Origin of the sequence: Maribrevibacterium harenarium, from assembly GCF_006385675.1 — a bacterium.
GTDB lineage: Bacteria > Pseudomonadota > Gammaproteobacteria > Pseudomonadales > Marinomonadaceae > Marinomonas > Marinomonas harenarium.
In genome coordinates this window covers 57,672-150,049 of sequence record NZ_VFRR01000006.1, presented here as the reverse complement: position 1 = coordinate 150,049, position 92,378 = coordinate 57,672, and the positions used below count along the sequence as shown (strand labels likewise).

At 49.0% G+C, this 92,378-nt stretch carries 65 protein-coding genes (1 of these 65 only partly in view); 32 read left to right on the top strand and 33 right to left on the bottom strand.

The genetic code is table 11. The features are described from left to right. Positions 1 to 58: 58 nt before the first annotated feature. Positions 59 to 1,591: an IS200/IS605 family accessory protein TnpB-related protein gene (locus FJM67_RS05320; protein WP_140587636.1), complete on the top strand. Its 1,533-nt coding sequence runs from the start codon at positions 59 to 61 to the stop codon at positions 1,589 to 1,591. A 409-nt stretch (positions 1,592 to 2,000) separates the two neighbouring features. Here the strand turns inward: FJM67_RS05320 and FJM67_RS17485 are convergent, their stop codons facing one another. Together FJM67_RS17485 and FJM67_RS05315 are read right to left on the bottom strand one after the other, a co-directional pair. After that, complete coding sequence (locus FJM67_RS17485) at positions 2,001 to 2,162, bottom strand: RSP_7527 family protein (RefSeq protein ID WP_181161435.1); 162 nt, start codon at positions 2,160 to 2,162, stop codon at positions 2,001 to 2,003. Positions 2,163 to 2,274: 112 nt separating this feature from the next. Continuing rightward, on the bottom strand, positions 2,275 to 3,156 hold the full coding sequence (locus FJM67_RS05315; protein WP_140587635.1) for a helix-turn-helix domain-containing protein: 882 nt from the start codon (positions 3,154 to 3,156) through the stop codon (positions 2,275 to 2,277). A gap of 251 nt (positions 3,157 to 3,407) precedes the next feature. Between FJM67_RS05315 and pobA the strand changes: the two genes are divergently transcribed. The 4 genes from pobA (at position 3,408) to FJM67_RS05295 (ending at position 7,830) form a co-directional block, all read left to right on the top strand. Further along, positions 3,408 to 4,613: a 4-hydroxybenzoate 3-monooxygenase gene (gene pobA / locus FJM67_RS05310; protein ID WP_140587634.1), complete on the top strand. Its 1,206-nt coding sequence runs from the start codon at positions 3,408 to 3,410 to the stop codon at positions 4,611 to 4,613. Between the two features lie 264 nt (positions 4,614 to 4,877). After that, on the top strand, positions 4,878 to 5,906 hold the full coding sequence (locus FJM67_RS05305; protein ID WP_140587633.1) for a TRAP transporter substrate-binding protein: 1,029 nt from the start codon (positions 4,878 to 4,880) through the stop codon (positions 5,904 to 5,906). Positions 5,907 to 6,036: 130 nt separating this feature from the next. Next, the gene (locus FJM67_RS05300; protein ID WP_140587632.1) at positions 6,037 to 6,540 is read left to right on the top strand and encodes a TRAP transporter small permease; all 504 of its coding nucleotides are present in this window, start codon (positions 6,037 to 6,039) and stop codon (positions 6,538 to 6,540) included. A gap of 3 nt (positions 6,541 to 6,543) precedes the next feature. Then, positions 6,544 to 7,830, top strand: coding sequence for a TRAP transporter large permease (locus FJM67_RS05295; RefSeq protein ID WP_140587631.1), 1,287 nt, complete (start codon positions 6,544 to 6,546; stop codon positions 7,828 to 7,830). A gap of 32 nt (positions 7,831 to 7,862) precedes the next feature. Here FJM67_RS05295 and FJM67_RS05290 read toward each other — a convergent pair whose 3' ends face one another. The 9 genes from FJM67_RS05290 to FJM67_RS05255 form a co-directional block, all read right to left on the bottom strand. Beyond that, positions 7,863 to 8,849 carry an LPP20 family lipoprotein gene (locus FJM67_RS05290; protein WP_140587630.1) on the bottom strand — a complete coding sequence of 329 codons (987 nt, stop codon included), beginning with the start codon at positions 8,847 to 8,849 and terminating at the stop codon, positions 7,863 to 7,865. Continuing rightward, complete coding sequence (locus FJM67_RS05285) at positions 8,850 to 9,461, bottom strand: penicillin-binding protein activator LpoB (RefSeq protein WP_328591924.1); 612 nt, start codon at positions 9,459 to 9,461, stop codon at positions 8,850 to 8,852. A gap of 32 nt (positions 9,462 to 9,493) precedes the next feature. Next, entirely contained in the window at positions 9,494 to 11,176 is a 1,683-nt protein-coding gene (locus FJM67_RS05280; RefSeq protein WP_140587629.1) for a hypothetical protein, read from the bottom strand. 3 nt (positions 11,177 to 11,179) lie between these two features. After that, positions 11,180 to 11,305: a hypothetical protein gene (locus FJM67_RS17855; protein WP_268888259.1), complete on the bottom strand. Its 126-nt coding sequence runs from the start codon at positions 11,303 to 11,305 to the stop codon at positions 11,180 to 11,182. A gap of 91 nt (positions 11,306 to 11,396) precedes the next feature. Then, positions 11,397 to 11,855, bottom strand: coding sequence for a protein-export chaperone SecB (gene secB / locus FJM67_RS05275; RefSeq protein WP_140587628.1), 459 nt, complete (start codon positions 11,853 to 11,855; stop codon positions 11,397 to 11,399). A gap of 40 nt (positions 11,856 to 11,895) precedes the next feature. Next, on the bottom strand, positions 11,896 to 12,150 hold the full coding sequence (gene grxC / locus FJM67_RS05270) for a glutaredoxin 3 (protein WP_140587627.1): 255 nt from the start codon (positions 12,148 to 12,150) through the stop codon (positions 11,896 to 11,898). A gap of 10 nt (positions 12,151 to 12,160) precedes the next feature. Beyond that, entirely contained in the window at positions 12,161 to 12,580 is a 420-nt protein-coding gene (locus FJM67_RS05265) for a rhodanese-like domain-containing protein (protein ID WP_140587626.1), read from the bottom strand. A 205-nt stretch (positions 12,581 to 12,785) separates the two neighbouring features. Next, complete coding sequence (locus FJM67_RS05260; RefSeq protein ID WP_140587625.1) at positions 12,786 to 13,589, bottom strand: DUF1338 domain-containing protein; 804 nt, start codon at positions 13,587 to 13,589, stop codon at positions 12,786 to 12,788. A 155-nt stretch (positions 13,590 to 13,744) separates the two neighbouring features. Further along, positions 13,745 to 14,614 (bottom strand): LysR family transcriptional regulator, encoded by an 870-nt coding sequence (locus FJM67_RS05255; protein ID WP_140587624.1) that lies wholly within the window; start codon positions 14,612 to 14,614, stop codon positions 13,745 to 13,747. A 157-nt stretch (positions 14,615 to 14,771) separates the two neighbouring features. Here FJM67_RS05255 and amaB point away from each other — a divergent pair, with 157 nt between their 5' ends. The 12 genes from amaB (at position 14,772) to FJM67_RS05195 (ending at position 29,201) form a co-directional block, all read left to right on the top strand. Beyond that, complete coding sequence (amaB, locus tag FJM67_RS05250; RefSeq protein WP_140587623.1) at positions 14,772 to 16,316, top strand: L-piperidine-6-carboxylate dehydrogenase; 1,545 nt, start codon at positions 14,772 to 14,774, stop codon at positions 16,314 to 16,316. A gap of 113 nt (positions 16,317 to 16,429) precedes the next feature. Then, positions 16,430 to 17,704, top strand: a complete 1,275-nt coding sequence (locus tag FJM67_RS05245; RefSeq protein WP_140587622.1) for an NAD(P)/FAD-dependent oxidoreductase — start codon at positions 16,430 to 16,432, stop codon at positions 17,702 to 17,704. A gap of 144 nt (positions 17,705 to 17,848) precedes the next feature. Next, entirely contained in the window at positions 17,849 to 18,733 is an 885-nt protein-coding gene (locus tag FJM67_RS05240; protein ID WP_140587621.1) for a LysR substrate-binding domain-containing protein, read from the top strand. Between the two features lie 107 nt (positions 18,734 to 18,840). Next, a complete protein-coding gene (gene gpmI, locus FJM67_RS05235) occupies positions 18,841 to 20,370 on the top strand; it encodes a 2,3-bisphosphoglycerate-independent phosphoglycerate mutase (protein ID WP_140587620.1) in 1,530 nt (509 codons plus the stop codon). Positions 20,371 to 20,388: 18 nt separating this feature from the next. After that, complete coding sequence (locus tag FJM67_RS05230; RefSeq protein ID WP_140587619.1) at positions 20,389 to 21,516, top strand: murein hydrolase activator EnvC family protein; 1,128 nt, start codon at positions 20,389 to 20,391, stop codon at positions 21,514 to 21,516. 43 nt (positions 21,517 to 21,559) lie between these two features. Then, positions 21,560 to 22,816 (top strand): S41 family peptidase, encoded by a 1,257-nt coding sequence (locus tag FJM67_RS05225; protein WP_140587618.1) that lies wholly within the window; start codon positions 21,560 to 21,562, stop codon positions 22,814 to 22,816. Between the two features lies 1 nt (position 22,817). Then, a complete protein-coding gene (locus FJM67_RS05220; RefSeq protein WP_140587617.1) occupies positions 22,818 to 23,747 on the top strand; it encodes a divergent polysaccharide deacetylase family protein in 930 nt (309 codons plus the stop codon). Between the two features lie 468 nt (positions 23,748 to 24,215). Beyond that, entirely contained in the window at positions 24,216 to 25,334 is a 1,119-nt protein-coding gene (locus FJM67_RS05215) for a branched-chain amino acid ABC transporter substrate-binding protein (RefSeq protein ID WP_140587616.1), read from the top strand. 88 nt (positions 25,335 to 25,422) lie between these two features. Then, positions 25,423 to 26,334, top strand: coding sequence for an ABC transporter permease subunit (locus tag FJM67_RS05210; RefSeq protein WP_140587615.1), 912 nt, complete (start codon positions 25,423 to 25,425; stop codon positions 26,332 to 26,334). A gap of 1 nt (position 26,335) precedes the next feature. Continuing rightward, positions 26,336 to 27,613, top strand: coding sequence for a high-affinity branched-chain amino acid ABC transporter permease LivM (gene livM, locus FJM67_RS05205; RefSeq protein ID WP_140587614.1), 1,278 nt, complete (start codon positions 26,336 to 26,338; stop codon positions 27,611 to 27,613). Next, positions 27,610 to 28,491 (top strand): ABC transporter ATP-binding protein, encoded by an 882-nt coding sequence (locus FJM67_RS05200; protein WP_140587613.1) that lies wholly within the window; start codon positions 27,610 to 27,612, stop codon positions 28,489 to 28,491. Before livM ends, FJM67_RS05200 begins: the two co-directional genes overlap by 4 nt. Next, entirely contained in the window at positions 28,488 to 29,201 is a 714-nt protein-coding gene (locus FJM67_RS05195; RefSeq protein WP_140587612.1) for an ABC transporter ATP-binding protein, read from the top strand. The genes FJM67_RS05200 and FJM67_RS05195 overlap by 4 nt, the downstream gene beginning before the upstream one ends. A 93-nt stretch (positions 29,202 to 29,294) precedes the next feature. Here FJM67_RS05195 and FJM67_RS05190 read toward each other — a convergent pair whose 3' ends face one another. From FJM67_RS05190 to glnA, 5 genes are all read right to left on the bottom strand, one after another. Further along, entirely contained in the window at positions 29,295 to 29,852 is a 558-nt protein-coding gene (locus FJM67_RS05190) for an L-threonylcarbamoyladenylate synthase (protein ID WP_140587611.1), read from the bottom strand. 124 nt (positions 29,853 to 29,976) lie between these two features. Continuing rightward, entirely contained in the window at positions 29,977 to 30,360 is a 384-nt protein-coding gene (locus FJM67_RS05185) for a DUF3461 family protein (RefSeq protein WP_140587610.1), read from the bottom strand. Positions 30,361 to 30,525: 165 nt separating this feature from the next. After that, complete coding sequence (gene ntrC, locus FJM67_RS05180; RefSeq protein ID WP_140587609.1) at positions 30,526 to 31,953, bottom strand: nitrogen regulation protein NR(I); 1,428 nt, start codon at positions 31,951 to 31,953, stop codon at positions 30,526 to 30,528. Between the two features lie 9 nt (positions 31,954 to 31,962). Beyond that, positions 31,963 to 33,036, bottom strand: a complete 1,074-nt coding sequence (gene glnL / locus FJM67_RS05175) for a nitrogen regulation protein NR(II) (RefSeq protein WP_140587608.1) — start codon at positions 33,034 to 33,036, stop codon at positions 31,963 to 31,965. A gap of 283 nt (positions 33,037 to 33,319) precedes the next feature. Then, complete coding sequence (gene glnA, locus FJM67_RS05170; protein ID WP_140587607.1) at positions 33,320 to 34,726, bottom strand: glutamate--ammonia ligase; 1,407 nt, start codon at positions 34,724 to 34,726, stop codon at positions 33,320 to 33,322. A 340-nt stretch (positions 34,727 to 35,066) separates the two neighbouring features. Between glnA and thiI the strand changes: the two genes are divergently transcribed. From thiI to dtd, 4 genes are all read left to right on the top strand, one after another. After that, complete coding sequence (gene thiI / locus FJM67_RS05165) at positions 35,067 to 36,518, top strand: tRNA uracil 4-sulfurtransferase ThiI (RefSeq protein ID WP_140587606.1); 1,452 nt, start codon at positions 35,067 to 35,069, stop codon at positions 36,516 to 36,518. 176 nt (positions 36,519 to 36,694) lie between these two features. Further along, positions 36,695 to 38,287, top strand: a complete 1,593-nt coding sequence (locus FJM67_RS05160) for a methyl-accepting chemotaxis protein (RefSeq protein WP_219845897.1) — start codon at positions 36,695 to 36,697, stop codon at positions 38,285 to 38,287. Between the two features lie 206 nt (positions 38,288 to 38,493). Then, positions 38,494 to 40,311 carry a translational GTPase TypA gene (gene typA, locus FJM67_RS05155; RefSeq protein WP_140587605.1) on the top strand — a complete coding sequence of 606 codons (1,818 nt, stop codon included), beginning with the start codon at positions 38,494 to 38,496 and terminating at the stop codon, positions 40,309 to 40,311. A gap of 150 nt (positions 40,312 to 40,461) precedes the next feature. Beyond that, on the top strand, positions 40,462 to 40,899 hold the full coding sequence (gene dtd / locus FJM67_RS05150; protein ID WP_140587604.1) for a D-aminoacyl-tRNA deacylase: 438 nt from the start codon (positions 40,462 to 40,464) through the stop codon (positions 40,897 to 40,899). A gap of 20 nt (positions 40,900 to 40,919) precedes the next feature. On the opposite strand, the gene tatC is transcribed toward dtd, so the two are convergent. The 9 genes from tatC to FJM67_RS05105 form a co-directional block, all read right to left on the bottom strand. After that, entirely contained in the window at positions 40,920 to 41,678 is a 759-nt protein-coding gene (gene tatC, locus FJM67_RS05145; RefSeq protein ID WP_140587603.1) for a twin-arginine translocase subunit TatC, read from the bottom strand. 19 nt (positions 41,679 to 41,697) lie between these two features. Further along, complete coding sequence (gene tatB, locus FJM67_RS05140) at positions 41,698 to 42,090, bottom strand: Sec-independent protein translocase protein TatB (RefSeq protein WP_140587602.1); 393 nt, start codon at positions 42,088 to 42,090, stop codon at positions 41,698 to 41,700. Positions 42,091 to 42,093: 3 nt separating this feature from the next. Continuing rightward, positions 42,094 to 42,309, bottom strand: coding sequence for a Sec-independent protein translocase subunit TatA (tatA, locus tag FJM67_RS05135; protein WP_140587601.1), 216 nt, complete (start codon positions 42,307 to 42,309; stop codon positions 42,094 to 42,096). A gap of 10 nt (positions 42,310 to 42,319) precedes the next feature. Then, positions 42,320 to 42,652, bottom strand: a complete 333-nt coding sequence (locus tag FJM67_RS05130) for a phosphoribosyl-ATP diphosphatase (RefSeq protein WP_140587600.1) — start codon at positions 42,650 to 42,652, stop codon at positions 42,320 to 42,322. A gap of 16 nt (positions 42,653 to 42,668) precedes the next feature. After that, on the bottom strand, positions 42,669 to 44,312 hold the full coding sequence (gene ubiB, locus FJM67_RS05125; protein WP_140587644.1) for a ubiquinone biosynthesis regulatory protein kinase UbiB: 1,644 nt from the start codon (positions 44,310 to 44,312) through the stop codon (positions 42,669 to 42,671). A 2-nt stretch (positions 44,313 to 44,314) separates the two neighbouring features. Next, positions 44,315 to 45,070, bottom strand: coding sequence for a bifunctional demethylmenaquinone methyltransferase/2-methoxy-6-polyprenyl-1,4-benzoquinol methylase UbiE (gene ubiE, locus FJM67_RS05120; RefSeq protein WP_140587599.1), 756 nt, complete (start codon positions 45,068 to 45,070; stop codon positions 44,315 to 44,317). Positions 45,071 to 45,161: 91 nt separating this feature from the next. Beyond that, positions 45,162 to 46,697 carry a GGDEF domain-containing protein gene (locus FJM67_RS05115; RefSeq protein ID WP_140587598.1) on the bottom strand — a complete coding sequence of 512 codons (1,536 nt, stop codon included), beginning with the start codon at positions 46,695 to 46,697 and terminating at the stop codon, positions 45,162 to 45,164. A 17-nt stretch (positions 46,698 to 46,714) separates the two neighbouring features. Next, a complete protein-coding gene (locus FJM67_RS05110) occupies positions 46,715 to 47,344 on the bottom strand; it encodes a thiol:disulfide interchange protein DsbA/DsbL (protein ID WP_140587597.1) in 630 nt (209 codons plus the stop codon). 196 nt (positions 47,345 to 47,540) lie between these two features. Then, entirely contained in the window at positions 47,541 to 48,143 is a 603-nt protein-coding gene (locus FJM67_RS05105) for a c-type cytochrome (RefSeq protein WP_140587596.1), read from the bottom strand. Between the two features lie 252 nt (positions 48,144 to 48,395). On the opposite strand from FJM67_RS05105, the gene yihA reads away from it, so the two are divergent. After that, entirely contained in the window at positions 48,396 to 49,016 is a 621-nt protein-coding gene (yihA, locus tag FJM67_RS05100) for a ribosome biogenesis GTP-binding protein YihA/YsxC (protein ID WP_140587595.1), read from the top strand. Between the two features lie 115 nt (positions 49,017 to 49,131). On the opposite strand, the gene gshA is transcribed toward yihA, so the two are convergent. Further along, on the bottom strand, positions 49,132 to 50,727 hold the full coding sequence (gshA, locus tag FJM67_RS05095; protein ID WP_140587594.1) for a glutamate--cysteine ligase: 1,596 nt from the start codon (positions 50,725 to 50,727) through the stop codon (positions 49,132 to 49,134). A gap of 154 nt (positions 50,728 to 50,881) precedes the next feature. On the opposite strand from gshA, the gene FJM67_RS05090 reads away from it, so the two are divergent. The 4 genes from FJM67_RS05090 (at position 50,882) to FJM67_RS05075 (ending at position 56,257) form a co-directional block, all read left to right on the top strand. Continuing rightward, positions 50,882 to 51,322: a hypothetical protein gene (locus FJM67_RS05090; protein ID WP_140587593.1), complete on the top strand. Its 441-nt coding sequence runs from the start codon at positions 50,882 to 50,884 to the stop codon at positions 51,320 to 51,322. Between the two features lie 21 nt (positions 51,323 to 51,343). Beyond that, positions 51,344 to 51,928: an SCO family protein gene (locus FJM67_RS05085; RefSeq protein ID WP_140587592.1), complete on the top strand. Its 585-nt coding sequence runs from the start codon at positions 51,344 to 51,346 to the stop codon at positions 51,926 to 51,928. A gap of 346 nt (positions 51,929 to 52,274) precedes the next feature. After that, complete coding sequence (locus FJM67_RS05080) at positions 52,275 to 54,824, top strand: DUF7151 family protein (RefSeq protein ID WP_181161434.1); 2,550 nt, start codon at positions 52,275 to 52,277, stop codon at positions 54,822 to 54,824. Between the two features lie 56 nt (positions 54,825 to 54,880). After that, entirely contained in the window at positions 54,881 to 56,257 is a 1,377-nt protein-coding gene (locus FJM67_RS05075) for a hypothetical protein (RefSeq protein ID WP_140587590.1), read from the top strand. Between the two features lie 131 nt (positions 56,258 to 56,388). Here the strand turns inward: FJM67_RS05075 and hisF are convergent, their stop codons facing one another. The 3 genes from hisF to hisB are packed head-to-tail and all read right to left on the bottom strand — an operon-like array spanning position 56,389 to position 58,447. After that, positions 56,389 to 57,162: an imidazole glycerol phosphate synthase subunit HisF gene (gene hisF, locus FJM67_RS05070; protein ID WP_140587589.1), complete on the bottom strand. Its 774-nt coding sequence runs from the start codon at positions 57,160 to 57,162 to the stop codon at positions 56,389 to 56,391. Positions 57,163 to 57,186: 24 nt separating this feature from the next. Beyond that, complete coding sequence (hisH, locus tag FJM67_RS05065) at positions 57,187 to 57,843, bottom strand: imidazole glycerol phosphate synthase subunit HisH (protein WP_140587588.1); 657 nt, start codon at positions 57,841 to 57,843, stop codon at positions 57,187 to 57,189. A gap of 10 nt (positions 57,844 to 57,853) precedes the next feature. Then, a complete protein-coding gene (gene hisB, locus FJM67_RS05060; protein ID WP_140587587.1) occupies positions 57,854 to 58,447 on the bottom strand; it encodes an imidazoleglycerol-phosphate dehydratase HisB in 594 nt (197 codons plus the stop codon). 189 nt (positions 58,448 to 58,636) lie between these two features. On the opposite strand from hisB, the gene FJM67_RS05055 reads away from it, so the two are divergent. Together FJM67_RS05055 and mutY are read left to right on the top strand one after the other, a co-directional pair. Then, positions 58,637 to 60,997: an AsmA family protein gene (locus tag FJM67_RS05055; RefSeq protein WP_140587586.1), complete on the top strand. Its 2,361-nt coding sequence runs from the start codon at positions 58,637 to 58,639 to the stop codon at positions 60,995 to 60,997. Between the two features lie 47 nt (positions 60,998 to 61,044). Continuing rightward, positions 61,045 to 62,112, top strand: coding sequence for an A/G-specific adenine glycosylase (gene mutY, locus FJM67_RS05050; protein ID WP_235889988.1), 1,068 nt, complete (start codon positions 61,045 to 61,047; stop codon positions 62,110 to 62,112). Positions 62,113 to 62,232: 120 nt separating this feature from the next. On the opposite strand, the gene FJM67_RS05045 is transcribed toward mutY, so the two are convergent. The 4 genes from FJM67_RS05045 to FJM67_RS05030 all read right to left on the bottom strand — a co-directional run bounded on the left by FJM67_RS05045 (position 62,233) and on the right by FJM67_RS05030 (position 64,926). Beyond that, positions 62,233 to 62,778, bottom strand: a complete 546-nt coding sequence (locus FJM67_RS05045) for an RES family NAD+ phosphorylase (protein ID WP_140587585.1) — start codon at positions 62,776 to 62,778, stop codon at positions 62,233 to 62,235. Beyond that, positions 62,778 to 63,146, bottom strand: a complete 369-nt coding sequence (locus FJM67_RS05040) for a hypothetical protein (protein WP_140587584.1) — start codon at positions 63,144 to 63,146, stop codon at positions 62,778 to 62,780. The genes FJM67_RS05045 and FJM67_RS05040 overlap by 1 nt, the downstream gene beginning before the upstream one ends. A gap of 290 nt (positions 63,147 to 63,436) precedes the next feature. Beyond that, entirely contained in the window at positions 63,437 to 64,669 is a 1,233-nt protein-coding gene (locus FJM67_RS05035) for a type II toxin-antitoxin system HipA family toxin (RefSeq protein ID WP_219845895.1), read from the bottom strand. After that, positions 64,666 to 64,926, bottom strand: coding sequence for a helix-turn-helix domain-containing protein (locus tag FJM67_RS05030; protein ID WP_140587583.1), 261 nt, complete (start codon positions 64,924 to 64,926; stop codon positions 64,666 to 64,668). The genes FJM67_RS05035 and FJM67_RS05030 overlap by 4 nt, the downstream gene beginning before the upstream one ends. A 148-nt stretch (positions 64,927 to 65,074) precedes the next feature. Here FJM67_RS05030 and chrA point away from each other — a divergent pair, with 148 nt between their 5' ends. The 4 genes from chrA to FJM67_RS05010 form a co-directional block, all read left to right on the top strand. Continuing rightward, positions 65,075 to 66,217: a chromate efflux transporter gene (gene chrA, locus FJM67_RS05025; protein WP_140587582.1), complete on the top strand. Its 1,143-nt coding sequence runs from the start codon at positions 65,075 to 65,077 to the stop codon at positions 66,215 to 66,217. A 390-nt stretch (positions 66,218 to 66,607) separates the two neighbouring features. Continuing rightward, complete coding sequence (locus tag FJM67_RS05020; RefSeq protein ID WP_140587581.1) at positions 66,608 to 90,976, top strand: Ig-like domain-containing protein; 24,369 nt, start codon at positions 66,608 to 66,610, stop codon at positions 90,974 to 90,976. A gap of 49 nt (positions 90,977 to 91,025) precedes the next feature. Further along, positions 91,026 to 92,309, top strand: a complete 1,284-nt coding sequence (locus FJM67_RS05015) for a TolC family protein (protein WP_181161433.1) — start codon at positions 91,026 to 91,028, stop codon at positions 92,307 to 92,309. Positions 92,310 to 92,334: 25 nt separating this feature from the next. Then, on the top strand, positions 92,335 to 92,378 hold the 5' portion of the coding sequence (locus FJM67_RS05010) for an HlyD family secretion protein (RefSeq protein ID WP_181161432.1). The gene runs 1,192 nt beyond the window's last position; 44 of the gene's 1,236 nt are visible here — the first part of the coding sequence; it begins with the start codon at positions 92,335 to 92,337; its stop codon lies off the right edge, out of view.

Below are 92,378 nucleotides of genomic sequence, written 5' to 3'. Positions count from 1 at the left end.
TTTATGGACGACGCTCGGCCAAAAATCGTGCTCAGAAAGCCATTGAGGCAACAAAGGAATGACGCACCGCACTTATCAAACTCGACTCAAAAACCTGAGTGCTGAATCCGATTTAGCACTGTCGAGTTATGCGGCGATTTTCTCAAAAGCAGAACGCACGCTTTTTGCCCAAACCTTTGCTCAAGGTATTCGACCCACACAAACGCACAAAAGCGGCTTCCAACTTCGCTTTGGTATCACTGCTAGACAATATAACGCCATCCTCTATGGCCTTCGTGGCAAAGTCGAGTCCATCAAAGAGCTTCGCAAAGACCACATCCAAGCCGCTAAAGCGCGCATCAAATCCTCCGAAAAAGCGGTAAAAGCGTTGGAACGTCGCTTAAATGCGGATCGCAAAACCGGGGCAGCCACCAAGAACAAGACGGCCTTTAAGTTGCATCACAAGAAGCGTCGCCTTGCTACTCAGAAACATCGTCTTGAGAAGCTGTTGGTCGCTGAAAAAGCGAGCACGGTCTCTCTGTGCTTTGGCTCGCGTAAGCTTTTCCATGCTCAGTATCACCTTGAGGCGAACGGTTATAAAAACCATGCTGACTGGAAGCAGGATTGGCAGACTTACCGTGATCGTCAATTTTCGGTGTTGGGCTCCAAAGATGAGTCTGCGGGTTGCCAAGGTTGCCAGCTAAAACGCATTAATGACCAGTGGCTTCTTCACTTGCGTCTGCCAAATTCAGTCATTGAGCAAACAGGCCTTTACAAGCAAGTTGTTTTACCCATTGAACTTCCTCACGGTGAAGATGCGATTAAATGCACACTAAAACGAGGCGGCGCTATCACGTACCGTTTCGTTCGTGACGAAAAGGGTTGGCGAGTTTTCCTCTCCATCGAAGTCCAAGCGGCAAAGAAAAAGAGCATTGAAGCGCAAGGTGCGATTGGCGTAGACATTAACGCACATCATCTTGCAGTGGTTGAGATGGATCGTCATGGTAATCCAATCAACAAGCACCGAATTAACGCTCATACCCACGGCAAAACCACCCACCAACGTATGGCTGTCATTGGTGATGCTGTGAAACAGCTTGTCGAGATTGCGCATCGAACGCGTAAGCCGATCGTGCTTGAAGCGCTGGATTTTAAGCGTAAGAAGCAAGATTTAAAGGCTAACGAGGATCGCCGCTACAACCGCATGATCAGTGCGTTTGCTTACTCAAAGATCATCGAAGTGATCAAGGCTCGGTGTCTTGATCACGGCATAGAAGTAAAAGACGTCAATCCTGCTTATACCAGTCAGATTGGCAAACATAAGTTTGCTGAGCGCTATGGCCTAACGCCCCATCCAGGGGCTGCACTGGTCATTGCTCGGCGCTCAAAGAATTATCGCGAGCAACCCAATCGTGAAGATCAAACCGCTTCTTGGCTACCTGAAAGGAAGGCTACGGAACACGTATGGTCCTATTGGAGGAAGGTAGCTCGAAAACCAGTGGCGTATGCAACGCTGCTCTCGAAGCGAAAGCTATCTAGGCAAAGTGCGCTCTCAAATGGCACGGAGTCTAGGACGGTGTCCCATACCTCGGGGGTAAGTGCCCGAGCGTAAGCTTGGAGCACTCACAGTCGGGAACGCTGTTCGCCCGGCGATATGGAATATTTTTCCATACAATTAGGAACGGTTGAAATAATGGGGTAATTTGGCTTTTTGCCAAAATTTCATCGAGTAGTGAGCTGGTTTGGTCTTGCATGGATAGCGTCTCTATCACTAGGTAAGCGAGAAAATCTTCTTAGCTTGATGATAGGAAATAATTGTGACGCTTAGATGACAATGTTGTGTTTGTGTATATCTGTCGCAGATGTGACTGAGAATAGAAAACTATTGTTACAAATTTAGTTTTGAAGAAGGGTTATAAATATTTTTTATGAAGTGTAGGGAGGAGTGTAGAGCAAGGTGACCGAGCTGCGCTGAATTTATTATTGTTGTCAGCGAATCAGCTAGTAATCAGTCACCAAGATTAGTGAGCAGGGCGAAGCAGAGCAGGGATGCGCACCAAACCTTTGAAAAAGGCTTTCACTTGTTTTGCGGCAGCTTTGATGCTAGCGGCAACATAAGTACGACGTAGTTCGTAAGCGCGTTCAACGTAGTATTCAGTGTCTAGTTCGTCAAATTTGTTCATGGTAAAGCTCCTGTCGGTAGGGTTTTAATATCTTACAGGGCTTATGATAGAGGTCATGCCTTAGATGAACAAACGATCAATATTAACGCTATAGTTGAGTAAAACTAATCTATTACAAAGTGAAGGCGGCTTGTCGATATTGTGCAGGGGTTTTTCCCTCTAATCGTTTAAATGATCGGCAAAAATAACCGAAGTCAGCATAGCCGAGATCATGGCTAATCTCTTCGATAGATTTTTGGGTATAGACCAATTGACGTTTAGCTTCCAGATGTAAGCGCTCCAAACTTAACTCCTTAACGGTACGACCAAAGGCTTTTTGGGTTGCCCGAGTCAGTTTCTTTTCTCCAACATTGAGCGCACTAGCGTAGTCTTGTACCGACCAATGTTCTCTAAAATGAGTATGAATCAGTTGCTTGATACGTAGCGCTAAGCTGTCGTCACTGTTATGACTTGGCAGTGAGTTTTGTAGCCGTTGTAGTTGAATTAACAGACTGCCAAGTAGGTTCTCTATCATGGTAGTACGGCCTACCTGAGGATAGTTAAACTCCGTTTGCAGTAAGTTGACGAGAGTCTGGCAGCTACTGAAACAGTCTTCTTGGTGAGTAAAACTTAAACAGGTTGGAGTGCTAAGTAGGGTGGTGTGAAGCGCGGCAGGCATGGCTGCATGGTTGTTGATTATCAGCGTCTCTGCAATGGACAACACTTTGCCCACGGTATTGGGTGCAAAGCGAAAACTGTGGACGATGCCAGCCGGGATCAAAATCGCCCAGTGACCTGCTAGATTGAATTGCTCGGTATCTAGAGTAACGCTGGCTTCCCCGTGTTCTAGTAGGAGTATTTGATAAAGCCTGGTATGCCGATGCGGATTTATTACCCACTCCCGTTCTCGACTGCGGCTAGCGATGTCTTCCAAATGGACAAATTGTGGGTCATCAAACCAGTTTTGCTCTCCTTCCAAGGAGAACTGGGGGATTTGCTTGCGGGAGGCTGTCATTGCTTTTGTCCATTTTCGAAAAAAATCAAACGCTATATTATTTTTGAATATCAACTTAAAGTCTGCATAAAAATTTATACAAATCAGTTGGCTAGATAAATTTTTAGTCAATGTCTTGCTTTGATTAGTAAAGCAGAACTGTCCGAAAAGTACAAAATCTAGTCTTGAATGTGCCTAATTATTTTCCCTAACTTGCATCACTATAAGAAAACGTTATTCACACTCAAGAAGAAAAATAGGTGGAGCAAGCTATGAAAACTCAAGTAGCCATCATTGGTGCCGGCCCTTCCGGATTATTGCTAGGACAATTACTTGCTAAGCAAGGTATTGAAAACGTCATCATTGAACGAGTGTCTGGTGAGTACGTACTGGGCCGTATCCGTGCCGGTGTACTAGAGCAAGGCATGGTGGACTTGCTGCGTGAAGCGGACGTAGCTGAGCGGATGGATCGTGAAGGGGAAGTCCATACCGGCGTAGAGTTAGCCATCAATGACAAACGTATTCGCATTGCCCTAGACGAATTGACTGGTGGCGATACGGTGATGGTGTACGGCCAGACCGAAGTCACCCGGGATCTGATGCAAGCACGCCAAGATTCGGGTTTGACAACCTATTATGAGGCCAGTGATGTTGAGCTACATGATGTCAAAACGGACTCTCCTTATGTCACGTTCCAGTACCAAGGGGAGCAAGTACGTCTTGATTGCGACTTTATCGCTGGTTGTGATGGTTTCCACGGCGTATCCCGCAAAACCATTCCAGATACGGTGAAAACAGAGTACGAGCGTGTTTATCCGTTTGGTTGGCTTGGCTTGCTGTCTGACACTAAACCAGCCCATGAAGAGCTGATTTACTGCAAAACCGATCGTGGCTTTGCCCTAGCGAGTATGCGTTCGCAAACCCGTTCCCGTTACTACATTCAAGTGCCATTGACGGACAAAGTGGAAGATTGGAGTGATGAAGCCTTTTGGACAGAACTAAAATTGCGTTTGCCAAAAGATGTGGCGGACAAGATGGAAACTGGGCCAAGCATCGAAAAAAGTATTGCGCCGTTGCGTTCGTTCGTTTGTGAGCCGATGCAATATGGCAACTTATTCCTTGTGGGCGATGCTGCCCATATCGTTCCGCCTACCGGGGCGAAAGGCTTGAACCTCGCTGCTTCCGATGTTTCCACTCTTTACAAGGTGCTAACGCGGGTTTATCAGGACAACGACCGCAGCTGTATTGACCAATACTCCGCCATTTGTCTGCGCCGAGTTTGGCACGGGGAGCGTTTCTCCTGGTGGATGACCAATATGATGCATGACTTTGGTGACGTAGCGGTAAACGGTACGGACAATGAGACCTTTTCTAAGTTTATGACCTCTGAACTCGACTACTTTACGAGCACTGAAGAGGGGCGTCGGGTGATCGCCAAGCAGTATGTTGGCTTACCTTACGAAGACCTGAAAGATTAGTGCTATATAAATTGATGAAAAATAAAGGATTTGCGTTTTATCAATAGCAAAGTTTAGCAAAAGGCGCCTACGGGCGCCTTTTTTATGCTTAAAAATATTCAGAAACTGATCGTTCGCAAAACAAGGTTATACTTTTTTTCAATGTCAGCACCTTAGAATCAATTACCTTCTGGCGCAATTGATTGTTAGTTTTGTTATATAAGCTCGATTACATAGTGATCGAATAATAACAACAATGACTCAATCATTGACTCGGAGCCTGATATGAAAAAAATAATAAAACACGGAGCCATTGCGGCTTTAGCGACCTCAGCACTCGTAGGTACTAGCGCCCAAGCGGCTGAATACACCTTACGCTTTGCTCACTTCTTCCCTCCTGTGGCGGGCGCTCAGAAAGACATTTTCGAGCCTTGGGCGGAAGCCATCGAGAAAGAATCCAATGGCCGCATCGAAGTAGAAATCTACCCATCCTCTACGCTTGCCAAGCCACCAGCTCTTTATGATGCAGCAAAGAATATGATTGCGGACGTATCGGCAACCGTGCAGGGCTACACCGCCAACCGCTTCCCTCTTACCCAAGTGGTTGAGTTACCGGGTTTGGTGAATAGCGCAGAGCAAGGTTCTTGTATTATCCAAAGTCTTTATGATGAAGGTCATTTGGATCGCGAATACCGTGATACCAAGCCACTGTTCTTCTTTACCCACGGGCCGGGTGGTATTCACACTACTAACCGTCTAGTTGAAAAACCATCTGATCTGGAAGGTTTACGCATTCGTCGTCCTACTGCTGTGGTAGCAAAAATTCTAGAAGGACTAGGAGCGCAGCCAGTGGGTATGCCGGCACCTGAAGCTTATCAATCCACTCAGCGTGGCGTAATTGATGGGGTCTCTCTACCTTGGGAAGGGCAATACACTTTCCGTCTCAACGAATTGGCTACTAATCACACCGAAGTAGGTGGTTTGTACACCTTGTCCTTCATCGTGACCATGAACAAGCAGTTTTACAACCGTCTACCAGCAGATCTTAAGCAGGTCATTGACAACAACTCTGGTATGAAATGGTCTCAAATCGCTGCTGCTTCCTTTGATCGCCTAGATGAAGAAGGACGCAAACAGGCCGTTGAAGCTGGACACAACATTGTCACTATTGATGGCGGTGCGGAGAACCCACTTTGGAAACCTGTGTTGTACCAAGCTACAGAAGAGTACCTAGCTGAAGTAGAGAAAAAACGTATGCCTGCAAACAAGGTGTATGCCCGTGCTGTCGAGCTTGGTCAAACAACCTGTAAATAACTGTTCACTTCGGGCTCTTTGTTAGAGCCCGCCTTCCGAACAAGATCAAAAAACTAACTGCGCTGTGATGTTTCAGCCATACTTAAGGTGTGGCTCGATTCAGTGTGGCTGTTTTTATCGGAGTGTAATTATGAGTTCATTAATTCGTGCATTTGACAAGATAACCCTTGTGATGCACTGGATAGGTGGTGTCTTTCTGATCGGTATGATGGTGGCAACCCTAGCGGATGTACTGTCCCGTGGACTATTCGGGATGACTGACGGTGCTGTGGATTGGACTTTTATCGGTGGTGTGGAGCTGGTGAAATATTCACTGCTATTCACCGTTCTGTTTATTTTGCCCCATTCTGTTAGCCGTTCTCAGGTGATTGTAGATTTGTTTACGGAAGGGCTTTCCCAGCGCCGCAAAGACTGGCTTGAGGCACTTTACTTGTTGTGCTTTGGGCTACTTGGGGTGGGTATGTGTTACAGTTTTTTTCACTTGATGGTGGAGTCCGATCTCTACTATGAAACGACACAAGATTTGCTGATACCAATGAGCTATTTCTACGCCGTGGCGAGCTTTGCAACGGCCATGCTGGCCTTGTCCGCTGCGCTCCAGGCGTTGGCACTGATAACGAATAAGAAGGGTTAAGCCATGAGTACAACTGCTATCGGGTTAACTTGCATTGCAGTCATGTTGCTCATGATTGCGTTGCGTGCGCCTATCGCTTTGGGCATGGCGCTAATGGGTTTTGTAGGTTTTGCAGCGATTGTTGCCTTTGATCCTGCGGTATCTATCTTGGGGACTGGGCCATTTGAAACTATGTCAAACTACAGTTTCAGCCCCATTCCAATGTTTATTTTAATGGGAGTGTTTGCCTCCAAGGCTGGTATGTCCCAAGAGCTATTTACCGGCGCACGCAAGCTGTTTGGCGCTTGGCGCGGCGGTATGGGACTTGCAGCGGTAACTTCTTGCGGTATTTTCTCGGCGATTTCGGGATCCTCTATGGCCACTGCGGCGAGTATGTCCCGCGTGGCTTTGCCGGAGATGGAAAAGAATGGCTATGCACCCACGTTAGCGACAGGTGTACTGGCAGCAGGCGGCACCTTGGGTATCATGATTCCACCATCCATTGCCTTGTTGCTTTACGCTTTGATCACCGAACAGTCAGTGGGTGATATGTTTATCGCCGGTGTGATTCCGGGGTTATTGGGATTGGTGTTATATGGGCTAACAGTGGCTATTTTAGTGACTGTTAACCCAAATATGGCTCAACCAGGTGAAGCCACTACCGTGATGGAGAAAATTAAAGGTCTGAAAGGTTTAGTGCCTTTCACCGGTATTTTTCTCTTTATTATTGGCGGTATTTATTCTGGTTGGTTTACGCCGACAGAAGCAGCGGCAGTCGGTGCAGCAGCAACTTTGGTGATCGCGGTGGTACGGGGCATGCGCTTCCCGCAGTTTCTGGAAGCGGTGCAAGAAACGCTGGTGATGTCCGCCATGATCTTCTTTATGATCATTGGTGCGGAAATCTTCGGTTACTTTTTATCCGTATCGCGGATTTCATTCACCTTGGTGGAATGGGTCGACGCCATGCAGCTGTCACCTTATATGGTGCTGATTGCCGTATTGATTTTGTTTATGTTGCTGGGCTGTGTGATGGACAGTATCGCCATGCTGCTTCTAACAGTACCTGTGGTTTATCCGTTAATTGAAGCGGCTGGCTTTGATCCAATTTGGTTTGGCATCATTGCCGTCATCACCGTGGAACTAGGGTTGATCACTCCGCCAGTGGGCATGAACGTATTTGTGATTAAGTCGGTGGCACCGCATATTTCGATCGGCCAGATGTACCGGGGGGTAATGCCTTTCGTACTGTCCGACCTAGTACGCTTGATTATGATCATTCTCTTCCCATCACTAGCGATTGGCTTACTATAAGCCAATCGCCTAGCATCAAGGCGCGCAGTAACTTATTGAGTTAACCAAGCAAAGATTTCCGTCGCGCCTTTCTCCCCCCAATTTTGTTGGGCTTTGATTTGTGCCTGTTGTTGCTGGGAACCTATGCCCCGTGCGGCGATAGTCATATGGCCTTGCTGACCAGTGCGAGCCATGACTGATATCTCACCATCAAGAAACTGATAAAAACGTTTATCCTGTTGCTTTTGTGTCGGTTCCTGTCGCGATCTAATCTGAAAAAAGGCCTGGTTTCCAAGGCTGACTTGCAGACCCATTTGAGTCAAAGCGGCTGCTAAGGCCGTATCTTCTGTGGCAAAGCTTAGCTGTGCCACTGCCTTGGCTAGCAAAACCTGTTGGTTTTGTATCCGGTCATCACTTGGGCTTTGGAATGGGGCTTGTGCATAAAGCTGATACTTTTCCACCAAATCTTGGCGTTCGGCGAACAAGGCAATCCAGCCAAAATAGGTGCGCCAATGGCTTTCATGGATTTGCTCTTGATTGGGCAAGGTTGCCGCGCTAGCAAAAAGCCGTTGATCGAGTGATTGGACTTGCTGCTCCAAGTCAGCCATAGCGGCATAACGGTCTAGGGCTTGCAAAGCGTACACATAGCGTTCGTCCTGATAGCGCTCTTGGTTGCGAATATAGGTGACGGCTAAGGGTTGGGTTTTTACCTGGGTAAAAAGCTGGTTTACCCGCTCAAAATTTTGCCCCTCGCTGGTCATGCTGTGGCGTGTTTGAGTCTCAGTACTTTGTACCACTTCCGCTTGCAGCTGCTGGGCAATTTGTCCATTGCCATTGCTTTCTGCCACCTGATAGGCGCGGGGGAAATTCTCACTCACCGGAGCCGAACCCACTCCATAGACGAACTGGCTGTTTTGAGGCGGCTGGGTTAACCACTGGGGTGCTGTCTTTGTCTGCGGCGCATTGGCACATCCAGCCAGACCCATACCGATCAAGCCAGAGAGTAACCAGGGTAGCGCCTTCCGTTGGCGAATAATCATTTAGAAAAATCCTTTATCGGCAAGTTTCTTGATTTTCTTCTGACCATTCCAAACCTCGCGGTTGCTGGTCATATCAATCAATTTTAAGTCGACCTGATAGTAGGTCACCCGTTGCTCACCATTGCTATCGACAATGGAGTTGATGGTGCCGGAAAGAGCAAAACCGGCACCTTGTTCTAGGCCAAATTCCGCTGCAGTACCCGGAGCCGCATTGAGCTCTTGGTCGGTACGTTCATCGCGCACATCATCACGCTCCGCACCGCCAACCACAAAGTCGACCGTACCAGCACGCAGTAGGCTGCGTTTGATGTCGTTGATAAAGGTATCCACTGGGATGTGCTCATGGCTTTTATTGCGAATGGATTGCACGATTACCGTCGGGTTGCCGGAATGGGATACTTTAAAATTGCTGTACCAAGGGAAAGTCAGCATATCCGCCATCATCTCCTCGGCGACCAAGCGCGAGTCGGTATCATTCCAGCGGTCGGACAGTGCCACTTCCTGATTCACATCGATACGTTGCACACCGGGGGAGCTACAGGCCGTCAAGCCAAGAACCAATGCGGAGGCCACCACAGCGGGGGCGATAAAACGGGATTTGATCATTAACATACTGTCTACCTTTGCCTAGTCAGTGATGAATTTTAATAAGGGTTACGTATATTCCAGATTTTCATCTCACCGGAGGCAATTTGCGTTTGCTCCATGGTGAAACTGTGTTCGCCAACCTGATAGTTGGGCGTATAAGTACCGGCAGCTAATGGTCGGCGTTGTAGCCTTACTTGGGCTGGCAGAGTCAGCCAATTGCGGGTATCTGCCGCGGAAGTTGCCATCAACGCAACTTGGCTGGCAAAGCCAACCAACATACCCAGGGTATTGTCTTTGACTAATTGCTGGCGAGCTTGTTGGGCTAACCACGCACGCAGTAACTCCCGCACCAAGCCTTCGTAAATATCCCGTTGGGCATGGGCAATTTGATCTTGTAAGGCGATATCCGCCAAGGACGACATACGCAGCGTGGGGGTTTGCATGGTGTCTGCCCCTAGGCTCAGTATTCCTGGCTGATTATCCAGCTCGAAGCGGCGATAGAAGGGCACCGTAATCCGCAGCGGCACCTGTAATAACTGCTCTTCTAAACCTAAGGATCGCAGCTGACGCCATACTCCCGCCCCTAAAATAACCCGCTTGGTAAATAAACCATCAAAGGTACGCCAAATGCCTCCGGCCTTGTAGTTGGCAAACATGGACAGCGGATTAGCGTCGGAATACACCATGGTAAACCAGCGGAATTCATCGTAATCGTTTAGATTACGCCGACCGTTTTCATAGGGAATCACTGGGTCTAATACCAGAGAGTAGGCTTCGGGATCGGCGTATAAAAACAGGCTCATTTCGGCTTTATCCGGTATAAAGCCTTGGTGCTCAATGATCACCAGTTCCGTATCATGCTGTTGATACTGGCTTAACAATTCCTGATGGGCGCTGTCTAAATACTGGTTTATTGCAGCATCCACTTCCCCCTGTGACCAGCCGGATTTTTGCATCATGCGGATGGCATCTAATCGTGCCCGCTGGGCAGTCATGGGGGATAAATCGTATTGTTTGGCGTAACCGGATTCGTACAGTTTGGCTGCGTTGGTGTAGCTGATACGGGCATCGTCGTAATCCCCCGCACTTTCATATTGCAGACCTTCTAAGTAGCGCCCCCAAGCGTCTTCCCGGTATTGAAACTCTTCACTGCTACGCCCTCCGGCATAGAAATTCCCTAGCCAATCCAACGCTTTCATATAAAAGGCTTGGTTTTCCTTGGCATCTAACTCTGCGTAGCTGGTGGTTAAGGCGGAGATTTCATTCAGTTTTAAGTCAATGCGACGGGCTTCTACCACGGCGGCATCTAATAGGCTTTGACGTTGTGGGGTGCGTGCCGGTGCTTCTTCCGCTAAAGCAAGGTAGTTCAATGACTTAAGATAGCTGATATAGACTCGCTCGACGCCATTGCCGTAGTAGTCACTTTGACGGGGATTAGACAATAAAGCCCATGCACGGTTTTCTAGGCTTTTCTTAAAAAAAGTATCGCTCAGTTGTTCGGCTTGTTCGAGTAGCTCGTTACTGCGTTCATAATCCCCTTGATATTGTGCCAGAGCGCCTTTTTCGAGGTAACGCAATAATGTGTCTTGAGGGCTTTCAAGGGCTTTGTCGATCACCGTCTCAGCACCTTGCCAATCGCCATTTTTGGCCAGCTGCAAGCCCTCATCAATATCTTGGCGATAGGTGGCGCAACCACTTAAGGTCAGTATTAGGGTGATGAGTAGAGTGAGCCTTAGCAATGCTTAGCTTCCTTGGCTGGTGAATTGATGAACAAATAGTACCCCAATTAACCCCATACAACCAAGATACAGTATCAGCCAACGTAGCTTCATGCAGTAAGGACAGGGTTTACGCTTCTTCTTGGACATACCTTAGTCTCCATATCTGACACCTGCTGACAAAAATGACAAAGGAGGCCTGAGCCCCCTTTGTTGTACACTAGCGCAGATAAACGGTCGTTTACTGGGCTGGTTGTTCTGCTTGTTGTTTCTGCAGGCTTTCTAGGTACAAAGCGTCGAAGTTAATCGGCGCAAGCATCACTGGATTAAAGCTACCTTTAGTGATGATAGAGTCGATGTTCTCACGGGCGTACGGGAACAAAGTGCCTGGGCAGAATGCACCCAAAGCGTGGTGTAATTGACGCTCTTCAAAGCCTGCGATAGTGAATAGACCACCTTGTTGAACTTGCACAAGGTAAGCCGCTTCGTTGTTGTTTTTCACGTTAACAGTAACATCCAGTACCACTTCGTATAGATTTTCACCTACTTGGCGGCTCTTGGTGTTCAGTTCAAGACCGACTTCAGGCTTCCACTCTTCTTGGAACACCATAGGAGAACGTGGCGACTCAAACGAAATATCTTTCAAGTAAATGCGTTGAATCGAAAGTTGTGGTTGTACTGGGGCGTTTTCTTCAGCCATTAGGATGATCCTTTGTTCGCTATTGTGTTTTTAAGGAATGCTAGGAGGCGAGCATAGCATCCAGCTGTTGGGCGCGTTCCAGAGCAAATAAATCGTCGCAACCGCCCACATGGGTATCACCAATCCAAATTTGCGGTACGGTATGACGCCCAGATTTTTCCATCATTTCTTGGCGCAATTCACGGTTGCCATCTACGCAAAATTCCTGAAATTGCACGCCTTTAGCATTCAGCAGGTGTTTGGCCCGAATACAAAACGGGCAGTAGTCGCTTGAGTAGATGGTTACTTGTGCCATGATAGGAACCTTATTTTGATTTTTTCACCAGAGGTAGACCGGCATTTTGCCATTCGGTCACACCACCCTGTAGTTTGTACACGTCAAAGCCTGCTTTGATCAAGTCGCCAGCAACAGAACCTGCAGTCATGCCCGTTTTACAGACTAAAATAATGGGCTTACTTTTGTATTTCTCAAGCTGTCCCATTTGATCTTTTAGTTTGGCAGAAGGGTAGTTCTTCGAATCGGTAATATGACCGGTACGAAACTCATTGGCTGGACGGATATCGACGATAACAGCGTCTTTCTCGTTGACCATGTTGGTCATCTCCGTATTGGAGACACTGCGAGCACCGCCTTTCATTTCATAAAAAATAACCGTGGCAAGGATAGCAACAAAAATCGCTACCATATCCCAATGGTTGATAACAAACTCAATTAACTGATTCATTTGTAGTCCAAAAAAAGCGTTAAAACATCGGCGAATCATTATACACAGGTGGCCGAAGCGGTACAGACTAGCACTTCAATTTGACTAGAAAATGACGCTTCCATCGCGGTAATAGAAACAAAATTTAGATGTAAAACAAAAAAGGGAAGACGGTGTCTTCCCTTGATAGTCAGTGTTTTCCCATGAAGGAAATGAGCAAAGACGCTTATTTGTTGTTCGTGGAATTGAAGATTTTGTCCGCGTTACCTTCGATAAAGCTGTCAAATACAGTGCCATCGGGTTGTACGTGGCGTAGGGCAAACTCGTAGAAACAGCTAGTGATGGTGCGAGTTTCACCACCGGCAAAGGTAAACTCAACCTTGTCTGCCATAGTAGAAGACTGTTCTAGGTACAGCTCGGGAGAGCCTTTCACCAAACCACCTACGTCATTCAATAGGTAACCTTCGTCCTGTAGCAGTTGATTGACCTGTTGAATGGTAGGGAACTTCTTCAGGTGGTTAATGCTGACAGTAAAGTGGTTGGTTTGTAAGCCCATGGTGCTCAACCAAGCAGCATATTCACTGTACTCAGCTAGAGTGCGGTAATCCGCTTCGCTTGGTGCAGTCCAAAGTTGTTTTGCCCAGAAGATTTCTGGACCTTGTACGGCATCCGCCGGGATCTGGGCAATAAGTTTGGCAATAATAGGCTGGCACGCTTCTGGCAATTCGCTCGCGACGATTTCTGAGACGAAAATCTTAGGGTGTTCGCTGTTCTCTGTGTGTTTGTAGCAACGGGCGTTCAGTTTCTTTTGCTCGAAGCGGAAAGCACCGTAAGGCTCATAACCCATGGCAACTAGCTGTGGTTCGAGTTTTTCGAGGCTGATCGGTGAGTCTGCAAAAGTACGAAACGCCACGTGATCATTGATTACTTCTTCCCCATGACTTTTGAACAGGTCTTGAATGCGCTGAGCCTGAGGCGCGATTTGGGTGTAGTGTTCCCATAGATTGGCAAAAAAATCAGTAACTTGCATATGAACTCCGACTATTTTTATGGTGCAGTTAAATGGTGGACGTGACCCCAAACCTAAAAACTTTGGTTAGGCTTCAGCGTCTTGCTTTATTAGCACTCTAGTTAGGGCTGAGCATTCGTGCAAAAGGTAAAAACGCATTTTGTCATTAAGAAATGTTATGTGACACTTGTCTTGCTTGAGATTTTTTTATTAAACAATGACTGTTTCGCGGTCAGGATGGTGTTGATTAGATGGGCGGGGAAGCTTTGCTGTTTGTGGTGGGCCAGACCCACGACCCGTTTTAACGTCACATCACTAACAGAACGCAGCACAATATCCGCTCGGGAGCGGGCTGAATGCTCAGGGATCAAGGAAATCCCTAGTCCTGCCGCGACCAAATCCAACGCGTATTCTTCGGTTTTCACTTGGGCGCGGGTATCCACCTGTAATCCCTGCTTTTGCATCAGATAATTCCATGACTCTTGGATGTCACAGGGGCGGCGGGAGATAAACGGCAATTTATCAATTTGCTTAATCGACACAGTTGGAAACTCAGCCAGCCAATGACCTACCGGCATAGCGATCACATAGTTGTCTTCCCACAGGGGATAAAACACATCCGTATCGCTGGTGTAGCTGTTGCAAGTGAAACGTAAATCCGCCTGTTCTGATTCGTCTACCAAGCTCAGAGTTAGGCCGGGAATATCATCCAGCAACTTTTTAATAACTTGGCTGATCAAGGCACCGGATAAAAACGGTGCCAGTGATATGGACAGTTCCAATGGGGTGGAGGAATCGCTAAACATGCCCCGCATGGCATTCATATCTGCCACCATTTTGCAGGCATGGGGGTATAGCTGGCTGCCACTATCCGTAGGCGTAACCCCTTTCGAGTGCCGCACAAATAACTTGGTACCTAGATCCTCTTCCAGTTGCGCCAGTGTCGTCGAAATAGACGGTTGGGCGACGAAGCAACGCTTCGCGGCACCACTTAGACTGCGCTCTTCAAACACGGCAATAAAGTAACGTAATGATCGAATATCCATTGCTTAGCCTCGTTATGATGAGTTCATTATGGCGTTGGCTATAGGTAAAAGCTAGATCACTAGCAGGAAATCAATATTTCTCATTGATAGCAACAGTGAGTATGGTGAAGCCATAGAAACAACTATTCCCCATTAAAGCGTAACTACGAGGTGCAACATGAGCTTAGCTTGTTTAGAAACACTGGGTGTAAATAGCCTAAAACAAGGCGATACTTTTTACAGCGTATTGACCGGAAACACCGTAGCACTAGGTGAAGGCGATGCATTCACTGCCCATAGTCCAATTGATGGCGCTCAGCTATCTCAGTTCAATAATGCGACCCCAGCGCAACTGGATGCCGTTAACGCACAGCTACAAGAAGCATTTAAAGTATTGCGTGTGATTCCGGCACCACGTCGTGGCGAATTAGTACGCCGTATTGGTGAAGAAGCCCGTAAATACAAAACTGAGCTGGCGGAAGTGATTGCCCTTGAAGCGGGTAAAATCATGCCGGAAGCCCTCGGTGAAGTACAAGAATGGATCGACGTGTGTGACTTCGCTGTAGGTCAATCGCGCATGCTACACGGCTTGTCTATTGTGTCTGAGCGTCCGGGGCACCGCATGATGGAACAATGGCATCCGCTTGGCCCAGTGGCTGTGATTACTGCCTTTAACTTCCCAATGGCGGTTTGGGCTTGGAACGCTATGCTTGGCCTAGTTTGTGGTGACCCAATCCTGCTAAAACCATCGGAAAAAGCACCTCTATGTGCATTGGCTATGTACCAAATCGCCCAAAACGTGATTGCCGATATGCCAGACATTCCAAAAGCGGCAGTCAGTGTGATGATTGGTGGTCGCGATCTAGGTGAAGCGATTGCTGCAAGTGAAGTATTCCCGCTCGTTTCTGCTACTGGTTCTACGGCAATGGGTAAAGCGGTGGCGCAAACTGTAGCGAAGCGTCTAGGCCGTTCCCTACTAGAACTCGGCGGCAACAACGCCATGATCGTTTCACCGACCGCAGACCTAGATTTGGCGCTACGTGCCATCGTGTTCGCCGCTGCCGGCACGGCAGGTCAGCGTTGTACTACTCTGCGTCGTTTGATCGCCCATGAATCTGTTGTAGATGGTTTGGTTGAACGTGTTGCCAAAGCCTACGGCACGCTTCGCATCGGCAACCCGCTGGAAGAAGGCAAGTTGGTTGGTCCGCTAATCTACGAAGGTAGCTTCAACCGTATGCAAGCAGCCCTAGAAGCGGCTAAAGCGCAAGGCGGTGAAGTGGTATTTGGCGGTGAGCGTGTGACTGAAGGTGTACCTGCCGGTGGTTTCTATGTGCGTCCAGCCATCGTACGTATTGCCCATGATGCGCCGATCGTCCATGAAGAGACTTTTGCGCCTATCCTGTATGTACTGACTTACAGCGATTTCGAGCAAGCGTTAGCAATCCAAAATGAAGTACCACAAGGTTTGTCTTCTGCGGTATTCACCGAAAGCATGCGTGAAGCGGAACTATTCATGTCTCCAGCAGGCTCTGACTGTGGTATTGCCAACGTCAATATTGGTACTTCTGGAGCAGAAATCGGTGGCGCTTTTGGTGGTGAAAAAGAAACCGGTGGCGGTCGTGAGTCCGGTTCCGATGCATGGCGTAACTACATGCGCCGCACCACCAATACCATTAACTATGGTGGTGACCTGCCATTGGCACAAGGCATCGTGTTCGAATAAGCAACACTGTGTGGAAAAGAGGGAAGGCTTAGCCTTCCCTCTTTTGGGTTGGGACGACAACAATTCTTGCCAGTTCCGTGATGTCATTGATTGAATGTGTTTGAGGTTATGTTATGGCCGAGCAAGTATGTGATTCACTTTGGCGTGCCAGTGCTCCGGCGGGGCCGGAATTAACCCCACTGAGTGGGGAGAAAGAAGTTGATGTCGCCATTGTTGGTGGCGGCTTTACCGGTCTATCGGCGGCACTACATTTGGCCAAGTTCGGTCGCAGTGTGGCTGTTATTGAGGCCCAAGAAATTGGCTTTGGCGGCTCTGGGCGAAATGTTGGCTTGGCTAATGCCGGGTTATGGTTGGAGCCAGATCAACTCGATCAAGAGCTAGGCAAAGCGGCTGGAAAAGTCCTTTACGATGCCCTCGCCGTAGCGCCAGACTTGGTGTACCAGTTGATCGAAACCTATGGCATTGAATGTGAACCAACCCGCAAGGGAACACTTCATGCCGGAGTTGGGGCAAGTGGGTTGGCGCAACTACAGCGCCGTTTTGATCAACTCAGTGCCCGCGGTGCACCAGTACAATTGCTGAACAAAGAAGAAGCCCAAGCACGAATTGGCTCAGCTACCTTTAATTCGGCTTTGTTTGACCCCCGAGCAGGGACCATTCAGCCCTTGGCGTACGCCCGTGGCTTAGCCCATGCAGCGATCAAAGAGGGAGCGCAGTTGTTTGATTTCTCCCCGGTGATTGCAATTGAATCCCAAAGTGAAGGTGGCTGGTTGGTGAAAACCGCCCAAGGTGTGGTCCGTGCCCAGCAGGTAATCCAAGCTACCAATGCTTACAGTGCTTTCGCCGCAGAAAAAGAAACCCGTAAATTCGTCCCCATTTTCTACAGCCAACTTGCCAGCAAACCTTTGAATGAGCAACAACTAGCGGCTGTTTTGCCTAATAAAGAAGGCATGTGGGACACCTGTACGGTAATGAGCTCCGCCCGTATGGATCAGCGCGGTCGCCTCGTGTTTGGCGGCATGGGCAACGTCGGCGGGGCATTGGCATCTTGGGCAACCCAACGGGTAGCGGATTTATGGCCAGCGCTTGGTAAGGTGGAGTGGGAATTCAAATGGACTGGACACATTGCCTATAGCGAAGACCATATTCCTCACTGTCAGCAGTTACAGCAAGGATTATATAGCATCGCCGGTTACAGTGGTCGCGGGATTGGGCCTGGCACGGTGGTTGGTAAAGAACTAGCGGAACTGATTACCGGTCAGCGAGAACAGTTATCTATTCCTACTACCTTGTTGCGGGATATCCCATTCCGGGAGCTGAAACGCATGTTCTACGAAGTGGGGGCTCATACCTACCATTTGGGGCAGCAAACCGGTACTTTGCGCTAGTTCGCAAAACAGCAAACTTTGCGTTGAATAACCTTCTACCAATAAGCGCCCGATTTTAGGGCGCTTATTGTATTTTTGCTGTGGTATTGGCCGACAATACGGTAAAGTTACGTTTTCTTACATCTAATCAGTAATGGCATACTAATGCGGCGTTATATTCCGTCCTCGACAGCACTAAAATGCTTTGAAGCATCCGTTCGACACCTTAGTTTCACTCGGGCAGCACAGGAATTACATTTGACCCAAAGTGCTGTGAGTCGCCAAATTCGTAACTTGGAAGAGTTTCTGTCCCGGGATCTATTTATCCGTCTCAATAAGCGGCTTGTGCTGACCAGTACGGGGGCTGCCTACTACAAAGAAGTCGTACCCCTGTTGGACAGTATGGAAAATGCCAGTCTGCGTATGTTGCACAGGGAAGATGAGAAGACCACCTTAACTATTTCCTCCCTTCCTACATTGGCTTCATTTTGGTTGATGCCAAGACTGGCTGAGTTCCAAAAGCAACATCCCCAGTTTCAGATAAAAGTGCGCTCATTGGATGATGCGGCCAAAATTGACCATGAATCCATTGATATAATTCTCCATTATGGCGGCGATCATTGGCCCCGGGCGGTTTCCCATCATCTATTAGATGAAAAAGTCATCGCTGTCTGTAGTCCAAACCTACTGGGTAAACGCGATGCGGATACTATGGCACCGGAAAGTGTGATGGATTACCCCTTACTGCACCTGTCATCAAGAATCAACGCATGGCCCGATTGGATGGTAGCCCAAGGGATGGAAAGTGGCTCTTTTGCTGGTCCTTCGTTCGCCCATTTTCATATGTTGCTAGAAGCCGCCAAGCATCATATGGGGGTAGCAATCCTACCAACCATCATTGCCGAGCAATCTTTACTTAACGGTGAGCTGATTGCCCCGTTCGGTGCAGCGGTGGATACCCCCCATGAATACCTCTTGTCCTACCCTGCCGATAAAGCCGATTTAGAACAGGTAGTCACCTTCAGAGATTGGATGCTTAATTTTCATTAAGCGATAACCATAATTTATCCCTGTCATAGTGCCGATGGTCTGTAATTAAATTACAGGCCTATGGTAGTATCCAAGCATCACTTTGCTATTCAATCGGGAACATACGCATGAGCAAGAAAACCACTGCACTCTTTATTCTGGACGGTTGGGGTTACAGCGAAACGTCTACCTCCAATGCTATCGCGGCAGCAAATACGCCAAATTGGGACAAGCTTTGGGCGGAGCGTCCCCATGCTTTAGTCAAAACTTCAGGTATGGCTGTGGGCTTGCCGGAAGGCCAAATGGGTAACTCTGAAGTTGGCCATATGAATTTGGGTGCGGGCCGTGTGGTCTATCAGAATTTCACCCGCATCGGCAAAGCCATCGAAGATGGTAGCTTTTTTGAAAATGAAGCCCTTGTGGCCGCGGTCGACAAAGCAGTGGCCGCCGGCAAAGCGGTGCATGTGTTAGGTTTGTTATCCGCCGGTGGTGTACACAGTCACCACGAGCAAATCATGGCAGTTTGTGAACTGGCGGCGAAACGTGGGGCAAAAGCCGTTTACGTACACGGTTTCACCGATGGTCGGGACACTCCGCCACGCTCCGCATTGGAACCTGTGGCGCAGCTAGAAAACCGTTTAAAAGAGATTGGTGTAGGGCGTATCGCTACACTTACTGGCCGCTATTTTGCGATGGATCGCGACAACCGTTGGGATCGCGTGCAGCAAGCTTACGATGCCATTGTGCTAGGCGAGTCTGATTACCATGCTAGCCGTGCCTTTGACGCCATTGATGATGCCTATGATCGTGACGAAAACGATGAATTCGTTAAAGCTACCATCGTTGGTGATGCGGTCAAAGTCGAAGATGGGGATGCGGTGATTTTCGCCAACTTCCGTCCTGACCGCGCGCGTCAGTTAACTCGCGCCTTCACCGCCGCGGACTTCAATGGCTTCGAGCGTAAAGCTACTCCTGAACTAGCCGGTTTCGTCACCTTTACCGAATATGCCTCTGATATCAATGCTGCAGTGGCGTTCCCGCCAGAAGCGCTAACCAATACGCTTGGTGAAGTGCTAGCCAAAACAGGGAAAAAACAGCTACGTATTGCTGAAACAGAAAAGTACGCCCACGTGACCTTCTTCTTTAATGGTGGTGAGGAAGCCGTATTTGAAGGGGAAGAGCGGGAACTGATTCCATCTCCCAATGTGGCAACCTACGATTTGCAGCCAGAAATGAGTGCCCCAGAAGTAACCGATAAGCTGGTTGAAGTGATTGAAGCGGGTAAGTACGACACCATTATCTGTAACTTCGCTAATGGCGACATGGTTGGCCATAGCGGTATCTTCGAAGCGGCGGTGAAAGCGGTTGAAGCGGTGGATGTGTGTTTGGGTCGAATTATCGCTGCCCTAGAAGCTTCTGGCGGCCAGTGCTTGATTACCGCCGACCATGGTAATGTAGAGCAGATGTTGAGTGATGATGGTACTCAGCCACTGACCTCCCACACCCTAGAACCAGTACCTTTAGTATTAGTCACCCCTGAAGCTGGTGTCAGCATTCAAGATGGGGCATTATGCGATATCGCTCCCACCTTGTTGGACATGATGGGGATGGACAAACCGAACGAAATGACGGGTAACAGTCTGCTTGTTCGCAGCTAACAAAGATGGATTGACCAGATGCTTGTACGTACCGGCTTGGTCATATTGGGTATGTTGCTGGCTAGCTTAAGCTGGTCAGCGGCACCGCAAACACCGCAGGAAGCGCGGGCACAAATCGAGGCGTTGCAGAAAGAGTTGCAACAACTCAGCACTTGGATGAAAGAGTTGAAGAGCGAGCGTTCCGACGTGGAGCAACAACTCGAATCCAAAGAGCAGGCGATACAGAACTTGCAGAATAAGATCCGTGATCTGATGCAAGATCTCAAAGCCGGTGAAGCCCAGCTTTCGCAGTTGCAAATACAACAGCGGGAATTGCAGCTCAGTATTGAACAGCAACACGATCAAATAGCCGCCCAACTTCGGGCGGTTTATCGTTCTGGTAACGACGATGGTTTACGTTTTCTGCTAGACGGTCAATCTCCTGCCCAGACCATGCGTCTGATCCATTACAATCGCTATTTTTCCCAAGCTCGACAGGGTCTTATCAACGGCTATGCGACTCAGGTGAATGAGCTGCATTTAGTGGAAAAAAGTATTCGTAGCCGCCGTGCTCAGCTGCTTGGACAGCAACAAGAGCTACAAGCGCAACAGGCTTCACTGCAACAAGAGCAACAGCAACGTCAGAAACTATTGGTCAGACTGGACAAAGACTTACAGACCAGTGGTAAACGTGCACAACGGTTAACCGAAAACCAAGCACAGCTGAAAAGCTTGTTGGAGCGGTTGGAGCAAGCGTTAGCGGACATTCAGATTCCTGACCAAGACACACCCTTCAAAACGCAACAAGGTAAGCTCATTCGTCCACTCGCGAATCTGTCGGTGCTACCGGATAATTCCCAAGTCAATCTTGGTGGGGTGACCTATGCCGCCAAAGAAGGTGAACAAGTTCGCTCGGTTTTTCACGGGCGGGTGGTGTTTGCCGATTGGATGCGGGGCTTTGGCTTTTTGGTGATCATTGATCATGGAGAGGGTTATATGTCACTGTACGGTTACAATCAAAGCTTACTACGGGAAGTCGGAGAGTGGGTAAACGCCAATGATGTCATTGCTACGGCGGGCAGCTCTGGTGGACGCACCGAAACAGGATTATTTTTTGCCTTACGTTATAACGGTCAGCCACTGTCCCCCCAAACTTGGGTGAAATAACGAATGGCTGCGCACAGCGCACTGACACCATGAGGATGATGTAATGAAACAAAAGCTACTGGCTTTAGCCCTTGGCGTGGGTGTTGCCCATGGCGCTGAATCCAGCGTTCCTCCAATTCCTTTAACGCAAATCCAAACCTTTGTGGAAACCTTTGAGACCATACGTGAAGGCTATGTGGAGGAACTGAGTGATGACGCTATCCTGCAAAAAGCCCTCAATGGTATGGTGCGCGCCCTTGACCCCCATTCAGAGTATCTAAGCCGCGATCAGGTGGCTGAGTTCGAAGAATTGTCGGTCGGACAGTATGCAGGGATAGGTGTTGAGGTAGAGTTTAAAGAAGACAAATTGATCGTGGTTGCTCCCATCAGCGGTTCCCCCGCTGCGGAGGCAGGCATTGAGTCTGGTGATGTGATTATTCGCATTGACGACCAACTGGTCTCGGGCATGAATATGACGGACATTATGGGAGTCATGCGCGGCGAGCCAGGAACTCAAGTTGTGCTAGATGTGGAGCGGGACAATAACATTAAGCAATATGTGTTGGAGCGCCGATTTATTGAAGACAGCAGTCTGAGTATGCGCATGTTGAGCAATAATATTGGCTATATCCAGATTCACCAGTTCCAAGGGGATACCGGTGAGGAGTTCCGTAATGCAGTGTTGGAATTGACTGATCAGAGTGACTTAGCCGGACTGATATTAGACCTACGAGACAATCCCGGCGGCGTATTACAAAGTGCCGCTGACGTGTTGGATACCTTTATCAGTGATGGCATGCTGGTTTATACGGATGGTAGACATCAACTCTCCCGTACCGAATTTACTGCCAGTAGTGAAAATACCCTGTTGCCCGATACGCCTTTAGTGGTGTTGGTTAACGAAGGGTCTGCTTCTGCCTCGGAAGTTGTGGCGGGGGCATTGCAAGACCATCAGCGTGGCTTGATTTTAGGTGCGGAAACCTTCGGTAAAGGCTCGGTACAGACCGTTGTGCCACTCGCCAATGGCGCAGCAATTAAACTGACCACAGCACTGTATTACACACCGAATGGCCGTTCTATCCAGGCGCAAGGCATTGTCCCAGATATGCTGGTACCCGATGCCGCCGTTGATATTAAACGTGGCCGTTTCGTTATCAAAGAGGCGGAACTTCAAGGTCATCTTGCCAATGGCACGGGTGGAGCTGAGCGTACTAGCTCAGATGTGGTGGCCTCGGCAGATGAACTAGCTAAGGATGACTTTCAGCTATTCCAAGCATACGTCGTCCTTAACTCAGCACTGAAGTTAAAATTGAGTCACTGATATGGGCTGGTGTCAACGGCTGGGTGCCGTGGTTGTATTGTGTGGGGCCGGGTTAGTTGCAGCAGAGTCTTGGTCTGATGCCAATCAACTATTAAGCGAGCGTTATCCCGTCTTGGGGAAGCCGGAACCATCCCTGCCATTGCCGATGCGTAAACCATCGCAACAGCCTTTGATGCCGTTACCGCTATTACGTCCCAATATATCCGCCCCAGAATTAAACGCTCCGGCGCGCATCGAAGCAATGAGGGACGACGTGAATCCTATGGATGCGTCTCCACCCCAACCGATGATTGGTATTATTATTGATGACGTGGGGTACAACCGTCGTGGCATGGAGCAGAGTCTAGCTCTGCCTGTGGCAGTGGCGCTAGCCATTCTGCCGCAAACTCCCTTTGGCCGAAAAACCGCCATACAAGCCCAGGAGCAGCAGCGTATTACGTTGCTGCATGCGCCGATGGAAAATGAAAGAGCACTTAAATTAGGCCCCGGTGGTTTGTATGTGCAAATGGATGAAACCACCCTGAAGCAAGTGCTAATGGATGATCTGGCGGGTTTGCCAGGGGTGCAAGGGGTGAATAATCACATGGGCAGTTTGCTCACTGCCCATCCCGAGCCCATGCAATGGGTCATGGAAGTGTTGCAACGGCAGCAGTTGTTTTTTGTCGACAGCCTGACTAATCCAAACAGTGTGGCTGGCCGTATCGCCAAAGAGCACGGTCTGCCCACCGCCACGAGACAAGTGTTTCTGGATAATATTAGGACGCCACAGCAACTGGAAAAACAATTCCAACGCTTGATTAAATTTGCCCATCGCAATGGATTTGCCCTCGCCATTGGCCATCCTTATCCAGAAACTATGGCTTATCTTAATCAGCGTCTCCGGCAACCTGCCAGTGTTCGTCTCGTGCCCTTGAGTGAACTGCTACACTAATGAAGCCAACCGAACGGATGATTTTGATATAAAAATCGGATGATTTTGATATAAAAATCGGACGATTATGAAATACAGGTCAAAATAATTGATGTAGTTTCGGGGCATGCTTACCCAATCGATAAGTATTGCTTGCACAATGTTGTGGCTTGAGAGCCTTTTTTAGATAAGTGGATGACTGATTTTTTTGCATGACACTAGAAATAAATGTTATGTGATTGTTTGGTTGTGGTGTTTTTCACTGGTTTAAAAGCGGGGGCTGGATGATTATTCTTGTTTAATCTGCATCCAGCTATTGACCCGAAAAGAGGCAAAGTCTATTGTTTGAGCATTATTGCGGTGCACAGTTTACAAAAAGTGTATGCAATTGTTCCTTGATTCGACTTAAAACTACTAGGATAGAATTTTGGAACGCTTCTTGCTTTTTGATAATAACGACAAAAACCAAAACGAGTAGGAGCTCTTCTTATGTCTAAAGCGGTTGTTAAAAAAACGTTGGTATCTTTGGCTGTAGCCGGTGCGATCACAGCAGCTCAGGCTGATATCGTAGTCGGTGTTGCTGGTCCTCACACTGGTGCTTATGCTGCGTTCGGCGAGCAGTTATGGCGTGGTGCTGCTAAAGCTGCCGAAGATATCAATGCCCAAGGCGGTATCAACGGCGAAATGATCAAACTAGTGAAAGCTGACGATGCTTGTGAACCTAAGCAAGCCGTTTCTATCGCTAACCGTTTGGTCGATTCTGACGAGGCGGTTGCAGTAGTAGGTCACTTCTGTTCTTCTTCTTCCATCCCTGCTTCTGTAATTTATGACGAAGCCGGCGTACTGATGGTTACTCCAGCTTCTACTAACCCAGCACTGACCGACCGTGGTCTACCTGGTGTGTTCCGCGTGTGTGGTCGTGACGACCAGCAAGGCGACGTAGCAGCAAGCTATATCGTTGGTGAACTCGGTGCGAAACGCGTCGCGGTAATTCACGATAAAGACACTTACGGTAAAGGCTTGGCGGATGCCATGAAGTCTACCCTTAACTCCTACGGTGTTAAGGAAGTGCTTTATGAAGGTCTGACACGCGGTGAGAAAGACTTTAACGCCCTAGTTACTAAAATCCGTTCTGTAGATGCTGATGTTGTTTACTTCGGTGGCTTACACTCTGAAGCGGGTCCACTTGTGCGTCAAATGCGTGAGCAAGGTCTAACAGCGAAATTCATCTCTGGTGACGGCATCGTATCTGAAGAGTTCGTTTCTGTAGCGGGTTCTCCTGAATATGTTGACGGTGTATTGATGACCTTCGGTGCGGATCCAACCTCTTACCCAGCAGGTAAAGCGGTTGTGAAGAGCTTCCGTGACACTGGCGTGGAGCCAGAAGGTTACGTCATGTACTCTTACACTGCGATGCAAGTGGTAGCGAAAGCACTAGCGGCCAACGACCTAGATCCAGTGGCTGCCTCTGACTGGTTGCACAGCGGTGTGAAAGTAGATACCGCTATGGGAACTAAATCCTTCGATGATAAAGGTGACTTGCTAGTATCCGACTACGTCATGTACGAGTGGGATGCAAAAGGTAAGTACAACATGCTAAATAAATAATCTAGTACCCCTAGATTAGTGCTAAACATGGCGACATCAACGTGATGTCGCCATGCCTCTCCGTTTTATATTCCCACGAGGTTTTTCGATGGATATCGTTCTCCAGCAGCTGGTAAACGGTCTGACGCTCGGTTCAGTTTACGGGCTCATTGCGATCGGTTACACCATGGTGTACGGCATTATAGGCATGATCAACTTTGCCCATGGTGATGTGTACATGGTGTCGTCATACATTACGGCAATTGCCATCGCCCTGTTGACGTTTTTTGGTCTGGAATCTTTTCCAGTAATTATTTTAGGCACCCTAATCTTTACGATTGCCGTTACTAGTGTTTACGGTTGGGTAATCGAGCGGGTGGCCTATCGTCCACTACGTAACTCCAGTCGTCTGTCGATTCTTATTTCGGCGATTGGTATGTCGTTGATACTGCAAAACTATGTGCAGATTGCGCAGGGGGCTCGCCAACAAGGTGTACCTTCTCTGCTAAGCGGCGCGGTTCGTTTCGATATCGGTGATGGCTTTGTGCAGATCACTTATATGAAACTCTTTATCCTCTTTGCTGCTTTCTTGGGTATGGGTGTATTGACCTACATTATCCAGAAAACCAAGCTTGGCCGCATGTGTCGTGCGACCCAGCAAGATCGCAAGATGGCCTCTATTCTGGGTATTGATACCGACAAGATCATTTCTCTTGTATTCGTTATCGGTGCTGCGATGGCTGCATTGGCTGGTGTATTGATTACACTAGACTATGGTGCTTTCGACTTCTACGTGGGCTTTATTATCGGTATCAAAGCGTTCACCGCAGCGGTATTGGGTGGTATCGGATCTCTTCCAGGGGCTATGTTGGGTGGCATCATCCTCGGTCTTTCGGAAGCTTTGTTCGCCGGCCTTATCTCCTCTGACTACAAAGACGTGTTCTCTTTCTCCCTATTGGTGGTGATCCTGATCTTCCGTCCAAGTGGTCTTCTTGGTAAACCTGAAGTGGAGAAAGTATAAGATGAGTCAATCTACAGGAATTGATATCAAACAAAGCCTAGTAGATACGGTGATTGCCGGTCTGATGGCTCTGATTGTATTTGGTCCGATTGTCGGTGTGCTGTTGGATGGGTACGACTTCAATCTGCAAACCGGAAATGTGGCTGGGTTGGTCGGCGTCGTGATGATGGGGCGCTTTGCCGTATCCTTATTTTTCCAATCCCAAGCTGGGCGTAACTTTCTTTACCGTCAAGCCAGCAAAAACGATGGCGTGACAGTAACGGCGCCAGATTATAAGAGCAATCTGCGTTGGATCATCCCAGTGGTGATGGTGCTTGGATTGATCGTGCCGTTTATTGCCTCTAAGTACGTGTTAACCGTCGTTATTCTCGGACTTATCTACGTATTGCTAGGCTTGGGGTTGAATATCGTAGTGGGCTTAGCAGGCCTATTGGACTTAGGCTTTGTTGGCTTTTACGCTATCGGTGCTTACGGCTTGGCACTTGGCTATGAAAACCTTGGTATCGGCTTTTGGACTATGTTGCCATTAGCCGCCATCATGGCAGCAGTGGCTGGTGCTATTCTTGGTTTCCCGGTGCTGCGTATGCACGGGGACTACTTAGCCATCGTAACCCTAGGCTTCGGTGAAATCATTCGTTTGGTATTGACCAACTGGACGTCATTCACCCATGGCCCAAATGGTGTATCTGCACCACTGCCAACGCTATTTGGTCTGGAGTTCAATCGCCGTGCTTCAGAAGGCAACATCCCTTTCCATGAGTTTTTTGGTCTGAAATACGACTCGGGTTTCAAATATATCTTCGTCTATTTGATCCTGTTCCTTGTGGTGTGGGCGGTACTGTATGTAAAACATCGCCTAACTAAAATGCCAGTTGGCCGTGCTTGGGAAGCCCTACGGGAGGACGAAATTGCTTGTCGTTCTCTAGGTCTTAACCACGTGTTGGTGAAACTTTCTGCCTTTATGTTGGGGGCTTCTACTGGTGGTATTGCCGGTGTGTTCTTTGCCAGCTACCAAGGCTTTGTTAACCCATCCTCGTTTACCTTCTTTGAGTCGGCGTTGATCTTAGCGATCGTCGTTCTAGGCGGTATGGGTTCTACGTTGGGTGTAGTGTTGGCGGCATTCTTCCTCACAGTAATGCCAGAGATTCTGCGTGAGTTCGCGGACTATCGTGTGTTGATGTTCGGTGTACTCATGGTTGTCATGATGATTTGGAAACCGCGTGGTTTGGTACGTGTTACCCGTACTGGTTTCGCGACGAGAAAGGGGACGGTAAAATGAGCCAAGAAAACATCCTAACGGTAAAAAACCTAGTGATGCATTTTGGTGGTATTAAAGCCCTCAATGACGTCACTTTTGATATCAAACGCGGCTCAGTGTCCGCTCTGATTGGGCCAAACGGTGCCGGTAAAACCACCGTATTCAACTGTCTAACAGGTTTCTATAAAGCGACCGGTGGTCAGATTGAGTTGAATGCCGGCGGCAGAACCACTAGCGTCATTAAGGTGCTGGGTGAGTCGTTTCAAGTGTCGGACTTCTTTTCCCCAATCGCTTTTTGGAGTCGTTTGAAATACAAAATGTTCGGCGGCTCCCATTTGGTAAACCGTGCTGGTCTAGCCCGTACTTTCCAAAACATTCGTTTGTTTAAGGAAATGTCGGTAGTTGAGAACTTGCTGGTGGCCCAGCATATGCGGGTAAACCGCAGTATGTTCGCCGGTATCCTGAACACTAAAGGCTTCCGCGAGTCTGAAGAAGAAGCGTTACAGCGGGCTTTCTACTGGTTGGGAGTAGTGAACTTGACCGAGTTCGCGAACCGTCTAGCGGGTGAGCTTTCCTACGGCCAGCAGCGCCGTTTGGAAATAGCACGAGCCATGTGTACCAATCCAGAAATCGTCTGTTTGGATGAACCGGCCGCGGGTCTAAACCCTTCCGAAACGGAAGAGTTGACCTCGATGATCCGTTATCTGCGTGACAAGCATAACACGACAGTGTTGCTGATCGAGCACGATATGGGCATGGTTATGCAGATCTCTGACTACATTGTTGTGCTTGACCATGGTGAAGTTATTGCCAAAGGTGGTCCAGATGACATTAAGAGCAACCCGAAAGTAATTGCGGCCTACTTGGGTGCAGAAGAAGATGAAGAGGTGAGCCTATGACGGCCTTATTGGAATTTAAAGATGTAGATGTCCACTATGGTCCGATCCAGGCACTCAAAAAAGTGTCTCTTACCGTTAACCAAGGCGAGATCGTTACCATGATCGGAGCCAACGGTGCCGGTAAGTCGACCTTGCTGATGTCGATCTTTGGTCAACCACGGGCTTCCGGTGGTCAGATCATCTACCAAGGCGAAGACATTACCCGTAAATCAGCTCACTATGTGGCTTCCAATGGTCTCGCCCAGTCTCCGGAAGGGCGTCGTATCTTTCCAGGTATGTCTGTGGAAGAAAACCTACTGATGGGAACGATTCCAATCGGTATGGAACATTGTGATGAAGATATGGAGCGTATGTTTACCTTGTTCCCCCGTTTACGTGAACGTCGTAACCAACGGGCTTCCACCATGTCCGGTGGTGAACAGCAAATGCTAGCTATTGCCCGCGCCCTGATGAGTCGTCCAAAACTCCTGTTGCTGGATGAGCCAAGTCTGGGTCTGGCGCCGATTATCGTAAAGCAGATTTTCCAAATTCTGCAGGACGTGGCGAGTACTGGCATGACCATCTTCTTGGTGGAACAAAACGCCAACCACGCCTTGAAATTGGCGGACCGTGGTTACGTAATGGTGAACGGTGAAATTCGTATGACCGGCACGGGTGCAGAACTGCTGGTGAATCCTGAAGTTCGTGAAGCCTACCTAGGCGGTCACTAGTTTCAATCGGTTCATGCAATAACGATCAAACCCCCAAGCGCTCCTTAGCGCTTGGGGGTTTTCTTTTGCAAAGAAGTAAGCCGTAGAGTGGGATTAAAGCCGAAACGGCTTACCGGTAAGTAAGTCTAAGATCTGAGACGGTTGCTGCTCGCCCCCTAGTGGAGCATCCAAGATGCCATCGAGATTATCACGGAAGTAAGCGGTTACTTCCTCTAACGATCTAGCTGGTTCCAGGCTGGCTGGATTGGCGGAGGTGGAAACAATGGGGCCACCAAAGGCTTCACATAACCTAGAAACGTAAGGATGTTGGCTTAAACGGATGGCGATACTTTCGTGGGAGCCGCGAACCCACGTGGGTGCGATTGTGGTGTCGGGAACGACCCAAGAAGTGGGGCGCTCGCATTTGCTATATAAGCGTGCAACCGCCTCGACAGGCAAATCGTTTGCCCAAGGAGTAAGCTGCTCTGGGGCTCCAGCCACTAAAATCAATCCTTTTTCCATCGGGCGCTGTTTGAGATCAAGTATCCGCTGAACAGCGGCCGCGTTATTGGGGTCACATCCTAACCCCCAAACCGCTTCCGTGGGATAAGCGATGACACCACCGGCTCGCATAATGGCGGCCAGTTCATCAATAGCGGTGGAAATCAGCATTGGCATTCTCTCGATATTTCGTAGTAATGAAAATGATTAACAAATGCCGATTGTACCCACATAAAAAAAACAGAGCCATAATTTCTGGGCTCTGTTTTTTTAAGCTTGGGTTATCGATGCTAAATTAATGGCTTAGCTTATCGATTTTCTCTTTCAACTCAGCAATCTTGTTGGCTACTACGCGCTCTAGATGATCTAGTTCTTTGACTAGGTCTTCTTTTGTGAGTTTGTCTTCGAACTCTTGGCCTAGCAAACGACCTAATTCGTCAACCGCACGTAATACCACCAGAGATGGTTCGCTTACTTCGCGGTATTGTTGTTGACCGCCATCAGCAAGCACAGTGCGAGTGGAGCGACCAAATTTAAATTTTTTGCTTTTTGGTAGCAGAGAACCCTTTTCACGGCGGTAATAAATCTTCAAAACATCAAAACCACCTTCGTAGCGCAAGGTGTACTTTTCAATATTTTCGAAGCTTGTGATGCCCATGGATTCAAGAGTAGGGTACATAGCAGTTTCCTTAACTATCGTGGTGGTTTTTTCGTCATTATAAAGAGGATTATTGCACGAAAACGACTAAGTATAGAAGACTGAGGCTGCTATATATCATAACAACCGTGAAAAACTGCGAAGAGGCACACCGGATAAGTGATTTATCCGGTGTGAAAGAATGAGTTAATCGCTGGTGTCGTGATTGTCGATCCCTAATTCCTTAATTTTGCGGGTCAAGGTGTTACGTCCCCAGCCGAGTAACAGGGACGCATCACGGCGGCGGCCAGCGGTATGTGCCAAAGCAGTTTCAATCATGATGCGTTCAAATTTAGGTACGGCCTGTTCCAAAATGCCTTTTTGCCCAGTGGCCAGTGCTGCATTGACCCAGCTCTTGAGAGCATCTTCCCATGAACCAAAAGGTTGTGAGGATGGCGTATGCTCAAGTAATTCCGGCGGTAAATCCTCTACTAGGACTTCTCTACCCGATGCCATCACAATCAGCCAGCGACAAGTATTTTCTAGCTGACGTACGTTCCCCGGCCAGTCTAGGCGGCTCAGATAACTTTCTGTCTCAGGGGAGAGCACCTTGGGTTCCACATGCAATTCATCGGCTGCTTTGCTTAAGAAGTAGCGTGCCAGCTTAGGAATATCTTCCCGACGTTCTGCCAGTTTCGGTAGGTGGATGCGGATGACATTTAGGCGGTGGAATAAATCCTCCCGGAAGGCACCTTTCTCCACTAAACCTTCTAGATTCTGGTGGGTCGCTGCAATAATACGTACATCCACTTTTACCGGGGTATGACCACCAACACGGTAAAATTCACCATCGGCTAATACACGCAATAGACGAGTTTGTGTTTCCGCCGGCATATCACCGATTTCATCCAGAAATAGGGTGCCGCCATTAGCCTGTTCGAAGCGGCCTCGGCGTTGGGTATTAGCCCCGGTAAACGCCCCTTTTTCATGGCCGAATAACTCTGACTCAATCAGGTCGTGGGGAATGGCTGCCATATTAAGGGCAATAAATGGATTCTTCGAACGTGGGCTGTGGCGATGTAGCGCTTGCGCAACGAGTTCTTTACCTGTGCCTGACTCACCGTTGATCAAAACCGTAATATTGGAGTTGGCTAAACGACCAATAGCACGGAATACCTCCTGCATCGCCGGTGCTTCACCAATAATCTCTTTTTGTACCAGTGGCTCAGGGGGCGCAACCGGGGTTAAATCCGGTTGGGATTTTTTGTGGTGAAGAATGGCGCGCTTAACCAAGGTGACGGCTTCATCTACATCGAATGGTTTTGGCAAGTATTCAAACGCACCTCCCTGGTAGGAGGCTACCGCACTTTCTAGGTCAGAATGAGCTGTCATGATAATGACGGGCACATAGGGATGATCTTCTTGCAAGCGACTGAGTAGCGTTAACCCATCCATGCCTGGCATACGAATGTCACTGATGATGGCCGTCGGTTGGTCCCTTTTTATGGCGCTTGCGAGTGATTCCGCCGTATCGAACAACCGACATTGTATGCCTTCCTGTTCTAGGGTTTTCTCCAGCACCCAGCGAATTGAACGGTCGTCATCGACGATCCAAACAGTTTCTTGATTTGGCATAACTCTCTCCTAGCCTGTTACCGATAACTTCTCGATCGGAATTAAAATATTGAATTCGGTGTGTTGCGGTACGCTATTGCATTCAATGATGCCGCTGTGTTGATGAATCACAGACTGGGCAATAGATAAACCGAGCCCAGTGCCGTCAGGGCGACCACTTACCATGGGGTAGAATAGGGTTTTCATAATGTGGTCAGGGATGCCGGGACCGTTATCGGTAATGCTGATTTTGCAAACCAAACGATGTCGCTTGGCTCCAATGGTAAATTGGCGTAACGCGCGGGTAGATAAGACGATCTTTTTCGATCCGTTGCTCTGATCCTGGAGCAAGGCCTGCATGGCATTGCGTACTACGTTGAGCACCGCTTGGATTAACTGGGCCTCATCTCCAACCACATCTGGGATGCTAGGATCATAATCACGCACTAGCTCAATTTGACCATCGGCTTCCACCGAAATGAGTTGATTGACCCGCTCCAATACTCGATGAATATTCAGTGCTTTATATTGGGGCAATTGTCTAGGGCCAAGTAGCCGGTCTACCAGATCTCGCAAGCGATCCGATTCTTCAATAATCACTTGGGTGTAGTCTTTCAGCGCTTCGTCGGAAAAGGCTCGACTAATAAGTTGTGCTGCCCCTCTGATACCGCCAAGTGGATTTTTAATTTCGTGGGCTAAACCGCGAATAAGCTCTTTGCTCGTCTGGTGGTTAGCAATCAATTCGTCCTCTTGGGAAATGCGCTTCATGCGATCCCTTGGATGTAATTCGATTAATAGGCTTTCAATGTAATTTAGGCTGCCTAGCACCGGCGTGACCGTATAGTCACAGAGTAACGATTTGCCCGTGGTTAGGGTGATCTCCGCTTCCCGTTTAGTGAATGGATGTCCAGAATCAATTGCATCCCATAGGTCTTTAGCACTTTTTTCATCTTCACTAAAAGCCGAGGTTAAATCGTGCCCATAGATACGGCGCCGACTGACTTCCAATAGCATTTCCGCTGATGGATTCAGATACTCGATTTGTAGTTCTCGATTCAATTGCACCACGGCAGTGGATAAATGATCGATCAGTAAGCTATGCACAGGTACTGCCTCTCATAAGGTGTAACTCAGTTGTTATTTGTTATCGTTTTCTGATTGCTCGCACGGTATCTACCGTAAAAAGTGATTAGCAAACAAATGACTGCAAAATACGAACCAACATTGTGCGTCTTTGAAGCTCCATATTCTGGGCCTTGGAGCAACCATTATTTTATGTCTTGCCTTATTATGGTGCATTATCCTGAGGTGATGACAAAATTGGGCAAAAAAAAGCCCCGACATGTGTCAGGGCCTTTCGGTTATATCGACAAGTTAATTTGCCAAATTAAACGCTGTAGTAAAGTTCGAACTCGATTGGGTGCGTAGTCATAGCAACACGTTGTGCTTCTGCTGCTTTAAGTTCGATGTAGGCATCGATCATGTCGTCAGAGAATACACCACCCTCAGTCAAGAAAGTGCGATCAGCGTCTAGGCAAGCAAGTGCTTCTTCTAGGCTGCTAGCAACAGTAGGGATCAATTTACCTTCTTCTGGTGGAAGATCGTAAAGGTCTTTATCTGCTGCATCCCCTGGGTGGATCTTGTTCTTGATACCGTCGATACCAGCCATCAACATTGCAGCGAAAGCTAGGTATGGGTTAGCGGTTGGATCAGGGAAACGTGCTTCGATACGCTTACCTTTAGGGCTAGAAACGTAAGGAATACGGATGGAAGCAGAACGGTTACGTGCAGAGTAAGCAAGCATAACTGGTGCTTCGAAACCTGGAACAAGACGTTTGTAAGCATTGGTAGAAGCGTTAGTGAACGCGTTCAACGCTTTCGCGTGCTTGATGATACCGCCGATGTAGTAAAGCGCCATTTCAGATAGGCCAGCGTATTGGTCACCAGCGAATTGGTTTTGGCCATCTTTCCAGAAAGACTGGTGTACGTGCATACCAGAACCGTTGTCACCAACGATTGGTTTAGGCATGAAAGTCGCAGTTTTACCGTATAGGTGCGCAACGTTGTGTACACAGTACTTAAGAATTTGAACTTCGTCAGCTTTCTTAACTAGGGTGTTAAATTTAACACCGATTTCGTTTTGACCCGCAGTCGCTACTTCGTGGTGGTGTACTTCAACAGAAAGGCCCATCGCTTCCATTGCGTTACACATAGCGGCACGGATTTCGTGGTGAGAGTCGATTGGTGGAACTGGGAAGTAGCCGCCTTTCACGCGTGGACGGTGGCCAGTGTTGCCGCCTTCAAAAGACTTTTTAGAAGACCAAGCCGCTTCTTCAGAGTTGATTTCAACGCTGCAGCCAGACATGTCTGCATGCCATTTAACATCGTCAAAAATGAAGAATTCTGGCTCTGGACCAAAGAATGCCGTGTCACCAAGACCAGTAGATTTCAAGTATTCTTCAGCGCGTAGAGCTACAGAGCGTGGGTCACGGTCGTAACCTTGCATAGTAGTAGGTTCGATGATGTTGCAACGAACGATCACAGTTGGCTCTTCCGTGAATGGATCCATTACAGACGCTTCATCATCTGGAAGCATGATCATGTCGGATTCGTTAATGCCTTTCCAACCAGAAATAGAAGAACCGTCAAACATTTGACCGTTTTCGAAGAATTCTTCATCTACTTCAGAAGCAGGAATTGTAACGTGCTGCTCTTTACCTTTGAAGTCTGTAAAGCGAAGGTCAACCCACTTTACGTCGTGCTCAGCGATCAAACCAAGAGTCTTGTTTGACATATTTAATCTCCAGTTTTGGTTAGGCGAAATTTCTTTCGTGTCTGCAAGTGCCTCGTAAGAAGCAACGTTGCGGATTCTTAAGCATTTCCTGTGCCAGAAATCAGAGCACAGAGAAAAGTTCTTTAAAAACAATGCTTTAATCTTTGCTCAACGGGATATCACAAAGACTCTGCACGAATTCAGACACTCCATCGCACTAAAAAAGCGATAAATGCTCTTTTTTGGTGCAGATATGTTTTCGTGTGTTATTTCTTGGTGCAAAAATGAAACTTGGCATCCCAGAGCATTGCTTTATACTGTGCCCCCTTTGTTAACACTGCCTAAATAATACTCACACCCAATGAAATTCATCGTTAAGTTCTTCCCCGAAATTACCATCAAAAGTCGTCCAGTACGTAAGGCACTGGTCAAACAATTAAGACAAAACATTCGTTTAGTACTCAGAGACATTGACTACGACGTTGTCGTGGCCGGCAACTGGGACTATATCGAAGTGCTTTCTGAGCGGGAAGAGTGCCGTTCCGATTTTGTCTCGGCGTTAGCCTGTATCTCTGGCATCGCCCATTTCCAATATGTGCGCGAGTTCACCTTTACGACTTTTACCGATATTGTTGAACAGGCGGTAGACGCCTACGGTGAGTTGCTAAAGGACGCCGTATTCGCGGTACGGGTGAAGCGTGTCGGTACACACAGCTTTACCTCGGTGGAAGCTGAACGGGAAATTGGCAGTGAGTTATGGCAGCGTTGTGGCGCCAAATCGGTGCATTTAAAAGCTCCTGATGTTTTGGTGCCAATCGATATTCGTGATGACCGCGTTTGGCTAATCGAGCAGCGTGTTGAAGGGTTAGGTGGTTACCCACTTGGCTCCCAGGACTCTGTGTTGTCCCTTATCTCTGGTGGCTACGACTCCACGGTGAGTTCTTTCATGACCATGAGTCGCGGATTAAAGACCCATTTCTGTTTCTTTAATCTTGGCGGGGATGCCCACGAGATTGGCGTGAAGCAGGTTTCTCACTTTCTCTGGAAAAAATACGGTAGCGGCTTGAGCGTTAAATTCGTTACCGTGCCATTTGAAAAAGTGGTTGGCGAAATCCTGACCAACGTTGACAACGCCGAAATGGGCGTCATTTTGAAACGTATGATGCTACGTGCCGCCAGCCAAGTGATGGAAGGGGTTGGAGCCAAAGCATTGGTGACCGGCGAAAGTATCGCTCAGGTTTCTAGCCAAACGTTAGCCAACCTAAAAGTCATTGATAGTGTGACCGATGAGTTGGTAATTCGACCACTGATAACCACTAACAAGCAGGTCATTATCGACACCGCAATTGATATCGGTACGGCCCCATTTGCCGCAAGTATGCCGGAGTTCTGTGGTGTGATTTCGGTTAAACCGACCACCCGAGCGAAGATGCATCGGGTAGAACGAGAAGAAGCCAAGTTTGATTTTAGCGTCTTGGATGAAGCCATTACCAATGCCCAAGTACAAACCATCCAAGATGTGATGAGCGCTGTGGATAAGCAATATCAAGGAGAGATCCCGGTAGTGCGTATGCCTGTGGGTGATGAGGTTATTGTGGATATTCGCCACCCAGATGAGGCTGAGAAAAAACCACTCAAAGCCCATGGTCGCCCCATTAAGGTAATTCCATTTTTTGCCTTGGAGTCCCGCTGGCAGGATTTGGCTGCAGATGTCCCTCATTTACTGTATTGCGGCAAGGGCGTCATGAGCCGTATTCACGCCTCCTACTTGCTAGGTAAAGGACATCAGAACGTGGGCATCTACCTTCCTTAAAAAAGGTTTTTAATACAATAGTTTACACAACCGGTCAGATTGTTATCGCAATCTGACTTTTCGTTAATAATTGTTTAAAAATGCAACAGCTCCTTTGATTTGAATCATCATTGAATTGTTACGGAAACACGTAAAATTCGCCCCCAATAAAAACAGGGGACATCAGGGGGAGATCAATGAGTTACACACAAAATGGATCTGAGCGTGTCTTGGCGAAAGACGCAAACATTCTTTCCATTACCGATCTGAAAAGCCATATTACTGACATCAATGCGGAATTTGAGGCGGTGAGTGGATTCACCAAGTCTGATTTATTGCAAAAGCCCCATAATGTGATCCGCCATAGCGATATGCCAGCCGCGGCATTTAAGGATATGTGGACCCACCTTTTGGCGAAAAAGTCCTGGATGGGGGTAGTAAAAAACCGCTGTAAGGATGGTGGTTATTACTGGGTGGATGCCTACGCAAGTCCAATTCTCAAAGACGGCCAAGTTATTGAATATCAATCTGTGCGGCGTCTGCCTGATGAATCAGTAAAGCAGCGGGCCGAGGTGCTCTACAAAAAACTAAATCAAGCAGGCAGTAACGCTGCGAAAGTTTTGCCCAAGAAGCCATTATTGTCCCTGCCTACGAAAATTCTCGGAGCTACGGCATTAACTAGCCTTGCAATCATTGGTGCAAACATCGGTTTGGATGGCACTGCAGCATGGCTAGCCTCTGGAGCTGCTGCGGTATTAGGGCTTGGTGCCAACTATCTGTCATTGCAACCAATTCTACGTGTCGTTGAAGACAGCAAAGCCATTTCCGATTCTGAACTAGCTGCCTATGTCTATACTGGTCGCACTGACGAAGCGGGTTTTATTCGCTTGGCGTTAACGCGCTTAAGGGGGGAAACCGCAGCGGTCGTTGGTCGTATCAATGAATTTTCCCGCCAAGTATGGGACAAGCAATCTAGCATTTGTGACAGTGTGGAAACGAGCCAACGTTCACTTGCTGCGCTAAGCGATGACTTTAGTAATATCGAGCATGCGACCGAAGAAATGGCGGCGGCAGTGGAACAAGTTGCGGCTTCTACTCAGCAGAGTGCGGCAGCATCTGAATCCGCTAGTGCAAAAATGGATTCTGGTTTAAGCGCCATTTCCCATACTAAGCGGGCCATGGATCAAGTTTGCGAGCAAATTACCTTGGCGCGGGACGAGCTTTCCAAATTAAAAGAAGACAGCGATGCCATTTCTTCCGTCGTAGAAGTGATTCGCGAAGTAGCGGAGCAGACCAACTTACTGGCATTGAACGCTGCGATTGAGGCGGCTCGTGCTGGTGAGCAAGGTCGCGGTTTTGCAGTAGTCGCTGATGAGGTGCGTGGTTTGGCAACCCGTACTTATGAATCTACCGAAGATATCGTTGCGGCTATCGAGCGAGTACAGCAGGGCTCACAAACAGCCTTTGCCAAAATGGAGCTAGCCGTTGAGGCGGCACAAAGCAGTGGTTCCCAAACCCGAGTGGCGGAAGAAACTGTATTGGAAGCCCAACGGGATCTGAAAGAAATACACATGCAGGCGATGGAAACGGCCTCGGCCATGGAGCAGCAAAGTGGTTGTGCTAGCGACATTAATCATCGTATTGCCAGAGCAAGTGTTGTTGCCACAGAAATCACTGGGCGTAGTCGCGAAGACGTGCATTCTTGCTCGGATATGCGCGAGTTAGCCAAAGATATGGAAGGCCTAGCAAGTCAGTTCTGGAAGCAGGTGACGCAACCTAAACAAGCTTAACTCCCCTGTAGGCGAAAAATACCGAGCCAAAATTAAAGTCTCGGTATTTTTTTGTCTTTTTTCCGGGTTTTCATAGGAAGTTCATCAAGATAGGGGTAAAATTGCGCGAATTTTACCCCGAAGTGCACCTTTTAGGTCTTGGCGTACCCGTCCCGCCTGGCCCTGCGTTGGTGCATTTCACTTCGCACAATGCAGAGAATATTTTAATGTCTATTGATATCAGTAAGTTACGTAACGTCGCCATCATCGCGCACGTTGACCATGGTAAAACTACCCTTGTTGACCAGCTACTTAGCCAGTCCGGTACCCTAGATCGTAAAGAGCTTGGCTCTGAGCGTATCATGGACTCCAACGACCAGGAAAAAGAGCGTGGTATCACCATTTTGGCGAAAAACACGTCAATCAAATGGAACGATTACCGCATCAACATCGTGGACACCCCTGGGCACGCTGACTTTGGTGGTGAAGTTGAACGCGTACTATCGATGGTAGACTCTGTGTTGCTATTGGTTGATGCGGTAGACGGCCCAATGCCGCAAACACGTTTCGTAACTTCCAAAGCGTTTGAACGTGGTCTAAACCCTATCGTGGTTATTAACAAAATCGACCGTCCAGGTGCGCGTCCTGACTGGGTAATGGATCAAGTGTTCGATCTATTTGACTCCCTCGGTGCCACTGAAGAACAGTTAGACTTCCCAGTTATTTACGCGTCTGCGATTAACGGTATTGCTGGTAACGATCCAGAGGAAATGGCTGAAAACATGGAGCCACTGTATCAGATGATCGTGGACAGTGTGCCAGTGCCAGAGGTTGACCCTGCGGCACCGTTCCAGATGCAAATCTCTGCTTTGGATTACGACAGCTACGTCGGTGTTATCGGTATCGGTCGTATCACTCGCGGTACCTTGTCGCCAAACCAACAAGTGGTTATTAAAGCGGCTAATGGTAAAGAGCGTAAAGGTCGTGTGTTGCAAGTAAAAGGCTACCACGGTCTTCAGCGTGTAGACACCACCAAAGCTTCCGCTGGTGACATCGTTTGTATCACAGGTATCGATGGCCTAAGTATTTCTGACACCCTATGTGACCCTGATAACGTGGAAGCCTTACCAGCATTGACTGTGGACGAGCCAACCGTATCTATGACCTTCATGGTGAATGATTCACCATTTGCGGGTAAAGAAGGCAAGTTCGTTACTTCCCGTAATATCAAAGATCGTCTCGAGCAAGAACTTATCCACAACGTGGCGCTCCGGGTTAAGCAAGGCGATACGCCAGATAAATTTATCGTTTCTGGTCGTGGTGAGCTGCACTTGTCGGTATTGATCGAAAACATGCGTCGTGAAGGCTTCGAACTAGGTGTATCACGTCCTGAAGTAGTGCAAAAAGAAATCGACGGCGTGATTCAAGAGCCATTTGAGCAAGTTGTGATCGACGTAGAAGAGCAACACCAAGGTTCTATCATGGAAGAGCTGGGCTTGCGTAAAGCTGAGCTAACCAACATGGAGCCAGATGGCAAAGGCCGTGTGCGTCTTGAATTCATGGTGCCTTCCCGTGGTTTGATCGGCTTCCGTGGTCTGTTCCTAACACTGACTTCTGGTTCCGGTATTATGACCAGCATCTTCGACCACTACGGCCCAGTAAAAGATGGTGAAGTAACCAGCCGCCAAAACGGTGTGTTGATCAGTATGGTGAAAGGTAAGACCCTATCTTACGGCCTATTCAACCTACAGGATCGTGGTCGCCTATTTAAAGGTCACGGTGAAGAAGTATACGAAGGTCAAATCATCGGTATTCACTCCCGTTCAAACGACCTAACAGTTAACCCAACGAAGGCAAAACAGCTTACCAACATCCGTGCTTCTGGTACGGACGAAGCGTTGACGCTAACGCCACCAATTCGTCATACTCTAGAGCAAGCCCTAGAATTTATCGAAGACGATGAATTGGTTGAAGTAACGCCAGTAAGCATCCGTCTTCGTAAGAAACTGTTGACTGAAAACGAACGTAAACGCGCTAGTCGCTAATACGTTACTGAGCAGCAGCAAAGAGCTTTCGAGCTCAGAGCGAGCAGAAGCGCCTTCGGGCGCTTTTGTTTTTTCTAAAGGGGTCAGACCCTCCCATCATGGGGTCAGACCCCCGGCTATGAGGGTCTGACCCCATAAGGAGTAGTGTTAATGAAGGTGCTGGTGCAAAGAGCATTGAATGCTTCTGTCAGTGTTGCTGGCGAAGTCGTTGGAGCTATTGGGCATGGTCAAATGGTGCTAGTTGGCATTGAGCGAGGAGACACAGAAGCCGATGCGGACAAGCTAGCTGATAAGCTATTGAAGTATCGTATGTTTAGCGATGCTGAAGGCAAAATGAATTTGAATGTGCAGCAGGTCGATGGTGGGGTATTGCTAGTTTCCCAATTCACCCTAGCGGCAGAAACCAAAAAGGGATTGCGCCCTGGGTTCTCTACCGCCGCCGAGCCAGCGGAAGGGAAGCGCTTATTTGATTATTTTGTCGAACAAGTCAGAGCCAAACATAATAAAGTGGCAACAGGTCAATTTGGCGCAGACATGCAGGTTGCTTTCACCAACGATGGCCCTGTTACCTTTATGTTGGAATCGTAGGAACCCGCTGTGCGGGTGATTTAGGCTTGTTGTGCGCTTTCCTCTTCCTCGTCAGCTTCCACTGGCACGGTACGACCAGCAAGCAGTCCCAACTCAAATAGCAACCACATGGGGATAGCTAACAGCGTCTGGGAGAAAATATCAGGCGGCGTGATTAACATGCCCACTACGAAACAGCCCAAAAACACATAAGGGCGTTTTTTGCTAAGACTATCTACGGTGGTCACGCCAGCTTTAATCAACAGGTAAGTAGCCACTGGAATTTCAAATGTTACCCCAAAGGCAAAGAATAGCTTTAGCACAAAGTTCAGGTAATTGTTTATGTCGGTCATCACGGCAACTTCACCGGGGCCAACGGTGGTGAAAAAGCCAAAAATCAACGGCAAAACCACATAATAGGCAAATACGATACCGGCATAAAACAAGAACACACTGGAAATCAGTAGTGGAATTGCGACACTTCTTTCTTCTTTGTATAGGGCTGGAGCGATAAACGACCATATCTGATATAGAGTGAATGGGATCGAAACCAAAACGGCTAGTGCAAAAGTCAGTTTTAGCGGGGCCAAAAAGGGCGACGCCACTTCAGTCGCGATCAGGGTACTACCAGCAGGTAACAAAGAACGTAGTGGTTCAGATACAATCAGATAAAGGTCGTTGGCAAAGGCATAAAGCCCAAAGAAGATAACTAGGATAACCACAACGATTTTGAGCATACGATTACGTAGCTCAATCAAATGGGAAACCAAAGGAGCCTGTTCGGCGTGTTCAGCACTCATGTAAAATCATCCTACGCGATTAAGCACGGGGAGAAGGTTGTTCGGTCGCGGCAGTGTTCTCTGCAATTTTCGCATCACTTGCAGGTTGGGTGACAGCGCTAGACACCGGAGCCGCTGATTCTTCTTGAACAGGCTTCGGCACTTCGGTCTGTCCTGGTACCGGCGAACTCATGGATTGCTCAAGCTGGGCGCTTTCACGCATGATACGTTCGTTGGTTTCTTTTATCTTGCGCTGCATTTCTTCCTGGTCGAGCTGGGCATTGATCTCGCTCTGCACCGATTGAATGCTGCGTTTGATCTTGCGCACCCAAAGGCCAGCGGTTTTGGCCGCAGTAGGCAAACGTTCAGGGCCCAAAATAATGAGCCCTACCACGAAAACAACCAGCAGTTCTGAAAAGCCAATGTCGAACACAGATTAAGCGCTCTTGTCGTCTTTACGGGATTCGCCTTCAATCACCTTTTGATTGTCCTTGGTGGCGACTTCTTCGTCTTCCTTGTTAACGGCCTCTTTAAAGCCTTTCACTGCACCGCCTAGATCAGAACCTAGGTTCTTCAATTTCTTGGTGCCAAAAATTAGAACTAGGATGGCTAATACAATAAGTAACTGCCAAATACTAATGCCACCTAACATAGCGGTTCTCCTACTTTGTGCGACTGGCTTTTTCTTCTAAGCCAGACAAATTGAATCTACGGGCTAGCTCATGCAAAACATCTTCAGGACCTAAGTCCAAATGAGATAGCATAACGAGAGTATGAAACCATAGGTCCGCCGTTTCATAGATTACGTCCTGTTTGTCACCAGACGTTACCGAATCTTTTGCGGCAATGATGGTTTCGACGCTTTCTTCCCCTACCTTTTCCAGGATCTTATTCAGCCCCTTGGCGTGTAGACTGGCAACGTAGGAGGAATCTGGCGCGGCAGCTTTGCGTTGTTCAAGTGTCTGCGCGAGTTCTGCCAATACATCAATCTTCATTATAGTCTCTCAAATATTACGGTTTTAATACTAACAGGTATACACCAAACACAAATAGGACCAAACTCAACAAATCTGCTGTTGCTAAGTGTTCTAACATTGTTGGATCGGTGCTGATCCAAGCCGCCCCTAAACTGATGACGCCGAGTAATTTAAACGGCGTGTTATGACGCCCACGGCGTAGCTCTTTGCGTAACGACTCAATGGCTTCAGTTTGAGCGGCCATGCGCTCTTCTTGTTTCGCCACATGTTGTAACGCCGAGAAGGCCAGATTCGGCAGCTGGGGTAATTGCCCCGCCCATTCCGGTGCTTGTTTCTTGATTTCTTGGAATACCCGTTTCGGACCTACTTGCTCATTCATCCAACGCTCGAGGAAAGGCTTGGCTGTGACCCATAAGTCTAAATCTGGGTAAAGCTGACGCCCTAACCCTTCGATGTTAAGCAAGGTTTTTTCTAATAACACCAACTGAGGCTGCACTTCCATATTGAAGCGGCGCGCGGTCTGGAATAGTCCTAACAGAACCTGGCCGAAGGAAATGTCTTTCAATGGCTTGGCGAACATGGGCTCGCACACACTACGGATAGCGGATTCGAAGGCATGGACAGGAGTGCCTTTGGGGACCCAACCACTTGCCACATGTAGCTCCGCTACCATGCGATAATCCCGTTGGAAAAAAGCCAGCAGATTACGGGCTAAATAATGTTTATCCTCGTCATCCAGACTGCCCATAATGGCACAGTCAATGGCGATGTACTTAGGCTTATCTGGGTTGCTCGTATCGACAAAAATATTGCCCGGATGCATGTCTGCATGGAAAAAGCTGTGGGAGAACACTTGGGTAAAGAAAATTTCCACACCTCGTTCTGCCAAGCACTTCATATTCACATTGCGGTCATGCAGGGTCTGGATATCGGCTACTGGCACACCGGAAATGCGTTCAATCACCATCACGTTGCGGCGGCAGTAATCCCAATAAACTTGTGGCACATACAGCAAATCTGAATTGGTGAAATTGCGCTGTAACAGCCCGGTATTCGCCGATTCTTTGGTTAGATCAAGCTCATCCAGAATGGTGTACTCATAGTCCCGCACCACTTCAACAGGACGCAAACGGCGACCATCAGCGCTGATTTTCTTAACTAAGTGGGCTAAGGCGTAAAGCAGGCCAATATCTTGCCGGATGGTTTTCTCGATATTCGGGCGAATAACTTTCACCACTACTGCTTCGCCAGTTTTTAGGGTGGCAGTATGCACCTGAGCAATGGAAGCAGAAGCCAACGGTTTGGTGTCAAAACTGGCAAATAAGTCTTCGACGCTGGCGCCGAGATCTTTTTCGACGATACGCTTGGCGATTTCTCCGTCAAAAGGTGGCACTTTATCTTGTAATTTCGCCAACTCATCGGCGATGTCATCGGGTAACAAATCCCGACGGGTAGAGAGAATCTGCCCAAACTTGACAAACACAGGGCCTAACGACTCTAGCGCTAAGCGTAAACGCTCCCCACGGTTTTTCAGCGCCCGTTGTCGACCAGGTTGCAACAGTAAACCTAGAGTAAGGCGAATGAACCAAGGTAAGCGCTCGAAGGGTATAAAAGCATCCAGACGATAGCGCAGCAATGTCCAGCCAATGCGTACAAACCGAGTTGCTGTTCTCCACATCACTAGAATTTATACCCTTTGTGCAGTGCTACAATGCCACCGGTGAGGTTTTGATAGCTAGTACGCTCAAAGCCAACTTCTTCCATCATGCCTTTCAGTGTCTCTTGGTCTGGATGCATGCGAATGGATTCCGCAAGATAACGATAGCTTTCCGCATCGTTAGCTATCACTTTGCCCATGAAAGGCAAGAGTCGGAAGGAATACTGGTCGTACACTTGGCTAAGTAGCTCTGACTCGGGTTTAGAAAACTCTAATACCAGCAAACGACCACCGGGTTTTAATACCCGATACATGGAAGCAAGTGCTGCGGATTTGTCCGTCACATTACGTAGGCCAAAGGCAATCGTAATACAATCAAAGGTGTTATCTGGGAAAGGCAGCGCCTCAGCATTGGCTTGTACATACTTCACATTGCCGACAATGCCGCGATTTTCCAGCTTGTTACGACCTACTTTCAACATGGAGTCGTTGATATCGGCCAATACCACCTCGCCGGTGCTGCCAACGATACGGGAAAACTGCATCGTCAAATCACCCGTGCCACCGGCAATATCCAATACCTTATTACCCGCACGAACACCAGACTGGCTGATAGTATGGCGTTTCCAAAGACGATGAACGCCGCCAGACATCAGGTCATTCATGATGTCGTACTTGGCTGCCACAGAGTGGAATACCTGGGCAACGGCTTCGACTTTTTTATCGGTAGGGATTTCTTTGAAACCAAAGTGGGTGGTTGATTGTTTGTCGTCTTGCATAAATCTCGTTCCGGGCACCTGCTGAGGGGTGCTTTATTGATTTGATTGGCACTATTGTACCCCCGAGTAAGGTTGTGGGGCACGGCTTAAATTAGGAATTGTCGCCAATAACGCGGTTACGCCCTTCGGTTTTTGCCCGGTAAAGATTTTTATCTGCACGGGCAAACAGCTCCTCTGAAGATTCATTGCCGTCAAACAAACTCACACCGATGGAAATCGTAATAGAGACCGGCTCGCCATTCATATTAAAAGGCGTTTGTTCCACAGCGGCCCTGACTCGCTCGGCTGTTGCTAGCGCTTGCTCTAAACTCAGTGCAGGTAGCAACAGGACAAACTCTTCACCACCATAACGGAATAAAACATCCTGCTTGCGCAGTGCGGTCTGAGCTTGGCGTGGCACCAGTCGCAACACCTTGTCCCCCGCCAAATGTCCCCAAGTGTCATTAATGGACTTAAAGCGGTCGATATCCAACACGGCAAGGCAAAGTGGTGTCTGGGAAGCTCTAGCCGAAGTACACAGAGTCATCACCGCTTCTTGATAGGAGGCACGGTTAGGTAACTTAGTCAGCTCGTCGGTCATGGCTTCGGCGATTTTTTGCTGCATCTTCGAACGTAAATGGGAGGCATCTTGCTCCATTTTGTTGACTTTATGCTTAAGCTGGGAGATCGATTTAGCCGCCTGTTGTTCCTGCTTCTTCATATCTTCCCGGTAGCGACTCATGGTTTCTGTAATCGTGCTCATGCGCTCGTTAATCAGACTTTTTAACGAGTCTAAGTCGCTGGCCGAGTTGGCCATAGCCGAGGTTTCTTGAACCTGCTGGGTAAGGTGAGAATCAAAATCTTGCCGTTGGTTAGACAGTGTTTTTTGACTCTTATAGCTACTGATTATCGAGGCATTGATGCTTGCTAGCTGCTTATTTAACTGGTTCAAATACCCGGCTAAGTCATCTTGGGTCTTGCCTACTGCTACCATCACAAGATTAATGACTTCATCCAGTAGGGCAGGTAACTGCTGGATATCACGATTGCCGGACAAAGCTTGGATTAAGTCTTGAATTTGTAGCTGGTAATTATCTGGCAGATTGAGATTTTGGATCAGGCCTGCCAAGGTGTGACAGATATGAACCATAATATCTTCGTGGGAATGCTTCGTCTCTGTGGAGCGGGTCTCTTTGCGCCCGAATAAACGATTGATCAAAGAGGGAGGGCGCTTTTCCTCACTAGTGGGTGTGGTTAGGGATGCTTCTACCAAGCTAGAAAATTGCAGCAACAGACCCGGCCAGCTCGAAATGGTTTGCCAGTGACTGCGTAAATTCGCTTCAAATTGCTTTTTAGCGGTGAGTGATATATTCGCTTGTGGTGCAGATTCTAAAACATCTAATAGATCATGGAGCGTGTTACGAAAGGCTTGAGCCCGTTCTAGACGCTTGTCATCAAAGCTAAGTACGTGGGGCTCAAGGGACTTTAGTGACTCGAGCACCACGTTCACATCATCGGTTTTGGCAATGTTGAGGCGCATTTGTTGCAGCGCCTTGTCTATCTCAGGGTCGTTACCCTCGGCAAGCATGCTGGTACGTGAAATGGTTTTACGTAACGCTTCGATTAACTTTTCCTGAGTGACGTCCATTGCCTGACCTATGTTTTTTATTGGCGAGCTTGACGCTCTTTTTCAATTAGGAAATCTACCACAGAGGTGATGTTATTATTGCCGCCCGCAGTAGCCGCTGTCACCAAGTATTTACCATTAACAATGATTCCTGGCACGCCACGAGCACCATAAGCGCGGATTTTAGCATCAGCTTGGCTTAGACGGCTGTTGACAGCAAAGGAATTGAACTGCTTGCGGAAAGTATCTTCGCTCACGCCATATTTGGCAAAAAATTCTGCTAGGTCGTCCTCGCTGTTTAAGCGTTTACCTTCTACATGAATGGCATTAAATAAATCTGCCCGTAGTTTATCTTCAACGCCTAGCAAGTCTGCCACGTAAAACGCTTTGGCATGATTCAACCAGCCACGGCCAAATACCGCAGGCATATATTTGAAGTCCACGTCATCGGCGATGTCTTTTTTCCAAGCAGAGACGATAGGTTCTAAGGAATAACAGTGGGGGCAGCCGTACCAGAAAATTTCGACCACTTCGACTTTATTCGGGTCGTCGGTACGTACTGGGTTTTTGATAGCGGTGTAGCCATTACCATCGCTATAGTCTGCGGCAAAGGCTTGAGTGAGTGGTAGTAGCAAGGCTACAAAAAACAGGCTGATGAACTTCTTCATTCAAATCTCCTAATTCGGCTTAATGGCAGCAAAGCTGCTCGGGCTTATCGTATTTCTGGTTATATCAAAATCCTGACAGGATTTGTAAGGATATACCTAGGACGTTTTACCTTAATGAAAGTTCGTATAAAGAGCAGAGGCATAAAAAATCCCCCATAAAGGAGGATTTTTTCAATGCTGAACTATCGTCTCACTACTAGTAAAGACCTTGAATGTAGCTAGAAACCGCTTTGATTTCTTGATCATTCATTTTGAATGCAATATCACGCATGATTTTGGCAGGATCGTTGTTGCGATCGCCAGATTGGAACATCTTCAGCTGGGCTGCAGAGTAATCTGCGTGTTGACCAGCAAGAGCTGGGAAGGCTGCAGAGTTCAAACCTTTACCAGCTGGGCCGTGACATGCCATACAAGCCGGCACACCAGTTGCCGTATTACCAGCACGGAATACTGCTTTACCGGCTTCTACTAGAGCTGGGTCAGCTTGGCCTGCTACTACGTTGTTGCTAGAAAAGTACGCAGCAATATCAGCTAAGTTTTGATCTGTCATGCCATCTAACAGGCCAGTCATTTGTGCTACCGGACGTGCACCGGATTTGATGTCCTGCATTTGCTTCAACAGGTATTTCTCTGTTTGCCCTGCTAGCTTAGGAAACGTAGAATCTAAGCTATTACCGTCAGCACCGTGACAAGCGGCACAAACCGTCGTCAACGCTTTGCCGGCTTCTGCATTACCTTGTGCTACAGCAACCGAAGTGGCGCCCATAGCAACTAACATACCGATCAGAACTTTTTTCATTCGCTGCCCCTGACGTTCAATCGAAAAATGTGACGAGGCCATTCTGGCAAATGGTCGCCAATATTGTATTTTGCCCTTATTTTAGTCCGCCCGTTGGCGACGATGCTCTACTTAAGCGAGCCAAGTGTGACCACTTGTGTAAAAACACGCCGAAGCATAGCAAATAAACTAATTGGCAGGCATTATATACAACCAAGAAAAAAACGTGAACGACAAACAATTTATATTGATCAATATCAAAAATTTACCCCTATGACCCCATATGACCCGATCTTTCGCTCGGCACATTTTATCAAAAGTGCCGAGAAGCTTTCCCAATGCCCCCTAGACCAAGGTCTAGAGGTCGCTTTTGCTGGCCGTTCCAACGCCGGTAAATCTACTGCCCTGAATACTCTCGCTGATCAAAAGAAACTAGCGCGCACCTCAAAGACGCCTGGCCGTACGCAGTTAATCAACTGTTTTGGCTTGAGTGTCGACGATAAACGCCTAGTGGATTTGCCTGGATATGGTTTTGCTAAAGTGCCAGTCGCCATGAAAGAAAATTGGCAAGCGCATATGCAAGACTACTTGATGAATCGTCACTCCTTGACTGGCGTGGTCTTGGTAATGGATATCCGTCATCCATTGAAAGAGTTTGACCTAATGATGCTGGAGTGGGCGAAAGCCAACCAAGTGCGAGTTCATGCTTTGTTGACTAAAGCAGACAAACTCAAGCGTGGCCCTGCGAAAAGCACCATGCTGCAGGTAAAAAAAGCCATGCAGGAAATGGGCGTAGAGGGCAGTGCGCAGATGTTCTCTGGGCTTAATAATGAAGGGGTTGATGAATTGCGTTTGCAACTAGCGCAGTGGTTGGAGCTTCCTGAGCCTGAGTAAATTAGCGGGGGCAAATTAGAGGTGTCAGACCCTCCTGCTGCTGGGGTCAGACCCTCCTGAAAGTGCAGTGGCTAAAACAAGCCCACCTGCCAGGAGGGTCAGACCCCAGTAGTCACTAGCACTGGGGCTGCATGTAGTCCGCAAGGAAAGTATCGAAATCCACCACATCGGTGGCTTCAATCTCGGCCTGCTTCGCCAACGACTGCTCCGCCATTGCTGCAAATTTCTCAGCCAATTCAGAATCAATCGGTGTGGCTAGCCAGCTTGCCATCTGTTGATTGGCGAGCTTTAACATAGCCGCTTGGTAGCTTCCCGCTTCACCACTTAAGGTTTCCACCTTGCTGGCTGGCAATTTGCTGATATCTTCCAGCTTGTGCTCTTGCTTAAGCACCGCTGCTAAGTATTCCCCATTGCCAGTCTTCTCACTTAAAAAGCGGGCTAAAGTTTCCATCTGTCCAAGCAAATCCTGAGCACGCTGTTTCAGTTGGACTGGACCTTGGCCAAAATCAAATGCTCGTTCTAGCTCACGACCATGGGTGGCAATGGCTTGCTGTGTTTCACGCAGCTGGCGACACACCTCCGGCTCCATACGCTCGTCCCCATGAAGCATACAGCACATCAAGAATACGTCGAGGAAGTACAAGGTTTCCTTTTGCATACCGATCGGTGAGCAGGGGTCGATATCCATAATACGCACTTCGATGTACTCCACCCCGCGTCGCTGTAGAGCGGCACTTGGATGTTCCCCAGGCAGTGTCACCCGTTTCGGGCGGATATCGCTGTAGTATTCATTTTCGATTTGCAGCAAATTGGTGCTAAGTTGGCGGTATTTACCATCAACTTTTAAACCAATTCGCTCGTAATCTTCATAAGGGGTACGTAGTGCACCCTTGATGGTTTTGATATAGGTATCAACTTCGTTGTAGCACACGTATAAACCGGCCTGAGCCTTGTTTTGATAGCCCATATCGCTCATACGTAGGGAAGTGGCCCCGTGGCCAACCCAAGTGTTGCCACCCAGCTCCGCGAGACCTTGGGGCTTTTGCGGCAAGAAGCTAGAGTCAATGGCTGGGGACGCCCCAAATAATAGGGACAACAGCCAAGATTTACGGCGGAAGTTACGGATCAAAGCAAAGTACTGCTCTGATTTGAACTGCTGACGTTGCTCTGGCGTGGATACATCCACCTGGCGTAGATCAGCCAAGTAATCCCAGAAGGTCTCACTAAATGAGAAGTTGTAATGCATACCGGCGATACATTGCATAATGCGGCCATAGCGGTTAGACAGACCTTCTCGGTAGACACGCTTTAATTGGCCTACGTTGGACTCACCATAATAGGCAATGGGCACTTCGTCATGACCTTCTAAATGGCAAGGCATACTGCCCGGCCAGAGGCATTCATCCAACTTCGCCAAGGCATGGTTGGTAACCAAGTGTATATCGTTTAGTTCACCCAATACCCCTTCCACTGAGTCATACACACCGGTGATAAACTCCATAAGGGCTTCCGAGTAATCGGTAGTAATGGCTCCGTGGGTCAGCGCAGAGCCCAAAGCTTTCGGGTGAGGCTGCTTTGAAATACGTCCGCTGTCTTTATTGACTCGCAGAGCTTCGCGCTCCACACCTCGGAAAAAACGTACGGCATCGCGCCCTGAGTCGTGCTGAAGAAACTGATCAAGTTTGTCCAGCGCAGTGTATAAGTCAGTCAAGGAAGCGCATCCTTCAAAAAATTGGAAAGTTGGGGGATTGTACTCGCCATAGGGAAACAGCGGCAACAATAGTCGTTTGCGGTTGCGCAAAGATTACAGAATCAGGCGGCTTATGGCATTATTGACGGGTTTTTAAATTGTTACTGGGGCGTGTGTGAAAAATCCATTTGTTAAACTCTTTGCCATCAGCTTCCTCGGAGCGCTTTTAACCGCATTGGTGATTAAATCCCAAGAGGGTAGCACCGCCCAAGGCACGCCATTAATATGCGACAGCCAAAACGGCCAGTGTGAAACTTTCGGTGGTATTCAACTGAACTTCCCAGAGGGAATTAAAACCACGGGTGAAGTGCCAGTAGAATTTACCTTGCCAGCAGGCTCTGAGCAGCTAGTGCCAAAGCTTGCGGTGAAATTAGAAGGAAAAACCATGTATATGGGCCTGAACGAGTACCAACTTGACCTAGCCCAAGGTACTCTCTATCGCGGAAACATTAGAATCCCTGTATGTACCACCGAGAAGATGGATTGGCTGATGTCCATTTCCGTACCGGAAGCCAACGTGGCGCCAATTGTGTACGAGTTTTCTATCTCTCATTAACGTTGAATTGAAGAGTTACTCATGAAGCTGAAACCGATCGTTGTTTTTCCTGCCTTAATTGCCTTCGTGCTGTTGTTATCCGTTGCCATCATCATGATTGGCGATAACGCTAACAGCAATAATGGCCGCTTGGGTGGCGACTTTACCCTAACCAGTGACAAAGGTCCGGTTTCCCTGAGTGACTTTGACGACAAGCTAAAACTGGTCTTCTTTGGCTACACCCACTGCCCCGATATCTGCCCACTGTCCCTCGCGAATGTCAAAGTAGCGATGAAACAACTATCGGAAGAAGTGGTCAACCAGACCCAAACCATCTTCGTTAGTGTTGATCCCAAGCGGGATAACGTGGAGCACCTAGCGCGCTATGTCGGCTTCTTCGATAAACGCTTTATCGGCGTGACCGGCACTAAAGAAGAAATCGACAAGGTGGTAAAACAGTATGGCGCTTTCTACCGCATGGTGGAAACCCCAGACTCTGCCATGGGCTACACCGTTGACCATAGTGCCCGCATTTACCTGATTGGCCGCGATAACCAAATCAAAGAATACCTCTACCACGACTCTAAGCCGGAAGAAATCGCTGCTGCCATCCAAAAGGCGCTTTAAAAACCCGCTGTGCGGGTGAACTTCTGCCCCTTTCGCCATCAGGCTACTGTTACTGGCTCCACAAGCAAGCTTGTAAGGTCGCTGCGCAACAGAGCCTTATGCCTCGTTATTGTCTCGATAACCCAGCTGTGCGGGTGATTTTCGAGCAAATATTGATCTAACGTCTTTATTTTTACACAAAGCCACAGTAATCTAACGGTCGATTTACAAATAGGTTCATGTGGTTTCACATAACCAACTGGTTAGTACACGGATACGGAATTAGCGCTAACCACATGAACGAAGAAAACTAGGAAATAGAGGAAACTTCACCAAGCTCTTAAAACGCTCCCGCGTCTCTCTTGCTGTGGCACTTGCCTCAGCGGCTCTTATTACTGGTTGTGCTCCTGAAGATACCGTGGCGACGGTGGAAGACACCGATAATCAGACATCAACGCCTACCAATATCACAGGCGAACTTGGAATTGTCACTGGCCAAGCAATTGTGGCTCAGTCTGCTATCGAATCTTTAGGTAGTTCTGAGTGTGGTACCAATGGTGGCATAAAGATTACGTGGGGTAATGATGATAACCCTGCTAACGGCAAATTGGATGAGAGAGAGATAGTTCAAACACAATATATTTGTCACGGTGAGGATGGTGCTACAGGCGCGAAAGGTGATAAGGGTGATACTGGTGCTGCTGGTCAGAATGGTTTAGATGGTAATGACGGCGATAGCGCATTCTTTGAAAAAGTGGCCGCGACAACAAGCAACAGTAGCTGTACCGCAGGCGGTTGGAAATTTACGTTCGGTACCAAAAACTCTAGCGGTGATGTGGTCACTTCAGACACAGCAGAGATTTGTAATGGTGTAGATGGCAGCGACGGTACAACGACTGGCGGGACTGTTACTGCTAATAATTTGGACGATAAAATCGCCCAAGGTAAAGCTCTGGTAGCGAATGCAAAGACCTATCTAAATAAGCTCACCAGTCAAGACATGCAAGCCGCGTATGAAACCTATGGGGCAGATCTTGAAGCCGCTGTATCCGGTGATGCAGTTGCGCCTATGTATGGTGCCATGGTAGTCACTCTTAGTGCTTTGATTGATGGCTTTGTAAACGAAATCGATCAAACCACATTTGAATCTCAACTATCCGATATGGTTGCAGATAGCTATTTTGTTATCAGTCAAGGTAGTGGTTACGATGTTACTATTAATGAATCAGGCGCATCGGTAAAAGGCTTAATTTTCCAATCCACAGACATAAACAGCACTGGTCAGCTCACCAACTATGTTGTTGATATGGAGTTAGATTATATCAAGTCCGTTGAAGGCAATGGTGATACAACCGAGTCTCTATCTGTATCTTCATTCACGGTTACTGCTGATCAGGCCTACACGTTATCGTTCTCAGATGTAGGGGGAGCAGAGCTGAAAACCAAGCTTGGCGAATCTGTTATCGACTTGATCCGATCTGAAACAGACAGCGCGCCCGCCCTTGCTTCTGCTGATTCTGGTATGAGCCTAGCGCTAAAGGGTCTGACCCTAAAAGACTTTAGTAATAATCTGGAGTTTGTTGCTGACGCGCATCTTGCAGTGTTGCTTGATGAGTCAGCTTACGAAACCGGTGACATTGCCATGTCAATTACTGGTATGGGACTCCAAGGTAAACTGACTTTCGGTGGTGAGACGTCTTCCATCGGTGCCAATATTACTTTCCCTGAGGGCGCTGTAATTTCAGACTCGGCAATAGACAATTTCGAGTATGACTTAGAAGAGGCATACTACAATGCAGGTACGATTAGCTTACCTTATACATTCGAGGAGTTAACCGAAACCTATAACGGTGAGGAGCTTTTCGTTGGTTATCGTCTAACGTTTGATTTCACTCCATTAAATCAACCTCTTATTGATGTTATGACGAGCTACTTAGCAGAAACACCGGCGAGTCTGAGTGAACAGTTGGTTTCTCAAAGAGTGGTAGACTTCCGTGTGTCCGAATCTAATCTAGATGAAGTGAGTAAACTCGATTCAGAACTTTACTCAGACTGGGCTTTCAACATCGCTTATGCAACTCAAGTATCTGAATACAACTCAGATGGCTTAGAAATGAGTGCATATAATTGGCGTAACAGTTCATCTAACTTTTCTGATGAAGCGACTTTGCAATCCTACCTTCAAGAATGGGTAGAGAAATATGTTGATTTTGGTTTGGGAGAATATGGAAGTCTAGCCGTTTCGTACTCAGACCCTGCAGATATAGGTATGTGGTTCTTAGATTCCTATAACTCCTTCTATGTCGATACGTTAGCTGATTCTAGCTTTGACACCATCGCATTAGGTGGAGCTCGAAATGTCCAATATTCTTACGGTTATACCGACTCCGAATTAACCGGATCAATGGACGTTGATAGTGTCCAAGCATGGGTACAAAGCACAATTGCAGAAGATATGTATATTGGCTTTAACCTGACTGATGGAAATATGTCTGAAGTTCTTTCAGGTGACATCCAGTTCGATATTGCAATTGGTGAAGGTCTAGACCTAACAACATCAGATAACGGTGCTGTCTCTCTGGTAGGTCTTGGCGATGAAGGTTTACATCTCACGGCTAGCGTTGAGTTGGTTAAAGGAGAGTACGAATGGGAGCATTGTTACTACTACACGGGCGGGGCAGATTGCCATATGCATTCAGATCCAGAGTCGCAGCCTGTAAATGAAACGTTTAACGTAACAGTAACAGACAACGACGGTGGTCAATTAATTTTGAAATTCCAAGAACCACTAGTCGGCCAGGACTACAATGCACTTGTCCGTGTGGACGGTGTCAATGTAGGTCAATTGGTTGAAAATAACCAAGGTGAGCCGGTTATTCAGTTCCGTGATTTCGAGATTGTACCTTTAATAGACTAAACGCTAGTCTACCTACAAAGGGCGGCATTAGCCGCCCTTTTTGTAATGAGTATCGGATGAAATCATTCTTTTCCCCGTGGCTTTTGCTGCTTACTCCGTTGTCTGTTGTTGCGCAACCATTGTTATGGTCGCCCCAGCTATCCTTAGTGCCTTCGGTTTCTGATCGCTCCGAGCTTTCTTATGAGTTAGAAGTTGAACGCTTCTATAATGATGAAAACGGCTATGGCGTTCACCAAGGTCATCTATTCACGGCGCAGTATTGCCTGCCTAAAAGTTATGATGGCAAGGTAGCTGCTTGCATAGGAGGAGAGCGCTTTTCCGACCATTTGGAGTGGCAAGAGAAATTTACGTCGACTGAGTTTAGTGGTAGCCAGCTAAGTGAATATTCTCAAACTTATCTTTCAGGAAGCTGGGAGTTTAACAACAAGGCTACGCTTGAAGCTCAGTTGGGGCGTTTGGATTCTGGATATGCTAATGGCTTGGCGAAATTACAAACTGAGCCTTTCTCCGTTTGGGTTGGGCAGGACTCCTCTGCAACGGGGTTGCATGGGGGGCTTTCGGTATCATTAACTGATACTGACCAACATAATGTCTCTCTCGACCACTCTGCCCATTTAGGTCCGTATGCGGGGGCTTCGTTTAACCTGTTTGATCATTACATCAGCTATCAGCAACAGGCGCTGAATCACCCAACTGTCCAAACTGCACAATGGCAGATACGTCCAGTTCGTTCAGGAGTTGAAGTCGATATTCAGTCTTATAGCGAAAAGCTAGATACGCAGCTCTATTTTGATGGTGTCGCGGTAAGTCAATATGATAGCTGGCAATCCGACTTCCGGCGTGATCAACATTATATTGGTTGGCGTTGGGATAGCGCGTGGCTAGGTGTTTACCGGGATATAGTGAGCTTTGATGCCAGTACTTACCTGCGTCTATCTGATAAAGCGTGGAATAGCGTCGAATCTGGGAGCGTGATTGAAGGGGCGCTACTTTCTACGATACACGCTATTACCGGCGATATATCAGCTGATTCGGAGTTTCTAGCGCTACGTTTAGGTCGAGATTGGCAGTGGGAAAATGTCGAGCTGTCTTGGGACAACTTGATTGGGGATATAAAAATTAGCTCTACTAATAAAAGTGAGCTGAGAATCATCCTGCTAGCGAACCAATTTAACAATGGAAGCGACGAGTTTAGCGATACCCTTTGGGTCCCCAAACTGACATTAAACTATCAGCCCAACAACTGGCGACTCGCTTATACTTTCCAACAAATTATACCTTTCAGTGAGGTGCGCAAACTGTTGGATTCTCCCAGTGACCGTAAGGGAGGAGGTGATTCTACAGGTTCAAACACTGAGCAACAAAAAGCAAAAAACTGGCTCTGGCCTCAAATCGGTGGCTATCACCAACTTACCCTTTCCTACCAATGGTGATCACTGATTGCTTAGCTCTATAAACGTTCAGCAGCGGTTAAACGCATAGTCCTTCCCTATGGGGTCAGACCCTCCAGATAAATGCTTGTTTAAACATAGCGTATCTGTAAGGAGGGTCTGACCCCTTATGCTTACAACCGCATTTCGATGCCAGCGGCAGCCATTTTCTCTTTGGCTTCTTGGATCGAGTATTCGCCAAAGTGGAAGATGCTGGCGGCCAGTACCGCGTCGGCTTTACCTTCGATAACGCCATCCACAAGGTGATCCAAGTTACCCACACCGCCCGAGGCGATAACCGGTACATGAACGGCTTCGCTGATGGCGCGGGTGACGCCAAGGTCAAAGCCATTTTTGGTGCCATCACGGTCCATGCTGGTTAGCAGGATTTCCCCAGCGCCGTAGTCGACCATTTTCTTCGCCCACTCTACCGCGTCCAAGCCAGTTGGTTTGCGGCCACCGTGGGTAAAGATTTCCCATTTGTCTGGCTCGCCTGCGGCGCTGACTTTTTTCGCATCAATGGCAACCACGATGCACTGGGAGCCAAAGCGCTGTGCCGCTTCGCGGACAAATTCCGGGTTAAATACCGCGGCGGTGTTGATGCCTACTTTGTCGGCACCGGCATTCAGCATACGGCGAATATCATCACAAGTACGAATGCCGCCACCCACCGTTAGGGGGATAAACACTTCTGCAGCGATGGCTTCCACCATATGTACCGTGGTTTCACGGTCGTCGGAGCTGGCGGTGATGTCCAAAAAGGTAATTTCGTCGGCACCTTGTTCGTTGTAGCGCTTCGCCACTTCCACTGGGTCACCGGCGTCGCGGATATCGACGAATTGTACGCCTTTGACGACGCGACCATTGTCCACATCAAGGCAGGGAATAATACGTTTTGCTAAGGCCATGTGTTGATTTCCTGTCCTAATCGGTTACGGCTTGCCATCCCAGTGGATGAAGTTTTTGTAAAGTTGCAGACCATCTTTATGGCTTTTTTCCGGGTGGAATTGCACCGCAAATACATTATCGCGGGCTAATGCGACGCAGAACTCATGGCCATATTCACAGGTGCCGGCAACTTCCGCTTTGTTCTCTGGTACCACATAGTAGCTGTGTACAAAGTAGAAACGGGCGTTGTCTTCGATGCCAGCCCAGAGAGGGTGATCGATGGTGTGTTTTACTTGGTTCCAACCCATGTGTGGCACTTTAAGTTTGGAGCCATCTTTGTCTTTGTGGTCATCGCCGAAGAAGAGGGCGTTGCCGGCAAAGTGGTTCAGACAGTCCACTCCACCGTTTTCTTCGCTGTGGCTCATAAGTGATTGAATACCCACGCAAATCGCCAAAAACGGCTTTTCTGCCATGGCTTTACGAATCACCGGCACCAAGCCCTGCTTGTACATTTCACCGATACAGTCGCGAATCGCACCGACACCGGGTAGCAATACCCGATCCGCCCCATCAATTACGGCAGGATCGCTAGTAACAACGACTTTCGTGTTGTCACCGGCGGCGTGTTCTAACGCTTTGGCAACCGAGTGCAGGTTGCCCATGCCGTAGTCTATGACGGCAACTACAGATTGCTTTTCCATTATTCCAACCTTACAAACAGCCTTTAGTGGAAGGCATTTGCCCCGCCATACGCTCGTCCACTTCCAATGCCATACGCAAGGCGCGACCAAAGGCTTTGAAAATGGTTTCCGCTTGGTGGTGGGTGTTGTGACCCCGTAGGTTGTCCAAATGCAGCGTTACTTGAGCATGGTTCACAAAACCGTGGAAGAACTCAGAAAACAAATCCACATCAAATTTGCCAACGGAGCCACGGGTGAAAGGCACGTGCATTTCTAAACCTGGGCGGCCAGAGAAGTCGATAACTACGCGGGACAAGGCTTCATCTAATGGCACATAAGCATGGCCGTAACGTTTGATGCCCTTTTTATCGCCAACCGCTTGTTTGAAGGCTTGGCCCAAGGTAATACCCAAATCTTCCACCGTATGGTGCGCGTCGATATGCAAGTCGCCCACTGCGTGAATGTCTAGGTCAATCAAACCATGGCGTGCTACTTGATCCAACATGTGGTCAAGAAAGGGGACGCCGGTTTCACACTGGAATTGACCAGTGCCGTCTAAATTAACAGTGACCTTGATTTGCGTTTCGAGCGTATTGCGCTCTACGGTAGCAATCCGGTTGGACATAGCAGGGGATCTCCTCGGTGGGTCAGATGGACCGATTGAAATAAAAGTTATGCAACATTATAAAGCTAGCGCTCGGTGGCTTCTATGGTTTTTATAGGGAAGCTGCGACAGGCTGCGGCTAGGGAGCGACAAAGAAGGGTGATATGATGCTCAACACACAGACTGAGATCGGATACTCACGGGGAAAATATGGTTTGGTTTAAGCGATTAGGATATTTGATCGGGGCGCTAGTGGCGCTGATCATGGCAGCAGTGGTTTACATTTTGGTCTTTGTCGACCCGAATCAATTTAAAGGCCAGCTAACGCAAGTCGCGAAAGAGCAGGCTAATGTGAGCCTGCGTTTAGATGGCGATATTAGCTGGTCATTTTTTCCGTGGCTTGGGCTTAGTCTTGAAAATATTGGCGTCGCCATGGGGGATGCGCCAGAGGTGGTGAGCTTCGACAAGGCCGAGTTTAGCCTTGCGGTGATGCCGCTACTGCAACAATCCATTGAAGTGGAAAAGGTGCGTCTAATCGGCCTCAATGCTGACCTAAAAGTGGCTGCCGATGGTACCCCTAACTGGCTGCCTCCGGTGACCAATACGCCTGCAGAGACAAATGCGGGCGCAACGACAGCGGAAGCGACCGGCGCGGAGCAGTCATCTTCCGTAGCGCCTACCGAAAATACCGATGCTCCCGGCGCTCTGACTTTGCCTCAAATCGCATTGGATGAGTTGCTGATTCAAAACGCGACCATTTCCTACACCGACGCCAGCGCGGATTTAAAAGCCAAGGCAACGGCTAACCTTACTCTAACCAATGTGCGCTGGGATCAGGCTTGGCCCATGTTGCTGGATGTGACCGTCGAGCAGAGCAACCTTACCGGACAGAATCCAATTAAGGCTAATGTGGCGCTGTCTTCTAACCTAACTGTGTTCCCCGAGCGTCAGGCTTTGTCGCTAGCAAAACTGGAGGTGAAAAGCTCCGTCAATATGGAAGCTTTGCCGGTGCAACCTTTAGATGCTTTGCTAGAAGTAGCGAGTTTGGATCTCGACTTGCCCCAGGAAAACCTTCAAGTAGAAGGGCTTAGCCTTAGCGCCCTAGGAATCAATGCCGATATCCAAGCAGAAGTCTATCAGTTCCTCACTGCACCGGAGTTTAGTGCTGTCGTGAGTGTGGCCGAGTTCTCCCCTAAAGCGCTGCTGGGGAAACTTAATATTGAATTGCCCGAAATGGCGGATGAAACGGTACTGCAAAAGGCCAGTTTAAACCTTTCTGCCAAAGGCAATTTGGATACGGTAAAAGTGCAGCCCATTTCTTTGGCTTTGGATGATACGGAAATCGAAGCCAATGCCCTGTTGCATTTGAACCCATTATCTTGGGATGTGAAAGTGGCCGGTGCCAACCTAGATGTGGATCGTTACCTGCCGCCGGTTGTAGAAGGGGTTGAGGAAGACGTTGCAGCGGTGCCGACGCAAGAGAATGCCGAAGCTCCCGCTGGTGATTTAATCCCAGTCGAGTTGGTGAAAACCCTAAATGGCCACTTCGGCTTTATATTCGATACGTTAAAAGTGAAAAACGTTTCCATTGACCGCATCGAATTGGACTCCAACCAGCGCGACGGCGTGGTGACCATCAATCCAGCTAAAGTCACCTTGTATGACGGTGATGTGAGCCTGCAAGCCAAGCTAGATGTGAATGGTTCTGAGCCACGTATCGATATCTCCCCCGCCATGAATGGGGTGCAGATCCAGCCATTGCTCAATGACTTTATGGAGCTGGACAAAATCGCTGGTGCCACTTACCTACAAGGGGATATGTACACCACCGGCAATAGCGTTGATGCCTTTATGAAGCAATTGAACGGTGACCTATTGGTGGAAATCAAAAGCGGTGCTTTGGTGGGTATGAACCTGACCCAAAGTGTTTGTGAAGGCATTGCCGCTAGCCGCGCCCGTACTATTGATAAAAGCCTTTATGGGGCAGACACGCCATTTGAAACCATGCAATTCCCAGCTCGGATTGTAAATGGTGAGGTGTCCACTCCGGGCTTGGAAATTTCGGCGGTGGGTGTTGAAGTAACCGGTGATGGTGTGGTGTCACTGCCGAATAGTAGCTTGAATTACACCGCCCGGGTTGGGGTATCGGGAAGCCAAGTTGACCCTGCATGTTCCGTGAAAAGCAACGTGCAGGCACTTAAGTTCCCCGTGGTATGTAAAGGTAAATTTAGTGATGACCCGGTAGGCTTGTGTCGCCCGGATATTGCTGGTTTTGGCAAAATCTTTACCGATTTAGCGAAAGCCGAGTTAGACGCTAAACTTGCTGCTGAAAAAGCCGCATTGCAGGCGAAGCTAGAGGCGGAAAAAGCTGCGGCACAAGCCAAGTTGGATGCAGAGAAAGCAGCCGCTCAAGCGAAGCTAGAGGCAGAAAAAGCCCGCGCTGAAGCGAAATTGGCGGAAGAAAAGGCCCGTCTGCAAGCGGAACTAGAAGCTAAGAAAAAGGCCGAGGAAGAAGCCTTGAAACAAAAAGCGGAAGACAAACTAAAAAGCGCATTGAAAGGGCTGTTCTAGCCCTTTCATGACCGAGAGAGCCCTTAAGAGAGAGCCCCGATAAAGCAATGAGCCTAACCACTATGGAGCTGACCCCGAAAGCAGACTTTGCGCCCCGAGTATTAAACTGGTTCAACCAGCATGGGCGCAAAAACTTGCCGTGGCAGCAAGACAAAACCCCTTACCGGGTTTGGATCTCTGAAATCATGTTGCAGCAAACCCAAGTGGCGACGGTGATCCCATACTACCAGCGTTTTATGGCATCCTTCCCGGATGTCTTTGCCCTTGCTGCGGCAGAGCAAGATGACGTGCTGGCCCACTGGAGTGGGCTGGGGTACTACGCTCGCGCCCGCAATATGCACAAAGCGGCGCAGCAGTTGGTCAATGATTGGGATGGGGAATTTCCGCAAACCCAAGAAGGTGTCTGTGAACTACCGGGGATAGGGCGCTCCACGGCAGCGGCGATTTTATCTATCTCCCGAGGGCAACAAACGGCTATTTTAGACGGCAACGTGAAGCGGGTATTGAGCCGTTACCATGCTATCCCCACTTGGCCGGGGGAAAAGAAAACTGAAAACGCCATGTGGCAACTGGCCGAGTCCTACATGCCCGCCGAGCGCTGTGGCGACTACACCCAAGCCATGATGGATCTAGGGGCGACCCTTTGTACCCGCAGCAAGCCCCAGTGCTTACTTTGCCCATTACAACGGGACTGCGACGGCCGCATTAGTGGTGATCCCACGCTTTTCCCAGTGAAAAAGCCGAAAAAAGCGGACAAACCGGTGAAACACACCCAAATGCTAGTGCTAATAAGTGACCATGGCATATTGCTAGAGAAGCGCCCAGCCACCGGCATCTGGGGTGGACTTTGGAGTCTACCAGAGATAGATAACCACGCAGACGTAGCACTAGAAACCGAACAGCGCTTTCCTGTATCCATTGACTCCGTTACCCCATTACCACAATTTCGCCATACCTTTAGCCACTACCACCTAGAAATCCGCCCCCAGCGGCTAGAGGTACAAGCCAACGACACCATCGGCGAAGACAAATACCAATGGTTTAACCTAGAACAAGCATTATCCCTTGGCCTACCCGCCCCGGTGCGCACCATCCTAGAGGGTCTGACCCTCTAAAATGGAGGGTCTGACCCTCTAAAATGGAGGGTCTGACCCCATGGGGTAGAAAGGAGGGTCTGACCCTGTAGGACGGGAGCTCGCTCCGCGAGCGAAAAAATAGCAGACCGACAAACCGATCTAAATATCTAAATCCAATTGGCCACCATATAAGGTTGTCAGTCTGCCTTCAGGATCGAACAGTTTTACTGATTTGGGCGGTAATCGATATAAAACGAGGTTACTTTCAGAGGTCATTACATAGCTTGGGACAAGGATGCCGTTTATCTGAGGGTGTGCACTAATGGCTCGGCAAAGCGCCCAGCCTGGCGGTTCCCTATTGCCCAACAGCATAGCCCGCCAAGGAGCGGCAAAAAGGTCACGATAATTTGATCTCAGGTCAACTACCCCGTCGATCTCGATGGCATAAGAGCAAAGCATTTGTGGCGCTAGGACCGCATTGGTTGCACCGCCCGAAACTTCCGCCCAGCAGCCATTAACACTTAGTCCCAAATAGAGTGCGGGGAATCCTTTTGGGTTAAATCTGCCGCCGGTGATGGTTGCGCCTTCCATACTTAGCGGAGACCAAGCCCAAACCGGGTTGTGCATCCGATAAGCGTTGCCCTTGTAGCTTGTTAAGGGCGAGTTCCCCAGACCTTGAATCAAAGCTTCGAGAGCAGATGACATTATTGGAAGCCCCCAAGCTCCCGCTCGGTAATCCAATCGTTTAGGGCCTCTATACCTTTTTCATGGTGTATCTTAATAATTTCAGCGGGTGTCAAACGCCCGAATGCTACCAACGGCTCACCGATATACCAAGCCCAAGCGGCCTGATCAGAATTAAACCATGGGCGTACACGGCGCAGCAGAGCATGGACTTCAATCAAGCGAGTCTGAACCTTCACATTCATAATGCGGTCTTTGCGCTTGAGTGACTGAGAGGGCAGGTCAACAAAACGCGCTATATGATCTACCGTAGTGCAAAACGCTTCTGCCCAAGAGCTAGGTAGCTCGTAGCCATGTGCTGGGGGAGAGCCAATTTTGAGAGTTGCCATAATACCTCCAGATGACATAATTTAGACATTAATTATCGTCAATATTATGTCCACATCGCCTTGTGGTCAATTTTTGAGCGCGATTGTAACTTTTTACAGGTTCAGACCCCGTAGGAGCTCGCTGTGAGAGCGACAAATCGACAGATAATCCAATTCCGTAGGAGCTCGCTGTGCGAGCGACAAATCGGCAGATAATCCAATTCCGTAGGAGCTCACTTGGCGAGCGACAAATCGGCGAGCGCCCCCCCACCCCGTAGGAGCTCGCTCTGCGAGCGACAAGATTCTGACCCCTAAGGAAATTTACGGTGTTTGGTGTGCCGGTATTTTTCGGTAAGTGGCTGATGTCGCATGACGTGGGAGACGGAGTTCTGAATTGAAGTCTTGAGTCCTTTCATAAGATTAACCTCGTTGGATTTGTCCAAGTAAGTCAAAATATCTTCAGCAGTCTGCTCGATTATGGATTTTGCATTGCGAATCTTAAAATACGGAGACTCCGCCAGCTTCAACAGAGTGGTAAAATCGGGAAAAGCTGTGCTGCCGGCCATTTTGAGAGCCATATTGTTGTCGATGGTGTCATAGATTAACGTGTGGGTGATATCGAAAGGTGGTGAGACAAATATGGTTTGCATATCGTCGCTATATTGTAAGGCAAAATTTTTCAGGTGTGCGTCACCATTGCCGATCAGGCAATTAAATACGATGTAGCGATACATCTTGCTAATTTCATCGACACTATTTGTATAAAGGTTTACAGCTTTTAGCAAGGCCTCGTAACTGCCGTTATATTTTCCGTCTGGTGTGTTGGGCTTTTTCATTAGGGTCGTGAAGTCTTCATAGCCCAAGCAAACTCCGTTAGGTTTATCGAAACGTTCCACGACGAAGGTGTTTAGGTCTTCGGCAAGATATGCCTTTGGTGGCTCTAAACCACAGTACCGGGCAGCCTCCATACAGACATATTCGTTTACCGTAAGCAGCGGGAATTCTGGATCATGGGATTTCACGATCAAATCCTTTTGCTCCATGGTTCGGCCAGTGTCCCCTGTGATGGTGTTTGGTAGGCTTACTTTAGGCTGCACCCCTGCTAAACCGTTACGCAAATAGTACTTTTCCAGTAACTGGGGAAAAAGTGGACTTTCACCTTGATAGTGCAAAATATCGGATAAGCTGAGTTGCTCAACTTCTGGTAGCGCTAGAATACTGTGATACTGAAGTCGGCCAATGCCATGATCTCCTTGCAATGCGAGGAGATACATATCATCTACTTTGGCATATCGAGCAAGTTTTTCCGCGATATAGCGACGGTTGAAGCCTTCTGGTAAGTTTTGGGAAAAAATCGGATGTAACGCCCCAGATGAGTAACCGTCTAAGGTCGGTCGAGTCATGGTTAGAGAAACATACCGCTCAGATTGTACTGGTTGAAAGTGATGCCTAGCCCCTTTGCCCAATATCCCAAGCTCTGTATTTTCTGCATGGACGCTAATCTGATTGATTTGTTTGGGGAACTTCTGCTCCTTTGCCATCATTCATCTTCCTCCCTGAAAAGATCATCTATCTCCTCCCAGCTGGGGAGCTGATGGCGCTTGGCGGAAACTTCCAGCGTAAGGCCAACCGCATCCAAGTAACGCTCATAGATATCTAGTGATCCAGTAAAATGGCCATTTTCGATCAGTGACAAGGTCGATTTGTTAATATGAGTCTGCTCTGCCAGCTGCTTTTGGGTCTTACCGAGTTGCTTGCGGGCATCGCGAATCTTTTGGCCTAGTTGCTGTCTGTTTGACACAATCATCTACCGAGTAATAAGTTTGTTATATAGCAAACATATTATGAAAAATAGCATAAGATTGCTATATAGCAATCTTTTGGATAACTCCTCCGTAGGAGCTCGCTTTGCGAGCGACAAAGCGGCGGGCGACTAAAATGGAGCATTTATGTTTACCACTATTTTCAAGAAATTCTTTCAACTTGGCTGGACGTCCTTCGGTGGACCGGCTGCCCATATTGGGTATTTCCGCAAGGTTTTTGTGGAGCAAGAGCAATGGGCAACGGAGCAGCAATACGCCCAGTGGGTAGCCCTAAGCCAAGTGATGCCGGGGCCAGGGTCGAGTCAGGTGGGTTTTGCGGTGGGCTATCATCGCGGTGGTGTGGCTGGGGGCGTGGCGGCATTTTTAGGCTTTACCCTGCCTTCTGTGATTTTGATGTGTTTATTTGCTTGGCTCGGTAGCTGGCTTAGTGACAGTAGCCTATTTAACAGCATCATAGGTGCGCTCAAGGTGATGGCAATCGTGATAGTACTCGATGCTATCTTGGGCATGGGGAGAAACTTCTGTAAAGACAGTACCACGAGGTGGATCGCCGCTGGAGCGGGTGTCTTTATCTTGATTTGGCCTTTCGCACTTGCGAGTGTGATTTTGGTGATTGGCGCTGGCTTGGTGGGAGCAAAATTGCAGTTAAAAGCGGGTACTGATTCCCCGGTTGCAAGCCGAACGGGGATGGCTGGTCCCCTCGCGTTAGTGGCGTTCTTAGCCTTATTTATTGGTAGTTTCAGCGTCACGTCTGGAGGACTAACAGGCTTTGCCGCCGAGCTATTCCAAGGGGGGAGTCTGATCTTTGGTGGCGGCCATGTGGTGCTACCTGTATTGACGGAATCCCTAGCAGAGTATTTACCAGCTAACGCAATGTTAACGGGTTACGCGGCGGCACAAGCCGTCCCTGGCCCAATGTTTACCCTAGCCACTTACCTTGGTGCGGTAGCTGGTGAGGGTACCGGCTTGATCTGGGCGCTGGTGGCAACATTGGCAATCTTTTTGCCGGGATTATTGCTGATGCTAGTGGGGCAACACTACTGGCATTCCCTTGCTCGAATTCAAGCAGCCCAAAGCGCCTTGGTGGCCATCAATGCCGCCGTGGTGGGCTTACTGGCCGCGACTTTAATTTTCCCTATCATTCCTGCTGGCATTCATAGCTTGTGGGATGTAGTGGTCGTGGTAGCGGGCTTTGTTTGGTTACAAAAAGCCAAACCACCAATTTGGCAAGTGCTGCTGGCATTTGTGGTGTATGGTGTGTGGTTTTGACTTAGAGCTGGCTTACTGGCTTATATCCTTATTATTTCCTCTTTTTAACATTTTGTGGTGTTTGGTTACAAAACTGCTTTTTGGTTATTATTCTGTTATCTTTAATTAATATAGCGAGTAAATAATTATTTTTAATTTGTTGAAAAATATAAGTTTTTTAAATTTAAATGTTAAATTTTGTAATGTAACTGTGGTTGCTCAGTGGCGCTATTGGGTCATAAGTAGTTGCGGTTTAGACTTTTCTATCAGTTTATTTGATGTATTCAATTGGCGCTCTCGATTTAGTTGGTTGCTTCATCGCCAGTGTTGTGTAAGATTTGGTCTCTAATCTCTTAAGAATCCGCTTGGATTTTGTTCTTCTTTTAAAAAACCGCTTCAAGGAGCAGGGACTTGGAACAGCTAGATATTCCCGATTTACAAAGTGTTCGTGTTGTTGGTTTTGACCTGCAGCTTAAGAATGAACAGGGTGAAAACGTTGTTATCAAGGATGCCTTGGTAAAGATCGCCTCCGGTCAGATGGAAGTAGTATCTGGTGGTGAATCTGTCTCCATTGCCCAAATCGTATCTTCCTCGAATCTAAACCTTGACCAGGTTGAGAACGTCTTTCTTGAAAACGTACTCACTGAAAATGGCACGGGTGCTGGTGAAGGAATGTCACCGATTGAGGAAGATGTTCCAGAAGAGCTCCCTAGCGAAAGCGAATTGCGCCTTCAACAGCTAGCAGAAGAAGCGGCTCGTCTTGAAGCACTTAAAGAAGAAATTGAAGCCAAAGAAGCCGAACTTGCTGCCAAAGAAAAAGCATTGGAAGACGCTGCGGCAGCGGAAGAAGAGCTAGCTACGATTGATCGCCAAGACGGCCCGTCCGAGGTTGAGGACTTCGTGGTAGAAGTTCAGAACGAAGCTGTCGATCTACCAGAGCAGTTGCTTTCCAATAATGAAAGTGACAGTAATGGCGAAGAAACGGGCTCCGGCGCGAAGAAAGTACTGCCGCAGCCTGTAGTACAGCAAGTCACGGTATCCAGTTCGTCTGGTTCCTCTGTGCCGAAACAAGGGGATATTGAAGAGGAAGCAGAAGACGTCACCCTGACTGTCGGTCTGGATTCCGCTAGTGATTCTGGTATCACCGGCGACTTTATTACCAATGTGAATCAGTCACTAGTATTCACCGGGCGAGCCAATGCCGGCGCAACCATTTCCCTAACGGTGAATGGTGTGGCAGAGCAAACGACTGCTGATGGTAGTGGTACTTGGAGTATCACGGTTGCGCCCGAGTTTGCCGATGGCGACTATCCCGTTATCGTGACAACGACCACCACCAAGGGCAACACCGCGGCACTCAATAAAACCCTAGTGATTGACACTGAAGCTCCGGTAATGCCTTCTGCGAGCTTAGCAGTGGAGAGCGATACAGGCGTCAGCAGTAGTGACAATATCACTAACGATGCCTTTGCAACCTTTGAAGGTCAGGCGGAACCCGGCTCGACAGTTAAGCTAACAATTGATGGTCGAACCTATTCCGCCAAAGCAGCAGTCGATGGTAATTGGTCGATTACCGTAATTACGGAATTAACCGATGAAGTGGATAAGTCATACCAAGTCATCAGTGAAGATGCGGCAGGTAATAAATCACCTATATTCAGCGATATCTTTACCCTAGATACCGAAATTCAATTTGATGGTGGGTTGGTTGCCCTGCGCGATAGCAATGTCGTCGGTGATGAGGTGACCAACTATACGCGCCCAACCTTCGCTGGTACCGGTGAGGTGGACGCAGTCGTTATTTTGAGGCTCAATGGTTTAACCTGGCAAACCACGGTGCAAGCGGATGGCACTTGGACGATTGATCCAGCATTACAATTAGAAGATGGGCGTTACGCCTATGAGCTAAGCGCAACCGATATCGCAGGAAATAATAAGGTTCTGTCAAAAACTTTAGTTATCGATACGGTAGCACCTGAATTAACCGCTCGGCTGGATCCAAGTAGCGACTCAGGCCGCAGCGACACTGATCAGCTCACCAACGAAACTACTCCGCGTTTCTCTGGGGTAACAGAACCAGAAACGTCGGTTGAACTAACGATTAATGGGGAAACTTTCCCAACCACCTCTGATGCGAGTGGCAACTGGTTTATCCAGCTGGAACAGCCCCTAGCCGATGGTGAGTACGAATATTCGGCCATTGCGACTGATCTTGCTGGCAACCAAACTGTGGTGCAAAGCAAGCTGACTATTGATACCCAAACCACATTAACGGGTGGTCTTGATAGTGAGTCTGACTCGGGTAGTTTGGACGACGATCAGTTAACTAATGTCAATCTGCCGGTGTTTTCGGGGACGGCAGAAGCGGGTGCTCAAGTCACGTTAACTATAGCGGAACAAGATTACACTGCTACGGTAGATGCCCAAGGGCAATGGTCGGTACAAGTCACCGAAGTGCTTGAAGATGGTGTCTACGATTACACCATCAATAGTGTTGATATCGCCGGGAACTCCGCCCCTGAAGTGGCTGGCCAAGTGACTGTTGATACTGAAACTGTTGTCACTGCCCGGTTGGATCAAGCTAGTGATAGCGGCCGCGATGCTGCTGACACTATAACTAATGCGACTGAGCCAACTCTGTCAGGAACTGGCGAGGTGGGAGCAACAATCAAAGTCACGGTGGCAGAGCAGGACTACCTAACGACAGTTGGCGCTGAAGGTACTTGGTCTGTTGCAGTCGCCCAAGTCTTACAAGACGGCGACTATAGCTACCAAGTGCTGGCGACCGATCTTGCTGGCAATGAGGCGACGGCAGCAGGTAAATTTACCGTTGATACCCAAGCTCCAGCTCCATTTACTGCCCAATTAGCGTCTAGCAGTGACTCTGGTGTATCGGCCACAGACGCGATCACTAACATCTCCCAGCCAGAATTTATTGGTACCGCCGAAGTAGGTGCCGATGTCACGCTTATTATTAGAGAAAATGGTGTACAAGTCGCTGCAGATTCGGTGCGCGTAGATGAGAGTCAGCAGTGGAGTCTGACGGTTCTTGATATCCTTAGTGACGGTACGTATGAGTACGAGTTGTACGCAACTGATGCGGCGGGTAACGCAACTCCGTCAGTGACGCGAGAGGTCACCATCGATACGGTGGCGACATTAACTGGCGGCCTTGATGAAGCGTCTGATACCGGTAGCTTGGCGTCCGATGGGCTTACGCAAATTAATACGCCAACCTTCTCTGGTACAGGTGAACAAGGTGCCAGCGTTAGCTTAACGATTGATGGCAAAAGCTATCAAACAACCGTGGATGATAACGGCAATTGGCAGATTGCTGTTACCGATGAGCTATCTGATGGTGCTTATCAATATGCTCTTAACACTATTGATCTCGCGGGCAATACCTTATCTGAAGCGTTATCAGGCACGATCCAAGTAGATACTGTTGCACCGTTGAATTTTACCGGTCGTCTAGCCGCAAGTTCCGATACTGGTGCCGAGTCCGATGATAATCTGACCAATGCCACCCAACCCCAATTCGTTGGTACAGTTGAAGTCGGTTCCCAAGTAACTTTGCAAATTAATGATCAGTCATACTCCGCAGAAGTGGACGAGCAAGGTAACTGGTCGGTTACGGTTAGCGAAGACTTAGCCGATGGCATTCATAGTTATACGCTTACAGCGACGGACGCAGCAGGGAACACGACAACCTTAACTGATAGCATTACAGTTGATACTGTCACGACATTATCAGGTGGTTTAGTTGCGAGCAGCGACAGTGGCGCGAGCAATTCGGATGGTTTGACCAACGATAACCAGCCAACTTTTGCTGGTACGGGTGAAGCCAACGCCACTGTGACTTTAACAATTGGTACCCAGCAATACCAAGCCCAAGTGGATGACGAGGGTGTATGGGAAATCAAAGTCACGCAAGCGTTAGCAGACGGTGACTATGACTACACGTTATCGAGCGAAGATCTCGCCGGAAATATCGAGAGTCTGACCGATTCTGTAACCATAGATACGGAAACAGCCGTTACTGCCCAATTAGCACCGCAAAGTGATTCCGGTGTGTCCAACTCAGATAGCATTACCAATGCGACGAAACCTATCTTTAATGGCACGGGCGAAGTCGGCGCTCAAATCAACTTAACCATTAATAATCAAGGTTACACTACTCAGGTTGGTAGTGATGGCACTTGGTCATTACAGGTAACCAATGCGTTACCAGAAGGTAACTTGGATTACTCGGTAACAGCGACGGATCTAGCAGGCAATCAGGCCACCACCTCTGGTTCCTTGGTGGTTGATACCACAGCACCTACTCCATTTACCGGAGGTTTGGCGGCGGATAGCGATACTGGCTCCAGCAATAGTGACCAAATAACCAACAAAACTCAGCCATTTTTCTCTGGTCGAGGAGAGGTTGGTACGGAAGTTTCCTTGTCCATTGCTGGTAATAGCTACAAGACAGTTGTTGATGACAACGGCGATTGGTCATTACAAGTTACTAACTCCCTGAGCGACGGTGATCTAAATTACACCTTAACCTCCACCGATGTGGCGGGTAACCAAAGCACCTTGACGGGCACGGTGGTGGTCGATACGCAAGTCACTTTGACTGGTGGGTTGAGCCAAGATAGTGATACTGGTCGTTCCCAGTCCGATAATATTACCAACGATCAAACCCCGACTTTTGCGGGTACTGGTGAGCCAGGCGCGGCGATTACCGTCACGGTTGATCAAAAGTCCTACACGACGACTGTGAATGAAAGTGGCACTTGGTCAGTCACCGTGTCTGACAGCTTTGCTGAAGGCAGTCACTTATACCGCATTGAAACGGTCGATATTGCGGGTAACAAAGGCTCCCTAAACGGTCAGTTCCTGATTGATATTACCGCACCTACAGACTTCACCGGAGGGCTAAGTGTCGCCGATGATACGGGGCGAGCTAACGATGATGGTATCACCCAAACCGTACGCCCAACCTTTACTGGCACGGTAGAGGCTGGCAGCTTAGTTTCCCTCGCTATTGCTGGGAAAACCTATGCGGCTACCGTTGCCGCAGATGGCAATTGGCAAGTGACGGTCCCTACAGCGTTATCAGAAGGCGAACATGCCTATGTGCTCACAGCGACCGACGTGGCAGGCAATACATCGACTATCAGTGACAGCATTACCGTTGACCTAAGCACTAGTTTAACTGGTGGACTTGCCGCTACCAGCGACACGGGTCTTGCTAATGATGACGGCTACACCAAAGACAATACCCCAACCTTTAGCGGTAGCGCAGAATCCCTAGCGAATATCAGTGTCTCTGTTGGGGGTAAAACCTACCAAGGACAAGCAGACGCCAATGGTAACTGGGAAGTCACGGCAACGGATGCACTGGCGGACGGCGCGCATAGCTACACTATTACCGCCACGGACGTGGCCGGTAACCAAGACAGCGTAAGCGGTGATTTCACCGTTGATACGCAAACCTTTGTCACGGCTCAACTGGCCACCGCCAGCGATAGTGGCACTTCTTCCACGGATGGCCTAACTAAAGTCAATACACCGATTCTGACGGGCACCGCTGAAGTAGGGGCGACTGTCACCGTCACCGTGGGTGAGAAAACCTATAGTACTACCGCAGACAGTAACCAAAGCTGGTCATTGCAGATCACCGATACGTTAGCGGATGGTCTGGTGAGCTACAAAGTGGTAGCGGAAGACAAAGCCGGTAATCAAGCGGTAGTGGAGAAATCCTTTACTGTAGATACCCAAGCACCAGAATTTAGCGGTGGTTTGGATGCGGCTTATGACTCCGGCTCGTCCAATAGCGACGGGGTGACTAAGTTTGCTACGCCTGTATTTAGTGGTGTAGGCGAAGTGGGAGCTAGCGTTAACTTAAAAGTAGGCACCCAGAACTACACTACAACCGTTGATGCCAATGGCGAATGGCGCGTTGAGTTAAACAGTCCGCTCAATGATGGTAGCTATGCTTATCAGGCGACGGCTACGGATGCAGCAGGTAACCAAAGCAAACTCAACGGTACTATTGTGGTTGATACTGCATTGGAATTTACCGGTGGCTTGGACGGGGTTTCCGATACTGGTTTAGCCAACAACGACGGTATCACCCAAACCACGACTCCGACTTTCTCGGGCACGGGTGAGGCGGATGCCAGCGTCACCTTAACGATAGCGGGTAAGACCTATTCAACCACGGTAGAAAGCGATGGTAGCTGGCGCATTAGTGTGCCCGATAGCCTAACGGAAGGTGCGCATTCCTATAAATTGCAAAGCCAAGATTTGGCTGGTAACACCAAAACCATCAACAGCAGTATGACGGTTGATACCACGGCCCCGGTGACCTTTACTGGTGGTTTGTCGATTACCTCTGACAGCGGTAGTTTCGCCAATGATGGTATCACCAACGTCACCAAACCGACGTTTAGTGGCACGGTAGAGCAGGGCTCGTCGGTTACGTTAACCATTAATGGTGCCCAATATAATGCCGTGGTTGACAATCAAGGGAAGTGGTCTGTTACTTTGCCAACGGCGCTAGCGGATAATCAATACGAATATACTCTCACCGCAACGGACGTAGCGGGTAACAGCCGCACACTGACAGATAGCATAACCATTGATACCAAAACTGCTTTATCCGGTGGTCTATCAACAACTTCTGATACCGGAATAAGCGCGAGCGACAACCTCACCAAAGATTCTAAGCCAGTATTCAGTGGTGCAGCGGAAGCTGGCGCCCAAGTGGCGGTCACCATAGCTAATCAGACCTATACCACGACAGCGACAGAAGAAGGCGCTTGGACGGTAAAAGTAACAGATGCCTTGGTTGATGCTACTCACGATTACGTGATTACGGCGACAGATATTGCGGGCAACAGTAAATCTTTAAGTAGTTCCGTAACCGTTGATACGCAAACCGCATTGACGGCACGTCTGCAAAGCAGCAGTGATTCTGGCATTTCTAACACCGACAATATTACTAAAGTCACCAAGCCCTTCTTTACTGGTACTGGTGAAGTCGGTGCGACCGTTGTTCTGACTATTAATGATAGCAACTACAGCGCGCAAGTTGGTGATGATGGCCGCTGGTCGTTGCAAGTTGATCAAGATCTTGCCGATGGCGATTATAACTATCAAGTAGTGGCAACCGATGCAGCGGGCAACAGTGCCCAAAAGGCAGGCGCTATTACTATTGATACCACAGCACCGACGCCACTCACCGTAGCGCTTGCCAGCAGCAGCGACAGCGGTAGCTCAAATAGTGACGCCATTACCAATATCCCGACACCAAAATTGGTGGGTACGGGTGAAGTTGGCGCACAAATCAGCGTCAAGATCGATAACCAAACCCTCGCGACGACTGTGGGTGAGGATGGTAGCTGGTCAGTGGATGTGGCGACGCTAACCACAGACGGCTCCTACGCCTACGAAGTGTTACAGACTGACACGGCGGGAAATACCAGTAAAGTCACCAGTGCCTTTGTGTTAGACACGCAAATGGTGCAGATTCAGGGTGGTTTAAGTCAGGTGTCGGACTCAGGCAGTTCGACGACGGATAACATTACCAATATCACGCAGCCCCGCTTTAACGGAACTTCCGAGAAACAGGCGGCTATTACCCTGAATATTGCTGGAAAAACCTTTACCACTACTGCAGATGCAGACGGTAACTGGGTGATTCAGGTAGATCAGGATCTGCCTGAAGGTGAGCAAGCCTATACTCTGACCGGCACGGATTTGGCGGGTAATAGTTCGACGGCAACGGGTTCCATCACCATAGACACAAGCGCACCAACCCCATTTACGGCAGCGTTGAACAGCGCGAGTGACACCGGGGTTGACGCCAGCGACCGTTTAACCAAAGAGACCAAGCCAACCATTTCTGGTACTGGGGAGGCAGGTGCTGCTGTGGTTGTGACCATTAATGGTCAGCAGTACACCACAACGGTCGCAAATGATGGATCATGGCAAGTTACCGTGACGGATGCCCTAGCCGATGGTGATCATACCTTCACTGCGGTAGCCACCGATGCGGCAGGCAACAGCACCCAGCCGCTCAATGGTAGTTTTACGATTGATACGCAAACCTTTGTGAGCGGTGGTCTAGCGGCGCTGTCAGACACTGGTAGCAATAATGGTGATAACTTAACCTCCGAAGACACACCGACCTTCTACGGTAGTACCGAAGTGGGTGCTAGCGTTGTTCTGTCCATCAATGGGCAGAATATTAATGCGATAGTGGATGATCAAGGCAACTGGACGGCGACCGTTACCAACGCCTTACCTGAAGGTCAGCTGACCTACACCATGAAAGCCACGGACCTGGCTGGTAATACGGCCATCGCAACAGGCACAGTAACCATCGATAAAACGCCGCCAACACCTTTCACCATGACTTTGTCGGAAGTGAGTGACAGTGGTGTAGCGGATGACGGGAAAACTAACGATAAGACACCAACCTTTACCGGCACCGGTGAAGTAGGTGCGCTTATTAGCGCAACGGCTGCTGGGCAAACCAAAACGGCAACGGTCGGAGAAAATGGCCAGTGGTCAATTACTTTCGATGCCCTCGGAGATGGGCCAGCGCAGGTAAAAGCCACCGCGACAGATGTGGCTGGTAATCAGACCGCGGCGCTCACCTACGACTTAACCATAGACACGGTGACTAGCCTCACTGGACGTTTATCGTCGGCGACAGATTTAGGCTTTAGTAATAGCGATGGCATTACTTCTGTTGTGAAACCAACTTTTGTTGGTACCGGTGAGGCTGGTGCTACTATTGCTCTTCTAATCAATGAGAAATCCTACGCCACTACAGTAGGTGCAGAAGGTAACTGGCAGATTAGTCTGAATGAAGATCTGCCGGAAGGGGAGCTATCTTATACCATTACCGCTACGGACTTGGCGGCCAACACGGCGACGTTGACAGGAACCTTGACGATTGACCTGACGCCACCTGCAGTGTTTACCGGTCGCTTGGCTGCAGCCAGCGATACTGGAGACTCGGATAGCGATGGCCTGACCAAAGATAATACGCCAACCTTTACCGGCACAGGTGAACCGGGTGCACGGGTTACCCTATTGCTGGATAACCAGCAAACAACGACGACCGTGGATAGCAACGGCAGTTGGACTTTAACGCCAGAGTCTGAGTTAACGGCAGATGGTAAATACGTTTATGTACTGACGACCATGGATGTGGCGGGCAATACCCGTACTCTCAATGGTGAAATGACCCTAGATACCACCACCAAACTAACTGGTGGTCTGGATTATACCAGTGATACTGGTGTGTCCTTGGCGGATGGTATCACCAAGGATACTACGCCAACCTTTAGCGGCTCTGCCGATGCGAACGCTACGGTAACCGTTACCATTGACGGTAATGAGTACCAGACCACAGCCGCTGCCAATGGTCGCTGGCAAGTCACCGCGACAACGCCGCTAACCGATAGCATTAATGGCACCGAGTACAATTATACCATTACCGCAGTTGATCCAGCAGGTAACACCGCTACTCCAGTTGAGGGCAGTTTCACACTAGACTTAGTCGCGCCGGTTCCTTTCCAAGGTGGCCTAGATGCCAGTTCTGACAATGGTGCTAGCAGCACAGATGGCGTGACCAACGACACGACTCCGACTTTCTCGGGCATTGTCGAAGTTGGCTCTACCGTCGCGGTAGAAATCAACGGTAAGCAATTTGATGCTACCGTTACCAGCTCTGGTAACTGGCAGCTCACCATTCCGTTTGCGGATCGGCTCAGTGACGGTGAGCACAGCTACAAGTTGATCGCCACCGACACCGCTGGCAACCAAGCCATCATCGACAAAACCATTATGGTTGATACTCAAGCTCCTGCTCTGACCGCGCGCCTAGCGGCGGCTTCGGATTCGGGTGATAGCAATAGCGATGGTATCACCAAAGTGACCTTGCCTACCTTTAATGGTACAACCCAGCCAGGGGCTGTGGTGGAACTGACGATTGCAGGTAAATCTTACCTTGCAACCGTAGAAGACGACGGAAACTGGCGCGTGCAGTTGACTGAAGCGCTAGCGGAAGGAGAGCAGAATTATACGGTGACTGCCGTTGATTTAGCCGGTAACACGACGACAGTGAACGGCTCTATCACCGTGGATACTTCGGCACCAACACCATTTACCGCGAAATTAGACAGCGCCTCTGATTCTGGGGCGGCGAACGATGACAATTTAACCAAGGTTACCAAACCGGTCATTTCTGGTACGGGGGAGCCCGGCAGCCATGTCAAAGTCGATATTGCCGGTGCCCAATACACCACCGATGTGGATCAATCCGGCAATTGGTCGATTACAGTAGGGACGGCATTATCGGCTGGGGAGTATAGCTTCTCGGCTACGGCAACGGATGCGGCTGGCAATACCACAGCTCCGGTAACTGGCAGCTTCGAAGTCGATATTCAAACGGCTGTGACTGGTCGCTTGAGTGCCAGCAGTGATACCGGTAACGACAACAGTGATGGTCTAACCAAAGAAACCAAGCCAACTTTCAATGGCACCGCAGAGATTGGTGCTGTTGTTACCTTAGCGATTGGTGGCAACACCTATGCGGCGCAAGTTGATGAAAGTGGCAACTGGACGGCGCAAGTCACCGATGCCTTAGGGGATGGGGAGCAAGCTTACACCATTACCAGCACGGATTTAGCGGGCAATACTGCAACCAGTACGGGTTCAATTGTTGTCGATATTCAAGCTCCGCAAACACCGTTTACTGTGGCGCTGGCCGCTGCGAGTGACACAGGCACAAGCCAGACCGATGCTTATACACAAGATGCGACGCCTACCCTCGTAGGAACCGCTGAAGCAGGCAGTCTTGTGACGATTACGGTTGATGCGATCACCCGTAGCGTCGAAGCCAATGCCAGCGGTTTATGGACTCTGACCTTCCCAGAGCTTAGCGATGGCGCTAAGTCTGCCATGATTACCGTGACCGACGATGCGGGCAACGTGGCCACCATGTCAGACTATGCCTTCACTATCGACACCGTCACCACAGTCACCGGTGCCATGAGTGCGGACAGTGATAAAGGCTTCTTGAACACTGACGAGATCACCAACGTCACCACGCCGTTCTTTAACGGAACTGGTGAAGCGGGTGCGGCGATTGTTTTAAGTATTAATAGTAAAACCTACAGCACCACCGTCGGTAATGATGGTAACTGGTCGGTGCAGGTGACGGATGCCTTGCCAGAAGGCAGCCATGCTTACACCATTACCGCGACGGATAAGGCGGGCAATACAGCCACTGACACTGGCACCGCGAAGATTGACCTGACCGAGCCCCAGAACTTTACCGGTGGTTTGGATACGGCCAGTGATACTGGTACCAGCAACGCGGACAAGCTAACCAATGACACCACGCCAACCTTTAGCGGTACTGGGGAAGCGGGTTCCCGTGTGACTTTGACCTTGGATAATCAATCCAAGACGGTCACCGTGGATGAGAACGGCAACTGGACAATTACGCCAGATGCGGCATTGACCACGGCAGGGGATTACAACTACACCCTATTGGCGACGGATATTGCTGGCAATACCAAAACCCTCACTGGTCAATTTGAATTGGATTTAGTGGCGGAGCTAACGGGTCGTTTGGATGCCGCCAGCGATGTGGGCCTTGCGAACAATGATAATGTGACCAACGTCACCACGCCGATCTTTAGCGGCGCGGCAGAAGCCGGTTCGGTCGTGACCTTGACCATTAATGGTAAGGACTACAGCACCACGGTTGCCGACGGACAAACCACTTGGTCGATCCAAGTGACGGATGTTCTGCCAGACAGTGATGGTACGGATTACCCTTACACCATCAATGCGGTGGATTACGCGGGCAACAATGCGACGCCTGTGACGGGCACTATCACGGTGGATACCTCCATCCCAACGCCGTTTACCGGTGGCTTAGCCCAAACCGAGACCAGTGATACCGGCCGTTCTCAGGATGACACCATCACCAACAACCGTTTGCCGACCTTCGAAGGAACGGTAGAAGCGGGTGCTAAAGTCACCCTGAAGATCAATAACGCTGAATACCAAGCGACAGTTACCGGTACCACTTGGTCTTACACGCTACAATCTGACCAAGAACTGCCTGCCAACGGCACTTTGAACTACACCATTGAAGCGCAAGATCAAGCGGGTAATATCAGCACCCTAAACCGCACCATTACCCTCGACACCACAGATCCGTCGGTGGATAGCCGTTTAGCGGCGGAGAGTGATAGTGGTGTATCGAACAGTGACAACCTCACCTTCGACACCACGCCGACCATTAAAGGTACCAGTGATGCCAATGCGGATATCGAAGTTACCTTCACAACGACCAACAAGACTTACACGACTCGTGCAGACGGTGATGGCAACTGGTCGATTACGGTACCAGACAGTGACGCACTGGCTGAAGGTGATCAAGCCTATACAGTCAAGGCCACGGATGTGGCAGGTAATGAAGAAAATATAACGGGCACAACCATCGTTATAGATACAACGGCACCGATCAACTTTACCGCTGGGCTTAGCCAAGCCAGCGATAGTCAAGATAACCGCAACGGTGCTGGTACCAACTCAGATGGCATTACTAATGACACTACCCCAACCCTAACCGGTACGGTAGAAGAGGGCTCTACGGTTAAGGTCACTGTGGCGGGTAGTACTTACGATGCGACCGTAAACGGTGCCACGTGGACATTAACCTTACCAACCCTAGCCCAAGGGGACTACAGCTTCAGCGCCGTTGCCACCGATGCCGCGGGCAACAGTACGGATCCAGTAACGGGCGACTTCACCATCGATACCGCGGTGAGCACCTTTACCGGTGCCTTACAAGCCGCTTCCGATTCAGGTGATAGCAATACGGATGGCTTAACCAATATCACCACACCGACTTTCGCCGGTACGGTAGAAAAAGGCTCGGTGGTGATCCTTGAGATCAACAATAAAACCTACAACGCCAATGTGGATGCCAATGGCAACTGGACAGTACAGGTAACTGATGGCCTGAACGATCAAGAGCACAGCTACACCTTAACGGCGGTGGATAAAGCGGGTAACGAGCAGCAACTAACGGGCTCCATTACCGTAGATACCCAAGCCCCAACGGCGGGCTTTACCATCGACCTTGATCCAGCCAGTGACTCAGCGGTCAACAGCGATGACTACACCAACATCAACACCCCTACCGTTAAAGGTAAGGGTGAAGTGGGTGCCGAAGTCACCGTCACTGTGGATAGCCAAACCAAAACCACGACTGTGGATGACAATGGCGACTGGTCAATCCAGCTGGATCAACTGGCGGATGGGCTCTGGACGGTTGAAGCGACCCTAACGGATAAAGCGGGTAATACGACTGCCGCCATCAACACCAGCTTTACCGTGGATACGGTAACAACCGTATCTGCTCGTCTGGACTCCTTATCCGATACCGGCAACCTCACTAACGACGGTATTACCAATATCGCCACACCGAAATTCAGCGGTACAGGTGAAGCGGGAGCCATCGTCGCCTTTACCATCGACGGGGAAACCTACAACACCACCGTTGCCGCCAATGGTAAATGGGAAGTGCAAATTCCAGGCGAAAAAGCACTGATCAGTGATGACTACGACTTTACTGTGGTGGCCACCGATAAGGCTGGTAATACGGCAACAACAGGCGGTTCGATCACGGTTGATTTAGTCACGCCAACCATCAACTTCGATGCAATTGCAATCGATAACGTGCTCAATATTGCCGAGTCAGGTCAAGCCTTGATCGTATCTGGCACGACGACGGATGTGGAGAATAATCAGACATTAACGCTAACGCTGAATGATAAGCCTTACACCACCAAAGTAGTCGACAATAGTTTCAGTATCGAAGTCGGAGCCAGCGATGTGGCTGCGTTGACCAATGCCAGCTACACCCTAGAAGCGCAAGTCGCGGACGTGGCGGGTAACAGTGTTACCGAAACAGCGACCTTGGCCACCGACTTATCCGCCCCCAATGTGACCATCTCAACCATTGCTGGGGACGATTACATTAACTTGATTGAATCCCAGTCAAATGTGGTAATTTCAGGAACAGCGACAGGGGCTGAAGACAACCGCACAGTATTTGTAACAGTCGGGGCAAGCACTTACGAAACGACGGTGAGTAACGGTAATTGGCAGCTCAGTTTGACGCCAGAACAAATCAGTTTGCTGCCAAACAATCAAGCAACCAGTGTTTCAGCATACACTACGGATTTGGCGGGTAACCCATCTAATACGGCCACCCGTGTCGTCAATAAGGATGTGACGCCACCATCACTGACTGTGAATGATATTGCTGAAGACAATGTGATTAACCTTGCCGAGTCCCAAGACAAGGTGACTATCTCTGGTACAGCAGTGGGCGTTGATAATGGTTTGAATGTTACCTTAGTACTAAACGATAAAACCTATACCAGTGAAGTTAACAACGGCAACTGGTCGATTGATATTAATGCCACCGATATAGGTCAGCTCAATGATGCTGGTAATTACACCTTGCAAGCCAGCGTAGCGGACATAGCGGGTAACGTTACCGAACAGCAAAAGAGCATTACGGTCGACAAGACCATCCCAGAAATCGCGATCAACGCGGTGGCTGGGGACGGCTACCTAAATGCTACCGAAGCGGGACAACCCTTGCTGATCAGCGGTACCACGGTTGGCGTTGAAGATGGCCGTGTGGTTACCGTGAGGCTAAATGGTCAAGAATACTCAGCCACTGTGAGCAATAGTGCGTGGTCAGTACCGGCATCTGCGCTAGCCAATGCCAATTTGGTGGACGGGCAAACCTACGAAATTACCGCCAATGTGAAAGACCGTGCTGGTAACCCTGCGTTGGAAGCAAGCACGAATTTGGTGACGGATTACACCAAGCCCACATTGACGATTGATCCTATTTCCGACGATGGCTATATCAATGCCGCGGAGTCCTCTGCCAACGTGTTGGTATCAGGGACAACGGATGCGGAAAACGGACAGACGGTAACCATCAAACTGGGCAACTACACGACTACCACGACGGTCAATAATGGAGTCTGGTCGAAACAAATCCCTGATTCAGTGATCAGCCAATTAGAGGACGGTGATTACTTCGTCAGCGCCGATGTGACAGACCGTGCCGGTAACCAAGCGGATACTGCAACACGCCCCGTCACCGTGGATACCACTGCGCCGGTCATTAGCGTCAACACGCTAGCAACAGATGGCTTATTGAATTCCGTTGAGCAGAACGAAAACCTGACAATCAGTGGCACCACCGATGATGTGGAAGACGATCAAATATTGACAGTGAGACTGAATGAAGTTGACTACGAGGCGACCGTTACTGGAAATGCTTGGTCGGTGACAGTGCCGAAGGCCGATCTACAGGCCTTGCAAGATGCGACGAATTATACCGTAGCGTTTGCGGTATCAGATAAAGCGGGCAATACCGGTAGCGTCAACCAAACCTTAACCACGGACTTTACCCCGCCCACTATTGCCATCGATGATCTAGACGATAACGTCTTGAATATTGCTGAACGTGGTCAAGACTTAGCCATAACGGGAATAACCGAGGGTGCCGAGCAAGGTCAGCAAGTTACCGTTATTTTCAATGGCAACAACTACACAGGCACCGTTGGCAATGATGGTTCTTGGTCGGTTACTGTACCAGCCAATCGTTTAGGTGCATTGGATGACGCCACCACCTATGTGATCCAAGCCAATGTATCAGATTTATCTGGCAACCCAGCGACCACAGCCAACTTGTCTGTCACGACGGACTTTACCAAGCCAGCGGTTACCTTTGCGTCGATTACTGATGATACTGGCCATGCCTATGATGGCACCACCAGCAGTGATTTTTACACCTCGGATAAACAACTGGTGCTGATGGGAAATACCGAAGCGGGCGCAACGGTGAAAGTCTACAACGATGCCAATCAATTACTTGGTAACGCCACAGTGCAGGCTAACGGTGCATGGTCATTTGATTACAGTGCGACCATCCTGGGTGACGGCACACATACCTTTATCATTGTGGCAACGGATCCGGCTGGCAACAACAGCGACCCAGTGCAACGGTCAGTGACTGTTGACAGCTCAGCTCCGACGGTTACTGTCGATCGTGTCTCCCCGGATACTGGCTCCGTCACAACTGATGGTGTGACCAACTCGCAGACACTGAAATTCCACGGTACGGCGGAAGCCGATGCCTGGGTGGAAGTGAGTCTAGATGGCAGCAAAATTGGCCAAGTGAAAGCAGACAGCAGCAGTAACTGGGTATTTGATTACACGGGTACCACCATCGGTGAAGGCCCCCATAGTCTTTCGGTAGTGGCGTTGGATAAAGCGGGCAATACCAGCAGCAGCGACAGCTACGATTTCCGTGTGGATGTGACAGTGCCAAATGCTGCCATCACCACCATGACGGACGACACCAATATCACCAATGACTGGGAAAGCTCGGACACGACGCCAACTTTCTCCGGTACTGCGGAACAGGGTAGCAAACTAGAAATTCGCGTTGACGGCACCTTGGTGAAAACCATTGCCCAAGTAGGACAAACGGGCACTTGGTCGATTGCTTTTGAAGAATACAAAGCCGCCCTTGGCAATATTTCCGCCCTAGCGCAAGGGGATCACAATATCAGCCTAACGGCGACGGATATTGCAGGTAACAGCTATACCACGACCCAAGCCTTTGTTGTCGATAGCATTGCCCCAGAACTGGCCATTACCGCCATTGCGGACGATAGCAAAATTGCCGGCGACTACTACACCAATGACGGCACCTTGACCTTCAGCGGTACGGCAGAAGCGGGCTCGAAAGTCGTGCTCAAACTAGGCACCACACAAATTGCTGACCTCACAGCCAGTGCCCAAGGCACTTGGAGCTATGATCACAACGTGGATCTTGATCATGGGGTCTACACCTTGACTGCCACCGCCTCCGACGTGGCAGGTAACAGCACGGTGAAAACCCAAAGCTTCACCGTCGATAAAGAGAACCCCAATGCGGTAAGCGCGGCTTTGGCAGCAGATACTGGTGTGGCTTCGGATGACTGGATTACCCAAAACGGCCAGATCAATGTAACGGACCTAGAAGCCAATAGCACATGGCAATACAGCACCGATGGTGGTAGCACTTGGCAGAATGGCACTGGGACAAACTTTACCCTAGCGGCTAATAGCAGCTACGGCGTCGGTCAAGTGCAAGTGCAACAAATTGACTTGGCGGGTAACCCGTCACCATTGTGGCAAAATGGCGCGACGATTGTTACCGATACTACCGTCGCAACCCCCACTTTATCCTTACAGAGCGATACCGGTTCGGTGGATGGAGACTGGGTAACCCAAGATCGTGTCGTGCTAGTGGGTAATATCGAAGCTGGCGCAACTTGGGAATATAGCCTAGATGGCGGTAGTAACTGGACGACCGGCACGGGGAATAGTTTCACCTTAGCTGATAATCAGTCCTACGTCGCCCAAGCGGTACAGGTACGTCAGACCGATATCGCTGGCAATATCAGCCAAGCTGGTAAGGCACCGGCTATTACTACCGATAGTGTGAATCCTGCGGTAGTTACCGTGGCGATGGATGCAGATACGGGTCAAAGTGCCACGGATTGGATCTCGAAGAATGGCAAGCTCAATGTGTCCGGTGTAGAAGCCAACGGCATCTGGTATTACCGCACCAGCAGCAATGGTGAGTGGACCAAGGTGACCTCAGGCTCTTCCTTCACCTTAACGGAAGGGACTTATGCTGCCGGTGAAGTACAGGTCAAACAAGAAGACCTAGCGGGCAACCAAAGTGCGATCTGGGAATCACCACAAACCATCGTGGTTGATAAAACAGCCTTTGCCAAACCAACGGTTGAACTAGTTAATGACGAAGGCACTTTGGAGGATGATTGGGTAACCAACGATGGTACCTTTAGCGTAGGCAACATCGAAGCCGACGCCACTTGGGAATACAGCACCAACGGTGGTGTGTCTTGGACCCAAGGTAATGGCTCCAGCTTTACGGCGACTGAAGGTAACTATGCAATTGGCAAGATTCAGGTACGTCAAACTGATGTGGCTGGTAACGTGAGCCAACCCTGGTCGTCAACTAAAGCACTGGTTGTGGATACCACGCCACCAGCGGCCCCGACGGCTACCTTGGTCGATGATAGCGGTATTTCTGATTTGGATTGGTACACCAATGATGGACGCATCCAAGTAGCCGGTTTGGAAACCGGAGCCACTTGGCAATATAGCCTAGATGGTGGCACCACTTGGAACAACGGCGATACAGACACAAACCGGTTCGAGTTAGTGGACAACACCACCTATGAATCAGGGCAAGTCCAAGTTCGTCAGTATGATTTAGCTGGCAACGTGGGCCCTGCCCGTTCACTGGGTAAAATTGTGGTAGATACCATCGACCCAGCGATGCCAACTGTTGCGCTGGCTGCAGATACCGGCTCGGTAACTAATGACTGGATTTCTGGCAATGGTCAGTTGAATGTCACCCTAGAAACCGATGCTATCTGGTATTACAGCTTAAACAGCGGCGCGACCTTTACTCAAGGATCGGGTACTAGCTTTACTTTGGAAGAAGGTACTTACGTTGCCAATAGCATTCAGGTTTACCAAGTGGATAAAGCCGGTAACCAGAGCGACGTATGGCAAAGCCCACAAGTACAAATTATTACCACTCCACCAGAAGTGAAAACCGTACAACTGAAGTCCGGCTATGACACTGGCTTGAGTGATACCGATATGGTCACCAACAAGCAGACCTTGGTGTTTGAAGGCACTTTAGAAGGCAGTGTGGAGAAGGTGACCGTTACCCTAAATGGTGCGCCAGTTGATGTAACGGTGACTGGCTCAACGTGGGAATACGCGGCTCCTGCGAATTTAGCTGCGGATGAGTACACCTTCACCATCTATGCTACCGATATTGCTGGTAACGTCAGTGAAACTGTATCCAAACCAGTAATAATTGACACCAGTAAACCGGATGCGCCTACGGATATCGTGTTGACTACCGACAGCGGTACTCAGGGTGATGATAAGACCAATGTTGCTAAACCTACTTTCCAAGGCACGGCAGAAGCCAATGCTCAAGTGAAGATGGTGTTTGACTTAGGTAATAGTGTTACCAAGACTTACACCACCACAGCGGATAACAGCGGTAGCTGGTCGTTAACCGTAGGTGAAGATTTGCCGGATGGGGCATTCTCGTACATCGCCACCACGACCGACGTAGCTGGCAACGAGTCGGATACCAGTGCCAGCGGCAGTATTACCATCGATCGGACGCCACCAACTGTTACCAACGTCGAGCTGTACGATACCAGTGATGTGAAGCTAGACGATTGGCTGACCAATGATGCCACCGGTGACTTCAAGCTAACCGGTACCGTTGAAGCCAATGCCACGGTTTATGTGTATAAAAATGGTAGTGCCTTGGGCAATGCCAACACTGATGTCGATGGCAATTTCGAATATGAATTTAATATCGGTACCTTTGCGGAAGGCACCTACAGCATCAAGGTTCAGGCCAAAGACGATGCGGATAACCTCAGTACGGCATTTACCAAACAATTGGTGGTTGACCGTAGCATTGAACTGACCGGTGGCCTAGAGCGAGGCTCGGATTCCGGTGTGGCAGATGGGGATGGTATTACCTCTGATACGACACCAACCTTTAGCGGCACCACGGACCCACTAGCAACGGTTACCATCAAAATCGGTGGCACGAGTGTTTCTGTTGATGCCGACGCGGCAGGGGCCTGGACCTATACCCCTGGTGCGGAAATTACCGAAGGAACCTATGGTTGGATTATTTCTGCGGTAGATGCGGCAGGCAACGATACCAATACCTTGGGCACCAACCTGACCGGTACCATCAAAATTGATACTACGCCACCGCCATTGAGCAATGTGGGGGTTCAGGCAGACTTTGTCGATGGTACCGATGACACTACCAATGAGCGTGAAATCACCATCATTGGTCAAAGTGAGGCGAATGCCTACATTACCTTGCAGATTGACGGACAGGAATTTACTGGCCGCGCCGATGGTAATGGGGATTTCAGTATCACCACCACTACCCTCAGCTACGCTAACCATACCTATAAGGTGATTGCTGCTGATGCCGCTGGTAACGAATCTGAATTCACTGATATCGTAATTATCCAGCCAGACTTTGTACCGTTGGAATTCGACCTAGCGGACGCTTCAAACTCCGGCAGTTTGGATGACTTCTTGACCAATGAAAACCGCCCAGTGATTGAAGGTAAAGGAACACCGGGTTCTAACTTGACCTTGGTTATCAAGGATTCACAAGGTGCCACAGTGAAGACCTACACCACGACGCCAGCTTCTTCTGGGGACTGGCAGATCGCGGTGGATATGGACTTGGCCGATGATGTTTACACCTTCGAAGCAACATCGGTGAAAACTGGCGTACAAAGTGATGATGAAACCCATACCATCACCATTGATACGCAAAACACCCTGACCTTTGGTCTGAGTGAATCGACGGATACCTCCGGCGGGAATGGGATTACCAGTGCCTCTTCGGTAGAAATCACCGGCACCTCAGATGTGGGAGCCAGTGTATCGGTCATTGTTTACAACGACCAAAATGAAACGGTATCGACCCAAAGTGCGGTTACCAAAGCCGATGGCACCTATTTGCTCGCTATCCCAGGACTTGGGGAAGGGGTCTACACCTATGTGGTGACCTCCGTGGACAAAGCAGCCAACAGCATTGGTGGTGACGTCCAACATACGGGTACTTTTACCATTAACCGGGTACCGCCAACCATTACCGGTGCCTTGCACCCAGACGATGACAGCGGTGATTCCAACTCAGATGGTATCACTTCGGATAACACCCCGCGTTTCACCGGAACCATTAGTGGCGAGTACAACGAGCTATATGTAGAGCTAAACGGCGTAAAACGCTATGTGTACCAAGAAGATGCCAATGGCAATGTGCTCGTGGATCTTGTTGATGAAAACGGTGACTGGGTATTGCCGATCACGACGCCTTTGGCCGACGGTTACCATAACTACAAGATAGTGGCGACCGATGCCGCCAATAACGAGGCATTGATCCAGAACTCCATTCGGATTAAGACGGATATCGAATTTACCACGTACCTAGAAAACGACTCGGGTGATTCGAATACTGACTTTATTTCCAAAGAAACCAGTCTCGTATTCAAAGGCATCACTGAGCCGGGTAACACCATTGTTGCCAAGCTCTACGATAGCAATGATCAGTTATTGGATACCTTGAACCTAACCTCCAATAACTCGGGCTACTATACCGCTGACTTTGGGGATAACTTCGCTCCGGCGACTTACAAAGTCGTGTTTAATGTATCTGATGCGGCGGGCAATACCCACGATTTGACCATCGAAAATGTCATTATCGACACCGCCGTAGCGGACTTGACCATGGACTTTGACTCTACCTCCGATACCGGAACGGTAGAGCTATGGGGTGATGGTGTCATTGACGATGGTATTACCAATGTCTCTAACCCTGTCTTTACGGGAACGGGTGAGCCTAAGTCCATCATTACTATCACCCTCAAAGACAGCAATGATGCCATCGTGAAGGAAACTACGGCTTACGTCACCTTGAGTGGTAACTGGACTTACAGCCCAGGTATATTGGCGGATGGGGACTACACCATTTCGGCGGTCGCCAGCGATGTGGCGGGGAACGTGTCTACCACTCCGGCAACCTTGGATTTCACCATCAAGACAACGGCTCCGACGCTTACTTGGAACAACGTCTACGATACCAACGACGATGGCATTATCAACGAGGCGGAATACGCGGCGTCCGCAAACCCAGGTACCATTCGTTTCACCGGTACCGGTGATGCGGGCGACCGTGTGACACTAACCATTGCAGGACAGCAATTTACGGCGGATGTGGACAATGACGGTAACTGGGTGATCGATACACCCAAGTTCCCAGATTTGGAGTACCCATTTGTGTTGCAAGCGGAAGACCTTGCTGGCAACACTACGACAGTGAACAACAGCATTATTCTTGACTCGGGTATTACCGCCAGTATCTGGATGCGCGAAGAAGATGACACCATGTACAAGCTGGATGAAATCACCAGCAATACCAACCCAGGCTTTGGTATCTTGACCGAGAAGGACAACGATATTCGTGTGGTGGTGCGTTCTGGCACGCCAGATGGAGCGGTGCTCTATGAGGAAAGCTTCAAGGCAACTGCCAACACCTTTACTTGGAAGTTACCAGAAGGCCAGACCTATGCCGACGGTACTTATTATGTGAAAGTATTCGCTGAAGATATCGCGCTGAATACGGCGCAATCCAGTGATCTGCGCTTTATCATCGATACCCAGGTAGCGGCACAAGCGGCGGTGCAAATCAATGCCGGCAATGAAAACTCTTACCGAGATGCAGTCGATGGGGTGTACTACACCAACATCACCCAGTTTACTGTGCGAGCCAGTACGGAAAGCGAGATCTACCACATTCGTATCGAACCAGTGGATACCAACGTAAGCGGAAGTTGGACCCGTACCAGCAGTGATAAGGTGAATAACGTGTTCAACGTGCGTTTACCACAGACACTTGCTGACGGAACCCATGAGCTAAAAATCACTTGGACCGACCGTGCTGGTAACACCGTTAGCGATACCATCACAGTAGATATCAACGACCGTATCGATACCTTCACTTGGTCGGTGGATAACTTCACCAAAGACGGCGATTACTACTACAGCTCGGAAGATAATGCCGTGTTTAGCGGTACAACCGATGCAGGAGCCACCGTCAAAGTTAATATTGATGGCAACAACTACAGTACCACCGCTGATGCCAATGGCGACTGGACGATTACCGCAACAGGCCTAACAGATGGTGTCTTCCAAGCCAACGTGCGCGTGGACGATAAATGGGGTAACTGGACTTGGACTGGGGATCAGGTATTTGTAGTGGATACCTTCGCGCCGACCTTTAACTACAGCGGTGGTGCCACTGACCAAGATACCGGCGACGATATTTTGTGGAACAGTGATGCCCGCATCCTATCTGGTCGAGCAGAACCTAATACCACCTTGACTATTGCCATTGATGGCGGGCAAGACCAAGAGATCGTGCTGGATGGAGCAGGCTATTGGACCTTTAATATGGAAGGTCTCGCTGATGGCAGCTACAACGTTGTCCTAACCGATACGGATAAATCCGGTAACGACACGACGAAATCCTTCGCGGTACAAATTGATACCACCGCACCGACTGCTACCATCACCTTGGGAGATGATCTGCTCAAGGGTGGCGACAGCACCACGGTCACCATCGACTTTAGCGAAGCGGTATTTGATTTTGCCCTAGAAGACATGAGTGCGGACAACGGCACCTTGAGCAATCTAGTGAAGGTCAGCGATACCCAATACACAGCGACCCTAACCATAGATGCCAATGTGGATGCGGGTACCAACGCGGTGAGCCTCGCCACTACCTATGCCGATTGGGTGGGTAATGTGGGCACTATCGCCACTAGCGCTAACTATGTTATTGATAGCACCGCACCGACGGCGACCATCACCCTTGGCGATAGTCTGTTAACGGTTGGGGAAGATACCCAAGTGAGTATCCTGTTTGATGAAGCCGTCACTGGTTTCACGTTAGCGGATCTGGTTGCGGACAATGGGGTTCTGTCGAATCTACAACAAGACGGCAACAACCCCTTGTTGTGGACAGCGACGTTAACACCGACCGCCAATACCGAAGCAAACGGCAATACGGTACGCCTCGGGGCGGGTTACACCGACCAAGCTGGCAATACCGGTACCATCGCTACCAGTGCCGCTTATGAATTGGATACCAAAGCACCGACGGTGACGGCTATTGAATTGTCCGATACGGCACTCAAAGTCGGAGACACAGCGACCGTGACCATCCAATTCAGTGAAGTGGTCAATGATCTAGAGTTGGCTGATATCACAGCAGCAAACGGTACGGTATCGAATTTGCAGCAAGATGGTAACGATGGCAGTAAATGGACCGCAACCTTTACGCCAAATTCCGACACGGAAGCCGCCAATAATCAGATCAGCGTTGCCAATGGCTTCACCGATGTACACGGTAACGCTGGCATAGGCGGGGTAAGTGCTAACTACGGCATCGATACCTTGGCACCGGCGGTAACGGAAGCTGGTCTAACGGTAGCCTCTGACAGTGGCCTATCACAGACAGATAACATCACCAACGTAAACCAGCCAACCTTTGAGGGAACCGGGGAAGTAGGCGCAACCATCAATATCGCGATTGCCGGTCAAGGCGCTAGTGCAACCACAGTGGTGAATGTTGATGGCAACTGGAGCGCAACGTTAAATAGCAGCTTGACGGATGGCACGTACCAATACACAGTGACCGCCCAAGATGCAGCGGGTAATATCACCACCTTGGCGAGCAGTAACTTGACCATTGATACCCAAGCGCCGACAGCCAGCGGCGTAGTTGATCCCGTTGATCAGGCTACCAGTATCAGTGGCAGTTTGGCTGGAGAAGAAGGTGCTTTAATCGAGGTTGACCTAAATGGTAGCGACTACGGCAATGCGAGCGTGGCAAGTGGTACTTGGTCAATCAATGGCAATACCTTCAACAGTGGCGACGCTGTGGTGGTTACCGTCACCGATGTGGCTGGCAACAGCAAAGTAGAAGATGAATTCAACATTGTTTAATTTACACGGATGCTCGGCGGTCAAAGATCGCCGAGTAGAGGAGTTAACATTGCAGTACTTTACACGCTCTTTGGTGTCGTTAAGCCTAATGGCGGCTTCATCTTTATCCCTTGCCAATACCTACCCAGTAGGTCTAGATGAGGTTTACCAAGCGGCTTTATCCGTTTCCAACGAGTATCGGGCGACCCAACAGGAAGCCCAATCCAACCAAGCGTTAGCTGAAGCCGAGCAAAAATACTACATGCCCAAAGTTCAACTAACCGGTGAATGGAACCAATATTACGGTGCCCAAACTCCGAGCCCAGAAACCACCGATGCCCTTAAATTGAACGTGGATATGAAACTCTGGGGCACCGGCGTTGACGACAAACGTAGTGCCGCCCAAAACAATACTGCCGCGAGCGAGCTATTGGTCACGGGTATGGAACTGTCGGTATACCAAACCGTATTGCGCTATTTGGCGAAGATCGAACGCACCCGGGAGTACCTCGCCGACAACGAAATCATCGCCCAGCGTCTCGATGACTATGTGCAGAAACAGCGCAACGCGTCCGACGAAGGCTCTTCTTCCTTAAGTAATTTAAAAGAAGCCGAGCTGGAACTGAGCAAGTTCAAAGATGCTGTATCCCGCGTGCGGGCCAGCATTGACCAAATGTTCCGTAGCCTCAGGGAAGAAACCAACTATCAAACTGAAACGCCGGAGCAGGTGGGTATTAGCCAAACCATGCTGACGCAACTACTGGCCCAAGATATCTCTCTAGTCACCACGGAAGAAGTGTGGCAGCACAATGTGGAACTGCGTAACCGAACCTTGTTGCTCGATGGGCAGCTTAACACGGCCAATGCTCAGCGGGAGCGTTTTAGCGTATCCCTCGTCAACGAAACCCAATTAGAAGTGTTGGGCAGCGACGAATGGGAAAGTGGTGATGTGAAAAATGCCTCCTACATTGGCCTTAAAGCCACCTATGACTTGTTTAACTACCAAAACAGCCAGAGCCAGAAATCTGCCTACCACCTATACGAAGCCGAAAACGAGCGGGTAGATCTACTCAAAGAGCAAATGGCGGCCCAGCTCAATTCTCTACAACAGGAATTTCTGGATACCAAAGACAAGCGGGAGTCCTTGTTAGAGCAAATCGCCCTCAACGAAGACTTGGTTCAAACCCAAGAGCGAGAACTGCTGATCAACAAGCTGGAATACGTGGATATTGTCAAAAGTTTAGCTGGGCTAAATGACTCCTACGCCAAACTATTGAACTATGATCTGGCATTAATTGACTCGGTAGTCGATACCATGGCCCTGCGGTCCCAGAGATTGGCCATTAATGACTAACCTTAAGGGGAAACTGGCGGTAGCGATGAGTACCAAGAGCGGCTTGATTGCGCTTGGTGTGCTGCTGTT

Bases quoted from the DNA above. Each gene is read 5' to 3' on its own strand.
- FJM67_RS05320 (WP_140587636.1), top strand. From the start codon at position 59: ATGACGCACCGCACTTATCAAACTCGACTCAAAAACCTGAGTGCTGAA.
- FJM67_RS17485 (WP_181161435.1), bottom strand. From the start codon at position 2,162: ATGAACAAATTTGACGAACTAGACACTGAATACTACGTTGAACGCGCT.
- FJM67_RS05315 (WP_140587635.1), bottom strand. From the start codon at position 3,156: ATGACAGCCTCCCGCAAGCAAATCCCCCAGTTCTCCTTGGAAGGAGAG.
- pobA (WP_140587634.1), top strand. From the start codon at position 3,408: ATGAAAACTCAAGTAGCCATCATTGGTGCCGGCCCTTCCGGATTATTG.
- FJM67_RS05305 (WP_140587633.1), top strand. From the start codon at position 4,878: ATGAAAAAAATAATAAAACACGGAGCCATTGCGGCTTTAGCGACCTCA.
- FJM67_RS05300 (WP_140587632.1), top strand. From the start codon at position 6,037: ATGAGTTCATTAATTCGTGCATTTGACAAGATAACCCTTGTGATGCAC.
- FJM67_RS05295 (WP_140587631.1), top strand. From the start codon at position 6,544: ATGAGTACAACTGCTATCGGGTTAACTTGCATTGCAGTCATGTTGCTC.
- FJM67_RS05290 (WP_140587630.1), bottom strand. From the start codon at position 8,849: ATGATTATTCGCCAACGGAAGGCGCTACCCTGGTTACTCTCTGGCTTG.
- FJM67_RS05285 (WP_328591924.1), bottom strand. From the start codon at position 9,461: ATGTTAATGATCAAATCCCGTTTTATCGCCCCCGCTGTGGTGGCCTCC.
- FJM67_RS17855 (WP_268888259.1), bottom strand. From the start codon at position 11,305: ATGTCCAAGAAGAAGCGTAAACCCTGTCCTTACTGCATGAAGCTACGT.
- secB (WP_140587628.1), bottom strand. From the start codon at position 11,855: ATGGCTGAAGAAAACGCCCCAGTACAACCACAACTTTCGATTCAACGC.
- grxC (WP_140587627.1), bottom strand. From the start codon at position 12,150: ATGGCACAAGTAACCATCTACTCAAGCGACTACTGCCCGTTTTGTATT.
- FJM67_RS05265 (WP_140587626.1), bottom strand. From the start codon at position 12,580: ATGAATCAGTTAATTGAGTTTGTTATCAACCATTGGGATATGGTAGCG.
- FJM67_RS05260 (WP_140587625.1), bottom strand. From the start codon at position 13,589: ATGCAAGTTACTGATTTTTTTGCCAATCTATGGGAACACTACACCCAA.
- FJM67_RS05255 (WP_140587624.1), bottom strand. From the start codon at position 14,614: ATGGATATTCGATCATTACGTTACTTTATTGCCGTGTTTGAAGAGCGC.
- amaB (WP_140587623.1), top strand. From the start codon at position 14,772: ATGAGCTTAGCTTGTTTAGAAACACTGGGTGTAAATAGCCTAAAACAA.
- FJM67_RS05245 (WP_140587622.1), top strand. From the start codon at position 16,430: ATGGCCGAGCAAGTATGTGATTCACTTTGGCGTGCCAGTGCTCCGGCG.
- FJM67_RS05240 (WP_140587621.1), top strand. From the start codon at position 17,849: ATGCGGCGTTATATTCCGTCCTCGACAGCACTAAAATGCTTTGAAGCA.
- gpmI (WP_140587620.1), top strand. From the start codon at position 18,841: ATGAGCAAGAAAACCACTGCACTCTTTATTCTGGACGGTTGGGGTTAC.
- FJM67_RS05230 (WP_140587619.1), top strand. From the start codon at position 20,389: ATGCTTGTACGTACCGGCTTGGTCATATTGGGTATGTTGCTGGCTAGC.
- FJM67_RS05225 (WP_140587618.1), top strand. From the start codon at position 21,560: ATGAAACAAAAGCTACTGGCTTTAGCCCTTGGCGTGGGTGTTGCCCAT.
- FJM67_RS05220 (WP_140587617.1), top strand. From the start codon at position 22,818: ATGGGCTGGTGTCAACGGCTGGGTGCCGTGGTTGTATTGTGTGGGGCC.
- FJM67_RS05215 (WP_140587616.1), top strand. From the start codon at position 24,216: ATGTCTAAAGCGGTTGTTAAAAAAACGTTGGTATCTTTGGCTGTAGCC.
- FJM67_RS05210 (WP_140587615.1), top strand. From the start codon at position 25,423: ATGGATATCGTTCTCCAGCAGCTGGTAAACGGTCTGACGCTCGGTTCA.
- livM (WP_140587614.1), top strand. From the start codon at position 26,336: ATGAGTCAATCTACAGGAATTGATATCAAACAAAGCCTAGTAGATACG.
- FJM67_RS05200 (WP_140587613.1), top strand. From the start codon at position 27,610: ATGAGCCAAGAAAACATCCTAACGGTAAAAAACCTAGTGATGCATTTT.
- FJM67_RS05195 (WP_140587612.1), top strand. From the start codon at position 28,488: ATGACGGCCTTATTGGAATTTAAAGATGTAGATGTCCACTATGGTCCG.
- FJM67_RS05190 (WP_140587611.1), bottom strand. From the start codon at position 29,852: ATGCTGATTTCCACCGCTATTGATGAACTGGCCGCCATTATGCGAGCC.
- FJM67_RS05185 (WP_140587610.1), bottom strand. From the start codon at position 30,360: ATGTACCCTACTCTTGAATCCATGGGCATCACAAGCTTCGAAAATATT.
- ntrC (WP_140587609.1), bottom strand. From the start codon at position 31,953: ATGCCAAATCAAGAAACTGTTTGGATCGTCGATGACGACCGTTCAATT.
- glnA (WP_140587607.1), bottom strand. From the start codon at position 34,726: ATGTCAAACAAGACTCTTGGTTTGATCGCTGAGCACGACGTAAAGTGG.
- thiI (WP_140587606.1), top strand. From the start codon at position 35,067: ATGAAATTCATCGTTAAGTTCTTCCCCGAAATTACCATCAAAAGTCGT.
- FJM67_RS05160 (WP_219845897.1), top strand. From the start codon at position 36,695: ATGAGTTACACACAAAATGGATCTGAGCGTGTCTTGGCGAAAGACGCA.
- typA (WP_140587605.1), top strand. From the start codon at position 38,494: ATGTCTATTGATATCAGTAAGTTACGTAACGTCGCCATCATCGCGCAC.
- dtd (WP_140587604.1), top strand. From the start codon at position 40,462: ATGAAGGTGCTGGTGCAAAGAGCATTGAATGCTTCTGTCAGTGTTGCT.
- tatC (WP_140587603.1), bottom strand. From the start codon at position 41,678: ATGAGTGCTGAACACGCCGAACAGGCTCCTTTGGTTTCCCATTTGATT.
- tatA (WP_140587601.1), bottom strand. From the start codon at position 42,309: ATGTTAGGTGGCATTAGTATTTGGCAGTTACTTATTGTATTAGCCATC.
- FJM67_RS05130 (WP_140587600.1), bottom strand. From the start codon at position 42,652: ATGAAGATTGATGTATTGGCAGAACTCGCGCAGACACTTGAACAACGC.
- ubiB (WP_140587644.1), bottom strand. From the start codon at position 44,312: ATGTGGAGAACAGCAACTCGGTTTGTACGCATTGGCTGGACATTGCTG.
- ubiE (WP_140587599.1), bottom strand. From the start codon at position 45,070: ATGCAAGACGACAAACAATCAACCACCCACTTTGGTTTCAAAGAAATC.
- FJM67_RS05115 (WP_140587598.1), bottom strand. From the start codon at position 46,697: ATGGACGTCACTCAGGAAAAGTTAATCGAAGCGTTACGTAAAACCATT.
- FJM67_RS05110 (WP_140587597.1), bottom strand. From the start codon at position 47,344: ATGAAGAAGTTCATCAGCCTGTTTTTTGTAGCCTTGCTACTACCACTC.
- FJM67_RS05105 (WP_140587596.1), bottom strand. From the start codon at position 48,143: ATGAAAAAAGTTCTGATCGGTATGTTAGTTGCTATGGGCGCCACTTCG.
- yihA (WP_140587595.1), top strand. From the start codon at position 48,396: ATGACCCCATATGACCCGATCTTTCGCTCGGCACATTTTATCAAAAGT.
- FJM67_RS05085 (WP_140587592.1), top strand. From the start codon at position 51,344: ATGAAGCTGAAACCGATCGTTGTTTTTCCTGCCTTAATTGCCTTCGTG.
- FJM67_RS05075 (WP_140587590.1), top strand. From the start codon at position 54,881: ATGAAATCATTCTTTTCCCCGTGGCTTTTGCTGCTTACTCCGTTGTCT.
- hisF (WP_140587589.1), bottom strand. From the start codon at position 57,162: ATGGCCTTAGCAAAACGTATTATTCCCTGCCTTGATGTGGACAATGGT.
- hisH (WP_140587588.1), bottom strand. From the start codon at position 57,843: ATGGAAAAGCAATCTGTAGTTGCCGTCATAGACTACGGCATGGGCAAC.
- hisB (WP_140587587.1), bottom strand. From the start codon at position 58,447: ATGTCCAACCGGATTGCTACCGTAGAGCGCAATACGCTCGAAACGCAA.
- FJM67_RS05055 (WP_140587586.1), top strand. From the start codon at position 58,637: ATGGTTTGGTTTAAGCGATTAGGATATTTGATCGGGGCGCTAGTGGCG.
- mutY (WP_235889988.1), top strand. From the start codon at position 61,045: ATGAGCCTAACCACTATGGAGCTGACCCCGAAAGCAGACTTTGCGCCC.
- FJM67_RS05045 (WP_140587585.1), bottom strand. From the start codon at position 62,778: ATGTCATCTGCTCTCGAAGCTTTGATTCAAGGTCTGGGGAACTCGCCC.
- FJM67_RS05040 (WP_140587584.1), bottom strand. From the start codon at position 63,146: ATGGCAACTCTCAAAATTGGCTCTCCCCCAGCACATGGCTACGAGCTA.
- FJM67_RS05035 (WP_219845895.1), bottom strand. From the start codon at position 64,669: ATGATGGCAAAGGAGCAGAAGTTCCCCAAACAAATCAATCAGATTAGC.
- chrA (WP_140587582.1), top strand. From the start codon at position 65,075: ATGTTTACCACTATTTTCAAGAAATTCTTTCAACTTGGCTGGACGTCC.